The organism is Flavobacterium sp. W21_SRS_FM6 (genome assembly GCF_052119645.1).
In the GTDB taxonomy this organism is placed as follows: Bacteria; Pseudomonadota; Gammaproteobacteria; order Enterobacterales; family Alteromonadaceae; genus Paraglaciecola.
In genome coordinates this window covers 173,015-288,357 of the sequence record NZ_JBGQOM010000001.1, presented here as the reverse complement: position 1 = coordinate 288,357, position 115,343 = coordinate 173,015, and the positions used below count along the sequence as shown (strand labels likewise).

General features: G+C 43.4%; 107 protein-coding genes and 3 pseudogenes (2 of these 110 running past the window's edge). 65 read left to right on the top strand and 45 right to left on the bottom strand.

Translation table 11 applies throughout. The annotated features are described in order from the left end of the window. From ACEN2L_RS01260 to ACEN2L_RS01225, 8 genes are all read left to right on the top strand, one after another. Positions 1 to 401, top strand: partial view of an FAD-dependent oxidoreductase gene (locus ACEN2L_RS01260; protein WP_441741420.1) — the end only. It extends 1,741 nt beyond the left edge of the window; 401 of the gene's 2,142 nt are visible here — the last part of the coding sequence; the start codon falls outside the window, past its left edge; it ends in the stop codon at positions 399 to 401. An 87-nt stretch (positions 402 to 488) separates the two neighbouring features. Then, positions 489 to 1,367 (top strand): DUF547 domain-containing protein, encoded by an 879-nt coding sequence (locus ACEN2L_RS01255; RefSeq protein WP_441741419.1) that lies wholly within the window; start codon positions 489 to 491, stop codon positions 1,365 to 1,367. Further along, positions 1,348 to 2,541: an ABC transporter substrate-binding protein gene (locus tag ACEN2L_RS01250; RefSeq protein WP_441741418.1), complete on the top strand. Its 1,194-nt coding sequence runs from the start codon at positions 1,348 to 1,350 to the stop codon at positions 2,539 to 2,541. Before ACEN2L_RS01255 ends, ACEN2L_RS01250 begins: the two co-directional genes overlap by 20 nt. Further along, entirely contained in the window at positions 2,517 to 4,148 is a 1,632-nt protein-coding gene (locus ACEN2L_RS01245; RefSeq protein ID WP_441741417.1) for an ABC transporter permease subunit, read from the top strand. The genes ACEN2L_RS01250 and ACEN2L_RS01245 overlap by 25 nt, the downstream gene beginning before the upstream one ends. Beyond that, a complete protein-coding gene (locus ACEN2L_RS01240; RefSeq protein ID WP_441741416.1) occupies positions 4,132 to 4,794 on the top strand; it encodes an ATP-binding cassette domain-containing protein in 663 nt (220 codons plus the stop codon). Before ACEN2L_RS01245 ends, ACEN2L_RS01240 begins: the two co-directional genes overlap by 17 nt. A 141-nt stretch (positions 4,795 to 4,935) precedes the next feature. Continuing rightward, positions 4,936 to 6,090 (top strand): endo-1,4-beta-xylanase, encoded by a 1,155-nt coding sequence (locus ACEN2L_RS01235; protein ID WP_441741415.1) that lies wholly within the window; start codon positions 4,936 to 4,938, stop codon positions 6,088 to 6,090. A 107-nt stretch (positions 6,091 to 6,197) separates the two neighbouring features. Next, positions 6,198 to 7,202 carry a sugar phosphate isomerase/epimerase family protein gene (locus tag ACEN2L_RS01230; protein WP_441741414.1) on the top strand — a complete coding sequence of 335 codons (1,005 nt, stop codon included), beginning with the start codon at positions 6,198 to 6,200 and terminating at the stop codon, positions 7,200 to 7,202. A gap of 232 nt (positions 7,203 to 7,434) precedes the next feature. Then, positions 7,435 to 8,055 (top strand): CDP-alcohol phosphatidyltransferase family protein, encoded by a 621-nt coding sequence (locus tag ACEN2L_RS01225; protein ID WP_441741413.1) that lies wholly within the window; start codon positions 7,435 to 7,437, stop codon positions 8,053 to 8,055. Here ACEN2L_RS01225 and ACEN2L_RS01220 read toward each other — a convergent pair. Next, positions 8,052 to 8,852, bottom strand: a complete 801-nt coding sequence (locus tag ACEN2L_RS01220; RefSeq protein ID WP_441741412.1) for a sterol desaturase family protein — start codon at positions 8,850 to 8,852, stop codon at positions 8,052 to 8,054. The two genes, ACEN2L_RS01225 and ACEN2L_RS01220, sit on opposite strands and share 4 nt — an antisense overlap. Positions 8,853 to 8,974: 122 nt before the next feature. On the opposite strand from ACEN2L_RS01220, the gene ACEN2L_RS01215 reads away from it, so the two are divergent. Both ACEN2L_RS01215 and ACEN2L_RS01210 read left to right on the top strand, forming a co-directional pair. Beyond that, on the top strand, positions 8,975 to 9,682 hold the full coding sequence (locus ACEN2L_RS01215; protein WP_441741411.1) for a DUF1499 domain-containing protein: 708 nt from the start codon (positions 8,975 to 8,977) through the stop codon (positions 9,680 to 9,682). A gap of 248 nt (positions 9,683 to 9,930) precedes the next feature. Next, positions 9,931 to 10,285: pseudogene (locus ACEN2L_RS01210) on the top strand (IS66 family transposase); the annotation flags it as partial. A gap of 51 nt (positions 10,286 to 10,336) precedes the next feature. Here the strand turns inward: ACEN2L_RS01210 and ACEN2L_RS01205 are convergent. From ACEN2L_RS01205 to ACEN2L_RS01185, 5 genes are all read right to left on the bottom strand, one after another. Further along, positions 10,337 to 10,672 carry a hypothetical protein gene (locus tag ACEN2L_RS01205; protein ID WP_441741410.1) on the bottom strand — a complete coding sequence of 112 codons (336 nt, stop codon included), beginning with the start codon at positions 10,670 to 10,672 and terminating at the stop codon, positions 10,337 to 10,339. A 380-nt stretch (positions 10,673 to 11,052) separates the two neighbouring features. Further along, entirely contained in the window at positions 11,053 to 11,367 is a 315-nt protein-coding gene (locus ACEN2L_RS01200; protein WP_441741409.1) for a DUF1840 domain-containing protein, read from the bottom strand. Between the two features lie 343 nt (positions 11,368 to 11,710). After that, positions 11,711 to 12,487, bottom strand: a complete 777-nt coding sequence (gene map / locus ACEN2L_RS01195; RefSeq protein WP_441741408.1) for a type I methionyl aminopeptidase — start codon at positions 12,485 to 12,487, stop codon at positions 11,711 to 11,713. Between the two features lies 1 nt (position 12,488). Further along, complete coding sequence (locus ACEN2L_RS01190) at positions 12,489 to 12,695, bottom strand: ParD-like family protein (RefSeq protein WP_306022450.1); 207 nt, start codon at positions 12,693 to 12,695, stop codon at positions 12,489 to 12,491. Positions 12,696 to 13,066: 371 nt separating this feature from the next. After that, on the bottom strand, positions 13,067 to 13,495 hold the full coding sequence (locus ACEN2L_RS01185) for an organic hydroperoxide resistance protein (RefSeq protein ID WP_441741407.1): 429 nt from the start codon (positions 13,493 to 13,495) through the stop codon (positions 13,067 to 13,069). A 140-nt stretch (positions 13,496 to 13,635) separates the two neighbouring features. Between ACEN2L_RS01185 and ACEN2L_RS01180 the strand changes: the two genes are divergently transcribed. Continuing rightward, a complete protein-coding gene (locus ACEN2L_RS01180; protein WP_441741406.1) occupies positions 13,636 to 14,073 on the top strand; it encodes a MarR family winged helix-turn-helix transcriptional regulator in 438 nt (145 codons plus the stop codon). Positions 14,074 to 14,160: 87 nt separating this feature from the next. Here the strand turns inward: ACEN2L_RS01180 and ACEN2L_RS01175 are convergent, their stop codons facing one another. The 9 genes from ACEN2L_RS01175 to ACEN2L_RS01135 form a co-directional block, all read right to left on the bottom strand. Further along, on the bottom strand, positions 14,161 to 14,535 hold the full coding sequence (locus ACEN2L_RS01175) for a hypothetical protein (RefSeq protein ID WP_306023060.1): 375 nt from the start codon (positions 14,533 to 14,535) through the stop codon (positions 14,161 to 14,163). Positions 14,536 to 14,770: 235 nt separating this feature from the next. Then, positions 14,771 to 16,660, bottom strand: a complete 1,890-nt coding sequence (locus ACEN2L_RS01170) for a diguanylate cyclase (RefSeq protein ID WP_441741405.1) — start codon at positions 16,658 to 16,660, stop codon at positions 14,771 to 14,773. Between the two features lie 157 nt (positions 16,661 to 16,817). Beyond that, complete coding sequence (locus tag ACEN2L_RS01165) at positions 16,818 to 17,393, bottom strand: hypothetical protein (RefSeq protein WP_441741404.1); 576 nt, start codon at positions 17,391 to 17,393, stop codon at positions 16,818 to 16,820. Positions 17,394 to 17,545: 152 nt separating this feature from the next. Next, the gene (locus ACEN2L_RS01160; RefSeq protein WP_441741403.1) at positions 17,546 to 18,628 is read right to left on the bottom strand and encodes a PLP-dependent cysteine synthase family protein; all 1,083 of its coding nucleotides are present in this window, start codon (positions 18,626 to 18,628) and stop codon (positions 17,546 to 17,548) included. A 96-nt stretch (positions 18,629 to 18,724) separates the two neighbouring features. After that, positions 18,725 to 19,366 carry a glutaredoxin 2 gene (grxB, locus tag ACEN2L_RS01155; protein WP_306023056.1) on the bottom strand — a complete coding sequence of 214 codons (642 nt, stop codon included), beginning with the start codon at positions 19,364 to 19,366 and terminating at the stop codon, positions 18,725 to 18,727. 12 nt (positions 19,367 to 19,378) lie between these two features. Then, positions 19,379 to 19,717 carry an FKBP-type peptidyl-prolyl cis-trans isomerase gene (locus tag ACEN2L_RS01150; RefSeq protein ID WP_441741402.1) on the bottom strand — a complete coding sequence of 113 codons (339 nt, stop codon included), beginning with the start codon at positions 19,715 to 19,717 and terminating at the stop codon, positions 19,379 to 19,381. A 15-nt stretch (positions 19,718 to 19,732) separates the two neighbouring features. Next, entirely contained in the window at positions 19,733 to 20,599 is an 867-nt protein-coding gene (locus ACEN2L_RS01145) for a universal stress protein (protein WP_441741401.1), read from the bottom strand. 10 nt (positions 20,600 to 20,609) lie between these two features. After that, positions 20,610 to 22,100, bottom strand: a complete 1,491-nt coding sequence (locus tag ACEN2L_RS01140) for a SulP family inorganic anion transporter (RefSeq protein ID WP_306023053.1) — start codon at positions 22,098 to 22,100, stop codon at positions 20,610 to 20,612. Between the two features lie 1,098 nt (positions 22,101 to 23,198). Further along, entirely contained in the window at positions 23,199 to 23,477 is a 279-nt protein-coding gene (locus tag ACEN2L_RS01135) for a hypothetical protein (RefSeq protein WP_441741400.1), read from the bottom strand. A 370-nt stretch (positions 23,478 to 23,847) separates the two neighbouring features. Here ACEN2L_RS01135 and ACEN2L_RS01130 point away from each other — a divergent pair, with 370 nt between their 5' ends. Beyond that, complete coding sequence (locus ACEN2L_RS01130; protein ID WP_441741399.1) at positions 23,848 to 24,261, top strand: hypothetical protein; 414 nt, start codon at positions 23,848 to 23,850, stop codon at positions 24,259 to 24,261. 156 nt (positions 24,262 to 24,417) lie between these two features. On the opposite strand, the gene ACEN2L_RS01125 is transcribed toward ACEN2L_RS01130, so the two are convergent. Further along, a complete protein-coding gene (locus ACEN2L_RS01125) occupies positions 24,418 to 24,567 on the bottom strand; it encodes a hypothetical protein (protein ID WP_441741398.1) in 150 nt (49 codons plus the stop codon). A 124-nt stretch (positions 24,568 to 24,691) separates the two neighbouring features. After that, the gene (locus tag ACEN2L_RS01120) at positions 24,692 to 25,252 is read right to left on the bottom strand and encodes a BON domain-containing protein (protein WP_441741397.1); all 561 of its coding nucleotides are present in this window, start codon (positions 25,250 to 25,252) and stop codon (positions 24,692 to 24,694) included. Positions 25,253 to 25,592: 340 nt separating this feature from the next. Here ACEN2L_RS01120 and ACEN2L_RS01115 point away from each other — a divergent pair, with 340 nt between their 5' ends. From ACEN2L_RS01115 to ACEN2L_RS01050, 14 genes are all read left to right on the top strand, one after another. Further along, positions 25,593 to 26,096, top strand: coding sequence for a hypothetical protein (locus ACEN2L_RS01115; RefSeq protein ID WP_441741396.1), 504 nt, complete (start codon positions 25,593 to 25,595; stop codon positions 26,094 to 26,096). 51 nt (positions 26,097 to 26,147) lie between these two features. Continuing rightward, positions 26,148 to 27,596 carry an adenosine deaminase family protein gene (locus tag ACEN2L_RS01110; protein ID WP_441741395.1) on the top strand — a complete coding sequence of 483 codons (1,449 nt, stop codon included), beginning with the start codon at positions 26,148 to 26,150 and terminating at the stop codon, positions 27,594 to 27,596. A gap of 202 nt (positions 27,597 to 27,798) precedes the next feature. Then, on the top strand, positions 27,799 to 30,063 hold the full coding sequence (locus ACEN2L_RS01105; RefSeq protein WP_441741394.1) for a CehA/McbA family metallohydrolase: 2,265 nt from the start codon (positions 27,799 to 27,801) through the stop codon (positions 30,061 to 30,063). Positions 30,064 to 30,222: 159 nt separating this feature from the next. Next, a complete protein-coding gene (locus ACEN2L_RS01100) occupies positions 30,223 to 31,131 on the top strand; it encodes a pirin family protein (protein WP_441741393.1) in 909 nt (302 codons plus the stop codon). A gap of 23 nt (positions 31,132 to 31,154) precedes the next feature. After that, positions 31,155 to 31,553 carry an OsmC family protein gene (locus ACEN2L_RS01095; RefSeq protein WP_441741392.1) on the top strand — a complete coding sequence of 133 codons (399 nt, stop codon included), beginning with the start codon at positions 31,155 to 31,157 and terminating at the stop codon, positions 31,551 to 31,553. A 7-nt stretch (positions 31,554 to 31,560) separates the two neighbouring features. Continuing rightward, positions 31,561 to 32,148 carry an antibiotic biosynthesis monooxygenase gene (locus tag ACEN2L_RS01090; protein WP_441741391.1) on the top strand — a complete coding sequence of 196 codons (588 nt, stop codon included), beginning with the start codon at positions 31,561 to 31,563 and terminating at the stop codon, positions 32,146 to 32,148. 221 nt (positions 32,149 to 32,369) lie between these two features. Further along, positions 32,370 to 34,010 (top strand): acetolactate synthase large subunit, encoded by a 1,641-nt coding sequence (locus ACEN2L_RS01085; protein WP_441741390.1) that lies wholly within the window; start codon positions 32,370 to 32,372, stop codon positions 34,008 to 34,010. 9 nt (positions 34,011 to 34,019) lie between these two features. Then, a complete protein-coding gene (locus ACEN2L_RS01080) occupies positions 34,020 to 35,453 on the top strand; it encodes an aldehyde dehydrogenase family protein (protein ID WP_441741389.1) in 1,434 nt (477 codons plus the stop codon). A 186-nt stretch (positions 35,454 to 35,639) separates the two neighbouring features. Then, complete coding sequence (locus ACEN2L_RS01075; RefSeq protein WP_441741387.1) at positions 35,640 to 37,115, top strand: efflux RND transporter periplasmic adaptor subunit; 1,476 nt, start codon at positions 35,640 to 35,642, stop codon at positions 37,113 to 37,115. Beyond that, on the top strand, positions 37,115 to 37,837 hold the full coding sequence (locus ACEN2L_RS01070) for an ABC transporter ATP-binding protein (RefSeq protein ID WP_441741384.1): 723 nt from the start codon (positions 37,115 to 37,117) through the stop codon (positions 37,835 to 37,837). The genes ACEN2L_RS01075 and ACEN2L_RS01070 overlap by 1 nt, the downstream gene beginning before the upstream one ends. Next, on the top strand, positions 37,834 to 39,063 hold the full coding sequence (locus ACEN2L_RS01065; RefSeq protein WP_441741381.1) for an ABC transporter permease: 1,230 nt from the start codon (positions 37,834 to 37,836) through the stop codon (positions 39,061 to 39,063). The genes ACEN2L_RS01070 and ACEN2L_RS01065 overlap by 4 nt, the downstream gene beginning before the upstream one ends. Before the next feature lie 273 nt (positions 39,064 to 39,336). Beyond that, positions 39,337 to 42,102, top strand: coding sequence for a beta-galactosidase GalB (gene galB, locus ACEN2L_RS01060; protein ID WP_441741378.1), 2,766 nt, complete (start codon positions 39,337 to 39,339; stop codon positions 42,100 to 42,102). Between the two features lie 175 nt (positions 42,103 to 42,277). Then, positions 42,278 to 43,138, top strand: a complete 861-nt coding sequence (locus ACEN2L_RS01055) for a hypothetical protein (RefSeq protein ID WP_441741375.1) — start codon at positions 42,278 to 42,280, stop codon at positions 43,136 to 43,138. Positions 43,139 to 43,202: 64 nt separating this feature from the next. Then, positions 43,203 to 44,111 (top strand): hypothetical protein, encoded by a 909-nt coding sequence (locus ACEN2L_RS01050; RefSeq protein WP_441741372.1) that lies wholly within the window; start codon positions 43,203 to 43,205, stop codon positions 44,109 to 44,111. A 19-nt stretch (positions 44,112 to 44,130) separates the two neighbouring features. Here ACEN2L_RS01050 and ACEN2L_RS01045 read toward each other — a convergent pair whose 3' ends face one another. Next, on the bottom strand, positions 44,131 to 45,456 hold the full coding sequence (locus ACEN2L_RS01045; RefSeq protein WP_441741369.1) for a S8 family serine peptidase: 1,326 nt from the start codon (positions 45,454 to 45,456) through the stop codon (positions 44,131 to 44,133). A gap of 123 nt (positions 45,457 to 45,579) precedes the next feature. On the opposite strand from ACEN2L_RS01045, the gene ACEN2L_RS01040 reads away from it, so the two are divergent. From ACEN2L_RS01040 to ACEN2L_RS01030, 3 genes are read left to right on the top strand one after another with little or no spacing between them, the layout of a single operon-like run. Continuing rightward, the gene (locus ACEN2L_RS01040) at positions 45,580 to 46,071 is read left to right on the top strand and encodes an RNA polymerase sigma factor (RefSeq protein WP_306023039.1); all 492 of its coding nucleotides are present in this window, start codon (positions 45,580 to 45,582) and stop codon (positions 46,069 to 46,071) included. Next, entirely contained in the window at positions 46,068 to 46,799 is a 732-nt protein-coding gene (locus tag ACEN2L_RS01035) for an anti-sigma factor family protein (protein WP_441741366.1), read from the top strand. Before ACEN2L_RS01040 ends, ACEN2L_RS01035 begins: the two co-directional genes overlap by 4 nt. A gap of 14 nt (positions 46,800 to 46,813) precedes the next feature. Further along, a complete protein-coding gene (locus tag ACEN2L_RS01030; protein ID WP_441741363.1) occupies positions 46,814 to 47,329 on the top strand; it encodes a CC0125/CC1285 family lipoprotein in 516 nt (171 codons plus the stop codon). Positions 47,330 to 47,393: 64 nt separating this feature from the next. Here the strand turns inward: ACEN2L_RS01030 and ACEN2L_RS01025 are convergent, their stop codons facing one another. Continuing rightward, positions 47,394 to 48,335, bottom strand: a complete 942-nt coding sequence (locus tag ACEN2L_RS01025) for a hypothetical protein (RefSeq protein ID WP_441741360.1) — start codon at positions 48,333 to 48,335, stop codon at positions 47,394 to 47,396. A 501-nt stretch (positions 48,336 to 48,836) separates the two neighbouring features. Between ACEN2L_RS01025 and ACEN2L_RS01020 the strand changes: the two are divergent. Both ACEN2L_RS01020 and ACEN2L_RS01015 read left to right on the top strand, forming a co-directional pair. Beyond that, positions 48,837 to 49,514: pseudogene (locus ACEN2L_RS01020) on the top strand (methyl-accepting chemotaxis protein); the annotation flags it as partial. A 21-nt stretch (positions 49,515 to 49,535) separates the two neighbouring features. Then, positions 49,536 to 49,931 (top strand): CZB domain-containing protein, encoded by a 396-nt coding sequence (locus ACEN2L_RS01015; RefSeq protein WP_441741684.1) that lies wholly within the window; start codon positions 49,536 to 49,538, stop codon positions 49,929 to 49,931. A 41-nt stretch (positions 49,932 to 49,972) separates the two neighbouring features. Here the strand turns inward: ACEN2L_RS01015 and ACEN2L_RS01010 are convergent. Together ACEN2L_RS01010 and ACEN2L_RS01005 are read right to left on the bottom strand one after the other, a co-directional pair. Continuing rightward, positions 49,973 to 50,137 (bottom strand): annotated as a pseudogene (locus tag ACEN2L_RS01010) (ATP-binding protein); the annotation flags it as partial. Between the two features lie 200 nt (positions 50,138 to 50,337). After that, complete coding sequence (locus ACEN2L_RS01005) at positions 50,338 to 51,327, bottom strand: NAD-dependent epimerase/dehydratase family protein (protein WP_441741357.1); 990 nt, start codon at positions 51,325 to 51,327, stop codon at positions 50,338 to 50,340. A gap of 379 nt (positions 51,328 to 51,706) precedes the next feature. On the opposite strand from ACEN2L_RS01005, the gene gnd reads away from it, so the two are divergent. After that, positions 51,707 to 53,161 carry a decarboxylating NADP(+)-dependent phosphogluconate dehydrogenase gene (gnd, locus tag ACEN2L_RS01000; RefSeq protein ID WP_441741354.1) on the top strand — a complete coding sequence of 485 codons (1,455 nt, stop codon included), beginning with the start codon at positions 51,707 to 51,709 and terminating at the stop codon, positions 53,159 to 53,161. A 340-nt stretch (positions 53,162 to 53,501) separates the two neighbouring features. Here gnd and ACEN2L_RS00995 read toward each other — a convergent pair whose 3' ends face one another. The 3 genes from ACEN2L_RS00995 to ACEN2L_RS00985 form a co-directional block, all read right to left on the bottom strand. Then, positions 53,502 to 53,861, bottom strand: a complete 360-nt coding sequence (locus ACEN2L_RS00995; RefSeq protein WP_441741351.1) for a YacL family protein — start codon at positions 53,859 to 53,861, stop codon at positions 53,502 to 53,504. Positions 53,862 to 53,973: 112 nt separating this feature from the next. Then, positions 53,974 to 54,480 (bottom strand): YgjP-like metallopeptidase domain-containing protein, encoded by a 507-nt coding sequence (locus tag ACEN2L_RS00990; RefSeq protein ID WP_441741348.1) that lies wholly within the window; start codon positions 54,478 to 54,480, stop codon positions 53,974 to 53,976. A gap of 121 nt (positions 54,481 to 54,601) precedes the next feature. Continuing rightward, on the bottom strand, positions 54,602 to 56,140 hold the full coding sequence (locus ACEN2L_RS00985) for a methyl-accepting chemotaxis protein (RefSeq protein ID WP_441741345.1): 1,539 nt from the start codon (positions 56,138 to 56,140) through the stop codon (positions 54,602 to 54,604). A 267-nt stretch (positions 56,141 to 56,407) separates the two neighbouring features. On the opposite strand from ACEN2L_RS00985, the gene ACEN2L_RS00980 reads away from it, so the two are divergent. Both ACEN2L_RS00980 and ACEN2L_RS00975 read left to right on the top strand, forming a co-directional pair. Next, a complete protein-coding gene (locus ACEN2L_RS00980) occupies positions 56,408 to 57,628 on the top strand; it encodes an FAD-dependent oxidoreductase (protein WP_441741342.1) in 1,221 nt (406 codons plus the stop codon). Between the two features lie 107 nt (positions 57,629 to 57,735). Continuing rightward, positions 57,736 to 59,241 (top strand): SLC13 family permease, encoded by a 1,506-nt coding sequence (locus ACEN2L_RS00975; RefSeq protein WP_441741339.1) that lies wholly within the window; start codon positions 57,736 to 57,738, stop codon positions 59,239 to 59,241. 47 nt (positions 59,242 to 59,288) lie between these two features. Here ACEN2L_RS00975 and ACEN2L_RS00970 read toward each other — a convergent pair whose 3' ends face one another. After that, positions 59,289 to 60,401 (bottom strand): phosphoserine transaminase, encoded by a 1,113-nt coding sequence (locus ACEN2L_RS00970; RefSeq protein WP_441741336.1) that lies wholly within the window; start codon positions 60,399 to 60,401, stop codon positions 59,289 to 59,291. Between the two features lie 218 nt (positions 60,402 to 60,619). Here ACEN2L_RS00970 and ACEN2L_RS00965 point away from each other — a divergent pair, with 218 nt between their 5' ends. After that, complete coding sequence (locus ACEN2L_RS00965) at positions 60,620 to 61,051, top strand: secondary thiamine-phosphate synthase enzyme YjbQ (protein WP_441741333.1); 432 nt, start codon at positions 60,620 to 60,622, stop codon at positions 61,049 to 61,051. A 127-nt stretch (positions 61,052 to 61,178) separates the two neighbouring features. Here ACEN2L_RS00965 and ACEN2L_RS00960 read toward each other — a convergent pair whose 3' ends face one another. From ACEN2L_RS00960 to ACEN2L_RS00945, 4 genes are all read right to left on the bottom strand, one after another. Next, positions 61,179 to 62,285, bottom strand: a complete 1,107-nt coding sequence (locus ACEN2L_RS00960) for a hypothetical protein (protein WP_441741331.1) — start codon at positions 62,283 to 62,285, stop codon at positions 61,179 to 61,181. Positions 62,286 to 62,416: 131 nt separating this feature from the next. After that, positions 62,417 to 63,562: an endo-1,4-beta-xylanase gene (locus ACEN2L_RS00955; RefSeq protein WP_306024062.1), complete on the bottom strand. Its 1,146-nt coding sequence runs from the start codon at positions 63,560 to 63,562 to the stop codon at positions 62,417 to 62,419. 172 nt (positions 63,563 to 63,734) lie between these two features. Next, positions 63,735 to 64,754, bottom strand: a complete 1,020-nt coding sequence (locus ACEN2L_RS00950) for a glycoside hydrolase family 43 protein (protein ID WP_441741327.1) — start codon at positions 64,752 to 64,754, stop codon at positions 63,735 to 63,737. A 56-nt stretch (positions 64,755 to 64,810) separates the two neighbouring features. Next, positions 64,811 to 66,280 (bottom strand): MFS transporter, encoded by a 1,470-nt coding sequence (locus ACEN2L_RS00945; RefSeq protein ID WP_441741324.1) that lies wholly within the window; start codon positions 66,278 to 66,280, stop codon positions 64,811 to 64,813. A 368-nt stretch (positions 66,281 to 66,648) separates the two neighbouring features. Here ACEN2L_RS00945 and ACEN2L_RS00940 point away from each other — a divergent pair, with 368 nt between their 5' ends. After that, positions 66,649 to 68,052: a sugar porter family MFS transporter gene (locus ACEN2L_RS00940; RefSeq protein WP_441741321.1), complete on the top strand. Its 1,404-nt coding sequence runs from the start codon at positions 66,649 to 66,651 to the stop codon at positions 68,050 to 68,052. A 91-nt stretch (positions 68,053 to 68,143) separates the two neighbouring features. Here the strand turns inward: ACEN2L_RS00940 and ACEN2L_RS00935 are convergent, their stop codons facing one another. The 3 genes from ACEN2L_RS00935 to xylB all read right to left on the bottom strand — a co-directional run bounded on the left by ACEN2L_RS00935 (position 68,144) and on the right by xylB (position 72,188). Beyond that, positions 68,144 to 69,022 (bottom strand): diguanylate cyclase domain-containing protein, encoded by an 879-nt coding sequence (locus ACEN2L_RS00935; protein WP_441741318.1) that lies wholly within the window; start codon positions 69,020 to 69,022, stop codon positions 68,144 to 68,146. Positions 69,023 to 69,264: 242 nt separating this feature from the next. After that, on the bottom strand, positions 69,265 to 70,584 hold the full coding sequence (gene xylA / locus ACEN2L_RS00930) for a xylose isomerase (RefSeq protein ID WP_441741315.1): 1,320 nt from the start codon (positions 70,582 to 70,584) through the stop codon (positions 69,265 to 69,267). A 140-nt stretch (positions 70,585 to 70,724) separates the two neighbouring features. Next, entirely contained in the window at positions 70,725 to 72,188 is a 1,464-nt protein-coding gene (gene xylB, locus ACEN2L_RS00925; RefSeq protein WP_306024056.1) for a xylulokinase, read from the bottom strand. 182 nt (positions 72,189 to 72,370) lie between these two features. Here xylB and ACEN2L_RS00920 point away from each other — a divergent pair, with 182 nt between their 5' ends. Further along, positions 72,371 to 73,540, top strand: coding sequence for a XylR family transcriptional regulator (locus tag ACEN2L_RS00920; protein WP_306024055.1), 1,170 nt, complete (start codon positions 72,371 to 72,373; stop codon positions 73,538 to 73,540). Positions 73,541 to 73,596: 56 nt separating this feature from the next. On the opposite strand, the gene ACEN2L_RS00915 is transcribed toward ACEN2L_RS00920, so the two are convergent. The 6 genes from ACEN2L_RS00915 to ACEN2L_RS00890 form a co-directional block, all read right to left on the bottom strand. Further along, positions 73,597 to 76,326 (bottom strand): ATP-binding protein, encoded by a 2,730-nt coding sequence (locus tag ACEN2L_RS00915; RefSeq protein WP_441741310.1) that lies wholly within the window; start codon positions 76,324 to 76,326, stop codon positions 73,597 to 73,599. A gap of 27 nt (positions 76,327 to 76,353) precedes the next feature. Continuing rightward, a complete protein-coding gene (locus tag ACEN2L_RS00910; protein WP_441741307.1) occupies positions 76,354 to 77,649 on the bottom strand; it encodes an ABC transporter substrate-binding protein in 1,296 nt (431 codons plus the stop codon). Between the two features lie 114 nt (positions 77,650 to 77,763). Then, on the bottom strand, positions 77,764 to 78,195 hold the full coding sequence (locus tag ACEN2L_RS00905; RefSeq protein ID WP_441741304.1) for a DUF4426 domain-containing protein: 432 nt from the start codon (positions 78,193 to 78,195) through the stop codon (positions 77,764 to 77,766). Continuing rightward, positions 78,185 to 78,727 carry a YggT family protein gene (locus ACEN2L_RS00900; RefSeq protein WP_441741301.1) on the bottom strand — a complete coding sequence of 181 codons (543 nt, stop codon included), beginning with the start codon at positions 78,725 to 78,727 and terminating at the stop codon, positions 78,185 to 78,187. The genes ACEN2L_RS00905 and ACEN2L_RS00900 overlap by 11 nt, the downstream gene beginning before the upstream one ends. A 78-nt stretch (positions 78,728 to 78,805) precedes the next feature. Next, positions 78,806 to 79,627 (bottom strand): pyrroline-5-carboxylate reductase, encoded by an 822-nt coding sequence (gene proC, locus ACEN2L_RS00895; RefSeq protein WP_306024050.1) that lies wholly within the window; start codon positions 79,625 to 79,627, stop codon positions 78,806 to 78,808. 32 nt (positions 79,628 to 79,659) lie between these two features. Further along, positions 79,660 to 80,343: a YggS family pyridoxal phosphate-dependent enzyme gene (locus ACEN2L_RS00890; protein WP_306024049.1), complete on the bottom strand. Its 684-nt coding sequence runs from the start codon at positions 80,341 to 80,343 to the stop codon at positions 79,660 to 79,662. Between the two features lie 29 nt (positions 80,344 to 80,372). On the opposite strand from ACEN2L_RS00890, the gene ACEN2L_RS00885 reads away from it, so the two are divergent. The 10 genes from ACEN2L_RS00885 to relA all read left to right on the top strand — a co-directional run bounded on the left by ACEN2L_RS00885 (position 80,373) and on the right by relA (position 90,468). Beyond that, positions 80,373 to 81,416: a type IV pilus twitching motility protein PilT gene (locus ACEN2L_RS00885; protein ID WP_306024048.1), complete on the top strand. Its 1,044-nt coding sequence runs from the start codon at positions 80,373 to 80,375 to the stop codon at positions 81,414 to 81,416. Positions 81,417 to 81,453: 37 nt separating this feature from the next. Continuing rightward, positions 81,454 to 82,566: a PilT/PilU family type 4a pilus ATPase gene (locus tag ACEN2L_RS00880; RefSeq protein ID WP_306024047.1), complete on the top strand. Its 1,113-nt coding sequence runs from the start codon at positions 81,454 to 81,456 to the stop codon at positions 82,564 to 82,566. Positions 82,567 to 82,587: 21 nt separating this feature from the next. Next, positions 82,588 to 82,896 carry a putative signal transducing protein gene (locus ACEN2L_RS00875; protein ID WP_306024046.1) on the top strand — a complete coding sequence of 103 codons (309 nt, stop codon included), beginning with the start codon at positions 82,588 to 82,590 and terminating at the stop codon, positions 82,894 to 82,896. 209 nt (positions 82,897 to 83,105) lie between these two features. After that, positions 83,106 to 83,828, top strand: a complete 723-nt coding sequence (gene dsbC / locus ACEN2L_RS00870; protein ID WP_306024045.1) for a bifunctional protein-disulfide isomerase/oxidoreductase DsbC — start codon at positions 83,106 to 83,108, stop codon at positions 83,826 to 83,828. 59 nt (positions 83,829 to 83,887) lie between these two features. Continuing rightward, a complete protein-coding gene (recJ, locus tag ACEN2L_RS00865; RefSeq protein ID WP_441741294.1) occupies positions 83,888 to 85,615 on the top strand; it encodes a single-stranded-DNA-specific exonuclease RecJ in 1,728 nt (575 codons plus the stop codon). A 307-nt stretch (positions 85,616 to 85,922) separates the two neighbouring features. Beyond that, entirely contained in the window at positions 85,923 to 86,204 is a 282-nt protein-coding gene (locus ACEN2L_RS00860) for a hypothetical protein (protein ID WP_306024043.1), read from the top strand. A gap of 23 nt (positions 86,205 to 86,227) precedes the next feature. After that, positions 86,228 to 86,971, top strand: coding sequence for a DNA repair protein RecO (recO, locus tag ACEN2L_RS00855; protein WP_441741290.1), 744 nt, complete (start codon positions 86,228 to 86,230; stop codon positions 86,969 to 86,971). After that, positions 86,964 to 87,695: a pyridoxine 5'-phosphate synthase gene (gene pdxJ, locus ACEN2L_RS00850; RefSeq protein WP_441741287.1), complete on the top strand. Its 732-nt coding sequence runs from the start codon at positions 86,964 to 86,966 to the stop codon at positions 87,693 to 87,695. The genes recO and pdxJ overlap by 8 nt, the downstream gene beginning before the upstream one ends. Before the next feature lie 9 nt (positions 87,696 to 87,704). Next, positions 87,705 to 88,079, top strand: coding sequence for a holo-ACP synthase (gene acpS / locus ACEN2L_RS00845; protein ID WP_441741284.1), 375 nt, complete (start codon positions 87,705 to 87,707; stop codon positions 88,077 to 88,079). Between the two features lie 226 nt (positions 88,080 to 88,305). Continuing rightward, entirely contained in the window at positions 88,306 to 90,468 is a 2,163-nt protein-coding gene (gene relA, locus ACEN2L_RS00840; protein WP_306024039.1) for a GTP diphosphokinase, read from the top strand. Between the two features lie 57 nt (positions 90,469 to 90,525). Here relA and ACEN2L_RS00835 read toward each other — a convergent pair whose 3' ends face one another. Continuing rightward, positions 90,526 to 90,930, bottom strand: a complete 405-nt coding sequence (locus ACEN2L_RS00835; protein WP_441741281.1) for a hypothetical protein — start codon at positions 90,928 to 90,930, stop codon at positions 90,526 to 90,528. Positions 90,931 to 91,075: 145 nt separating this feature from the next. Between ACEN2L_RS00835 and mazG the strand changes: the two genes are divergently transcribed. Further along, positions 91,076 to 91,885, top strand: coding sequence for a nucleoside triphosphate pyrophosphohydrolase (gene mazG, locus ACEN2L_RS00830; RefSeq protein ID WP_441741278.1), 810 nt, complete (start codon positions 91,076 to 91,078; stop codon positions 91,883 to 91,885). Positions 91,886 to 91,962: 77 nt separating this feature from the next. On the opposite strand, the gene ACEN2L_RS00825 is transcribed toward mazG, so the two are convergent. Next, positions 91,963 to 94,065, bottom strand: coding sequence for a trypsin-like serine protease (locus ACEN2L_RS00825; protein WP_441741275.1), 2,103 nt, complete (start codon positions 94,063 to 94,065; stop codon positions 91,963 to 91,965). Between the two features lie 315 nt (positions 94,066 to 94,380). On the opposite strand from ACEN2L_RS00825, the gene ACEN2L_RS00820 reads away from it, so the two are divergent. The 9 genes from ACEN2L_RS00820 to ACEN2L_RS00780 all read left to right on the top strand — a co-directional run bounded on the left by ACEN2L_RS00820 (position 94,381) and on the right by ACEN2L_RS00780 (position 101,462). Further along, positions 94,381 to 95,262, top strand: a complete 882-nt coding sequence (locus ACEN2L_RS00820; RefSeq protein WP_441741272.1) for a DUF1295 domain-containing protein — start codon at positions 94,381 to 94,383, stop codon at positions 95,260 to 95,262. Positions 95,263 to 95,681: 419 nt separating this feature from the next. Then, positions 95,682 to 96,110, top strand: a complete 429-nt coding sequence (rplM, locus tag ACEN2L_RS00815) for a 50S ribosomal protein L13 (protein ID WP_306023230.1) — start codon at positions 95,682 to 95,684, stop codon at positions 96,108 to 96,110. A 12-nt stretch (positions 96,111 to 96,122) separates the two neighbouring features. Beyond that, positions 96,123 to 96,515 carry a 30S ribosomal protein S9 gene (gene rpsI, locus ACEN2L_RS00810; protein WP_306023229.1) on the top strand — a complete coding sequence of 131 codons (393 nt, stop codon included), beginning with the start codon at positions 96,123 to 96,125 and terminating at the stop codon, positions 96,513 to 96,515. Positions 96,516 to 96,788: 273 nt separating this feature from the next. Beyond that, positions 96,789 to 97,421, top strand: coding sequence for a ubiquinol-cytochrome c reductase iron-sulfur subunit (gene petA / locus ACEN2L_RS00805; protein WP_306023228.1), 633 nt, complete (start codon positions 96,789 to 96,791; stop codon positions 97,419 to 97,421). A gap of 16 nt (positions 97,422 to 97,437) precedes the next feature. After that, complete coding sequence (locus ACEN2L_RS00800) at positions 97,438 to 98,691, top strand: cytochrome b (protein WP_441741267.1); 1,254 nt, start codon at positions 97,438 to 97,440, stop codon at positions 98,689 to 98,691. Next, positions 98,688 to 99,422 carry a cytochrome c1 gene (locus tag ACEN2L_RS00795; protein ID WP_306023226.1) on the top strand — a complete coding sequence of 245 codons (735 nt, stop codon included), beginning with the start codon at positions 98,688 to 98,690 and terminating at the stop codon, positions 99,420 to 99,422. Before ACEN2L_RS00800 ends, ACEN2L_RS00795 begins: the two co-directional genes overlap by 4 nt. Before the next feature lie 193 nt (positions 99,423 to 99,615). Further along, on the top strand, positions 99,616 to 100,248 hold the full coding sequence (gene sspA, locus ACEN2L_RS00790; protein ID WP_306023225.1) for a stringent starvation protein SspA: 633 nt from the start codon (positions 99,616 to 99,618) through the stop codon (positions 100,246 to 100,248). Between the two features lie 13 nt (positions 100,249 to 100,261). Continuing rightward, the gene (locus ACEN2L_RS00785; protein ID WP_441741262.1) at positions 100,262 to 100,660 is read left to right on the top strand and encodes a ClpXP protease specificity-enhancing factor; all 399 of its coding nucleotides are present in this window, start codon (positions 100,262 to 100,264) and stop codon (positions 100,658 to 100,660) included. Positions 100,661 to 100,835: 175 nt separating this feature from the next. Further along, the gene (locus ACEN2L_RS00780; RefSeq protein ID WP_441741259.1) at positions 100,836 to 101,462 is read left to right on the top strand and encodes a hypothetical protein; all 627 of its coding nucleotides are present in this window, start codon (positions 100,836 to 100,838) and stop codon (positions 101,460 to 101,462) included. A gap of 439 nt (positions 101,463 to 101,901) precedes the next feature. On the opposite strand, the gene ACEN2L_RS00775 is transcribed toward ACEN2L_RS00780, so the two are convergent. The 4 genes from ACEN2L_RS00775 to ACEN2L_RS00760 are packed head-to-tail and all read right to left on the bottom strand — an operon-like array spanning position 101,902 to position 105,407. Next, a complete protein-coding gene (locus ACEN2L_RS00775; protein WP_441741256.1) occupies positions 101,902 to 102,480 on the bottom strand; it encodes a BON domain-containing protein in 579 nt (192 codons plus the stop codon). 1 nt (position 102,481) lies between these two features. Beyond that, positions 102,482 to 103,078, bottom strand: a complete 597-nt coding sequence (locus ACEN2L_RS00770) for a phosphoheptose isomerase (RefSeq protein ID WP_306023530.1) — start codon at positions 103,076 to 103,078, stop codon at positions 102,482 to 102,484. 36 nt (positions 103,079 to 103,114) lie between these two features. After that, on the bottom strand, positions 103,115 to 103,489 hold the full coding sequence (locus tag ACEN2L_RS00765; protein WP_306023529.1) for a YraN family protein: 375 nt from the start codon (positions 103,487 to 103,489) through the stop codon (positions 103,115 to 103,117). After that, positions 103,476 to 105,407 carry a penicillin-binding protein activator gene (locus tag ACEN2L_RS00760; protein WP_441741252.1) on the bottom strand — a complete coding sequence of 644 codons (1,932 nt, stop codon included), beginning with the start codon at positions 105,405 to 105,407 and terminating at the stop codon, positions 103,476 to 103,478. Before ACEN2L_RS00760 ends, ACEN2L_RS00765 begins: the two co-directional genes overlap by 14 nt. Positions 105,408 to 105,530: 123 nt before the next feature. Between ACEN2L_RS00760 and rsmI the strand changes: the two genes are divergently transcribed. The 8 genes from rsmI to ACEN2L_RS00720 all read left to right on the top strand — a co-directional run bounded on the left by rsmI (position 105,531) and on the right by ACEN2L_RS00720 (position 115,041). Continuing rightward, positions 105,531 to 106,370, top strand: a complete 840-nt coding sequence (rsmI, locus tag ACEN2L_RS00755; RefSeq protein WP_306023527.1) for a 16S rRNA (cytidine(1402)-2'-O)-methyltransferase — start codon at positions 105,531 to 105,533, stop codon at positions 106,368 to 106,370. After that, positions 106,363 to 107,328 (top strand): FAD:protein FMN transferase, encoded by a 966-nt coding sequence (locus ACEN2L_RS00750; RefSeq protein ID WP_441741248.1) that lies wholly within the window; start codon positions 106,363 to 106,365, stop codon positions 107,326 to 107,328. The genes rsmI and ACEN2L_RS00750 overlap by 8 nt, the downstream gene beginning before the upstream one ends. Before the next feature lie 84 nt (positions 107,329 to 107,412). Beyond that, positions 107,413 to 107,961 carry a 3'-5' exonuclease gene (locus ACEN2L_RS00745; protein WP_306023525.1) on the top strand — a complete coding sequence of 183 codons (549 nt, stop codon included), beginning with the start codon at positions 107,413 to 107,415 and terminating at the stop codon, positions 107,959 to 107,961. Positions 107,962 to 108,099: 138 nt separating this feature from the next. Further along, the gene (locus tag ACEN2L_RS00740) at positions 108,100 to 108,756 is read left to right on the top strand and encodes a 2OG-Fe(II) oxygenase (protein ID WP_306023524.1); all 657 of its coding nucleotides are present in this window, start codon (positions 108,100 to 108,102) and stop codon (positions 108,754 to 108,756) included. An 85-nt stretch (positions 108,757 to 108,841) separates the two neighbouring features. Then, a complete protein-coding gene (locus ACEN2L_RS00735; RefSeq protein ID WP_441741244.1) occupies positions 108,842 to 110,032 on the top strand; it encodes a DUF3089 domain-containing protein in 1,191 nt (396 codons plus the stop codon). Between the two features lie 14 nt (positions 110,033 to 110,046). After that, positions 110,047 to 111,363: an alpha/beta hydrolase family protein gene (locus ACEN2L_RS00730; protein WP_441741241.1), complete on the top strand. Its 1,317-nt coding sequence runs from the start codon at positions 110,047 to 110,049 to the stop codon at positions 111,361 to 111,363. Positions 111,364 to 111,662: 299 nt separating this feature from the next. After that, entirely contained in the window at positions 111,663 to 113,177 is a 1,515-nt protein-coding gene (locus tag ACEN2L_RS00725; protein ID WP_441741238.1) for a hypothetical protein, read from the top strand. Between the two features lie 175 nt (positions 113,178 to 113,352). Continuing rightward, positions 113,353 to 115,041, top strand: coding sequence for a DUF3466 family protein (locus tag ACEN2L_RS00720; protein ID WP_441741235.1), 1,689 nt, complete (start codon positions 113,353 to 113,355; stop codon positions 115,039 to 115,041). Here the strand turns inward: ACEN2L_RS00720 and ACEN2L_RS00715 are convergent. Next, positions 115,038 to 115,343: the 3' portion of a hypothetical protein gene (locus ACEN2L_RS00715; protein ID WP_306023520.1), read on the bottom strand. The gene runs 144 nt beyond the window's last position; 306 of the gene's 450 nt are visible here — the last part of the coding sequence; the start codon falls outside the window, past its right edge — the gene reads right to left on this strand; it ends in the stop codon at positions 115,038 to 115,040. The genes ACEN2L_RS00720 and ACEN2L_RS00715 overlap by 4 nt on opposite strands.

Here is a 115,343-nt window from a genome sequence, read left to right as displayed (position 1 = left end):
GGGCTACCTTTGCTGAGCCTGAAATTGCTACCGTCGGGCTCAATGAAAATTCCGCTAAGCAACAAGGTGTTGAGGTAGAAGTGACCCGTTATGATATTGGTGGCTTAGACCGTGCTTTAGCTGACGATCACGCTAGGGGGTTTGTCAAAGTCCTGACCAAACCGGGCAAAGATACCATCTTGGGGGCGACTATTGTGGGCGCGAATGCCGGTGAGTTGTTAGCTGAATTTGTCTTAGCCATGAAACACGGTTTAGGCCTAAACAAATTACTGGGGACGATCCATATTTACCCTACGATGGCTGAAGCCAATAAAAATGTGGCGGGTAACTGGAAGAAAGACCACGCGCCGCAAAAATTACTGGCCTTTGTCGAGCAATTCCACACTTGGCGTAGGCACTAAATCTTGCGCCCACATCAGCACTTTTTGTAGCATAAAGAGGCTGTTGTTCAGCCTCTGGCGTTTGCGTACAAAGTAACGAGGAATAGTATGAATACTCAAGTAGGTCGAATTTACAGCCGTATTAAAAGGGGCGCTGCACTGGCCTGTATGATGCTGATTTTGCCGTTTACATCACTTGCGGTGACGGACTTTGATCATGCCTATACACAATACGATGCCTTGCTAAAAGACGCAGTGCATTATTCGCCAAACAAAAAACAAACCCGTGTTGACTATCAGCAGTTAGTGATTAAACAGCCAACGATGAGTGCGGTCCAGAGCCGGTTTTCGTCGGTTACCCAAGCACAGTTTGATGGCTGGAGCGAAGCGCAACAACTGAGTTTTTTAATCAACGCCTACAACTTTTTTACGTTGCAACTGATTGTCGATAACTGGTCTGATTTTAAATTAGGTAAGGTCGACTCAATCCGTGATTTAGGGAGTTTGTTTAGCTCGCCTTGGAAGCTTAACTTTTTCAATATGCTAGGGAAAAAACACAACTTAGACGACATTGAGCACGAAATGATTCGTAAATGGTTTAAAGAACCACGTATTCATGCGGCCTTGGTATGTGCGGCAGTCTCGTGCCCTCCGCTGCGAAATGACGCATTTGTGGCTGATGACTTAGATGAGCAACTAGACAGTCAAATGCGTTTGTTTTTAGCGGATAACAGCCGTAACGAAATCATCACCCAGGGGCAGAGCGGCAAGGTTTATTTGTCGTCAATTTTTAAGTGGTATCAAGAAGATTTCGAAAAAGGTGATGGCGGTTTTGATTCGCTTTATGAGGTATTAACTTACTACATTGATGCCCTAGTGCAAGGTGACAATGATCAACAAGCACAGCGCAATGTTATCAAGCAGGATGACTTTCCTATCATGTTCAAAGATTATGATTGGCGTTTAAATGATGTGGCAAATTTTTAGTTTGGTGGGCTTAACTTCGCGCAGTCTTCCCGTATTGCCACCTTGCGTGCTCGTAATACTCATGTTCTACGTAGGCTTTGCCTCTGCGGTAACCGCTCAGCAAGCCACAGCATCCCAGGTACAATGGCAACAAATCCTGAAGAAAGCGCAAGGTCAAACGGTGTATTTTTATGCCTGGGGCGGCGCAAAGCCAGTGAACGATTATTTGCGCTGGGCCAGTAAAGAAATCGCCAGCCGATATAAGATACGTTTACAGCACGTAAAGGTTGCAGATATTACTGAAGCTCTCAGCCGTTTAAAGGCAGAAGATGGAGGGAAAAGCGCTATCGATCTGTTGTGGGTTAACGGCGAAAATTTCAGTTACCTCAAAGAACAAAATTTACTGTTAGGGGAGTTAAATTCGCGCATACCCAATACAAACTTGCTTGCCAATGAACAACTGCCGCTAGACAGTGACTTTGGTGTACCGATAGACGGTTTTGAGGTGCCTTGGGGCGTGGGGCAGTTCAATCTTATTGCGCAGTCAGGGGTGTTTAATGAGGCCACAGTTACACCAAGCACTTTGTTAGCTGCAGCGAAGCAATATCCTGGTCGTATTAGCTACCCACGCCCGCCTGAGTTTCACGGCACAACGTTTTTAAAACAGTTATTGGTGGCATTGACTCACAGTGATAAACGTTTATATGCTCCCGTCACAGACGCTGCGCAAACTGAGCTATTGCCTGTGTTATGGGCTTATCTAGAACAGTTACATCCGCTAACTTGGCAACAGGGCAACGCATTTCCAAGCTCGAATACCGAGCAGCTTAGTTTATTTCAGCAAAACCAGTTAGTCATGGCCGTGAGCTTTAACCCTAATCAATTGTTCAAAGAGCAAAGCGCCAATAAGATCCCGCAATCAGCACAGCGTCTGGTGTTTAGCCTAGGTGCCATTACCAATAGCCATAATTTAGCCATCCCCAAAGGCGCACAAAGCCCAGAAGCCGCTATGGTAGTGATTGATTTTTTATTAAGTGAATTTGCCCAAACCCAAAAATTAACAGGAGAGTGGGGCGATCCCGCCGTGATCAAGGCCTTGGTTGATGAGGCCGCTACCCTCCCTGCACAGCAAGAATTGCATAGCTCTTGGCAGCAAGTGATAGAAGCTTTATGGCAACAACGCTACGGCGCCTAGCTTTTTACAGCAGTGGCTTGCTTGTAATGTGTATAGCAGGCTTACCAGTCTTTGGTCTTACTCTGGGCTTGTGGCCACGTGTTGAACTGTCTTGGCACGATGTCTCGCGTTTTGTTGAATACAATGGTTTAACTACGTCGATTTTAAATAGTCTTTTTCTGTCCTTAGCCGCTCCGGTGATCGCATGGTACGTGGCTTTTTTGGTGTACAGCCAATATCGGTTTAGCCCCGCTTGGCAGTCACTTGAAAAACGGCTGAGCCCTTTGCTGTCTTTGCCGCATTTGGCTGTTGCGCTGGGCTTGGTATATTTGTTTAGTTCAGGCGGCCTTTTGTGGAACAGCATTGCTGTGCCTGAGTGGCTAAGCTTACCGCGCAAAAGTCTCTTAACGATGATGTTGGCCTTAACGATTAAAGAAGTTCCTTTCTTTTTATTGATATTTGGCGCCTTAGGCCGGCAACTACCCATCAAAAGTTGGTTGCTCCAAGGCAGAGCCTTGGGCCACAGTGAAGCCGCTAGTTGGTGGTTATTGGTTTTTCCAGCCCTACTCAAACAGTCGCGTTTGGCCTTGTTAGCGGCCATGGCGTATTGCTTGTCGGTATTGGATATCAGCCTCTTGGTTGGCCCCAATATTCCGCAGTTGTATGCTGTAGTGTTATATCACTGGCAAACGGGTTTCAGCGCAATCGAACAATCACAAGCGTTTATCGCCAATCTTGTCTTACTGTTGTTGCTAGGGGTATTGGTGGCGGCAATTTACTTGCATGAATGGCTTGCAGTAAAACGCATACATTATCACGGGGTGATGGCGCATAGGCTTAAAATGGCTAATTTAGGGCGACTGTTTTCGTACTGGTTAGTTTCTTTTAGTGTGCTAAGTATTGCCATTTTAGTGACCTTTTTTTTATGGTCAGTAGGCTGGAATAGTCAGAGCCACATTAGTAGCGCTGACTTGTCATTTACTCTCTGGCAGGCTGAGTGGTTTTTTTTGCAAACGCCGCTTTTTAACAGTTTAGTCATAGGTTTGATCAGCAGCGGGGTCGGGGTGGGCGTTAGCTTGCTAGCTCTTGAATTACAACAGCAAAAACAAACGTACCTGCCTGATTATCTGTGGTTAATGGCCATTTTATTGCCACAACTTAGCATGGTATATGGTTGGCAAATCGCTCACACGGCTTTTTCGGGCGGCTATGGCATGTCGTGGGTAGTGTTAGCACATGTACCTTTCACCTTTGCGTATAGTTACTTGGTTCTACGGGGGCCTTTTCAAAGCATCGATCGCCGCTACGAGCTGCTTGCCGCTAGTTTTGGTTTTAGTTATTGGCAGCGCTGGTGGTTAATTCGCTTTAGATTATTGAGCCCTGCTTTATTGAGTGCCTTTGCCATTGCGTTTTCTGTCAGCATGGCTCAATACATCTCAACCCTAATGATAGGCGCGGGTAGGGTGGTGACAATTACCACCGAGGCGGTGGCGATTGCCTCAGGTAATGAACAAGGCATCACCGCTGTATATATCTTGGTGCAGGCGGTATTGCCATTTATGGTATTTTTAATTGCCAGTATCGTGGCACATCGACTGCGAGGGAGTGTTAATGTTACATATCACTGATTGTCAAATTAGCGCTGATGATTGGCTGATTGCATTGCCTAATATTGCCATCGCAAGTGGTGAGTTATGCGTGATCACTGGGCCAAGCGGGATAGGGAAATCTACATTGTTACATTGGTTACTCGGCGATGTTGTGCAACATGTTAATATCAGCGGTACGATTAGCCTAAACAACGTGCAACAAAACTCACTTAAAATCGAACAGCGTCGCATCGGCCTGTTAATGCAAGATGTGCTGCTTTTTCCGCATTTAAATGTGCTCGACAATATCTGCTTTGCCTTGCCGGCCGATGGGGGCATGTGGGGTGCTAAAAACCCCACTAAACACCAACGAAAAGCGCAAGCTTTAGCCATGTTAGAAAGTATAGATATGGCACACCTTGCGCGCCATACCTCTGAACAGCTAAGTGGTGGTGAGCGCTCTCGTGTGGGCTTAATAAGAGCATTGGCGAATGAGCCGCAGGCGCTATTAATGGATGAGCCTTTTTCTGCGCTCGACCCAAATACGTCGGCACAAGTGAGTGAGTGGGCATTTCATCATTTACGCTCAAAGGGCGTACCCAGCATCATGGTCAGTCATGATATTAATGCTATTCCGGCACACGCGCAGCACCTTGATTTGGCACAGTATTATCGCCGCGCATAAGGTAAAAACGGGGTGTGTTAGTAACCTTTGTTGTTTGCTATCGAAAATATCATAATGGCGATACCAGAGATCAAATTGAATTGAAATCAGCAATGCTTACAATCCTTCTCATTATAATTTCAAAAAAGAATGGGAAGATGTATGCATAAATATCAAGTATCTCTTGTGGCTTTGCTGGCTGCGCTGGCAATAGGCACTAGCAGTTGCTCGCAAGAAACAAGTCCGCAAGTAAAGCCAAAATCAACAGTCACTACCCTAAAAGAAGCGTATGCAGATAAGTTTTTAGTGGGCGCTACCCTCGGCGCATCAATGTTTTCTGCATCTGATACCACTTCCTTAGCCTTAGTTGAGAAAAACTTCAGCGCCATTACCCTTGATAACGACATGAAGTGGGAAAGAATCAATCCTCTACCCGGCCAATACGAATTTGAAATTGCAGATAAATTTGCCAAGCTAGGTGGTGATAAAGGGATCACCACAGTGGGCCACGTTTTGTTTTGGCATAGCCAAACTCCTGACTGGGTTTTTAAGGACGATGAAGGACAATTGTTAACGCGCGAGGCCTTGCTTGAACGTATGCGCGAGCGCGCCAAAATGTTTGCCTCTCGCTATGGCGACAGGGTAAAGATTTGGGATGTTGTCAACGAAGCAATTGAAGACGACGGCAGCTTAAGAAAATCATTATACAACCAAATTATTGGAGACGATTTCATCGAGCAAGCCTTCATTATTGCTGATCAAGAAATGCCAAAGGATGCCACCTTGCTGTATAACGATTACGGCATGGATAGAACGGGTCGCAGAACTACTGTAATCGCCATGGTGAATGACTTTAAACAACGTGGTGTGCGCATCGATGGCATTGGTCTGCAAGGTCACTGGGGCATGGAAGAGCCTTCAGCTGAAAAAATTGATGAAACGCTGACCCTTTACGCTGCTACGGGTTTACCCATGCACATAACCGAGCTAGATGTAGACTTTCTTGGCCGTGACGGCCTAACAGGTGCCAACGTTGATATTGAAAAACGACAGGCCACGCCAGAAAACAACCCTTATCCTGATGGTAACTTTCCTGCAGAAGCGGATGAAAAGCTAAGTCAACGTTACCAAGAGATTTTCAAACAATTTATTAAACATCATCACAGTATCGACCGTGTCACGTTTTGGGGAGTCACCGATGGTGACTCATGGTTAAACGGCTGGCCGGTAGCAGGTAGAACCAATTATCCGCTGTTGTTTAATCGTGACGGCTCAGCGAAAAAAGCCCACGATGCAGTAGTTGAATTAGTCAAATAAAACTGTCCTTAATCGCTCTATTTTGCCAAGCCTAAGCCATAAACTTAGGCCTTTTTAGTGTTTAGCACCAATACCTTAAGCCGAATATAAAATAACAGGTCACAGATATGCGTATTTTACCGTTGATGGCATTCATTTTTCTTTGCAGTCCTTACCTTCAAGCACAGGAGACTATCGAATCGCAAATTGATCGTTTGCATCAATACGCGGGATATTGGGTCAGTAGCGAACATGCAGGTACCGATAGTGTTGGCGCATTTCCAGCGATTAAGATGAATAATATTTCAGTAATGGAGCATCGCTCTTTGCAAGTGGAAGTGCTGCAATATCACAATGGCGAGTACAAAACCTTGCTTACCGAATTGATTGGTTATGACACGAAAAGTGAGCAAATTATTGCCTTAGGTCAAAATCAACAAGGTGTTATTTTCAAAGGCGAGGGCCGGTTTTCATCGGCAAGTAAATGGAAGATGCAAGACGTGGATATGCTGGGGAATTTTTATTTGGCCGTAGCATTCGACTTTCAAAGTCCAAGCACTATATTACTTGAAGGCTGTGATGAACAAGGTAACAGCCTGTGGAAAACCCGCTACATCAAGTCTAACCCAAAGGATAAAAACATAGGGATTCAATTGGTTTCTGTCCATCAAGAAATGTTAAACGATCCAATAGGCACTCTGCGTGAATTAAGCCGAATGGGGTATAGCTACGTGGAAACCTTTGTTTATGATAAGGGCACTTTTTACGGCATGTCACCAACGGCATTCCGTCAGGCGGTAGAAGCTAGCGGCATGCAATTTTTAGGCTCCATGACCTTTCATGATCTTCCTGCCGACGGTGAGTGGGAAAGCACTTTACAATGGTGGTCTACCACCATCGATGATCATGTAACAGCGGGGGTAGAATATCTAACAACGTCTAATAATCAGCTCAATTCGGTAAAAACCACAGCAGAGTTGCAGCGCTATAGCGAGTATTACAACGCCATAGGGAAATTATGCCGCGAAAAAGGCATTACTTTCGCCTTCCACAACCATGCCGATGAGTTTGCAAAGGTTGAAAACACACGCATCTATGATTATTTTTTGCAAAATACCCACAACGTTTTTTAAGTTGGCATATCAAGGATTATAAAGAGCTAGGCGCAAGTGGAAAAATTGATTGGATGGAATTATTTAATCATGTCGAATTCGCTGCCCCAAAATATAGGGTAGCTGAGGTGGAGGATTATTCTTATCCGCCACTGTATAGTGTGCAGTTGGCGTGGGAGTATTTATATGCCATGCCTTTCAAACGCTAATGCATCATAATGAAATCTGTATCACCTACTACACAGGGTAAACCATGATTGATCCGCTATTAAATCGGCTTTTAAAAAAGCCGCTCCGCACACTCGCTAAACAATTAGTTAAGCGCGGTATTAGTGCTGATAATGTGACGGTGGTGGGGTTTGTTCTGGGTATGTTGGCGGTACCGGCTATTATTTTTGAGTGCTTCAGCGTGGCCTTGTGTTTAATCTTACTTAATCGTGCAGCCGATGGTCTAGATGGCGCTATAGCCAGAGAAACCTCAGCCTCAGATGCGGGTGGCTTTTTAGATATCACCCTCGATTTTATTTTTTATTCGGCCATCGTATTTGCTTTTATTTGCCTGACGCCAGCCAAAAACGCTGTGGCTGGCAGCTTTCTAATGTTGTCTTTTATGGGCACCGGCGGTAGCTTTTTAGCCTTTGCCATTATGGCCAACAAACACGGCATCGACAGCCCCAAGTACCCGCAAAAAAGTTTGCATTACATGGGGGGCCTAGCTGAAGGTTTTGAAACCATTGTAGTACTGTGTTTATTTTGCTTATTACCTAACCACTTTGTAATGATTGCCTCGGTGTTTGCGCTGATTTGCTGGCTTACCGCGGGGATTCGAATCTGGGTGGGGTATCACACCTTACGGGCGGTTAAAGCCAACTAATTTTTTGGTGTGTGACGAAAAGGCATGAGCAAAACGGTGAGAATGCCAGTATTGGTTTTTTCACTGTTGTATTCTTTCAAACCTAATATCAGACCATCATCGCCCGCAGCGGCTTGGTGAGTGTAAGTGCCAAACAGTTTGTCCCATACTGACAAACTAAAGCCAAAGTTACTGTCGGTTTCAGTGACTACCTGACTATGATGGATGCGATGCATGGCTTGAGTAACAATGAGCTTACGCAACGGCCATTCTAGCCAATCAGGGAGTTTTACATTGCTGTGATTGAAAATCGAGCTCGCGTTTAGCAGTATTTCAAACAGTAAAATCGCCTCAGCGGGCACACCAAGTACCACAATAGCCAAGGCTTTAATGAGTAAGCTTAAGGCTATTTCAAGCGGGTGGAAGCGCAGGCCACTTGAGGCATCTAAATGCGGATCGGCGTGGTGCACGCGATGTAATCGCCACAATATGGGAACACGATGAAAAACGCGGTGTTGCCAGTAAATCAAACAATCGAGTAAGACCATTGCAATGAGAACAATTGACCACTGCGGCAAGGTCATTAGATTCAACAAGCCTATTTGATGCCGATCAGCGTAGAGCGCCACTACGGCCAAGCCGGCAGGCACAATAAGGCGAGCAACCAAAGCGCCGCAAAACACTAAAAAGAAATTACTTAGCCAGCGTTTTGTTTTTGCTACAGGTGATACTCGGTTAGGCAAACAAGCCTCCCAAACCATCATAACCATCAATATGGCGATAAAACTGCCCATACGCAGCACCGCTTCATTTTGCATATTTATCCGAATGAATATTTATTAAAAATTTAAGTCCAAAAACTGTTACTGATAGTATCAGCTTGTTCCTATATCATCAGTCATGAAAATTGATTTATTACAATAATAACGGAGAACACCTAATGAAAATCTTGGTTGCCCTACTTAGCTTACTGGCTATTTTGCTCGTTGCTTTACCCGGCCCACTTTACAAACACCAAATCTTAGAACTGGCGCCTGCGTTTGCTGCGCTGCGTTATGCTGTGTACGTTGGTATCGCAGCTTTAGTGCTGTTACTTGTACAAATAATTTTTATGCGTAAAAACATCAACTGGCCTGTGACCGGTATTTCTGCTGTATTTGCCATCGTTGCTATAGCGTTACCAGTCAGCATGATGGGCAAAGCCAAATCAGTGCCACCCATTCATGATATTTCTACAGATTTGGTTAATCCCCCAAACTTTGTGGCGATTGCCGCGTTGCGGGCTGACGCACCTAACCCGGCTGAATATGCCGGTGAAGAAACGGCCAAACAACAACGCGAAGCCTACCCAGAGCTGATAACAGAGATTTATCAGCAAAGCAGTGAGCAACTTTTTGAAGTAGCGCAAGCAGCGGTAAACGACTTAGGTTGGACGCTAGTCAACGCAAATAAAGCCGCAGGTTTAATTGAAGCGACTGACGAAACAACGTGGTTTGGCTTTAAAGATGACGTGGTGATTCGAATTAGTAACACCGGTGAGGAGCGTTTTCTCGATGTGCGAAGTAAATCTCGAGTGGGCAAAAGTGATTTAGGCAAAAATGCTGAGCGTATTCATACCTTATTAGATGCTATCAACGCTAAGTTGTAAGTCTCTCTCCGTTTTGCTAACAACGCCCAATGCCAGCATTGGGCGTTTTTTATAAGCCAAATTTTATACGGCAGTGCGCAATTTTTTCGCAATCTATAGTGGAGTGAAATCAACTGATTTAACAGAGCAAAGTGTGCAGGCTCTATAACCATGTCAGGTATTTAGCGAACGAAGCTTAAACTAGTCAGTCGATTAAACTGTTAAGGGCGGCTCTGAGCGATCAGGAGACAGTCGACGCCGTTCACCATACCTTGTCGAAAGGCTCGGCGATATCCCAAGCCGTCAACTACACACTGAAGCAGTGGGAAGGACTCAATACGTGCATGATGGTCACGCGGCCATCGACAACAACTCGGCGGAGCGTTCACTTAGGCCGATTGCGCTTGGACGTAAGAACTGTCTGTTTGCTGGCTCACCATCTGGCGGGCAGCGTGTGGCTTTGCTGTATTCAATTATTAGCACCCCAATCTAAATGGGGTTAACCCCAGGAAGTATCTCTCGGCGGTATTAAAGCGTCTTGGACAGCATCCCATCAATAAGATTGATGAATTGTTGCCATGGAATATTGACCTAAATATCACCTCAGAAACTGACGCTCTCTAAAACTAGTATCCACTTAAAAATAAGACTCAGCAATATGTAACGGGCGTACGCTTACCAAAAAAGTGCGTCAAACTTTTTCTTTGCCCAGCGCGCCATTAAGCGATTGTTCCCATTTGAAAACGAAACAGTGCATAGTTGTTTGCTACAAGCTAATTGGATATCAATGTCTTTGAATGAGGGTTCGTTAATTAATGAGTCAACTTTAGCTGCAATACTTTGCATGGTTGTACCTCTTGTAATATCGAAGTGACTTTCAATTTTGTTAGTAAGAACGCTAAAGTGTGATATTTGGGACGTACCAAAATTTATAGCCAATGCAACGATATAAAACACGATGGTACCTAGAATGATCTGGCGCAAATCAAATCCCTCTAAAAATTTTGTCACTCTATTTTCCTTAACATTTTACAATGTCTGATATAACCAGCAAAGAATGTTTTACTTTATCAAATTTTTTCGGTAAATAATTTATTTACTGATGAGTAATTAATTTGGTTTTGCAATAAGCTCTTGTGAGATTCTTCGTAAACGGCCTAACCTAACAATGTAATTTCAGTTTATTGGTAATTCACAATAAATCGCTGGGTCTGCTTTCAACTAATTGGGATCGTACACCGGATAGAACATGAACAGCCGCTTTTGGCACAAACTCGACCAAAAGCCGCTTAATCTAGTTGCGCTAGAGTGCACTCAAAGTGACTCAACTCTTAGCCCTTGTTTGTGACCCTATTTGTTCAATCTTTGTACTTTAACGATGTGCTGCGGGGCTAATTGTTGCTTGTCCACTGTACGTTGCAGTCTTCTTTGATTGCAGCCTTTAATAAATCGATTAAAGGTAAAGCACGGTGTGAAAGGCTGACAAAAGACGTCTCGTCGTTTTCGTCTTCAGGTTTTTCTGATTCAGATTGTTGCTCTGTTGCCCCTAGTTCTGCTTCTAGATTTGCCAGCGCTGCTGGGAGATCTTTTGCTAGTATGGCACTAGGAACGGTACCGCTATGTCCCATCATTTTTAGCAATTGTACGGCTATATCGCCAAACATAGTGATGTTGGCACTAACCTGACTCGAAAAAATGACTAACATGATGATTTAACTCCTAAGGCTTACTCAATAAATGTAAGTCGAGTGTACGCTTAATCAAAACCTTTTACTGCAGCTACCTAGCTGATTTTTACTGACTGCGGAAAAGAGAACGTTTTATACAATGAAAAGAGAAAATCTGCCTTTGCTGAAGGGGTTCATTTAACAAGGCAATGTTTGCACATTACACTATTTCAATCGGCTAATTCTAGCAAACCAGCAGGCAGTCGATATTTTCGATATTTTAATGGTTTGCTCTAAAAGCGTTTGCACGAAGTCTTAGTGACTACTCACAAACTGAAAGATAGCTAGGTTAGTAGGCAGGCACTTTTGAAGCACATATTAACTAGACTCGATTCGTTTCTTCTTGTCTTAGCGTTAAAACTTCAAAGCCTGTTTGTGTTACCAAAATTGTATGTTCCCACTGCGAAGAGAGTTTTTTATCAGCAGTGATTACCGTCCAATTATCCTTTTTTGTTTTTGTTTTTGCCTTACCTTGGTTGATCATTGGCTCAATGGTAAATGTCATTCCTTCTTGCAAACAAAGCCCAGTGCCAGGCTTACCAAAATGCAGTATCTGTGGCTCTTCATGCATTTCTCGACCTATTCCATGTCCACAAAATTCTTTGACGACTGAGTAGCCGTTGTTCTCTGCTATTTTCTGTATTGCTGCGCCAATATCACCCAATGTTGCGCCAGGTCTTACTTTTTTGATACCCGCCCACATGGCTTCGTAAGTCGTTTTTACCAGACGTTTTGCCAGCGGATTAACATCGCTCATTAGATACATTTTACTTGAGTCTGCGATAAATCCATTCTTCTCAAGCGTGATGTCCAAATTGATGATATCTCGTGATTTTAATATGGCGGTGTTCCGTGGAACGCCATGACATACAACTTCGTTGACAGATGAATTAAGCGCATATTGATAACCATATTGCCCTACACTTGCTGGTCTTGCATGTAATTTATTGCGAATAAAACTGTCGACTTGGTTGTTGATTTCTAAGGTCGAAATACCTTCTTTCACAAAGTCGTCTAACATGTGAAACACTTCTGCTAACAATCGTCCTGACTCACGCATTAGCGCAATTTCTTTTGGTGTTTTGATATTTACCTGCATGCTATTTCACGACTTTTAGTACTTTATCAACGTTGGCATTTGCTAGTTCGTTCACAATAAGTTCTGAAAAAGTTAGGGTAGGATTGAGCTCAGCTAAACGGCCCATTTTTATCCAAAACTCAGCCTGAGCATTAATTGACCGCGACATAACATGACAGTTTTTGCGTAATTCGTCGTGAATTTCGTCGGATATTTTGATGATTCCCATAGTATATAACCTAGATATGATTTATATATTAACCGTATATCATTTGCTTTTGTTTTACAATCATTTAATACGGCTATATAAGGGAATGCAGCGCTGTTTCTACCTGGCGTATTAAAAACCATAAAGTGAGACAAGCCAGTGATTTACCGTATAGCCTCCTTTCTTTTTAAAGGCTTTTACCGCACTAGTATATTACTAATATTAGCAATTTGAGTGTCTACAACCGGCTAGAACCTTTAAGGCGCTAAGTATGCCATTAACGTTAATGAAGGCTTTGAGGGGGCATCACCGATTGCAGGGTTTGTCAGTGACACGGATCTTCACACTCAGTGAGTAGAAGATCCGCTAGGTAAATAGTCCTTAAAAAGAGGTTAAATAAGCGATAGCTCTACTTCGATATTACCGCGGGTTGCGTTTGAATATGGGCATACTTGGTGTGCCTTATCCACTAAGGCTTGTGCTTGATTTTTGTCCATATCACCTAAAGACACGGCCAGTTTTACTGCAATACCAAAACCGTTCTCGATGCCGCCGATAGATACTTCAGAATTAATATGGGTATTGCTGGGTAAATTGAGTTTTTGTTGGGCCGCCACAAATTTAAGTGCGCCAATAAAACAGGCTGCATAACCTGCGGCAAATAATTGCTCGGGATTAGTGCCTTGACCATCGTCGCCGCCTAACCCTTTTGGTGTAGACAGTTTAACATCTAAGCGACCATCATCCGATTTAGCCATACCTTCGCGTCCGCCGGTTGCAGTCGCTTTTGCGGTATAAGCTACGTTTTGTAATTTGTTCATTGCAAACTCCAATAGTTATTTATTTTGCATGCAAAATAATAGACAAGACGATTCTGTTTGTAAATACTTTGCATGCAAATTAAAATGTGCGCATTATTGTTAAAGCGTTGTTTTTCAACCCAGCCTGTTGGAGCTCTACTGTGGCATTTGAACAATTACAGTTAAAAAACCAGTTATGTCATCGCTTGTACATGGCGTCGAACAGTATTGCTCGTGCCTACCGAGAACCACTAGCTGCAATAAACCTAACTTACCCCCAATACGTGGTCATGATGGCCCTCTGGCAGCAAGACCAGATCACTATTGCACAATTGATTCAAACGACGTCCATTGATGGCGGGGCGATGACGCAGATACTGAAAAAAATGGAAGATAAGGCTTTGCTTACTATCGTCAAAGATCAAGACGATAAACGTAAACGTCTGGTAAAACTAACTCTTCAGGGGCAAGGGTTGAAGGTGGACGCTGCTGAAGTCCCTAAACAAATAATGTGCAAATTTAGCCAAGTTGATGCTGCCCAGCTTGGGCAGTTAATGCAGTTATTAGATTTAGTTGTGGGCGATTTAAACGAGAATTAGCGTGGCTAAAGTAGGAGAGGGTGATGACGCTGGTTTAGGTGTCCCTCTCACAGTAAATAGAGAGAGGGAACATAGCAAGGGTGTGATTTAACCCATTGAAGCCATGACTTTACCAACATTTTCCATCACTTCGGCTAATTCCTTACTCGGGCTAAAATCAATAAACTTAAGGTCTTCATCCACAATAGCGGTATGACCAGGATGAGCATAAAATACGTCGCCCTCTGTAAAAGTCTCTTCTTTTCCATCATCATAGATAAAGCGAAAGGTACCTTCAAAAATGTAACCCCAATGCGGGCAATGGCAACTGTCGTTATTCAGCCCTACTAACAAGGGGGTAAAATCGGTGCCTTTTGGGAGTTCATGAAATACAACCGTCATTTCTCCTAATCCTGACAATGAGCGCATGATCATGCCTGGCGCCTCCATTACAACGGGTATGTTTTCTTTCTTTACTTTCATTAGATTCCTTCCTTTAAATAAGCGTAAAACCTGGGTTTTCAGAGAATGCTTACCAAAGTTTGCAAACGCTTTGCTTGTCAAACTGCGGACTCTTGATAAAAAAGTATAGAAGACTAATTGGAATAAACGCGCTTTGTTCAGTTAACATGTCGATGCCAGTTAATAAAAAGGCTCAAGCGCTTACTATTGCGGATTTTCTGAGATTACCCTTTGGGCTTGCTACCCACTATACAACTTAAGCAACTTCTACTTTATTCCGTCCTGCGCTTTTCGCTGCGTACAAGGCTTTGTCGGCTTTTAACAATAGCTCTGACAAGCTGTGTTCATTTTGATAACTCACCACACCTGCACTGGCGGTTAGTGTTAATCCGCTTGAAATTAATGACCAATCATATTGCTCGATACGACGCAGGAGTCGATTAGCAATATCCTGCGCCACGTGAATATCGCTGTTGGGTAAAACAATAATAAATTCTTCTCCGCCAACCCGACCCACTAAGTCGTCTTTGCGGATCAGGTCAGAGGCAATACTCGCAAGATGAATGAGGACCTTGTCGCCAATATCATGGCCAAATTTATCGTTAACCCCTTTGAAATGGTCAGCATCAAACGAGATCAGCGAAAAGGCTTTATGGTGCTTTTGACTAAGGGCAAACCATTGCTCAGCCTGCATGTAGGCTTCTCGGCGATTGGCTATTTGGGTTAGCTCGTCGGTAAAGGCAAGTTTTTTGAATTGGTGTTTACCGTGGCGCTGTTTATAAGCAAATATGGATACCAATATAAGAATAACCCCCACCAGTGCAATGATAATAATTTGCATGGTTTGGTTACGCTGCGACAAAATTAACTGGGTTTCTTTATCTTTGGCGCGTTGTAATAACAAGCTATTTTCATGTTTGATTCTATCGGTATCAAAGCGCGTTTGCAGTTCAGCGTTAAGTTTGGTTAATACTGTTTTGTCTTGTGCTAAATGTAGCTCAAGATGATCATGCAGGGCAAAATAGGCGTCTTGCCAGTTTTCACTCGCAGCATATACATCGCTTCTTAACTCTTGTACCTGAATCAAACCCCGTTGATTTTTATCAATTTGAAACGCGTTTTCAGCCTTCTGCAGGGCCTCCAAACTGGCGGGGTAATGGTTTAACTTAAGCTGAGCATTGGCCAAATATAACTGCAAAAAACTGTAAGGCGCGTTGTAGTCGGGAGTAATTACAGTTGCCGCTTGTTGTAACAGACTTAATGCTTGCTGGTATTGCCCTAAGGTAATCAGGTTATTAGCGATATTCATGCTCATATCGGCCGCCATGACGGGCTGGCTACCACTAAAAAACTGCTGGCTGCTTTGATAACGCTGATTGGCTTCTTCTAATTGGCCCAATTGCTCCAAGCTGGAGGCTATTTGAATATTAACGTAATTGGCTTCAGCCTGATTACCTTGTTTTGCGTAGATATCGGCTAATTGTAATTGGTATTTTAAGGCGGTTTTTGCATCACCAAAGCGCCGATAACTTGCAGCTAATTCACCCAAATTAATGTTGGCCCAATAGCTGAGGTTTTGTGACTCATAGTATTCTTGCGCTGCGAGTAAGTCTTCTAGTGACGCGGAGTAGTTACCTTGATACGAATGTAAAGCGCCCCGTTGACTGCGCCCATGAGCAATCAGAAGTGGCGCTTCAATATCGTAAGCTTGATTAATTGCCTGTGTAAGATCTTGAAGGGTCGTTGCCACTTGGCCAAGATAACGTTGATAGGCCGTTTTACATATTGTGAGATCAATGGTGGTAGGGGAGGGTGCTTCTGCACTAAATCTAACAAGTTGTTTGTCGGCATAAGCAATCGCTGCGCTGATTTGTTCGTTAGTGTCGGTTTTTTGGTTCCAGCATCTTAGGCGTATTAATTCTTTTTGACGGGCTAAATCATCACTGGTAAGTAGGTTTTCTAACTCGTGTAATAAACTATTTGTCTGCTGTGCTGAAGCAGGTTTATTGGTTTTAAACAAGGAAATAATGCTATCAGCGCGGTCGTTTTCATTTGCATTGGCCACAGAGCCGATAAAAAAATGTGTGCATAACAGCACAATATAAAAAGTGACAACGTGCTGTTTTAACAACAAATAATGAGACATGGAATAGACGTTACTTTAAGTAGTTAGCGCGCTTGCAAGGGCGCTAATGATACCTAAGGTAGCACCGTAAGGTAAGGGTGAGTGCGCATTAAATGTTGGTCAGCTATCAGTGACGACGGTCATTGTCTCTGCCTTAGGTGACCACAACAGAGGTCATTTACTTTATGGGGTAAAACAACTCAAGGGGCGACTCCCAGCACAGAGTCAATGCCTCGGCTTGATACATTAATCTGCAAAGCAGGCCATTGTTGGGCTCGTCAAAATGGCGATATTGTAATAAAGCTTGTGATTTATTGCGCTGGTAGAGCGCAGCAAAATGTCTTAACTCCACAGAATGTACGAGGGCCACATAATTAGCGTGTAACCAGCTAAAAGCTCCAATGCACCATGGATCTTGATTGGCCTTAACGCTTAAGGTCGGTATTTCGCCTGCTGGGCTTTTGATACATAAACGATTATTGTTAAGTTCTAAGTAAAAGGCTGACATTGCCGGTAGTTCATCGCTTTGCATCACCTTCGCTAAACGGTTCAGTAACTGCCTGGTTTCAAGAACCATGTACTCATCGGTTTGTGCCAAATAATGAGCGGGCTTAACGCCACTGGCTAATGCTAGCTGGGGCATCAAAGAAGGCAATATGTCAGCGCGACCAGTGGTAATTTGGTTCAACCTAAGGTTATTAGGCAGCAAGGCGCTGTTCACTAAAATGGGCGCAAAAGAAGTGGTATTTAGCACAGTTAACTCAATGACTAGAATGACTGAGTTAGCTTTAGCAGAGTTTATGCCATTGAGGTTATTGTTATTCTAATCAATGGCTTACTTGTTTTGTGATACCGTAACTTTAGGCATATTTACGATGCGTCAGAAATATGGCGAGCTTATAGCAATTAGCTAAGCTCGCCTGTTTTAATGAATTGTTCTAATTGCTGAGTGTAAGGCGCTAAATCGAGTCGCTGCTGGGCAACCCATTCATCGTTGTAATAGGTGTTGAGATAACGTTCGCCAGAATCACAAATCATGCTGACCACACTGCCTTGTTGTTTGTTTTTGATCATTTGCGCAATGAGTTTCAGCGCTCCGTAAACGTTGGTACCCGTGGAACCGCCACATTTACGGCCTAAAATGCTCTCAAGCCAACGCATGGTCGCGATAGATGCCGCATCAGGCACGTGGATCATTTGATCAATAACATCGGGTAAAAATGACGGCTCGACTCGCGGCCTGCCAATGCCTTCTATACGCGACCCTTTACCACTTGTCAGCGTCACGTCACGGTGTTGAAAATAGTCATAAAATACGGAGTTATCAGGGTCAACCACGGCTAATTGTGTGTGCAGGTGTAACTCTGGGTTGTAACGCAAATAGCGACCAATAGTCGCTGAAGTGCCGCCAGTACCAGCACTTACTACAATCCAACTGGGTATTTTATGGGGCTCTAAAGCCATTTGGGCAAAAATGCTGTCAGCAATATTGTTATTGCCTCGCCAATCGGTGGCACGTTCAGCATTGGTAAACTGATCCATATAATGGCCGTTCAGCTCAGTCGCGAGTTGCTGCGCCCTGATGTAGATTTCACTGGGCTCTACTTTACAGCATTCACCACCATAAAATTCAATCTGCTTAATCTTTTCACTGGCGGTACTCTTGGGCACTACAGCAATAAAACGCAAGCCTAATAAACGCGCAAAATACGCTTCTGAAATGGCAGTACTGCCAGAGGATGATTCAATGATCGTAGAGTCTTGATTGATCAAACCATTACACAAACCATACAAAAACAACGAACGGGCTAATCGGTGTTTTAAACTGCCAGTAGGATGAGTAGACTCATCTTTTAAATACAACGACACGCCACTAAAACAAGGCAAATCGACCTTAATTAAATGGGTATCTGATGACCGGTTAAAATCAGCGTTGATGATGCCAATTGCTTTGGCTAACCACTCTTTTTTAGTATTAATAAGGCTCATTCTATACCTGTGGATTGTGAGCATGTGCCCTTAGTTAAATGTGCGCGGGCAATAATGCCGGGTTTACTCAGCAAACTTGATGGGTAAACAGCGCTGTTAAATAGCCTTTGCAAAATAAGTTTCACTGCGTGTCAGTGCCGCAATATGCTGAATGTAACTTAAGGTATTAGCCGTAAACACGACACCTTTTACCATACTCAAATTACGTAATATCGGGAAAGTGAGGATGTCATCCATGCTCAACACCGCACTGATTGAAAAAGAGGGAAGGGTGGCCAGTACTTGGTTAACAATCTCGATGTGTTTTTCTGACATCATCATGGCTTGTGCAAATGACATCTCAATCATCTTTTCTTTTTTAGCTTGAAAATAGTCACAGGCAGATTGCGTGGCAAATTCTGGTAAACCGATAAGGATAGTGCGTGGATACGTCAATATGCGGGTAGAGGTTTTAATTGCAGCAAACATTGCGTCTATTTCATCACCCGTGGCCTTAGGTGCAATGACTTTACTGGTATCACCTACTTCGTCTAATTTAGCTACAATGTCTAAACTCTCGCCCATGGCAGTGCCGTTATCTAACTGTAAAATAGGCACCATCTTGGCATTCACCAAGTCGTAACAGCTTTGTTCATCATCATTCAGTAAATACACTTTTTCATGTTGAACATTTTTATAGTTGGCCACCATGTCAGCGCGAACGCAATAGGGGCAATGATGATATTGATACAACTTCATGATGGTCGTTTCCTAGTCTCTGTTTAGCACTTCGATTAAATCAATTTCAAACTGTAGGTTGGCATTGGCAGGTATCATCTCACCAACTTGTCTTTCACCATAAGCTAAATGGGCCGGTATCCATAACTGACGTTTACCGCCTGCTTGCATGCCTTGTAAGCCCAACACCCAACCTTGAATCACCCGTTTATTGCTTAATACGGTTTGAAAGGGGGCGTCGTTTTTATAAGACGAATCAAATTCGGTGCCGTCTTCTAACCAGCCGCGGTAATGGGCCGTGATTAAGGCGCCGCGTTTTACTGCGGCCCCTGTCCCTACTTTGATGTCATCAATTTTGACTGCGTTTTCCATAATGCTGCTACTTTGTTAACGTAAAACGATCAGCGGGCTAGTGCTGCGCTCTATCATGCCAATGGTATTGCTGCCCAAAAACAACTGGCGAATTTTAGAGTGGGCAAAGGCGCCCATAACCAACAAGTCGATAGCGTTTTGTTGTTGATAGCTAAGTAGTGACTCAACGATATTGCCTTCGAGTAAGGTCGCCGTCACCGTAAAACCTTGGCTTTTTAACTTCGCCTCTGCGCCAGCAAGCTTTTCGGCTTGGGCTGACTCATTATTTTTTACCATGACTAGGTGACACGCTAAGCTATTGAGCAAGCCGCCGCTGATAATCTTATCAATGGCTTTGTCGGCGGTTTCACGGCCATCGTAGGCCAGCATGAAATTTTTCGGCGCGCTGAAAGTACTCGGTACTATCACCAAAGGTGTATGTACACTGCGGATCAATGACTCGATGTGCGAACCGAGTACTTTAAACTTTGCTTTAGTACCAGCGCTTTCATGGCCTTCACCACTGCGGCCCACAATCACCAAACGTGCTTCAGTTTCTAGCTCACTAATCGCATCTATCACATCGCCATGACGTTGTTTTTGTTCAATATCCACGATGCCTAAACGGGCCACGTGGTCAGCGGCCGCAGCTAACATTTCTTTGCCATGACTCAGTGCTAACTTGCCTCGTTGTGCGTCAAGTGCTGCCATTTCTTTTAATAAACTGCTGCGCGCGCCTAAACCAATGGCGCCGGTTAAATCATCGGCGCCGTGTTGCTGCGGGCGCTCAATAGTATGCAAAAATAGAATGGGTTGGGTTAATTGCTTTGCTGACCACGCGGCGGCTTCACAAATGGCACTGGTTACTACCGAGCCATCGATACAGGCTATTATTTTATTCATATTATTCTCCTTAGTGGCCGCCCATGAGTTTTTCAACTTCGGCTGCGTCGTTGTGCACACCAAACTTGTCAACAACTGTGGCGGTAGCATCGTTCATGCCGATTAACTCAACAGAGGCGCCTTCACGACGGAATTTAATCACCACTTTGTCTAGTGCCGATACCGATGTGATATCCCAAAAGTGGGCCTGAGATAAATCTATTTTGATCCTTTCGACAGCTTCTTTAAAGTCAAAAGAGGCAACAAATTGCTCAGAAGAAGCAAAAAATACTTGGCCAATAACCTGGTAAGTGCGCTCGTCGCTCTGCTCAGTATTGTCAGATTTAACCACCATAAAACGGCCGATTTTATTGGCGAAAAACAGGGTAGCCAACAGCACACCCACCATGACGCCTAAGGCCAAGTTATGGGTAAATACCACTACAATGACCGTTGCTATCATCACAATACTTGAAGATAAGGGGTTTTTGTTAAGATCAGTAATCGAGGTCCAAGAAAACGTACCAATCGATACCATGATCATTACCGCGACCAAAGCGGCCATGGGAATTTGCTTAATCCACTGGTCTAAAAACACCACCATGATAATTAAAAATAAACCTGCCACAAAGGTCGATAAGCGGCCGCGGCCACCTGATTTAACGTTGATAATGGATTGACCAATCATGGCACAGCCGGCCATACCACCTAGTAAACCAGCACCAATGTTAGCCATACCTTGACCCTTACACTCTTGATTACGATCACTGGTGGTATCGGTTAAATCATCGACGATGGTTTCTGTCATCATTGACTCCAGCAACCCCACAACCGCTAACCCGATAGAGTAGGGCAAGATAATCATTAAGGTTTCTGTATTAAGCGGCACGTCTGGCCACAAGAAAATAGGTAATGTGTCGGGTAGCTCACCCATATCGCCCACGGTACGAATATCTAGGCCAACCATCATGGCCACTGCGGTTAATACCACAATACACACCAGAGGAGAGGGGATGCTTTTACCGATAACAGGTAAATAAGGAAACAAATAAATAATGCCTAAACCAGCAGCAGTCATGGCATATACATGCCACGTCACGTCAGTTAATTCAGGTAATTGGGCCATAAAAATTAAAATAGCCAAGGCATTTACAAAACCAGTCACTACTGAGCGCGAAACAAAGCGCATCAAACTGCCGAGCTTTAAGTAGCCCGCGAGAATTTGCAGTAAACCGGTGAGTAAGGTCGCGGCCAACAAATATTCCAAGCCATGTTCTTTTACCAAGGTAACCATTAATAAGGCCATCGCGCCCGTTGCCGCAGAAATCATGCCCGGACGACCACCGACAAAAGCAATAATCACCGCGATACAAAAAGAGGCATACAAACCTACTTTAGGATCAACACCAGCAATAATTGAAAAAGCAATTGCTTCAGGAATCAAGGCCAAAGCCACAACGGTTCCTGCAAGTAAATCGCCTCGTACATTTGAGAACCACTCTTGTTTATATTTTTCGAACATGATCTACCTTGTTTTATCCAACATAGTTGAGCCTACCGCGGTATCTGATTGATATAACGTGAGGCTGTAATAAAATTCAAATTAAAAATTTACCGAGCAAGGTTCACAGTGAACAAGTCGGGATGAAGACGACACACACTGCAAGCTCAAAACAAGGAGTGTGGTAATTGCATGTCAAAATCACGGTTTTAATGAATCAACTTGACGCGTAGTTTACTTGATTGTGCACAGGCATTGAAGGGTCAAAACAATATCACTGACCTTTGTTAACCATGTTTGACGCAATTTGGGTGGCAAGCGCATACATGGGGGCAACAGGGCCAACCTTAAAACCCTATTTTGACGCCTGTTGCAAAATCATAAAGTGAAACATAGTCGTTCGTATTGGACCGTCATTTTCTTTGTGAAATTGTGTATGGATTTACTGTCGCTTGGGGGCGTTCAATAAGAGTAGAACACCGACACATGTGGTATTTCGACTGCTAAGTTTTGCGCAAATATAAAAAAGGGCTTCTAAAAGAGAAACGTAAAGATAGTATAAATAATTTGCCTATGTACAATAGGACAATTGCCGTGTTTAATCACCCCAATTAGTCGACTAATAAATTGTTATGTTTCAAGGAAATATTAGAGGTCAAGGTTGATTCCATTTAAACCAAATCCCCATTTTTATTGGCTATTGTTAGGTTGCTGTATTATTTTTGCTTTCTTGCGGCCAGAAGGTGCATTAGTAAGCTTGCTATGGTTTTTCTTCGCATACTTCTATGTTTTCAACAAAATTTGCTTAAAAGTGGTGGGTAAAAAGTTTTTTATTCCAAGCCGGTATATGAAAAAAGAAGAGTCACATATTTTTGGACTGGTGCTATTTTTTCCCTATATTATTTGTGTAGGTTATTCGACTTTCTTACTAAAGGAACTAGTCGCTCAATTAAAAATGGTTGTATTAACATGAAACATACAAGGCTTTAGTTGCTGCGAAAGCTTGGGCCTCACTTTACTTAAAACTGAAATGGATTAAGCATGAATTTAAGGAAAGATTATCCATACAAGTGCATCATGGTGGGAATTTTACTCGCTGAAAAAGCGCTTCTAAAACCGCTATATGTAAAGCGTTAGGTTAACAAAGGAAGTTAGGATGAAATGCCCACACTGTGAAAAAAAAGTAAGTGTATTTTCTAAGGCTGTTAATGGTTTTAGTAAAACTAAGTTTTGTCCACACTGCTCTAAAGGAGTAAAACCTTTTCTCAATTTAAAAATTGCAGCAATATTGTTCATTCCCTTTTTTTTAATGTCACTTTTATTTTTAAAGCCGTTATTTATATCATATGGATTAAGTGGTTCAATTTCTACAGGCATCACAACAGGGCTTTTAATCATGTTATCTATGCGCTTAAAGAAGATAAGTTAACCTAACAAGAATTTAAAGCGGGACTGCTATCAGTTTCGCTTCGCTGCACATTTTAGCAAGCTATTATCACCCTCTAAAAGAGCGTTGGTATAACTCCCCCAGTTAAGCAAAACATGTGTTTCCCTGACCCTCTTTCAACCCATTTTCAGTTCATCTTTTTTTTCAATAAATTGAGTTAACGCATCAAATGAGGCAGTATTGTCGTCGGTTGAAATGGCGAACGTAGCCCCGGTGGTATCCGAAGGTTATCCATTTTTCGATGAACAGAGCTGACCATACTTTTTCCGCCGCAGCACCTTCTCATCACTCTATGCTCGTGGGTCAATAACAGGAATTAGTATGTTCGAACTAGACGTGAGTCGCTTTTACCGAGCGGGGTTTGCTTTAGTGACCTCAGCTATCTGCTTAGCTTTTTTGTCACTCATTGGATTCGTCTTGTGGAAAGGAGGTATTTCACTCGAAATAGTACTTTTTTGCTCAATCATTGCCCTACTTGTAGCATGGTTTGGCAAATTGAGTTATCGAGCCATTTTTAGGGATGAGAAACAGGGTGGCAACCTACTGTCGCCTTTTTCAATTATATGTATATTTTCCTTAGTCGGGGCAGGAGTGTTCGCTGGCACTATTTATCGATTCTCAACAGGCAATCCAGAGAAAGGCTTGTTTGCCATCTTGCTATTAATTTTACTCATTCCTGCTGGTCACTACTGTTGGAAATTGGCAAAGAAAAACAGTCACAAACCTCACAATTAATCAGCAATTCGCCAAAGATGCTTGAGATCAAGTGAGCAGTACTTGTTAATTCACCCAAGTTAGACGTGTTCATACCTAGAAATAACCTGTTTGGCACCACTTGCGCATCTTTCACTGAAAGTGTCATTTAATAAATTAAGCCATACTCGTACACCATTAGGATGTAGCAGGTGGATGATTCGTGATGTTGCCTTGATTGTCGCTAGGTTGGCTTTCAAAGCGGGCAAACCAGTTGTAATGGACGACTGGTACTTGGTTTTTTTGCGGCGATTTACGGGTGGTCTTAGTAAAATATTTTTTTAACATATTAGGTACTACTATGATGGTATTGGTCACGCGGGACCGTGGTTAAATATGCTGGTATTGCTAAAACTTTTCTATGAAAAGGTAGGCAGGGCGCCATTGCGCCCTGTCTGCTTTGCTTTCAAAATTAAGATACTTTTGAAGGAGCAAGTTTTAAGTTGTTAACCACTTCAGTTACGTCAGTGGTATTTTTGGCAATAGCTTCGGCCAAATCTAACTCAGCGTCTGAGTCAACCGTTCCGCTTAATGTAACCACGCCTTGATTCACTTCAACTTCGATGTCGGTACCGCTTACCTCAGATTCCATTAATAGCTTGGTTTTAACTACCGTTTCAACTTTGGCGTCTTTTAAAGTAACCATCATCTCGCTGTCGTTATCTTCGTCTTCGTTAACTACTGTTAGTTCGTTAACGACACTGGTCACGCCATCAAGGTCGGCCACCAATTCTTCAGCCAAGGCTTTATCAACCTTGCTTTCCACTTTACCGGTTAGGATGACTTTACCGTTTTGAACATCAGTGTTGATATCAAAAGAGTTTAAGTTACCGTTTAGTAGAAGGGTTGTTTCGGCTTTGCCATCTATCCATGCATCTTTAGCTCCGGCTTCCCAGTCGTTACTAGCGTTTGCTGACAAAGTAACACCACTCAATGCGCTTATTACAAGTAAAGAACAAATTGAACGTTTCATAAATATCTCCTGTTATTTTATGTCTGTGTTGTTGCGAAATAACTCATGCGAGAACAGTGCCAATAACTAAATACATGATTTTAAAGGATATATTTTGCATTTGAGATGGGTGGCATAATCGTGCTTAGGGAACGATTACAGAGCGACATGTAAAAATTTCATAGTAAATAGATGAATTCTTACTAAGTGTCCCGGCCGTTTAATTGGGAAGGGTAATCGACATGACAGATCAACTCTCGCTGGCTGTGGGGATAAACTTCACGTGATGGTTATCCCTTGCCCGAGAGTTTATGGCACACTAAGGCCAGTTCGTTTTTTTGTCTTAATTATCAGGAAGTAAATGTTAACGCTGACTCGCCAATTGGTTTCTCTTGATATGGTTTGTACTGAATTGGCTGATTACAGTGGTAAGTTGCAAGCGACTAATCACGTGGTGCCTCAGGCCTACGTGAATTTGCTAAAACAATTCTGCATTGCAATACAAAACCTCAGCCTGATAGCACAAGACTATAGCCAACTGGTATTTGTGGCTGAAGTAGAAAAATTTGGTTTAGCCCTGCCCATCAAAAATAAACGCATTCTGTCGGTTTACCTTAGATTGATTGAATACGTGATAGATTTTTATCTGGCAAGTGAAAAAATCGCCAGCATTAGGGATAAGCTATTTGATGATAATGCTGAAAAACGTTTAGACCTGTTACAGGTACGCGCCATAAAAGCAAAAGCGCAATTTAAAACGGTAGTACACGCTCTCGGTAAACGAGAATACCAGCAATTTGCCCATCACCTTGCTTTACCTACATCAGAATGGGGATGGGACGTGCTACGTTTAGAAAGTGAGTAAAACCAGTACATCTTTAATAAAAGTACAAATAACAAAGCCTAGGTAAATACAATGAAAAAAATAGTTAAAAAATTACATGGCTTGATGCTGATGAGTTGCGTAGTGTTCAGTGGATTAGTGCAGGCTAGCCAGCCTATTCCGGCGCTGTGGTTTGAAACGTTCAAACAACAGGCTACCTCAGAGCAGCTATACAACTTTTTATATTTGTTGCCAAAAGGCGGCGATTTACATCATCACTTGGGCGGTTCAAATTTTAGTGAATGGTGGTTTGAATTGGCGAGTGAGCCAAAACGCAACGGCGGTTATCGCTATTATACGCAACTTTTTGCTCACTCGTGCCAAAGTGACAATAGCTCTGAATACGTGTCTATCGGCGATTTTTTGGCTTTTCGCAATATCCAGCACAGCCACTATCAACAACTGAGTGAGTGCGAGCAATCCCAATACAAATTACTCAGTGACCTGAGCGCGTCTGAAAAACAAGGTTGGCTAAATAGCATACGATTAGATAAGTCGAACGAAGGGCGTAACGAATTTTTTGAAAAACATTGGCCCCGTTTGAATGAGTTAATGTTCAACCCTTATATTCAAGCCGAGATGTTAGTTAAAAACATGCAAGCTTTGGGTCAAGAAAACGTGGTGTATCTTGAAACCCAAATTGGTGCGCGTAATATGCTACGCGCCGACGGCACTTCGTTTTCTGCCGAACAAGTGGTAGATATTTACCGCAAACGCTTAACGCAAAAAGATGCGAGAAGTTCTGGGGTTACCGCCCGCCTACAATACACATTGTTACGTTTTACGCCGGATGCCGAGCAGCAGTTAGAATGGATTTATCGATTTGTAGACAAGCATCGCGACCTATACGTGGGCATTAATATGGCGGGCCGTGAAGATAACGACAAAGGCTATCCGCTGCGTTTTTTGCCTACTTTGCGTAAACTTCGCTCAAGCTTGCCGGCTATTGATTTGTCGATCCATGCGGGTGAAGTCGACGAACCCAATTTTCATGTGCGCGATACCTTACTGCTGGGTGCGACGCGCATTGGGCACGGGCTTAACTTAATTGATGATCCGCAAACCTTGTTATTGATGCGCAATGGTCAAGCGCTAGTTGAAATTAATTTAGTCAGTAATTTATTGCTCGAATACGTTGATGACTACCAACAGCATCCTTTTCCTGAATACTTACGCACGGGTATTCCCGTTGCCTTATCAACCGACGACAGAGGTATGTGGGATTCCACCATGACCGATGAATACTTTATCGCCGTTAAAGAATTTAATTTGTCATGGCAAGAGCTCGTAAAACTGGGAGAAAACTCGCTGAAATACAGTTTTGTGGATGAAGCCACTAAGCAGCGATTGTTAGGGCAGTACGAGGCGAGAGTTGACAAATTTGTCAAAGACTTCAAACACCAAGGTATGTCACTGTTAAAAGCCACTAAGGCTGAAAAACGGGGTTTTATTTGTCAGCGTTATGCTTTGTGTAAGCGCTAAAGCCAATCGCATTATTGGCCTGTTAGCTGTTTATGTGACTGCGTTTAATGCTGACTAAATGCAGTCATCATTCTGTTTTTTACACACGTTTAATCGGCTGTTTTCAATACTCAACAGCCCTGTAGCCATTGATAAGCGTTAGCACAGCGTTTACCCTCTGTAGGCTGCTCAGCGTAATTTCATCATATCTTAGGTAATTTTCATGTTTAAACCCTACTACTTCTGCTTGTTTATGAGCGTTTTTGTCTTAGCCTTAAGTGGCACAAAAGCAGCCCTCGCTAGTGTGTCTATCGTGCAAGGTAAAACTCCGATCCCTGGCGGTAATGCGAAGTCTGATAACGATATCACCATTAAAAACGACAAGTTGGCCTTCTCGTTAGCCATTGGCTCTGCGCCGCCTTGGGGCGTGGCCCGCGGATGCATTGTTGATATGACCAACGTTAACCCTGACGGCTCGCTGAACGAAGACCGGGTTGCCTTTGCTGATTTTATTCCTAACAACTGGTCGAGCTGGCCTAATACTTATCAACTGCTTGATATCATTAACGATACGGAAGAAGAAGCGGTGGTAAAGCTGACTCGTGATTTTGGTGAAATGCTGATAACGACGATTTATCGCCTAGCTGCTGGCTCAGATCGCATTCGGGTTACTACAACCATGACAAATCAAGGGGAAGAAGCCACAGATTTATTGTCTGGTTTTACCTTGTGGCCCGACGGTGGTTATAAGTTTGCGGTGCCAGGTTTTAGTGAAGAAGGCCAAGTCATTGATAACCCTATCACAGACCGTTTTGTGGGGTATGACGCAGATTGGGCGATTGCTTTACATGCACCCTATATGAGTCAAGTTCGCTACAAATCTCGTGATCTTTACCAGCAACACAGTCTGAAAAAGTCACAGTCCACGGTTTTTGAAGGGGAATATCAAGTATTGCCCAGCGGTGATATTGCACCTGTCGTTAAGGCTGAAATACAACGTAAACATCTCCCGGCGGGTAACTTGCTGGGCACAGTGCACACCAAAGAAGGTAAGTCTGTTTCAGAGCCAACCGTGGTGGTGCTGAAAGCGGGTTTGCCCTACGTGTGGGTGATGGGTAAAAAGGGGCAATATGCCCTTGATTTACCGGTAGGTGATTACGAGGTTTACGCAACCGCCAAGGGCTATTCTAACAGCGCTAAACATAAAGTTCGTGTCTACGCCAATGAAACCGCCTCATTGTCATTTAATGATTTGTTCGCCCCAGGTGCGGTGAGTATTCAGGTGCTTGACGCTCAAACAAGGACGGCCTTAGATGCAAAAATTCAAATCGAAAAGGGCAATAAACCCCTCGTGGAATTTTTAGGGGCAAAAACCTTTTTTACTCAGTTAAATCCTGTTGGCCTAGCTCAGTTTACGTTGGCGCCTGGGCAATATCAGTTAAGTGTTTCTGCTGGTGGCGACTTTACCGCGCCAGCCATCGTGCTTGATGCCAATATTGTTGCCAATAAAACCACGGGTTTACTTGCTGAAATTCCCGTTAACACGTACCCAATCCAACAGGGGTGGTATTCAGGCGATTTGCATCATCATGCTGATGTTCTTGAAGGGTCAAGCTCGCCAGAAATGTTAGTACGTTCGCAACTTGCTGCGGGTCTGTCTGTCACCTTTGTCAGTGATCATGACTCAACAAGTAATCACGCCGCGATTCAAGCTTTATCAGACCAACGTGATGTGCCATTTATTCCGTCTATAGAGATCTCGCCTTCTTGGGGGCATTTTAACGCCTTTCCTATTAAAAAAGGCCTGAGCTTATCTGTTGATCCCGGTGTGGATAGCATTAGAGATATTCTTGAGGATGCGCAGCGCATGGGAGCGTCGGTGGTGGCAACTAATCACCCCTACATACCTTATGGGTATTTCAGTAGTTTGCAGCAGAATACGGTGCCTGGTGGCTTTCATCCCAACATCGATTTAATTGAAATAAATTCAGAAGTGGATTACACCCACGCTATTAATAAAGCCCGTCAGCTCTGGTCTGCAGGTTTACCCTATTATTACACTGCAGGTACCGACACCCATGATGTGTTAAATGAGAGCAGTGGCCATGTCCGTATGTTTGTCTACACAGGCAACAAACCCAACGCAGACGCATTTGCTCAAGCCATGAAAAATGGCCGTTCTTATGTGTCATTTGGTCCAATCATTTACCCTAAAAACCTGATGTTTGGCGACACACTAACGCTCGCTGAGAATCAGCCACAAACTGTTCAGTTTGATTTGGTGGCAGTGAGCGGATTAAGCTCGGTTAAATTAATAGGAAAAGACGGGCTTATCAAAGAGCAGCGCTTAGCGGGGATGAAAGCCAGTGTTAGTTTTGTCGTGCCACCGCAGTCAGGTTGGCTAAGCATGGTGGTGGAAGATAAAAAAGGCCATAAGGCGTTTTCTAACCCAGTTTGGCTTAAAATGGTCGACAAGTCGCAGTTTTAAAGCAATATACCCAAGCAGCGCCGCCCAGTTTGAGTGCGGTGTTTGCTGAGTGTCAGCCCTACCGTTCGAGTCTTTCGAAACGTAAACCCTATTTATTCGATTTTTTATTCATGCTTTTGAGAACTACACTGCGTTGAAACATGACTGTGGGTAGCAACGATGAGTATTGAAAATAAGGTCAGCGCAGAGTGCGATACACAAAACACGGCAAATAACGCCATTGCACTTGTAATCGCGCCCAATGAAAAAGACTTGGGCGAATTTGTGGTCAGGCGTACTTTGCCTTCAGCTAAACGCAAGTTGGTGGGACCGTGGATATTTTTCGACCATTTTGGTCCCACAACCTTTCCCGCTGGCTCAGGGGTAAACGTTAGGCCTCATCCGCACATTAATTTGGCGACAGTAAGTTATTTGTTTGAAGGAGAAATCCTGCATCGAGATTCGCTAGGTAGCTATGCCACTATCAATCCTGGGGACATTAACTTGATGGTCGCAGGTAAAGGGATAGTGCATTCAGAGCGTGAACGGGAAGACGTCAATAAAAGCGAACACAAATTACATGGTTTGCAACTATGGTTAGCTCTTCCTGAAAAAGACGAAGAAATTGATCCTGCATTTTATCACTATCCTGCAAATACCATCCCTGTGACTTACGTAAATGGCGTTGCAGTTAGGATTTTAATGGGTTCAGCGTATGGGCTGACTTCACCCGTATTGACTTATGCTTCTACCCTATATGTTGAGGCATTCATGACTTCGGGGCAAACACTTGAGATGCCTGAGGCCCAAGAACGTGCCATTTATGTCGTACAAGGAAGTCTCACTGTAGCGGGTAGCCACATCGTTGAACATTCGATGGTCGTGTTATCACCTGATACCTTAGTGAGTATTGAAGCCAGCACTGATACAAGGTTAGCGATTATTGGTGGTGAAAATGTCGGTAAACGCTACGTTGAGTGGAATTTTATCTCAAGCCGCAAAGCGCGTATCGAACAAGCAAAACAAGATTGGCGTGAAGGCAAATTTGCCAAAGTAGAGGGAGACGAAGAAGAGTTTATTCCCTATTAATCCAATCCAAATAAGGACGTCTTATGACTATCAGTATACAAAAAAGTGACACAGGCACTTTTCGCCAAACCATCAGTATCAATCATCACACGGTGATTTCTGATGTGGCTGTAGCCTTGGGTGGTGATGATTCTGGTCCCGACCCTCACGATTTATATGATGCCTCTTTGGCATCCTGCAAAGCGATTACTCTGTTGATGTATGCCAAGCGAAAACAGATCCCACTATTAAGTGTTGATGTTGAAATTGAGCGAGATAATAGTCGCGAAACGCAGGGGGTTTACGTACTTAATGTGCAGTTAATATTAAATGGAGAGATAAGCGATGAACAGCGTAAAACACTGGAAGCGATTGCCGACAAGTGCCCAATCCATAAATTAATGACCGCGGTAAAAACCGAAGTGCACTCTCAGGTAAGATGACTCTATTATGACAACTCCAACTCCTCTTCAATCTGATGAATTAGCTACAAATGGTAGTGCGGTATCTCTGATTATTCGCCACAAGGTGCAGCCGGTTAATCAGGCCGCTTACGAACTGTGGCTCAAGCAAATTATTCCTGCTGCGGCAAAATTTCCGGGTCATCAAGGGGTACATGTTTTACGCCCTGCCCATGGCGACAATAAATTCGAGATAGCCGTGCGCTTTTCTAGTGAAAAGTTAGCTCATAATTGGCTCAATTCAGCTGAACGAAAAAGTCTATTAGCAGAAAGTGAAACTTTGTTTCACGAGCTAGAAATGCTTGAGCTTTATAATGGCATTGATTTTTGGTTTACCCAATCCCCTGCACCAAACAAAGTAGCCACTAGGTGGAAACAATGGTTACTGACCACAGGTGTTATCTGGCCATTAACTATGATGGTGCCGACTATGCTAAAGCCTATAGAAGACCTTTTTGTTTTTTCGGCACACCCTGTTTTACGGCAGGGTATCGTGGTGGCCATTGTTGTTGCTATGGTGGTTTATGTGATTATGCCGCGACTAGTGAGATTGACCTCAAGCTGGTTATTTCGCTAAATAGCTTGATTTTCTTCAATTTAGCCTCAGGTTAACACATGTACTAAACACGAATGATTCGACTGCCCTAAGTCGCCTTGGTTATTGTTGTTAAGTTAACTGCTTAACAAAGGGGGGAATAAAAAAATATCGCCCTGTTTTAAATAATTATCTCGTCTACAGTTTGATGACCTCAGTGGTCAGTGGCTTTTTGGTCATGGGCCTAATAAAACGGAGAGAGCATGAAAGCATCAGATTTATTTGTAAAAGCCCTTGAAGCAGAAGGTGTGGAATACATTTTTGGTATTCCGGGAGAGGAAAACCTCGATTTACTCGAATCACTACGCGAATCAACTATTAAGTTAATACTTACCCGCCATGAACAAGGAGCGGGCTTTATGGCCGCTACTTACGGCCGATTGACGGGCAATGTTGGTGTGTGTTTATCAACGTTAGGTCCGGGCGCAACCAACCTAGTTACCCCAGCAGCGTATGCCCAATTAGGGGCAATGCCCATGTTGATGATTACGGGACAAAAACCGATCAAAACCAGTAAACAAGGTCGCTTTCAAGTCATTGATGTGGTCGATATGATGAGGCCCATTACCAAATACACGACGCAAGTGGTCAGTGGTGATCGTATTCCTTCGATTGTGCGAGAGGCCTTTCGTATTGCACATAACGAACGCCCCGGTGCGGTGCACATTGAACTACCTGAAGATATCGCTGCTGAAACCACCAGCGCCCAATTAATACCAGCCAGTTTGTACCGCCGTCCCATTGCCGAGTACAAAGCTATTGATCGTGCAGTGAAACTCATCGAGCAATCACAATCGCCCCTGTTACTCATCGGTGCTGGTGCAAATCGCAAATTGACCAGCAAAATGTTACGAGAGTTTGTCAATAAAACCGGTATCCCTTACGTAACAACCCAAATGGGTAAGGGCGTTTTAGACGAGTCTGACGATCTTTTTATGGGCAATACGTCACTGTCTGATGGTGACTTTGTGCATCGTGCGATTAATAAAGCCGACCTGATTATTAACGTAGGTCATGATGTGGTAGAAAAACCACCGTTTTTCATGCATCACGATGGCAAAAAAGTCATTCATATCAACTTTGATGGTGCGGTAATTGACCCGGTTTATTTTCCACAAGTCGAAGTCATAGGCGATATTGCCAACAGTATTTGGCAAATTAAAGAAGCCATTAAGGTGCAAACGGATTGGGAATTTTCTTTCTTTAAAAAAGTGAATGAGGCCTACATTGCCCATCGTGCTGAATTAGAAGATGACAGTCGTTTTCCTATTCTGCCTGAGCGATTTGTTAAGGGTATCCGTAAAGTGATGCCAAAAGATGGCATTGTTACCTTAGATAATGGGGTATACAAAATCTGGTTTGCCAGAAATTATCCCGCTGCGTTTCCAAATACTTTATTGCTTGATAATGCCTTAGCTACCATGGGGGCAGGGCTGCCTTCTGCGATTGCCGCTAAAATGGTCCATCCTGAAAAGTCTGTGATCAGTGTGTGTGGTGATGGTGGGTTTATGATGAACAGCCAAGAGTTAGAGACGGCAGTGCGTTTAGGTTTGCACATTGTGGTGATTATACTGCGAGACGATGCCTACGGCATGATCAAGTGGAAACAAGCGCATATGGAATTCGATAACTTTGGCTTAGATTATGGTAATCCTGATTTCGTTAAATACGCAGAGAGTTATGGCGCAAAAGGTTGGCGAGTTACTGCAACAGAAGCGCTCGAAGAGTTAGTGGGGTTGTGTTTGGCTTCGCCTGGCGTACATGTCATTGATGTGCCGGTTGATTACAGCCTAAATGATGAAACCTTGAATCGCACCATCCGTGAACGTAGCAAAGCTTTATAAGGAGTGAATATGCTAGCAAAATCGTATCCCTATTATTTGGCCAATAAGGCCGTATATGCCAATGAAAAACTGGAAGTCACGGACAAATACAGCGGTGAAGTGGCGACGCGTGTCGCCATGGCTGATGCATCTGTGATTGACGCGGCCATTGCTGCGGCTGAAAAAGCGCAGCCTTTGCTAAATAAAATGCGTCCCTATGAGCGTCAAGCCATCCTCAATCATTGTGTAAAACGCTTTGAAGAACGTTTTGACGAGTTAGCCGATGCCCTGTGTATTGAAGCAGGTAAACCGATCAAAGATGCGAAAGGTGAAGTGACGCGACTGATTGATACCTTCCGCATTGCTGCTGAAGAATCGGTGCGCATGCACGGTGAAGTAATGAACCTTGAGATTACGCCTCGAGCAAAAGGCTATCAAGGCATGTACAAGCGAGTGCCAATTGGCCCGTGTTCATTTATCTCACCCTTTAACTTTCCACTTAACTTAGCGGCGCATAAAATTGCCCCTGCTTTAGCAACCGGTTGTGCCTTTGTGTTAAAGCCGGCCAGTCGTACCCCCTTAGGCGCGATTATCATTGGTGAAATTTTAGCTGAGACCGATTTACCTGCAGGGGCATTTTCGATTCTGCCCTGTACCCGTGATGGCGCGGATTTATTTACCACAGACGAACGCTTTAAATTATTAAGCTTTACTGGCTCACCTGACGTGGGCTGGGCGCTGAAAGCCAAAGCCGGTAAAAAGCCGGTAGTACTAGAGCTTGGTGGGAATGCCGCTTGTGTAGTAGACGAAGATGCGGACTTAGATGATGCCATCGAACGCATCATTTTTGGAGCGTATTACCAATCGGGGCAAAGTTGTATCAGCGTGCAGCGCATACTGGTACATGAAAAACTGTTTGCCGAGTTTAAACAACGTTATGTCGAAAAAGTGGCTAACTTGGTGCATGGCGATCCCAAAGATGAGAAGACCTTTATCGGGCCGATGATTTCTGATTCTGAAGCAGAGCGCCTTGAAAAGTGGATCAAACAAGCTAAAGAGGCGGGCGCTGATATATTGTGTGGCGGTGAGCGTAAAGGTGCCATGTTACAAGCCTGTGTGCTTGAAAACGTTCCCGTAGATGCCAGTATTAATGCCGAGGAAGCCTTTGGTCCAGTATCGATAATTGCGTCTTTTAGCGATTTTGACGACGCTTTAAAAGAAGTGAATAACAGTCAATTTGGCTTACAAGCGGGTATTTTTACCCGTGACATCTATAAAGCCCATAAAGCGTGGGATGAGCTAGATGTGGGCGGTGTTGTGATTGGCGATGTACCCAGTTGGCGGGTTGATAACATGCCTTATGGCGGCGTGAAAGAGTCCGGACTTGGCCGTGAAGGCATCAAATTTGCGATGGAAGACATGACCGAGTTACGTTTGATGGTGTTACGTACACCGCAAAAATAGGGTAGTCAGCGCTTCTCATATGAAAGGCCACTTGTTAGTGGCCTTTTTTGTGCGCAGCCATGTTACGTTTTGAAACAGCTTGGGCTTGCAACTTTACATAACTTGACACACCCGGGCCGGGTTCCGTGCTCTAATCTACCGTAATCGTGTCATATTTTGTTACTTGCCATTTACTAAAAGGGAATTATGAAAACGCAAACAATCGTTAAAACAGCCTGCGTGGTTTTGCTGGCTGTCTTTTTGGTGTGGTGGTACTACCCTGAGCAAAACGCCGAACAAATCAAATATCATACTCAAGCCTTGAGCGTTGGTAAAATTGAAAGTACCGTCAATTCCTCAGGGGCAATTTCGCCAGTGGTGACCGTTGATGTAGGATCCGAATTGTCAGGATTGATCTCGCAGCTCAATGTGGATTTTAATGATGTCGTGACGAGTGGCCAAGTGATTGCTCGTATTGACGACAGAACCGTACAATCTAAATTACGCCAAAGTGAAGCTGATTTAGCCTCTGCAAGAGCGTCTTTGGTGCAATTACAAGCGGGACTGAGTAAAGCTCAAACCGAAGAGAAACTGGCTGAACGCGAGTATCAACGTACCCGTGAATTGCGGGCAAAAAATCTAGTCAGTACCTCAGAGTTAGACATCAGTGAAACCTCGTATCAGTTGGCTAAGGTCAGTATTGAAACCGCTAATGCGGCTATTTTGGTGGGAGAGGCCCGAGTTCAGCAATCATTATCCAGCTTAGAACAGGCCAAACTTGATTTAGACCGAACGTATATTCGCTCACCAGTGGATGGAGTGATTATTGACCGTCAAGTGGATAAAGGCCAAGCAGTATCTGCCAGTTTATCTGCACCCACTCTTTTTTCTATCGCTCAAGATCTCGTTAACATGCAAATTGAAGCAGACGTTGATGAGGCAGATATCGGGCGTATTAAACAACACCAAGGTGTGAAGTTTACCGTTGATGCCTATCCTGAGCGTAAGTTTACCGGCGTGGTATCTCAAGTACGTAAAGCCGCCACCGTCACCAGCAACGTGGTAACTTACAAAGTCATTATTAGTGTAGAAAACAAAGATTTGTTGCTGCTGCCCGGTATGACAGCCAATGTCGATATTATCTTAGGTGAGCGTGACAACGTATTGCGCGTGAGTAATTCAGCACTGCGTTTTACCCCAGAAGGCCAATCCACTAATGGCGAACGCTCTGGGCCAGATATGTCGGCCAGAGTGAAGGACCTCGCTGAACAGTTAAGTTTAAGCGCCGAACAAAGCAAGTTGTTAGCAGATGCTATGGCGACCATGCAAAAATCCATGTTAGCTGCTCGTGAGTCCCGTTCAAACATGGGTGGTGGTCCGCCAGCTGGGCCGAACGACGCCATGAAAAAGATTCGGGCGCAAATGGACATTGAACTTCGTAGTTTTTTAAGTGCAGAACAAATGGAGCAATATCAAGCGTTAAACCAACAGCGCCGAAAACCACGCAGCGAAGGAAACAACAATGAACTTCAGCGCGCGGTGGTATGGGTGTTACGTGACGGTGAGCCGCAGCGGGTCAACGTTAGAGTGGGTATTGCTGATTTGGAATACAGTGAGCTGGTATCGGACGAGTTACAAGAAGGCGACCTTGTTATTGTGCGTGCGCAAAAGGTCAGTAGCTAATGTCAGCGGCCTTAATTAAGGTGAGTCAGGCTAAAAAGGTGTATCAAATGGGCGAAGAGCGAGTCTTTGCTTTAAAAGGCGTAGACTTAGAGATTCAGCAAGGAGAGTTTGTCGCCATTATGGGCTCGTCGGGTTCGGGTAAGTCTACTATGATGAACTTATTAGGCTGTTTGGATATTGCCAGTGAAGGCAGCATTGCACTCGATGGGATTGAGCTGGCTAATTTAACCAAGAATGAATTGGCTACTATTCGCAATCAACGCATTGGCTTTGTATTTCAACAATTTAATTTACTACCACGCACGACCGCACTAGACAATGTTACGTTGCCGCTCTTGTACAGCGAAGTGCCTGAGTCTCACTGGTCTGCTCGTGCCAAACAATGTTTAGAAAAAGTCGGCTTGGGTAACCGTCTGTACCATCATCCGTCGCAGTTATCAGGTGGACAGCAGCAACGTGTGGCGATTGCCAGAGCGCTAGTGAATGAGCCTGTGATGATTTTAGCCGATGAGCCAACCGGTGCGTTGGATACGCAAACCGGTCTTGAAGTCATGGCCTTATTTCAGCAATTAAATCAGCAAGGCAAGACCATCATATTAGTAACCCATGAACCTGATATCGCTGAATTTGCGAGCCGTAAGCTGACCTTTCGAGACGGTGCGCTTATTGCCGATGAGCTTAACCCTCAGCCTCGTTTAGCCAGTGATGGGCTTGGCCAATGAAGCTATTTATCTTATTAAAAACCGCCACCACTGCGCTTAGAGTGAATTTATTACGCAGCTTTTTGACCATGCTGGGTATCATTATCGGTGTGGCTGCGGTGATTATTATGGTGGCCATGGGAGCGGGCGCTCAGCAAAAGGTAGACGACCAGATTAAGTCGTTAGGTGGCAATGTGTTTTTTGTCACGGGGTCGTTTCGGGCCAGTGGTGGTGCCCGTGCCTCATCAGTGGTTAAAATCAATGAAGACGATGCCAATCTTATTGAAAAACAAGTACCGGGGGTTGAGTCTGCAGCGCCTTATTTAAGCGCGAATGGGCAAGTAATTTACGGCAACCTAAATTGGTCAACTGAGATAAGTGGTATTGATAATCGTTATTTTGTGGTGCGCGATTGGCCCATCGCCACAGGGCGTGAGTTTAGCACGCAAGAAATAAACAGCGGTGCAAAAGTAGCCATTATTGGTGAGCGAATCAGACAAGAATTATTTGGTGTGAGTGAAGCGCTGGGGCAAACCATTCGTGTGAAAAACTTCAACGTGACGGTGGTTGGGGTCTTGGCCGCGAAAGGCCAAGACGCTCGCGGTGAAGATCAAGATGATGTGCTGTTTTTGCCCATTAAAACAGTGCGCAATAAAATCACCGGTATCGATTCAACAAATCCCAAGTCAGTGCGTTTTATTCAAGTCAGTGCCTATGATGGTGAGGACATGGATTATATCGAGACAGAAATGACCCGTTTGCTGCGCCAACGTATGCGCATACCCGTTAATGGTGATGATATGTTTCGGATCCGCAATGTGTCAGAAATGATCGCTACGCGAGCCGAAACCATGCAGGTATTTAATACGCTATTAGCATGGGTAGCCTCAGTTAGTTTAGTCGTTGGCGGCATTGGCATCATGAATATCATGTTAGTGTCAGTGACCGAGCGCACGCGAGAAATTGGTTTACGCATGGCAGTAGGGGCAAAACCTGCAGATATTCTCACCCAGTTTTTAATCGAGTCAATTGTGCTCTGCGGTTTAGGTGGTGCTATCGGCGTTGTTATAGCCTATTTGTTTGTGTTTTTAGGTAACAATTATGGCATTGGCGCGGGTGGAGTGATTGATAGTGACGTGGTGCTGCTAAGCCTGGGTTTTTCTGCCTTTATTGGGGTGTTTTTTGGCTACTATCCGGCATTAAAAGCCTCACGCTTAGAGCCGATAGATGCTTTACGGTACGAATAGCTTTTTACCAACTATCGTTGTGTAACAGCCATTTTTCAGCACCACGATAGTGACAGATAACACCTTGGAATAATGTAAGAAAGCCATCGTTGTGTTGGGTAAATTAATAAAGTAAGCGGGTTTGTAAAAATCCTAAGCCACCTTAACTAGTTAAATATTTGTTACTTCGTTACAGTCTACCGTTAATTTTTGTACTTCCTTGTCATCATGATGCTTATTTGCCATCGGTGGCTAAGGCGATGTGACGCAACAAATGATACCAAAAGGCTAAAAATGAAAAAGTTAAGTGATGTAATGGGGTTGGTTTTACTCAGTAGCTGGTGTTTGATTCTTTTAAGTTGCAGCAAACAAGACACACCACTTGAGACTGAAACGACAGTGGTAAGTCGTGAGCGGGTGTTGTTAGACACGAACTGGCGTTTTTATAAATACCTCGATGCCAGTCAAGCCGATCCCTTAATTTATGACGTTAGACCTCAAATAGAATCGGACGAAGATGGCAAACAAGCGGATGCCAAACCTACCGAAGCCGTTGATGTGGAATCGACTGCCTTTGTGTTAAAACCCTGGATTTTACCTAGCGCAAATCCGTTTATTGCTGAGTCTGGTCAGCAACACCAGCGTCCTGTGGGGGAACCCGCTATTGCTGACGGTTTTCCTTTTATTCAAGCTGACTTTGACGATGCTCAGTGGCAGAGTGTACAAGTGCCACATGATTGGGCGATTAATGGCCCTTTTTACAAGGGTGACAATGCACCGGTAGGTGGTGGCATGGGGCGGTTGCCCAGCCCAGGCGTAGCGTGGTATCGCAATAGTTTTGAATTAAGCGCAGCCGATGCCAGCAAATCCATCTTCTTAGATGTAGATGGCGCGATGTCTTATGCCATGGTGTGGCTTAATGGCCATTTAGTGGGTGGGTGGCCTTATGGCTATGCGTCTTGGCGTTTAGATTTAACACCGTACGTCAAGCGTTCCGGTAAAAATCAATTGGCGATTCGTTTAGACAATCCTCCTGCTTCTTCTCGCTGGTATCCTGGTGGTGGTTTATATCGCAATGTGTGGTTAACAAAAACTAATCCGGTGCATGTAGGTCAGTGGGGAACGCATGTACAAACAGCAAATGTGTCCCAAGAAAGCGCGCAAGTCAGTATTGCGATCGATATCGATAACGACTCGCAGCAGAGCATTGAAGTCAGTAGCCAAACTCAGTTTTACACTTTCGATTCAACAGACAATATTGCCAAGCAAGCCGTTGCGACTATTAATACGGATCCAGTTTTAATAGAAGCGGGTGGCTCAAGTACCGTTGAAGGCACGGTGAAGATCAACAATCCTAATTTATGGGGGCCTTTGCCCAATCAAGTGCCTAATCGGTATTTGGCGCTAACTCGAGTGCTGCAAAACGGTATCGTGGTAGATGAATATGAAACTCGTTTTGGCATTCGAGATTTGCGTTTTGATGGTAAAAACGGTTTGTTTGTTAACGGTGAGCATATTTATTTTCAAGGGGTTAATCAGCATCATGATTTAGGCGCGTTGGGCGCGGCGTTTAACGTTCGAGCCGCACAGCGTCAGTTAGCATTACTAAGAGAAATGGGCGTAAATGCCATTCGCTTGGCGCACAATCCACCCGCATCTGAGTTACTCGAATTAACTGACAAAATGGGTTTTGTGGTTATCGACGAAATATTTGATGTTTGGGCGCGTAAAAAGACACCTTTGGATTTTCATTTAATATTTCCTGACTGGGCTGAACCTGACTTGAGGGCTTTTATTCGCCGAGACCGTAATAGTCCTTCGGTGATCATGTGGAGTATTGGCAATGAAGTGGGTGAACAATATACCGCTGAAGACGGTGCCGAAATTGCGCAGCGTTTACATGATATTGTGAAACAAGAAGATAGGTCGCGGCCCACTGCAACCTCCATGAACTACGCTAAACCACACATGCCTTTACCTGCGGTAATGGACACTATTAGTTTGAATTATCAAGGCGAAGGCATACGCAATGCACCTGAATATTTGCATTTACAAGGTATCCGTACCGAGCCATTGTATCCAGCATTTCATCATGCCTTTCCTGACAAAATGATCATGAGCAGCGAAAACGCCGCAGCGGTAAGCTCGCGGGGTGAGTATTTATTTCCTGTGACCAAAGGCATCAGTGCGCCTATCACAGACGGTGCTGGTGGGGATCCTGTTACGCAGCAAGTTAGTGCTTACGAACTTTATACTGCGCAATTTGGCTCGTCAGCGGATAAGGTTTTGGCTTCATTGGCACAACATCCTTTCGTGTCAGGAGGTTTTGTCTGGAGTGGCTGGGATTACCTAGGAGAGCCGACTCCGTATTACGGTGCGCGCAGTTCTTACTTTGGGGTGATTGATTTAGCAGGCTTCAAAAAAGATCGGTTTTACCTGTATCAATCCATGTGGCGACCTGATTTTCCCATGGTGCATATTTTACCTCACTGGAATTGGCCAGAGCGGGTTGGTGAGGTCACACCGATACACGTATTTACCTCAGGCGATGAGGTGGAGTTGTTCCTCAATGGTAAGTCCTTAGGACGTCAAGCCAAGGCTGAATTTGCCAGCCGTATCCGCTGGGATGATGTGGTATATGAGCCGGGTGAGCTAACAGCACAAGCCTACAAATTGGGGAAGCCTTGGGCACAGGCAAGTGTTAGCACCACAGGTGCTGCGAGTAAATTATTAGTAAAAGCCGATCGTCAAACTATCCAAGCAGATGGTGTAGATTTATCCTTTGTGACCATTAAAGTGCAAGATGAAAACGGCTTAACGGTGCCCCGAGCGAACAACCAGTTGAGTTTCTCACTTGACGGTCCTGGTGAAATCGTTGCTACCGACAATGGTGATGCCACTAATTTAGTGTCGTTTGCCTCGCATCAACGAGCAGCCTTTAATGGCTTGGCTTTGGTTATTGTCAAAGGCAGAAAAGGCCAAGCGGGTAAACTGGTTTTAAGAGTTGAATCGGAAGGTTTACCCACTCAAACGGCCAATATTGTGACTGAAGCGAACTAATTAGTTGCAAAAAAAAGACGCTTGTTGTCGTTTTGCTATGGCAATAAGCTCTTTAAAAACAAAACGTTAACTTGTAATTTTCAAGTTTATGAGAAAAAACGAACTTTAAAAGGAATAAAATACAGTTGCCAAGCGTTATCTAGGTGTCATTCACATAAACCTAGAGGAAACTACAATGACTAAGTTCAATAAAATTTCATCACTGCTTGGCCTATTAAGCTTGACCACCAGTTTGGGGCTTAGCGCCGCAACGTTTGAGCAAAGTGTTGCGGTCAACACCTCGATAAATACTCAGCAGCAAGTTAGTTCGTCTGCGGCTAATACAGAGCAAAATCACTTGCAAAGTGATACCGACCTCAACGCTAATAATGGCACTGCAACTGGCATCAATGCGCAGAGCGACGGTGGAGATGTGTCAGCACAAGGTGACTCTTCTGGCCAGGTGACGAATGACACCGCGGTGGATGCGCCAAATGATGAAACGGCGTCAGAAAATGCCTCAGATTCAGCTGAATCTGTCGAAACGCTGCTGACGAAGAGTGGCGACATCGCACAAAATGCAACCATTTCTTTGGGTGAGCTAAGTGCTGGAACATCAACGGTAGTAACGCAAATTACTCAAGTTGGTAATGCTGCCGCCCTGCCTAATTTGGTCACCTTAGACAATCCTATCTCTGCCACTATGGAAACTTCGCCAAGCAATACGGTTGGTTTGGACACTATCGCCTCGTCTGAATCAACAGCGATATTAAGTAGTGCCGCACATTCCATCAATCTTGCGCAAGCTATTCAGCACACTACAGCAGTGAGCGGGATGGCAAGTGAGGCCTCTACAACGGCAAGCCAATCAATCAATCAGTCGATAGTTGGTGTGATAGACAACAGTTTGAGTGGCGCCTCAGAGCAGGTTATTCAACAACAGGTTACTGGGCAAGTTAGTCAGGTAGTATCGCAACAAATTGCCAGTGCTGTGCAGTTACAAACCGCCAGTGAAGTCAGCAATAGCGTAACGAATAGCTTAAATCTAGGCCTTTAATCCCCCCTTGTAATTCAAAGCGTCAGTGGCGTAACACTGGCGCGTTTTTGTAGGACTACTCGTCATGAAAACATCTCATTTCTTAGCTGTATTATTGTCTTTGTCGGCATCGGCGTACAGTGTAGCGCAAGCCCCTGATAAACGTGTCGAGGCGCAAGCTAGTCTTGGCATACTGAATAACTCGACCTTGATTGTGGCTGAACTTGACCAAGTCTCAAACGAGCAGGATATGGCATTTACCTTTCATGCTAAATTAGCAGGCGAATGGCAAGCAAGACCCGCCCTAAAACTTCAAGGTGCTTACCTGTTTGCGCGCAAAGATTATCAACAGTTTGATGGCTATGATTTGGATTTACATCAGGTTTACGTGGATGGACAATACGATTTTGCAGCCCTGAGTGTTGGTATACGCCATGATTTTGCTTATGCAATTTTACAAGATCAGGCTTTTCTGCGCCTCAACCAAAGCAGTTTATATGCTGCGAAATATATTACACCAACGACTTATTTACGTTCTGCATTCAATTATAAAACGAAACACTTCGACTCCATGAATGCGCGTGACGCCACTAATCAAGGAGTAGGACTAAACCTGTTTCAATTTTTTAATCAAGGTAGCACGATGTTGTCTCTCGGATTAAATGTTGAAAAAGAACAGGCCGTCGATACGCAATTTGATTTTAACGCAAATAGTCTTAGTGCTGGCATGTCACAAACTTTTGGGTTACTTGGTCAAACCAGCAAGCTTCAGCTGGCTTGGCGCTATCAGAACAACGATTACGCCCAGAGACTACGTGCTGACGACTCAGCTCGTGAAGACACACAACAACGTTATGAATTACAGTGGCAATTGGCGCTTTGGCCGCAATTTAGTGTGGTCAGTAAAGTAGAGTATAGTGACTACAACTCGACCTTAGCGGCGTTAAATTATACTCAGACGGTGAGTTCAATTTCGCTCGAAGCCAACTTTTAATGCTTGCCTCACGTGATATTTACCGTGACGGTGTTGGTCTTTGCAGCAAGCCATAGCCAAAAATAGGATCTTTACCCTGTTTGCCCAAATCGAGGCTATGCGTTTTTAGAGTCTGGCGTATATCTGTTTGATCTTGCTTCGCTAGCAAACATGCAGCAAGTGCCGCAACCACAGGAGAGGCCATGGAGGTGCCAGTTTCGCGGCCTTCACCGCCCTTTGCATGCGCGGTGTAAACCTTTACGCCTAGTGCTGCAAAATCGATATACTCACCTTGATTTGCCCAGCGATAGATGTGGTGTTGCCTGTCTATTGCAGTGACGGCAATAACCTGCTTATAGGCAGCGGGATATATGGGAGCCGCGGCTGGTCCTTCGTTACCTGCTGCTGCGACCACAACTGTTCCCGCTTCCACCAGCGTGTTAATCACTAAGGCCAGTACGTCATTGTGTGGGCCGGCTAAGCTCATATTAATGACTTTCACGCCTTTTTCTGCCAACCAATTCAACCCATCAACGATGTTCAACATGGTTGCGCCTTGGGCATAGTCAGATTGTTTATAAAACACCGCAGCGGAAAACAATGTTGCATTGGGCAACAGAGGAGAAAAATACTGACCTTTACCCACTAAGGTTCCTGCTATTGCGGTTCCGTGGTTGACCGGCGCAACGTTGTTAAAATCGACAAGATAGCGACTGGTTATTTTGCTGTGAGCAAAGGCAGGGTGGTCTTGCTGAATTGCAGTATCAACCATGCCAATATTAAGTTCATCAAGGCACATCGGGCTGTGCTGAGGGTCGGCATCTTGCTCTAAAGTACGACTACCCTCATTTTGATTTTGAAATACGTGGTTGCGGTCCAGGGTACGAGTTATATCTTGGGGTAATAAGGAGTTTAAAGCAGACTTTGAGTCTAAGTGGCTAGGAACCGTAAACGTTACAAGGTGCAGATCAAGCGCAGGATACGATTTTTGCTGCGAGATAAGTGCCCCGTATTTGAGTAAAATATTGATCGCATCTTTATCACTGAGCATCACCCATTCACGTTCAATTGCTCGTGAACCATCCGCTAATTTGACTTCGTTAATCAATTGTCCAGTCACATCAGATAAGGGCAGTGTGTCGGGTAAAGTCATTAAAGGTGTGGTTATGGTTTCACTGACATCAAGTAGTTTACTGAGCTCAAATGGCTTCAATGGCAACGCATCATCTACTTGATGGCCAATGGGCCTAATTGTGTTTGTAACGCCCTGAATGGGAGAGATCACTTGCTTAATGGGGAGCAACTCTGCGTTCACGTGAGCCGCAGTCAAACAAAGCAAAACTGCGCAGGTGAATGTATGTTTCATGTTAGCCTCACTTATTACTGATACTGTACCTTAAACATAAAAACGTTTGAACATAGAAAATATTTCCAACGTGTTGGAATAAAAATAAAGTTGCTTCGTCTTCATAGTAAAGAGGAGATAAAAATGAAAAATCAACTGACTACTTTATTGCCTATGTTACGGCGATTTGCCTTTTCGCTGACAGGCTCAGTGGCCGACGCAGATGACATAGTGCAAATCACGATTGAAAAAATATTAAGTCGTGGAATGCCAGAAGATGTCGAACTCAGCAAATGGGCCTTTAAAGTGTGCCGTAATGTGTGGATAGACGAATATAGGGCGCGAAAAGTGCGTTTGGCTGCAACTCAAAACCCTGAGTTGCAAGAAGAAGCCTGTACTGACAATGAAGAAAACATAGCGGCTAAAGAAACGCTGGCTCAGGTCAATATCGCGATGCAGACCCTGCCTAATGACCAACGTTCGATTTTGTCCTTAGTGGCAGTGCAAGGTTTATCGTATAAAGAAGTAGCTGAGACCTTGGACGTGCCAGTTGGTACTGTAATGAGTCGTTTATCTCGCGCTAGAACATCACTCTTAACCATAGTAAAAAGTCAACAAGGAGGACTCTTCGCATGATAATAAGCGATCAACAACTCTCTGCTTTTTTAGACTCAGAATTGCCTGAAGATGAAATGCAGCTTATCCGAGAACAACTATTAATTGACGATGAGCTTGCCACTCGCTTGGCTGATTTAGCACAAGTGGACGAATGGGTATCAGCTCATGCCTGCGAAATAGACCGCCATCCGGTGCCAGAAAAAATAACGGCCTTGCTTCAAGACACGGCTGTGGAAAATAAAGTGGTATCGATGAGTGCGTGGGGGAAATTACAATCACGTTTTAGTCAACATGCAGCCCTAGCTGCAGGTATAGCGCTGTGTTTTGGTATCGGTATCGGCCAACTGAGTCAGTCGGATACCGCAGGATTAAGTGCAGAACTGAGCCCCGATATTGCTAAGGCATTATCGCGTTTAACCAGTGGTGAGCCGCTTGTTTTAGCGAATCAACAACGCCTTCAGCCCACTTTGAGTTTTAGGAATATGCAAGGGCAATATTGCCGACAATTCAGCTTGCAAAGTGATGGCATTCAAAGTGATAGCGTGGCCTGTCTGGGCAATGGTAAATGGCAGGTTAAAGCCACTAGTTTTAGTCAGGTAGAACAAAACGGTGCCCAGTACCGCACCGCAAGCAAGAGCGACCCCTTCCTTGATGTAGTAATCGATCAAATAATAGAGGGAGCAGCATTAAATAAACAACAAGAACGTGAAGCCATCAACAAGGCTTGGGCAAATAACGGTCATTAAAAGAGGATAAGATCATGAAAAAGATGTATTTAATTGCAGTAATGGTATTTTTAGCTTCAATCATGGCCGGTTGTGCCAGCGGGCCACAGTATCGCGCAGCGAAAAATGGCGGCAATGGTTACAGTGATATCAAAGTCGCCAATGATAGATATCGCGTTCAGTACACCAGCACAACTGAAGATGTGTTGACCGTGACAAATCATGCCTTATTTCGAGCCGCTGAATTGTCTAAGATGCAAGGTTACGACTGGTACGTTGTGACGAGTCGAGAAACCTTTGTAGACCGAGAAGAAGTCAAGCCCAATACAAGTTTGAGCATGACACACGCTCAAACCTTGTCACGAGACTGTGGTTTACTGACGTGTACTGAGCGCCGCCAACCGGTTAACACTATGGGAGTTGAACTGGCTAGCAATCGAGCGCGCACTGAGGTGCAGAGTATTCTAGAAGTTAGAATGGGTAAGGGAATGCAACCTAATGAGGAGAGCTATAGTGTGGCTGATGTCTTAGAAAATCTTCAACCAAAGTAAAAGAACGGAGGGCGTGTTGATATGTGGCCTTGAATAAAGTTCATACAGCAAGGATCAGCACGCCCTAGTGTAAATATCCAAGACCTTGATTCAAGGGCGTATCGGGTATTTGCTCTCTAGGTAGGCTAAACCATAATGCAGTGTTGTCTAATGGTGTATCTTTTGATAGTTGGGGATTGGTCAAGGTAATGATTGTGCGTTCTGAAAGCGTAGATTTGTCAATTAATACTTGGTTATAGGTGTAGAACAGTGTGTCAAATGAGCCATCTTCGATTGCCCCTTCAAGACCTTGTTGGATATCATTGGCCAATTTATTGTTGTCTTTTTTAACAAAGTAATACATGGCGGTTGGGTAATAAAGTAGCAGTTTTTTTTCTGCCGCTAATTGTTGTTCGGGGCGTTGTGATAGTTCAAGCCAAACTTCCGTGATAGACCGAGGAAAGTATTCAAAGCGACCTTTTTGCAACATCTCAAATAAACGGTCGTAATTGGTAGAGGTCTGTACCACTAAGCCATTACTTTTCAAAATGTCGGTATCAGGCCAGTCAAGTCCTTGCCCAGCGACTAATTTTTTGAGTTGTTTTAGGTTGTTAATGTTGTCGAACAATGGTTGATTCTGTTCTTTTATTATCAATACACGCCAGCCAATCAAGCCTTTTAAAATTGGGATCCTGACAGGTAAAAAGTCCTTTTCTCGTTCAAGGTTGGTCATGGTCCAGACGACATCTAAACCACCCTCATCGTGCAGTAGTTTTAAGGCGCGGCTTTGAGTAGTGGCTTCATCCGACTTTATTAGTTTGTAGGGGGTTGATGATTTAGACAGTGCTAAGGCCAATAATTCTAGGGGGTATTTAACTCTTATGTCGTATTGCGACTGTGAATTAGGGTAATGAATTTCAGTATATTCGCTTTTTGCCAGCCCCTGCATTGAGGTCAAAATAAACAGAAAAAATACACTTACTGAGCAGAGGTAAGGACGTATAGAGGTGTGATTAATGCAATACATTAACTCATCCTAGTTGGCTGATAGATTTTCAAAAAACTACAAGCAGACGGCTTTTAGTTTCTTTCTTTATCAGTGTAGTCTGCTTTAAAAATATTTGCAGATTATTGATTTTTAGGGTTTTAGATCGTCTTATGCTCATCGGGCAAGGACTTAGCCAAACATTCTGTTTATAAGTACATTATGGATATTCGGATTACTGTGGGGCTCTGACTTCTATAATTCTTTAACGCTATATTCCTGGCTTACTGGTAAGTTTAATGGTGGGTAAATTGTTCAAAAAATAATTAATTACCAATTTCCTATATTTGTTGCTTTATTGGGCTTAAGATAAGCAAAAAGCGATATTGCTGAATTTTTAAGACTAAACAAGCCCTTATCGTTTTATACCAATCCCATTTTAGGTGTCATATTGCTTGTTTTGAACCTACGTGTCGTGGCTAATGTTATTGTTCAATGGTTCGATAACAATACAGAACTGCAAAAGTCTTTTGAGGAAAATACATGTTTGGAAATCGCCAGAAAATACAAGAATTAGAAAAAAAAATTAGCGAGCTAACAAAAGATAAACATGATTTGTCAGCGCGACTTGATGCCGCTTTAAAAGCCCAGCAAAAAGCGAAACACGAGGCTGAAAACGTTGCAATCCAATCAAAAGCTGAGCGCACGATCAATACCTTATTTGTTGGTTCAATAGACATGCTAGATGCGGTGCGCCAAGAAGTGGCCAGCTCTGCCCAACGTATTGCCGATGAAAAATTACGTTTAGAAAATTCTTTAAGTGATTTTACCCACATCAGCACGACGTTGACTGAATGTGTACATGTGTTGAAAAATTTAACCAGTAAGTCAGGTGAAATCAGTCAGTCAATAGGGAAATTGTCGCAGTCAGCATTAGAAATTGAATCCTTTGTCTCGCAAATACAATCTCTGTCGGCACAAACGAATTTATTGGCATTAAATGCAGCTATTGAGGCGGCTAGAGCGGGTGAGCAAGGGCGAGGTTTTGCGGTTGTTGCAGATGAAGTTAGAACGTTAGCAGGACGTTCTGCACAAGCGTCAGATAAGATCTCGGCTTTAACTTCTGCTACAACAGAGCAAACCTCTAAAGTATCCACCTACATCAACGAAAATAACGATCAGACAGCCGCTGTGTCTCAATCAGCTGCGGATATAAATAATTCGGTAACCGATATCGCAACGATGGCCCGTAGTATGTCTAAAGTGATTTCAGCTGCCAGTTTGAGCGCGTTTATCCAAACGGTCAAATTAGATCACTTAGTGTGGAAAGTGGATATTTACAGAGTATTGCGCGGAGAGTCTAAAAAGAGCGGTAGTGATATCGCTGATCAGAGCCAATGTCGCTTAGGTCGCTGGTATAACGAAGGTGAAGGTAAACGTTTATTTTCAGACTTAAATGAATTTAAACAGTTAGAACAACCCCATGTTGCCCTGCATCAAGCAGGTAAAGAAGCCTTAAAAGCGAAGGCTGACGGTCAGCTTGACAAAGTGGCGGACGCCCTAGGCCGAATGGAAAAAGCCAGCATGCAGGTTTTTGATAAATTAACTAGCATCGAGGCTAAGGCCAAGTCCCTCTAAGTCAATTAGGCGACTCGCGCATTTGCGGTGCAAGTCGCTATCTATTCTATTATGGGCAATTGTATTGTTATACATAGACCGCCAATGGTGTTAGGTGCTGCGTAAATGTTACCTTGGTGCGCTGCTAGAATATTGCGACAGATACCTAAACCTAAGCCGGCCCCTGAATTGCATCGCGTTCTAGTACTATCTTTTCTATACAAGGGTTCGAATAATAGTGCGCATTCTTATTGGTTAACCGAAGGGGCGTTAGCAAAACACGGGTTAAGAGCCAAGACATAATACCAGCTGACACTATCACATGCAGCCAGTATAACGCCTATTTTAACCCTGCCCTAGTTAGTCCAAAAAATACCTCGCTTTTGGGGTAAATCTACACCAAATAGGCACAATTCGTATTGCACAATTAACCCAGTGCGCGCTGATACTGCAGGATTATTTGGTCAGTTATCTGTTCTGATTTAGCGTCGATTATTTGGCGTTCGGTTTTCTCACTGAACCAATCCAGAGTTTTTTTAATACCCCTATTAAAAGGAATAGTGGCACAGAAATCAGGCACAGCTTGTTTAATTTTACTGTTGTTAAAAATCACGCTGTGAGACTTGTCACCCAGCAATGTTCCGGTGTAATCAGGGGCAATGTGGCAAATAAAATCTGAGGGAATGTGCACGATATTAGGCTCTTTTCCTACTGCTTGAGCCACCGCGTGGTTGATTTGATCCCAACTGAGGCTTTCATCGCTAGTGATATGAAAAGCATGACCGATTGCAGGTTGTAAACCAAGTAAACCGACAAATCCTTTGGCAAAGTCACTGGCATGAGTGATGGTAAATAAAGAGGTGCCATCACCTTGAACAATAATGGGCTTACCGCTTTTAATGCGTTCGATAACGTTGTAATGAGTCCATGCACCAAAAGGCAGTGGGATCACTGTATCGTAAGTCAGTGAAGGCCTGACGATAACCATCGGAAAACCCGTATCTCGATAGGCCTTTACCAAGGCATCTTCGCCAGCTATTTTATCTCTTGAATATAACCACCAAGGATTTGCCAAGGGGGTAGACTCGGTAATGAAGGGATTCGATACGGGTTTTTGGTAACACGATGCCGAACTGATAAAAACGTACTGCTTAGTACTATTGGCAAATAAACCGATGTCTCGCTCTACGTCTTGTGCGGTAAAGGCGATCCAATTTACCACCACGTCCCAGTGTTGTTTTGCGAGTATTTCTTGTGTTGCTTTTTCATTAATGTCGCCAACGATAGTATTCGCACCGGCTATGGTTACCCCTCGGTTGCCGCGAGTGAGTAAGGTGAGATCCATACCCAGTTGCACGCAGCGTAGACTCGTTTCTGTACTGATATTGCCCGTACCACCGATAAATAATACTTTCATGTTGATCCTTTTTGATATGAATGATGCAACTCTTGCTGAAGCGAGTTCAGCGCCGGGCATAATGGCTTACAGATGACCTTGTTAACGCATCAACGTCAGCGTTACATGACTGCCTTAAAGCTTAACCTTCGTTTTGCCCTCAATACAATGTTAAGAAGAACATTGTTTTTTGTTAGTCATATTTATATTTGTTAGAAAATAAAGATATTAATGTATGAATTATTATGTCAATCAAAGGTGTTATGCTTTTGTTTAACGGTTAAAATAAGCCGGTAATGTTATTAATATTGTGCCATCGAATTGTGTTGAAGCAGAGGTGAAGTAAATGAGAGTAACCTCGGCTCTCGCGAACCGTCATTCAAGTTAAAATTGGAACGCTATGAAAACTCTATCTGATATTGGCCTAATAGGCCTTGCTGTTATGGGTGAAAACCTAATTCTTAATATGGCTAGTAAAGGTTTTACCGTTACGGCTTATAACCGTTCGACTGATAAAGTAGAAAACTTTGTCAATGGTCGCGCCAAAGGTTTGTCTATTCGTGGCGCTTATTCTGTTGAAGAGTTAGTGCAATCTCTTGAACGTCCTCGCAAAGTGATGATCATGGTTAAATCAGGCGCACCGGTTGATGCGACTATAGAACAGCTCATTCCATATTTAGATAAAGGCGACATCATCATCGATGGTGGTAATACCCATTTCCCTGACACCATCCGTCGCGAAAAATACTTGGCTGACTTAGGCATTCATTTTGTTGGTGCGGGTGTATCTGGCGGAGAAGAAGGCGCCTTAACTGGTCCGTCAATTATGCCAGGTGGTTCAGAGGAAGCATGGTTGTCTGTTAAGCCCATTTTTCAAGCTATTTCTGCCAAAGTGGATGACGGTTCTCCTTGTTGTGATTATGTGGGACAAAACGGCGCAGGTCACTTTGTGAAAATGGTTCATAACGGTATCGAATACGGTGATATGCAATTGTTGTGTGAAGCCTATCAAATCATGAAAGAAGTACTGGGCATGTCAGCTGATGAGATGCATGAAGTCTTTAAGCATTGGAATACCACTGAATTAGATAGTTATTTGGTAGAAATTACTCGTGATATTTTGGCCTATAAAGACGAAGACGGTTCGCCACTGGTGGAAAGAATTCTTGATACCGCAGGCCAAAAAGGCACGGGCAAATGGACAGGGGTTATTGCTCTTGATTTAGGGGTGCCATTAACCCTTATCGCTGAGTCGGTTTTTGCACGCTGTATTTCAGCCCTTAAGAGCGAGCGCGTTGAAGCGTCTAAAGTGTTGAGTGGTCCGGTTAAGCAATTTGACGGTGACAAAGCCGCCTTCATTGAAGATTTGCGTCAAGCGGTACTGGCCTCAAAAATCGTCTCTTATGCTCAGGGTTATACTTTGATGCGCGAAGCCGCAAAAGAGTTTAACTGGGATCTAAACTACGGTGGCATTGCGTTAATGTGGCGTGGAGGCTGTATTATTCGCTCGGCCTTCTTAGGTAAAATAAAAGACGCCTTCGATAAAAATCCGGCCTTAAATAATTTGTTATTAGATGATTATTTCACTAATACCGTAGTTAAAGCACAAGAAGGTTGGCGTCGCGTGGCCATGAGTGCCATTGGTAACGGTGTACCTGCACCTTGTTTAACTGCTGCGCTAAATTACTTTGATGGCTACCGCACGGAGCGTTTACCCGCAAACTTGTTGCAAGCTCAGCGTGATTACTTTGGTGCCCACACTTATGAGCGCACAGACAAACCTCGTGGTGAGTTTTTCCATACCAATTGGACAGGTCGAGGCGGCAATACCGCTTCTTCTACTTACAATGCCTAATAGGGTTGATGCGTTTATTTAATTTCGTAGTCATCAAGTAAACAAAAGGCCTAAGCAACTAAGTTGCTTAGGCCTTTTGCGTTTTTAGCGAGTTTATTCGTTAGCCACTGTTATTTATTTTTATATGTGTACCACTGTCGCAATGCAACAAGTGATTCCCCGAACTAATCGAATACACTGCGCATTGATATATACTTAGCAGACTCTGTGCCAATACTTTTTGTTGTTTAAAATCAATGATTTACTTTTGACGTTGTTTGCTGACGTTACATTTATGCACGATATCAGTGAGATTTAAGGGCCCGCCTCACCAAAGTGGTGAGAGTAAAACCGTAATGCGCTATTGCTCACTGATAAAATCTTGCCATGCCAGTATTAAATGATGAAAGTCATCCAGCCCGCAGCCCTCTAATAAGGGATCTTCAAACTCCGTTCCCTCGGGAAGCGCGTCTTCATCGGCGAAACCAACAAACAGAGCAGCAATTTCTACTTCATATTGATTTAGTTGCAAGCGGTAGTCCTTGCCAATAAATTCCGCCTCTTTTTGTTTTAGTTGCTGCAATGAGTCAACTAAGGCTAGGAGAGTGTCGATTATGTGCTTATCTTCACCCACATCATGAGTCAGCCAATCACCAAAAGCGGTCACTTCACATTTTGCAAAAGGCGTACTGCCTGTGTCTCGAAAAAATTGGTAATCCATGAATCGTTCACTTCTATAAGTCAGTAATAGCTATGGTCTTGCGGAAACGTATCTTTAGAGGCTTGTGGTTAATTATCTTATGTAAGCTCAAGTCTTGATAAGACATGTCGTGTTAAAAAACGTTTCCGCTGCGGTCTAATTCAGTTAAGTATACGCGCACTTCAAATTCGAGTTGATGATAATTAGGTAACATGTGTTGGCAAAGCTGATAAAAGGCCTTGTTGTGTTGTTTTTCTTTTAAGTGCGCTAACTCATGCACCACAATCATGTTTAAAAATGGCTCGGGCGTATTCTTAAATAAGGTGCTGACCCGCAGCTCATTTTTACTTTTAAGCTTGCCGCCCTGCACGCGAGACACATAACTGTGTAAGCCCAAAGCCTGATTAATAATGTGGATCTTGCTGTCGTACATCACTTTGCTCAGCGGCTGAGTTTTTTTCATATAGTGATTTTTTAGCTCAATGACATAATCGCGCAGGTCGCTGTCATTGGCCACATTATGCACTTTTGAATACTTACTTCGTAGCCAGTCAGCTAATTGTTGTTTTTCAATTAAGTCTGCAATTTGCTGCTGAATGTGTGGGGCATAATGCGCGAGATAGGGCAGTGAATCCGACATACATAAACTAAATAAACATTTTTGCGCAATTTTACCTTAGTTATTGGTCTGCCGCGTACTTATTTTATGAAGGTCGCTAAGGGCCTGTGCGACCTATAAACAGCACAGGCCTTTGAAGTGATTATTGTCTAAAGGTTAAGCCCAAAGAGGCAAGTGCATCAGCGCGTTTTTCCATTACGTTTGATTCGTGTTCGACGATATTTGCCTGCTCAAGATTTATTTTAGAGGCATCATTAATGTTGGTGAGATTGCGGCTTATCTCTTGGGAAACCATGCTTTGTTCTTCAGAAGCGGTCGATATCTGCGCCGCTAAATCAGCAATAATTGACACATCATCATACACTTTAAACACAAGGTTACGAGTTTCGCTGGTTTCTTTTACGCAGTCTTCAGCGGCATCTTTGCCTGTGTGCATCGTTTTCGACCACGTCATTAGCGTGGTCTGAATTTCGTTAACTGAAGTTTGGATTTGCTCTGTGGCTTTTTGAGTACGGCTTGATAGGGCTCTGACCTCGTCCGCTACCACAGCAAAACCGCGACCTTGTTCACCGGCACGAGCCGCTTCAATGGCTGCATTTAACGCCAGTAAGTTAGTTTGGTCAGCAATACCTTGGATTTCTTGCATGATATTGCCAATTTTTTCAGCTTCGTTGGCCAGCTCTGATGCGGCGCTGGCTGACTTAGAGACATCCTCAGCAAGATCTGACACTTTATTCATGGTGCGTGTCATCGAGTCAGTGGCGACTTTACAATCTTTATGCACAGACTCTACTTTTTTCGAAGTGCTTACGGTATTCGTTGCAACTTCACTGATTGAAGCAACCATCTCTTCAATGGCGGTAACCACTTGATGCAGCTCGTTAGCTTCTTTTTCAACGCCTTTTTTGGCCTCAATTGAAGCGTTTTTCAATAAAAGTACACCGGCCTTTAAGGTATCGGTACCATCGACAACTCTGCCTAAAATGGTTTTGATTCGACCCTCATCCATTTTCTTCGAGTAGTCAGCCACGCTGCTTACGCCATCACCCGAATAGATCAGTCTTGAAACACTGTCATAACTTTCTTGTTGTTCTTTTAAGTAGCGTCTTAAATCAAATAATTCGCCTTTAAACACTAAGTAGGGTAGGGCAACTAATACAAAAGCGAATACAGGAAAAAATATAGCGGCTGAAGCCAAAACTAAAGCAGCAACTATAAAAATAATGTCTTTGGTATTACTCATTGCACTCAAGGACTGTGCTGAGGTGTTCTGAGTATTTAATTTACTGTAGAGGCTTTCGGCCCGGTCTCTGAATTCAGGCTTTAACACTGTGCGTACCGATTGATAGCCAGTGAGTTGGTTTTTTTCGTAAACCGGTGTAACAAAAGCATCAACCCAATAATAACGCCCGTCTTTACAGCGATTTTTTACTGCACCGCGCCATGCTTGTTTCGCTTTAAGTTTGTCCCACATATCAGCAAACGCCGCTTTGGGCATATCGGGATGACGTACCACATTGTGGTTTTGCCCTATCAGCTCCTCAACGGTGTAACCTGCTATCTGACAAAACTGGGGATTTGCATAAAGAATAACGCCTCGGGTATCGGTTACCGAGACTAACTCTTCGCCTTGGTTGAACTTTACTTCTTCATTGATAATATTTTGGTTCCGCTTTGACATGCAAGTATTCCCACTGTCGTTAGATGATTTTTTATCGGCGCACACTAGTTATACCTTAGTTTTTAACCATACAAGATATAGTGCTGCGAAGAGATTCTGGATAAGATGTGTTCCAAGTTGCACTTGAAGTCAACATCATTGCGCTATTCATTAAGACTATGTGTATATTGATAATTGTCAAAATTAAATGTGATTTATAATTGTGATAGTTTTTTGGTACTAATTATTTGAAATACAGCATGATTTTCATGCACCTAAGGTGAGCACGTGATTAAGAACATTGCCGTTGTTGGGGCTGGAATTGGCGGCTTAAGTTGTGCCTTAGCACTGGTTAAACAGGGTTTTAATGTCACTGTTTATGAACAAGCTTCAACCCTTTCTGAAGTCGGTGCAGGCTTACAATTAAGCCCAAACGCCATGCACGTATTGCATCAACTTGGTGTGGCTGAATCGTTGTCTCGATACGCGTTTAGTCCAGAAAACGCTGTGATGCGTCACTTTAATAGTGGTAAAAGGTACTTTTCAGTGCCGTTAGGGAAGGCCTGTTTACGCCAGTTTGGTGCTGAGTATTGGCATGTGCACCGCGCTGATCTACACAAGGTGTTACTCAACGCCTGCCAGCAACTGCAAATTAGTATCAAATTAGGCAGTGTCATTACGACTTACGTTCAGCAAAATGACAGCGACGCAGTAAGGTTGATTTTAGCCAATGGTGACGTAGCCGCCTATGACTTAGTGGTTGGTGCCGATGGTATTCATTCAAATGTGCAGGCGACTTTATTGGCAAATGCGGGTCTGGATTCTCAGGCTAGGTTTACTGGGCAAGTGGCGTGGCGCGGGACGGTAAAAACAAGTGATTTGCCAGCAAACTTGGTAGAGCCGAATGCGAATCTTTGGGTTGGTCCGGGTAAACATTTTGTGAGCTACTATCTGCGAGGTGGCGCTCTGGTTAATTTTGTTGCTGTTGAAGAACGCAGCAAGTGGCAGCAAGAATCTTGGACCCAAGAGGGTGATATAGCAACACTTCGTTCATTGTTTAGTGATTGGCATCCTGAGGTGCAAGAAATTCTGGCCGCCACCCAAAAAACCTTTGTTTGGGCCTTACATGACCGCGACCCGCTGACAACGTGGACAGATAAAAATGTCACCTTGTTGGGTGATGCATGTCATCCGATGTTGCCGTTTTTAGCCCAAGGAGCCGCAATGGCAATTGAAGATGCCTATATGTTGGCAGGTCTGTTAAAAAAATATCCAAACAGTGAGCTTGCCCTACAAACGTATCAAGCTGCTCGCCTTAAGCGAACGGGTAAAATTCAGTTAAAAGCCCGCCAAAATGCAGCCTTATATCATATGAGTGATGGGGTAAGCCGGGTAAAGCTTAAGGTATTAGCAGGCTTATCTGCCGCAAATATAAGTTCTGTGTTAGCAGCTAAACAATTGCACACTATATATGCCTATGATGTTAAGGCCGCCTTAGATAATGAATGAGTTCAGCGTTTAATGACAGGCATCAATAGCGCCTAAGGCACTTTTGCATGTTATGCTCAATATACATTTCAAGCATGCATTACCTTTTGCTTATGGTGATTTAAACAATGCAAGATCAAATCATTCGCTCAACTAACCGTGAGAGAGGGCGCTATCAAGACATCGGTTTGATTCTCGGCCCCTTGGTTTTTTTGCTCTTTATTCTTATTCCTCAGCAAACCATGAGTCAAGCCGCTTGGTATACCGCGGCGGTAAGCTTATGGATGGCCATTTGGTGGGCAACAGAAGCTATTCCTGTTCCTGCGACCGCACTTTTACCCATCGTCGCCTTTCCTATGTTAGGTATTGCCAGTCTTAAAGATGCAACATCAGGCTATGCTAATCCGATTATCTTCCTGTTTTTAGGTGCTTTTTTGTTAGCGTTGGCGGTAGAGCGCTGGAACTTACATAAACGCATAGCGCTGAGTATTTTGAGCGTGACCGGTACTAACGGAAAACGTTTAATTGGGGGATTTATGCTGGTGGCGGCACTGTTATCCATGTGGATGACCAATACCTCGACTACCATGATGTTGCTGCCTATTGCCTTATCGGTTACGACCGTCATTGCTGATAACATTGAAGGCTTAAGTGCTAAACGCAAAGGCGCCTTTCAAGTGGCGATGTTGTTAGGTTTGGCTTATGCCGCCACTATAGGCGGTATGTCTACTTTAGTCGGAACACCACCTAATGCTTTGTTAGCTGCCTTTATTCAAGATAACTACGGCATCGAAATGTCGTTTGCAAGATGGATGGCTTTGGGCGTGCCGATTATGTGTTGCATGTTACCCATCACTTGGGTGTTGTTAACGCGAGTGGTGTTTAAAGTGGATATCCCCGCCAGCCAGCAAACTCAAAACCACATCCAAGCCTTGAGACGAGAATTAGGCGTTATCACGAAGCCAGAGAAGCGTGTGGCCATCCTTTTTTGTTTAGTCATTGTGTTTTGGATCATGCGCCGGCCGTTAGCAACCTGGTTCAACATCGATTATTTGAGTGATCCGGGTATTGTAATGACGGCAGCGATTTTATTGTTTGTGATCCCAAATGGCGGAGTGCCCGTCCGTTCAGGTCATTCTCAACCTAGCCCTTTTGAAAAACTCATGACCTGGGAGCAAACTCACCAATTACCTTGGGGAGTATTGATTTTATTTGGCGGTGGATTGAGTTTAGCTGCCAGTGTGTCTTCTTCTGGTTTAGCGCAGTGGCTGGGTGAGAGTTTAATGCCCTTGGGGAGTTTTGGCATACTGACTTTAATTATCGCCGCTACTGGCGTAGTGATATTTTTAACAGAGCTAACCAGTAATCTAGCCACCACTGCCACTTTTTTACCGGTTATGGCCGCCGTTGCTTTACAACTTGATATATCGCCTTTGTTGCTGTGTATCCCCATTACACTTGCAGCAAGCTGTGCTTTTATGTTGCCTGTTGCCACCGCACCTAATGCGATTGTGTTTGCCTCAGGCAAATTAACCATTCCGCAAATGGTGAAAGTGGGCGTGTTATTAAATATGATCGGCATGGCACTGCTAACGGCCGCAACAGTGTGGTGGTCACCGTATATTTTTTCTTAGGCAATTCGAAGTGGTCGACATAGGCCGACCACTCCAAAGCACTTAGTTTATTTTACTTGTTGATAAGCCCAGTCTAACCAAGGTAACAAGGCTTCAATGTCATTATTTTCTATTGTGGCACCGCACCAAATGCGCAAGCCCGCGGGCGCATCACGATAGGGGCTGATATCAAATGCCACCTCATGTTGCTCAAGTAATTTAATTAAAGCCTTTACTTGCTCAGGCGCTAAATTTAAGCGTAAACACACGCTCGTGTTTGAACGTATACTTTCGTCTGAAGCTAAAAAATCGATCCAGTCACGGGCTTCAATAAAGGTTTCTAAACTGGCTAAATTTTGTTTACTGCGCGCGATGGTGGCGGCTACGCCGCCAATAGATTCGACCCACTGTAATGCATCAAGATAATCCACAACGCATAACATTGACGGGGTGTTAATGGTTGCGCCTAAGAATAAGTCTTCAATTAATTTGCCGCCGCTGGTCATACGGAATATCTTAGGCAACGGCCAGTTTGGGGTATAGCTCTCAAGCCGTTCAACCGCACGAGGGCTCAATATCAGCATGCCATGGCCGCCTTCACCGCCCAATACTTTTTGCCAACTATAGGTAATCACATCCAGTTTTGCCCAATCCATGTCTTGAGCAAATACCGCTGAGGTGGCATCACAAAAGGTCAGGCCTTGGCGATCATCCGCTATCCAATCAGCATTGGGTACTTTGACACCCGAAGTCGTACCGTTCCATGTAAATACCACATCGTGGTCAGTGTTTACCTTCGCTAAATCGGGTAGCTGACCATAGTCAGCATAAAAGGTACGCACATTGTCGAGCTTTAATTGTTTGTTAATGTCGGTGGCCCAACCTTGTCCAAAAGACTCCCAATACACCACATCAACTGGGCGTTGTCCGAGCATCGACCACATGGCCATTTCCATGGCTCCGGTGTCTGAAGCAGGCACCACCGCAACACGATAACCTGCTGGCAAACCCAAAATGCGGGCGGTATCTAAACAGGCTTTTTCTAAGGCTTTTTTGCCAATGGGCGCACGATGAGAACGGCCCAAAACGCTTAAATCAAGCTGACTGACATCATAACCTGGGCGCTTAGCACAAGGGCCAGAAGAAAAATTGGGATTAGCGGGTTTTATTGAAGGATGCATGTGGCTCTCAGGCAATTCTAGTCAAGTGTTGTAGGTGATATTCTAGCTTATAGCGCTTTAAATTAACGAGCAAATATTCAAGTGAAATGAGCTAGAACTAAGTGTGAATATTACCGATACTAAGATTGTACAAGGAGACATTCTTTAAAAAATCTGCATGTAGCAGCACTATTAAACGGTGTTACCCTAAGGCTCAGTGATCGAAGGTGGAGTAGTATATGTGGTTGCAAAAAGAAATAAGACTCGGCCCCAAAAGAAGAGGGTTTCACTTAATTACACAAGAGGTGATGACACAATTACCTGAACTGAGAACTGTGGCCATTGGTTTACTACACGTCTTTATTAAACATACCTCGGCCTCTTTGACTATCAATGAAAATGCGGACCCAACAGTACGCGGTGATTTTGAGCGCTACTTTAATCATGCCGTGCCTGAAGATGAGCCGTACTATCAGCATGTCGATGAGGGCAGTGATGATATGCCTGCGCATTTAAAAAGCAGTATATTAGGTGCAAGCGTCACCATTCCTCTAACATCAGGGCGATTAAATATGGGCATTTGGCAAGGTATCTATTTATGTGAACATCGCAACCATGGGGGCTCGCGGACGTTACTGGTGACCATCCAAGGTGAGATGCAAAAAACGTAAGCGCTTAAGGTAAGAAGAAGGGAGATAGGGATTGTAATTAGGCGTTTAAGGCATCTTTCGCTTACTGAGTAAAAAGAATATCGCGATGGCGCAGATTGGTCTGAACCCTAAGTTTTTTAGTGCTAATTTACACCTTGAGTTCAAACTCCTTACTAGCGAGTGACTGGCCATTTATTAAGATTTCTAACATGTGGGTGCCCGCATAATATCGCCGTGTGGAGATGGGTTTTATGTTGTGGCGTTTTTGTAGGGAGATAGTGGTGTTAGGTGCGAGAGTAAGTGACCTTAATTTAAATACTTTGGCTTGGCGTTGGCCCTTTGCTTTAACGAAATGAATGGCAAAATCAACCACTATATTTTGTGCTTTGTTGCTGGTGGAGCCAAGCTCAAATTGAAATTCAAGAGAGTCACCTAGGTGCAGTTTTTCTTTTGGGAGCGTTAATTTAATTGGTGCGAGTTGGGTGTGCGAGGGGTAGCCTAATAAATTTAATATCTTTTGGTCGCCGGCTTTAACCAAACTACGCGTCGCATGTTTAATTATCCAATGTACCTTGTCATTGTTGCTAGCATTGCCCAGCCAGCTTTGGCAAATATTAACTACTACCTCAGGGTTGTCTTTGCTGATGTCATTTAGATGATTGGCTACCGAACGCCTGACATACATGCTTTCATCTTCTTTCAAAGCGGTTAAAAAGGGCAAATTAGCCTGTGGATTGTACATAAAATCCTTGAGCTGCATGCCCCAAGGTAGACGTGGACGAGTTCCTTCCGAAACTAATCTGCGTACGTGTTCATCTTCATGTTTCAGCCAAAGCGTAAACTGACTGTGGCAGTAGTCGGGATGTTCAATGATAAAAGGACGAATGGCAAACTCAGCACTGAACAAATGAGTCAAGGTTTTAAGCAGGTCTAAGGCAATGTGTGGATGGCTTAGGCCATATACACTGGCGTAGTCAATGAGTGGCCATGCGGCAAAACGACTGATAGTGCTGTTGGGGTCATTGTTTTGCCACACATTGGGCAATTGTTTGAGTATGGCTGCTGCTTGAGTAAACTCTGCGGGTAAATATCGGTGTAATGCCGTTATTATGTGGCTTACACGCTGTTTTAGCTCGAGATGGTCTAAACCAATAATGGCTTGCTGATAAAAATCTTGGTGAGCAAAATGGCTGTCTATTTGCTTTAGGCAGCGTGCAATATGTTGAACGGCGCGGTGATTTATTTGGTTTTTCATTAGGGCTGGCAAAATATCAACAAACTTGCGGCATTGTTTATTGCGCGGCGACGTAGGTCAACATCATTGGCGGGTTTTAATAAAGTAAGTTGGCCATATACACTGCTTATATGGCCGGCCAAATCGATGGCTTATTTTTCAGCCAAAGCAAGCACCTTAAAGTAGGCTGCCTTAGGCTGACTTTGACGATCAAACAATAAGGGGTAGTCACTGCGACCTTTCATTGGCCAATCGTTACGCCATGTCATTGCATCGTCTGTGCCCCAAAAGGTCACACGACTAATGTCTTTTTTATGACGTAAGAAAATAGAGAATAAATCCACATATGTGCGGCTCAAGGTGGCATCTGCCTCAGCACTAATACCGTTTATAAACGGATTCAGTTTTTCTTGTAAGGCAAAGTTTTGGTTCACATCTGCTCCAGCTTCCGCTTCTTCTGGAAAGGGTAAAACGGAGACGTCTAATTCAGTAAACATGACTTTCACTCCAGTGGCCGCATAGGCAACTATAGAGTTTTCCACTTCGTTTAAATCGGGGTAGCCGAAGGCGTAGTGGCCTTGCATGCCAATACCATCAATGCGTAAACCTTTTGCTTGTAATTGTTTGATGATACGAACTGCGCCAGCGCGTTTTTCAGGTTTAAATAAATTGTAATCGTTGTAATACAATTGTGCATCAGGGTCAGCAGCATGTGCGTATTCAAAGGCTTTTTCGAGCATCTCTGGGCCCAGAATTTTGTACCACTTTGACTCGCGCATGGTGCCGTCTTCATTTAACGCTTCATTTACTACGTCCCAGCTTTGGATACGTCCTTTATAGCGACCTACTACGGTATCAATATGATGTTTTAAGCGAGATAGTAATACATCGCGACTGACTTCGCGTCCCATGTCATCTTCAAATACCCAATCAGGTACTTGGCTGTGCCACAACAAAGTATGGCCGGTAATATACATATTATTTTGTTCGGCAACGGCGACTAAATTATCTGCTGCGGCAAAATCAAAGGTATTCGGGCTTGGATGAATACGTTCCCATTTCATGTCATTTTCGGGGGTCACCGCATTAAATTGTTGCTGCACTAATTGCGAGGTGAGTGGCTTTGGCTGCATAAGTTGTGCATTGCCCAGCGCAGTGCCAATTAAAAAACTATCGTTAAAAGCGTCTTTTAAGCTCAGCTGAGGGGTTTGCGTTTCGCTTGCGGTATTGCTGCAAGCACTGAGTAACATGCACGTAATGGCGCTTACAGCGAGCGAGCGGAAGTGCTTAGCTTTCATTTTATCTCTCTTATTTAAGTTAAAGGTAATTAAATGATCAATGTTGAAATGAGGAGTGTAAGGACTTTAATCACATTCGAATATTGTGACTATTTGTAAGCTAGTTATTAAATTTTTGTAAGTGCGATTGGTGGCAGTGGCCTGATTGGGTAATCAGGCCACTGTGAGATGTTTATGCACGATAAGGTATTAAGGTATTGATAAATCCATCTTCTGTGTAGGTAATTTCGGCCATTTTTACTGAGCGTAAATGGGTAATGCCTCCAGACAAACTTGAATCATGGTAAAACAAATACCAGCGGCCTTCATATTCAGCAATTGAGTGATGGGTTGTCCAGCCAAGCACAGGCTCTAAAATTTTGCCTGCGTAGGTAAAGGGCCCATATGGGTTATCGCCAATGGCATAACACAACAAATGGGTATTACCGGTTGAGTATGAGAAGTAGTACTTACCCTGATATTTATGCATCCAAGACGCTTCAAAAAATCTACGCTCATGGTCACCCGCAAGCAACGGTTCACCATTTTCATCTAGGATTACGATCTCTTTGGGAGTTTCTGCAAACTCCAGCATATCGTCTGTCATACGCGCAATGATTGGCCCTAATGCGGCTTCGTCATCTGCAGGCTCAGCCAAAGACGCATCATATTGATTATTACGATAGTGTTGTAATTGGCCGCCCCATATGCCACCAAAATACATGTAGTACTGACCATCGTCATCTTCGAATACGGCCGGGTCGATAGTATAACTCCCTTGTATCGGTTCAGGCTGTGGCACAAAGGGGCCGATGGGCGAATCACCTACTGCTACGCCAATTTGAAATATATCGTCCGCTTTTTTGGCGGGAAAATAGAAATAGTATTTATCGCCTTTTTTGGCTGCATCAGGTGCCCACATCTGTCTGGCCGCCCAAGGAACATCTCTAACGTGTAGAGCTACGCCGTTGTCGACTGCCACGCTATCAGGTGAGTCCATCGAAATCACATGGTAATCTTCCATCCCAAAATGATCACCGTTGTCATTAAAGGGAATGCCCGCTTCGATGTCGTGAGAAGGGTAAATATAAATCTTGCCATCAAACACGTGCGCCGAAGGATCCGCGGTGTAAATGTTGTCCACTAAAGGCTGTGAAATCGCCTTTGCTCTTAGGGCTTGCAAGGCTTCTTGAGGTAGTAATTCTTCAGACATAAAAACTCACTTGGTAAAGTCGCCGTCTCACACAGACGGCATATAAAGAGGATGAATTAATTAACTTGGCGACGTGCAGCTAAGTCTTTTTCAATTTTTTGTTCCATCGTTTTATTGATGCTGTAGCCAAATAAACACGCCACGGCTAAGAAAAAGGGAATGGACGCAAACACACTAACCGACAATTTAATGCCATTAATAGTGTCAGGTAACTGGGTGCTTAAGTCTGCGCTGTAATTAAAGTAATCCAATATGCTCGACAGAATAGATGAGCCTAACGTTAAACCCACTTTTAAGCCTACGATCATGGCTGAGAAGATGATTGCAGTAGCACGGCGATGGGTTTTCCATTCTGAGTAATCTGCCACATCGGCTATCATCGCCCACAATAAAGGGGTCGAAATACCATAAAAGAAGCCGTGCAATATTTGTGAGGTAAACACTAAACCAATAGCATCGGCAGGATAGAAGTAGAACACTAAAATAAATAGCGTGGATAAAAATAATGAGGCACCAAACACTTCTCGCTTTCCAAATTTATCCGCTAAGGACTTAGAAAAGCCAATACCGATGATCATGAATATGATCCCGCCTGCATTAAATAAACTAAAGCCAGAGGTGGCCGGATCTTCAGGCCAATGAAACTCAGATAAACCCAAGCCAGTTAATCCAGCGTTTAAGCCATTAATAAAACGGTTAAACCCAATGTTTTGTAAAAAGGCAGCAATCTGTCCAGCGTCGAGGTAGTTTTCAAAATAATAGATGTACATGCCGCCTTTCAAGGCCAAAGTCACAAACACTAAGATGGTGATGATTAACATCATGATCCAAGGGCGATTAGCCATTAAATCTTTGATGTCTTCTAATACCGTAGATTTTTGTTCGTCGGTAGGAACAACCCGTTCTTTGGTGGTAAAAAAGGTAATGAGAAACATAATGATGCCGGCAATTGATAAAAAGGTCATAACCTTTTCAAAACCGATGGCCTTGTCGCCATCCCCCGCAATGAGTACCAGCGGAAGAAGCAATACTTGAATAATAAACTGCGCAATCATCACCGCCACAAAACGATAAGAGGACATGCTATTACGTTCTTGCATGTTGCCGGTAATCACACCACTGAGGGCGGCGTAAGGCAGATTGTTAGCTGAATACACTAAAAGCAATAACATGTAGGTAATAAATGCGTAATACACTTTCCCGTCGGGACCAAAGTCTGGGGTGCTAAAGGCCAATAGGGCAAGTACACCGAAGGGGACAGAGGTCCATAAAATCCACGGACGAAATTTACCCCACCGCGTTTGTGTTCTGTCAGCGATCATGCCCATGAATGGATTAAAGAAAGCGGCGAGCAAACCACAGATAAAAATGACCTTAGTCGCTGATTCAACGGGTATTTTGTATACGTCGGTGTAAAAGAAAGCGATAAAAGTAACGAGAGTTTGAAAGACTAAATTAGCCGCTAAATCACCTAAGCTGTAACCCACTTTTTCAATAACGCTTAACTTTTCGGTTTGCTGATTCATATGTAAGTCATTTGTAGTTTTTTTGTTATGGTCGAATTGTATCGGGTTGGTGGTTTTTGGTTATTGTTATTTTCGCTTTCTGCATTATTTTATGTTCCCTGTTGTACTATTTTTGTTCGTTAGGACTCTTGGGGACAAGGCTTGACAAAATCATCAGCCCCGTAAACTGTGCTTGCGGAAAAAGTAAGCTCATTCGTTATACAAGAGGCAAAGACGACGTCGTTGTTAAACTTGCCAATTAATACCCTTATTTTTCAATTCAACATTATGTTTTTTCACAGACATTTAACATCTGGTTGTCTGAACTGACAACTTGAGTATGCTGTGATGCACTGTTTTTTCTGTCAATTTATAAAAGAGGTAGGCGTTTGAATACTCCAAAAAGTGAGAATATGCTCTTTATTGTATTAGTGAGCATGGTGGCAACCATTGGCGGTTTTTTGTTTGGTTTTGACAGTGGCGTGATCAACGGCACCATCGATGGATTGCAAAAAACGTTTAACTCAAATGATATTGGTACCGGCTTTAATGTGGCAAGTATGTTGTTAGGTTGCGCAGTGGGGGCATTTACCGCCGGAAGATTAGCTGACAGTTATGGCCGTAAAGCGCTGTTGTTGGCTACTGCCATGTTATTTATTCTGAGCGCGTGGGGCTCGGGTGTTGCCAGTTCTTCAATGGAGTTTATTGTATATCGCATCATTGGTGGTTTGGCAGTGGGCGCCGCTTCCGTTATGGCACCCGCTTACATCAGCGAAATTGCTCCAGCGCGTTTACGTGGACGTTTATCATCCATTCAGCAAGTTGCCATTATTACCGGCTTATTCGCGGCCTTTGTGAGTAATTATTTATTAGCTAATTTTGCTGGAGCATCGACCGCGGAGTTTTGGCTCGGCTTTGCTGCTTGGCGCTGGATGTTCTGGATTGAGTTAGTGCCTGCGGTATTGTTTTTAGCTTTTTTAGTGTTCATCCCAGAGAGCCCGCGCTACTTAGTCCTGCGTAAAAAAGACCAACAAGCTGCGGTAGTGCTAGCTCGATTATATGGTGCTGAGCAAGGTCACCAAAAGTTAGTTGAAATTCAGCAGTCGTTGGCTGGAGACCGTCACGAACCTAAGTTGGCCGATTTACTAGACACACAAACCCGTAAGGTCCGTAAAATTGTGTGGATTGGCATTGGTTTGGCGGTATTCCAGCAATTAGTCGGTATTAATGTGGTGTTTTATTATGGTGCGGTATTGTGGCAAGCGGTGGGCTTTTCAGAGTCAGATGCACTATTGATCAACATCATCAGCGGTGCAGTGAGTATTGCAGCCTGTGTAATCACTATGTATTTGATTGATAAAGTAGGGCGTAAACCGTTTTTGCTACTTGGATCAATCGGCATGACCCTGACGCTTGGCTGTTTGGTGTTTGCCTTTATGAATTCGGATTTAGACCTAAACGGCAATCTTGACTTAGGTGAGATGGGCACCTTTGCGTTGATTTCAGCCAATGCCTATGTGTTTTTCTTTAATTTGTCATGGGGGCCGGTGATGTGGGTGATGTTAGGTGAAATGTTCCCGAATCAAATTCGCGGTTCTGGTTTAGCGGTTGCAGGCTTGTTTCAATGGGGCGCAAATTTTGGAATCACCATGACCTTCCCTATCATGTTAGCAAGTATTGGCTTGGCAGGAGCATATGGTTTTTACACCCTTTGTGCTGGTATTTCTATTTTGTTTATTGCTAAATATATGTACGAAACTAAAGGCCGAGAGCTGGAAGATATGCAAGGTTAGTCACTGGTTTTTGGAGCAAGTAGGCCGCTAATTAGCGGCCTTTTTTATGACCAATTCTGCTTGATGGGAACAGTGTGTACGCGTTATAGCCTTATGGGTTTACATGCAGGTTAACTCTGTTGCCCCCCGCTTTTTTGGCTTTGAACATCGCATCATCTGCTAATTGTAATAAGGTTTCACTGTCGCCGCCGTGATCAGGGTAAGCCGCAATACCAATACTCAAAGAAAGGTCCAGGCTTACCCCTAAAAATATAAAAGGCTGGGCCACTGCGCGACACATTTTCTCTGCCACATTCATTACCGTGTCTGCATTGGCAATATTATTAAGTAAGACAATGAATTCGTCGCCTCCGATCCTGCCAACAGTATCGGAGTCTCGAACACAATGTAATAAACGTTGAGCTATTTGTTCTAATACCCGATCACCCAGAGTGTGGCCGTAGTTATCGTTGACCGCTTTAAATTTGTCGACATCGATAAACAGCACATAAAAATTGGCATCGTTAGCTCTGGCGCCATTCAAGCATTTTTGTAGACGTTCTTTTACTGTGGCTCGGTTGGGCAAGGAGGTGAGAGAGTCATGTTTAGCTAAATATTCTAGGTGCTGTTCCATTTGTTTGCGTTCACTGATGTCGTGAGCAACTGCGATCCTGACTTGATGCTGTTCTGACCATCTCGCAGACCACAAAACATGGACTATTTTGCCTGACTTATGTAACCAGCGGTTTTCAAAACTAGACTGGGTTGTTCCTGACAATAGGCTAGCTACGGTTTTGGTTGTTTTTTGACGATCTTCAACATACACAAAATCAAAAACAGAGCGGCCAATCACCTCCGCCGGCAAATAACCAAACATGTGTTCAAATGCCGAGCTCACAAAAATAAAAGTATCTGCTTTATCGACAACACACACCGCGTCAAGGATAAGGGCCAAGACATCTTCAAGCTGCAGAAGAGGGGTAATTTTCATGATAGGTGCTGGTCCTGATACTAGGGAGAAGGGGCCTTAACATAGCGTGTGGTAACGAGCAACTGCATGCTGTTAATCTAACTATCCACATCGCTAGCAAAGTACCCCCATCAGCTTAAATTTTCAATTGTTACTATTCAATATTAACAATATAGCAAAAAAAAGGCCTCAAATGAGGCCTTGTAAAAGTGCGAGTAAATGGGACACAGTCATTTACTCACGGGACAACACAAAACGATGGATTAACCGAACAACACGCGGTTGATTTTGTTTTCTAACAATTCTTGCTGACCACTAAGGTGTTTAGGTTGAATATTATTGGCAGCAGCGAAGTCAGCTAATGAGCCCAAGCTATGCTCACCATTTTGAATCGCCTTTCCAAGGTTGCCACTCCAGCCTGCATAACGTTGTTTAACGCAATCAGCCAAGAAGTCATTTTCTAAGATAGCAGCGGCTTTACGTAACGATAAGGCTAAGTGATCCATACCACCAATGTGAGCATGGAACATATCTGCAGGATCAGAGCTTTGACGACGTAATTTACAGTCAAAGTTCATACCACCAGTAGTGAAACCGCCCGCTTTCAAAATTTCATACATGACTAAGGTTAATTCAGGCACATCGGTAGGGAATTGGTCTGTATCCCAACCTAGTTGTGCATCGCCTCGGTTAGCATCTAAGCTACCAAAAATACCTAAAGAAACCGCAGTAGCGACTTCGTGATGGAAAGAATGGCCCGCTAAAGTAGCGTGGTTTGCTTCGATGTTTACTTTGTACTCTTGCTCTAGACCATATTGCTTAAGGAAGCCGTATACCGTAGCGCTGTCGTAGTCGTATTGATGTTTAGTCGGCTCTTGTGGTTTTGGCTCGATCAACAATGCACCTTTAAAACCAATTTTGTTTTTATGCTCAACTACCATTTGCATAAAGCGACCTAGTTGCTCACGCTCTTGACGAAGGTCAGTGTTGAGTAAGGTTTCGTAACCTTCACGACCACCCCACAATACGTAGTTTTCGCCACCTAAACGCTTAGTGGCGTTCATTGCATGATATACCTGAGTTGCACCGTAGGTAAAAATTTCAGGATCAGGACTGGTAATTGCGCCGCCAGCATAACGTGGATGGCTGAACAAGTTAGCTGTACCCCACAATAACTTCATGCCTGTTTCAGCTTGTTTCTGTTCAAGCACATCGGTGATTTCAGCGAAGTTATTAATGTACTCTTTAATTGACTTGCCACCCGGCGCGACATCGGCATCGTGGAAACAGTAGTAAGGCGCGTTTAACTTTGAGAAAAATTCAAAGGCGACATTGGCTTTCTCTTTGGCGCGTTGCATTTCGTCGCCCGCTTGTAACCATGGGCGACCGAATACACCTTGGCCAAATACGTCGCTACCATCCCAACAAAAGTTGTGCCAGTAGCAAGAAGAGAAGCGCAAATGCTCGGCCATGGTTTTACCCAAGATAACTTCTGAAGGGTTGTAATGATGGAAGGCAAGAGGATTAGTTGACTCTGTCCCTTCATATTGGATTTTGGAAATATCTTTGAAATACTCAGTCATGAGGCGCTCCTAAAATGATAAAAATGTAATGATTCGGTTAGCACTATCATGCAGTTTCACTGACAGGCTAACAATTATGTTTTCTTAATTAACTAGTGTGCTTTTTGTTGCTTTTTTGTTATCAAACGCTTCTCTACTGCTTAGTGCTGCTTCATTAGGGGCGCCAATTGAACGTATATTTGTTGAAACTGTTCTCGTCTTATCTTTAATAACGCAACTCGTTCATTGTTGGGTTCGAAGATACTTTCAAGCGCAGGTTGTGGACAAATTTCTTGCAAAGTACGGTCAGTATCGATGGCAATTTGTGCCAGCCTTGCCGCACCTAAGCCCGGGCCTACATCGCCACCCGTGCGATAATTGACTGGGCGTGCGAGCACATCCGCCAATAATTGACGCCAGTAACGACTTTTAGCTCCACCGCCGATTAACGTAATTTCGTCAGCCTCACCCGCCGCTTTATTTAATGCCTCTACACCATCGGCAAAGGCAAAACTGACGCCTTCCAATACGCTATAGGTTAAGTTCACTTGGGCAGTAGAATGGTTTAAGCCAAAAAATGAGCCACTCGCAAACGGATTGTTGTGTGGTGTGCGTTCACCGCTTAAATAAGGAAGAAAAATAGGACAATGTTCTAGATTGATGTCAGTGTTATCGAGCTCATCCAATAAGGTTTGCACTGGGCGTTTGGCAATGTTATCGGCAAACCATTGCAAACAACTTGCGGCGCTCAGTACGACCGACATTAAATGCCAGGTGTTTGGTAGGGCGTGACAAAAGCTATGAACCGCTGACTCAGGATTCGCAGTAAAGCCATCAGTAACGGCAAAATACACGCCTGAAGTACCCAGCGACAGCATCGCTTGACCTGGTTTGACGATACCGACTCCCACGGCGCCAGCCGCGTTGTCACCACCACCGGCGATTACTGGTATCGCTGACATATTCCAGCGTGCCGCCACTTCTGATTTAAGTGTGCCAGTGATATCTGAACCTTCAAACAAACGGGGCATATGTGATTCATCTAAACCGCAGGCTGCTAATAACCCTGTGTGCCAAGTACGTTGTTTTACATCTAGCCACATGGTGCCGGCCGCGTCTGACATATCAGTTGCGTAATCACCCGTTAGTAAAAAACGTAAATAGTCTTTTGGCAGCAATACTTTGGCGATACGTGCAAAATTTGCAGGTTCATGTTGTTTTACCCAAAGCAGTTTTGGTGCGGTAAAACCAGCCATAATAATATTGCCGGTAAGTTCACGAGCATCCGCAACCTCTGCTTCAATTTCTTTACATTGCGCTTCACATCGACCGTCATTCCATAAAATAGCCGGACGAATGACTGTATTTGCGTCATCGAGTAAGGTCGCGCCGTGCATTTGTCCGGATAAGCCAAGGCCAAGTACCTTTGATAAATCATGGTTTGCACTGAGTTTATCCATAGCCTGACAAAAACCGGTCCACCAATCTTGGGGGTTTTGCTCTGACCAAAGCGGTTTTGGTCGACTGACTTCAAAGCTGCTGGAGCTGGTATCTACGATTTCTCCGCTTGCATTTGTTAACACTATTTTAACGCCAGAAGTGCCGAGATCGACGCCTAAGTACATAGTAAGTCCTCTAGAATTTTTTGAGGATACTAGCAGAGAGTATTATTTTTAGAGAGTTGTAGGACTGATTACGAAATTAAATAACGAAATAACATAATAATTCTACTCGCTTCCATTATAGTCATATGTAACAATAATGTTGCAGAATACTAAAAAACATAAATCGATTTGTTGGAGTCTCTATGTATCAAGCTCGGCACAGTATCAGTCTTTTATTTAATGCTAATAAAGTGTATGACCGCCAAGTGATAGAAGGAATTGGTCACTATTTACAATCGTCTAAAGTGGATTGGGATGTTTATCTAGAAGAGGACTTTTTAGCTCGTCTAGAGCATATTGAAGAGTGGAGTGGCGACGGCATTATTGCCGACTTTGACGATCCTGCCATTCAAAAAGCCCTAGTAAATGCCAATGTGCCAGTCATTGGCGTGGGCGGGTCTTATTCAAATGAAGAAGATTATCCAGACGTCCCTTACGTGGCAACTGATAATTATGAGGTGGTAAAAGCCGCCTATGAACATTTAAAGAAAAAGGGTTTAGAGCGCTTTGCTTTTTATGGTTTACCGCTTGATAAAACCCATCGTTGGGCGCTCGAACGCGAACGTGCAATGGTTAAATTATGTAAAAATGACGGTTACGATTGTTCGGTGTATCGGGGGCATCCAACTCGTCCAGAAACTTGGCAATACACCATGAATCGTGTGACGGATTGGATCCAAGGCTTGCCTAATCCGGTGGGTATCGTGTCTGTAACCGATGCACGTGCTCGTCATCTACTGCAAGCCTGTGAACAAATTGGCAAACTGGTGCCTGATAACATTTCAATTGTGGGCATTGATGATGATGATATAGCACGTTATCTAAGTCGAATCAGCTTAAGCAGTGTAACTCAAGGCTGTTTTGATATGGGCTTCCAAGCGGCTAAGTTGTTGCATCGTAATCTTGAAAATCCTAATTTAAAAAGCCGTCGAGTGTTAGTGCCACCTGCTGGGGTATCAGAACGGCAGTCGACTGATTTCAAAGCGTTGAAAGACCCTTACGTTATTCAAGCGATGCACTATATTCGTCAAAACGCGTGCAGAGGCATAAAAGTGGAGCAAGTGTTGGACTATGTGGGTGTATCACGTTCGAATTTAGAACAGCGTTTTCGTGAGGAACGCGACCACAGTATTCATACTGAGATCCATAATGAAAAATTAGCCAGAGCATGTAAATTATTAGCAGATGAGAATATTTCAACTAACGAGGTAGCGCAGGTCTGTGGTTATCCTTCGTTGCAATATATGTATGCGGTATTTAAAAAGCACTTTGACCAAACACCACGTGAATTTCGAGATGGAGCAGGTAAATAATTTTCGAAGGGCTTCGTTGTGCTGAGCTAAACCACCCCATTGTTTAGCTCAGGGTATTATAACGCTGGCCAGGTTTGGGTTTGATTGGAGGGCAAGTATTGACTTAAAAACGTTGCTAGCTCGGCAGAGCGCAGCGGTTTGACTAGATAGTCGTTCATACCTGCTTGTTGTGCTTTTTCTTTATCTTGTGACATAGCGTTAGCCGACAAACCACAAATAATGAGCTCAGAATACCCCAACTCTCTAATGCGCCCTGTCGCTTGATACCCATCCATAATAGGCATTTGTACGTCCATTAATACCAGATCATAGTGAGTAGTACTCATCACTCGCTCTACCGCTTGACGGCCGTCTTCAGCAATATCATAAGTCAAACCCATTGAGCTTAACATTTCGCCTGCCACCGCCTGATTAATTTGATTATCTTCGACCAATAACAAGTGACCTTTAAATTTGTTAATAGTCGGTTCTAGCCCCGTTGCATCTATTTCATCAGAGAGTTTTACGTTAAAAAGTTCGGCTATAAAGCGGCAAACTTGTGCAAGTGTAAAGGGGTGGCTCAAACACACGTAATGAGCATCTTGGTTTAAAAATTCAATTAGATCGCTGGGTTGCGATTCAGTCACAAAGCCTACTTCAATATGTGACATTCGTAACAGCTGAAGTTCTGTTTGTAATTGTTGGTGGCTGACATGATTTGCAATGTCGAGTACTACGGCATCATCTTCATTCATTGTGGCTATTTGGTTTTGTAGTTCTGTAAGCGGAAAGTGACGTAATTCAACATCAAGGACTTCAATATAGTCATCTCGCAAATATCCCCTTGGACCTTTGCTGAAATAAAATAAGCGCCCAGTCGGTTTATGATTAAGTTGCAGGATGGGCGAAGCCATTATTGCGCATGCCAATGGCAGTGTTATGGTAAAACAACTCCCTTGATTAAGCTCTGATTTGGCAGATATTTGACCATTCATCAAGCTAACTAACTGTTTCACAATACTTAAACCAAGACCTGTTCCCCCAAACGTGCGACTGGTTGAACCATCGGCTTGGGTAAAGGCACCGAAGACTTTATTGAGTTGTTCGTCAGACATTCCAATGCCAGTATCCTCGACCGCTAATTCCAAAATAAGGTGATCGGGCTTATCGCTTCGACGAATGTCAGCTGAAATAGATATGCTGCCTGTTCGGGTAAATTTTATGGCATTACTGCACAGATTAAGCAGCAATTGGGTGATTCTAAGTGGATCACCAATAACCAGGTTAGGTAAGGTGGGGGTAACGTCGAATGTTATTTTGAGGCCTTTTTCAGCGGCAAGATTTTTAACGTTGGACAACACATTGGCAAACATATCCTCAAGGTTAAACTCTACGTGTTCGATTTCTAATTTACCGGCTTCAATTTTAGAAAAGTCGAGAATATCGTTAATCAGACTCATTAAAATTTCACTCGAATACATCACTTTTTTTAACTGTTCTCGCTGCTGTGGTTTGAGTTCTGTTCTGAGTACTAAATCTAACATGCCGACGATACCGTTCATCGGCGTGCGAATTTCATGGCTCATGTTTGCCACAAACATACTTTTAGCTTCATTCGCTTGTTCGGTTTTCAAATTTGACAGTATTAATTCTTGATTGAGGGTTTCTTGCTTGGTATTCATCAGTTGCGACTCTGCCAACAAAGTATTGGTTTGTTGGTTTTTTTGTTGGAAGACGTTCGCTGCTTTGGCCAACTGACCTATTTCATCTTTTCGTTTAAGGCCTGGAATGTTATTGATGTCCTTGCCCTGTGTTAGGCGCTCAAACACTAAGGTTATTTTTTTAATCGGGATCATGATCCGATAAGCAAGAAAGACTGCCGCTAATATCGCCAATACAATTCCTATCAATGAATAAAGGTCACTTTCGTGTAAGGAATTTTCAGTGGTATTTTTAACGTCTATATTGGTTTGGTTGAGTTTCTCTGTAACTAAAGAATTAAGTTCACGTGCTAGAAACAAAAACTCGTTAGCCGCTCCTGCCATCACCACATTCACTAAAAATAAATAACCTCGGGTTATTTTAGTCAGTTGTAAAAAGTCGTTTTCAACTCGGTCTAACTTATCTAATACTTGGCTCAACTCTAATTCAGTTGTTTTGTTTTGTTGTTGTTTAAGTAAGGTGACGGCCTCTCGGATATTTTGCTGAAAAGGCTGTACTAACTCTTGATCGGGGGTTAATAAATATTGCAATAAGTAGTTTTCAGATTGGGCGATATGAAACAAGGCCTTGTCTGTGTATCTGGCGTTAGCGACACTCGCTGAGCCCGTCAGCTCAGACCAATTAAAATTATCAAATATTTGCTGTAGCTCAACCAGTAAACCATTACTCACCAAGTTTTCTCGTTGCGTACGACCTATAATCACGTTAGCAAAGTTATCGTTATAATTGGCTAAGTGCTCGCGCATACGGGCGATGTAATCGCTATAAAGTTGAGCCTGAAGGTCATTAGTGGTCAATTTTTCTAGGTTATCAAGTTTGCTATTGGTGTCTGCCATTAAGGCCATAAAACGGGTAATAGCTGATTCACTCGCGGTCGATTTATAAAGAAGCACATTACGCTGTAAGTCAATAACGTCTCTTTCGACCTCGCGTACCAAGCTGACTTCAACAATGGTTTCTTGCGTAATATCTAAATTTTTGACAAAGGTTGCGTAGATGTCACGAGATAAGAATATTTGCAGGCCAAGCAAAAAGGCGAGGGTTAAGGAAAATAATAAAATTTGTGATTTGAGGCTCGTGAACACGTTATTTTTCTTATTGGTTAATTATTGTCATGAACTAATGAACTCGTACCATTTTTGTAAACTGTAGTCATAGGTGGGCATCGCTGTGTTCCATACTGCAACGTTGCTAAAGCGTTTTGTGTAACTACCGCCAGTGCGCACTTCACCTTTTAACACGGATATCTTGCCGTCAGTACCAACGAGGTTTTGTTGCGCTTCTTTACCTTCGTACCAATAATCCCATTCGTTTGTACTGAGCAATTTTCTGGAGCGTTGTGGGTTTGAAATATAATACCCTTGGCGCGCTATAAATGCACCTGGCCAGCCAGAAAGCCACCAGTTCATGTAGTCATAAGCCGCGTCCTTTTGTTTACCCTCAGTGGCAGATGATAAACACATTACCCCATGCCAACCACGATAGCCCTCTTTAGGGGCTGCGAAAGTAACAGGAAGTCCTTGCCCATTCAAGGTTGCAACGGCCGGTGAAAACATGCTTTCTATGGAAACACGTTGTGTTCGCATAAAATCAACTGACTCAGGCACCGAGTTCCAGAAGCCACTGAAATGCTTTTGCTGTTTAAAGTCAATTAACACTTTAAAGAGATTATCTAAATCTACTTTGCTTAAATTACCAATATCATCAAATCGAACCAGATTTTGTGCTTGTGCTGCTAAGGCTAAATCAAACAAACCAATGGTTGGATCGTTGACGATGGCTACCTTGCCACGATGTTGTGGCTGGAGCAGCCAACCCCAACTCTCTGTTTCGTAGGGGATGCCTTTGGGAATAAAAAAGGTGTTGTAGCCAAAAGAATCAACGTTGTGAACGTAGGGTAAAAAGCTGATGAGTTCTGTGGGATTTGAACCTAAGGTGCCGTCGGCTTGAATATTAAGAATCTTATTAGGTGCGTCGCCTGCACCTATTTTAGCATCGGGACTGATTTTGCCTGTTTTTGATAAGGGGTTAATTTCATCCCAGTAAGTTAAGCGTTTTTTTTCGATGGCTTGGATTGAGCCACTCGCCCATAGCGGTCGAATACTATTTGACCACTGCTCATACAAATCAAAGGATGAAGGTGAAACACTGGCTTTTTGTAAAACGGCTGCGCTGCCCCTTGGTTCAAAGACTAAATCAATACCAATGTCTTGCATTGCCTGTTGGCGCAGTTGTTCTTGCAAAGTAACGTGGGTGCCGAGAATTCTCAGTCGAGTTTTTTGTCTCGCAAATACGTAAGGGGCAGTGCTACCAAGAGCGCCGGTAGCGATGACTGAACCCAGCGTTTTGATGAATGTTCTGCGTCCATCAGTGTTTAATGTGTGGTCAGATACCTTGGATTTTCTCATCTAAACAAATACCTTACACTCGAATACAACAGATGTTATTGCTACATAGTGTGCCGCCAGAACTGAGTTTGTCAAATGAGAGGCAATTCAGGCATTATCTGCTGATGTTAGCAATTATTCAGCGTAAAACTTATGCTCAAAGGTGAACTGCTGCGTCGTTGCGCCATTGTTAATTGTGATACTGATCCGGTAACGTTCTTGGTCACTAAATGGCAATGTCGCCAGGTAGTAAATAGCTTGGCCCTCTTTTACTTCTTTAAAGCTTAGGCCTTTAACTACCCCTAATAGATTTTTGGCTTCGCCGTTCATAACCACACTTTGCGCCGCACTTGTCTTCTTATCGAGTACCGAAATATTGATCAAACCATTAAATTTACTGCGTAATATCCCGTATTGTTTCGCAACTTCAGGGGTGAGAAATGTACTATTAAGGGCAATGTAATGTACATCCCAAGTTCCTAACGCGACCTTCTGTTCTGCGTGCACCGCCGCAGCGCTAAGCAACATACTGAGGAAGGCAAATACCCGAAATTTATTAAAATGCACCAAACAGGTCACCCATTAATTTTTGTAAAAATATAAGAACTAAAATAACCACCATGACTGATAAATCTAAACCACCGAGATCAGGCATTCTTTTACGGATCGGCGCTAACATTGGTTCAGTTAATTGCGCTAACACCAACTCCATGGGGTTGCGGCCTTGACTCACCCAGCTCATGATGGCACGTAATATAAGCACGTAAATAACTAAATCGATGGCCTCAGAGAACACAATTAATAAACCAGCCAAGCCAATGCCTACAAAGTTTGTTAAGGCATAACCCGCCAACAAGCTTAGTACTACTATCTTAGCAATCGCCACAAGCCAGGCTAACAATAAGGTTGCGGTATCAAAGCGGCCCATAGACGGCACAACTCGGCGCAAAGGGCCAATAATGGGATGGGTTGCTTTGACAATAAATTGGCTAAATGGATTGTAAAAATCCGCTCGGGACAATTGCAGCCAAAAGCGCAATAACACTACCATTAAATAAAGTTTAAATGGCAAACTGATTAAAAAGTCAATTGAACTCATAGCGTTGTTGTTTCCTGAACACACATTTTAATTTGAAAATTGGCGCGTTTTAAATTTACATCTTGTTCGAGTTCACACTCAGAACGTTGTAGACATCTCTTTAGCTCGAGCAACGGCAGCTTGCATTGCTTTGGCTACAATATCACTTAAACCGTTATCGGCAAAACAAGCCAGCGCCTGAGCGGTAGTGCCGCCTTTAGACGTAACTTGAGTACGCAGTTCACTGATTTCGAGTTGGGGATTTTGACATACCATTTCGGCTGCGCCTAGCATTGCCTGTTGCACCAGTAATCGAGCGGTATCTCGATCAAATCCTTGCTGTTGAGCTTCATGCTGCATGGCTTCTAAAAAAGCGAAGAAGTAAGCTGGGCTGCTGCCTGCTGCCGCAATGACACCGTCGATCATGGCTTCTTTTTCTACCCATGCAATTTTACCAACATGTTTGAGCAAGGCACCTGCATAGTCTCTGTCCTCGGTTGGTATTTGCTCATTCGCATACAAACCTGTCATGCCTAAGCCTAAAGAACTAGGCGTATTGGGCATCGTGCGAATGACCTTATAGTTACCACCTAACATTTCTTGCAACCTTTGAACACTGATACCAGCGGCAATAGATACAAACAGTTTGTCTTGTAATTCAGTTTGCTTGGCCAAATCAGCGCACATTTGTGCCATAAGCTGTGGTTTTACGGCCAATACAATTACCTGTGCTTGCTCTACAACATGGACGTTAGATTGACTAATTTGAATGCCGAATTGTTGATGTAAGGCATCTAACTTGGGCATTGAAGGATTACTGGCATATATATATTCAGCGGGATAACCATTATTTACGAGTCCACTGATTATACTTTTACTCATATTACCTGCGCCTATGAAGGCTATGCGTCTATGTTCCATTTTACCTCTGTTTGATCTTAAATTTGCTGTACTTATTGTCGGCTACCAAAGATAGCCGTGCCAATACGAACCATTGTACTACCATGTGCAATCGCAGGCTTAATGTCACCTGACATGCCCATAGATAGCGTATCTATCTCTGGATAAAGTCTGTGCATCTCGACAAATAGCTCTTGCATAGCTGAAAAACTGTGCTTTTGTTGCACTTCACTTGCATCTGCCTTAGGGATGGTCATTAAACCTCGTAATTTCAAGTGGGGTAAGGGGTTAATCGCCGCCGCAAGCGCCTTTACTTCCTCAATAGGCACACCCGACTTACTCGCTTCATCATCGATGTTGACTTGAATGCACACATTCAGTTGTTTGTGGGCACTGCGTTGATCATTCAAACGTTGGGCTATTTTTAAACGGTCGATAGCGTGTACCCACGCAAAATTTTCGGCCACTAAACGGGTTTTATTTGACTGTATGGGGCCAATAAAATGCCATTCGATGTCGCTTAGTGCGCGCAGCGCTTGGACCTTTTCAACCCCCTCTTGGACATAATTTTCGCCGAATAAACGTTGTCCAGCTTCATACGCTTGCACGATATCAGATACGGGTTTGGTCTTACTGACCGCTAGCAATTGTACGGTATTTGGTGGACGATTAGCGGCTAAGGTAGATTGCTCGATTGTTTGGTATGCGCTTTTGAGTCGTTCTGCTATTGTTTCCACGTTGTAAACTTTTTTACGGAGAATTTGGCTTGGATATTACCGAACTTTTAGCCTTTAGTGTGAAAAATAAAGCCTCAGACTTGCATCTTTCAGCTGGATTACCACCTATCATTCGGGTAGATGGCGAGATGCGTAAACTTAATGTGCCTGCCCTTGAACACAAAGAAGTGCATAGCTTGATTTATGAAATCATGAACGACAAGCAGCGCAAGGAATATGAAGAAAACCTAGAAACCGATTTTTCTTTTGAAGTAAAAGACTTATCACGTTTCAGGGTCAATGCGTTTGTGCAAAATCGCGGTGCGGCTGCTGTATTACGAACCATTCCAAGTAAAATTTTAAGTTTAGATGACTTAGGCGCTCCGCAAATTTTTAAGCAAATCATTAATCAGCCTACTGGTATTGTATTGGTAACGGGGGCAACAGGGTCAGGTAAAAGTACTACCTTAGCGGCCATGATTGACCATATCAATTCAACTAAGCGCGAACATATTCTGACCATCGAAGACCCCATTGAATTTGTGCATGAAAATAAACTTTGTGTACTCAACCAGCGTGAAGTGCATCGTGATACCCACAGTTTTAACAACGCTTTACGATCAGCTTTACGTGAGGACCCTGATATTATTTTGGTGGGTGAGTTACGGGATTTAGAAACCATCCGTTTGGCCATTTCGGCGGCAGAAACTGGGCACCTGGTGTTTGGCACCTTGCACACCAATTCAGCGCCTAAAACCATCGACCGTATTATTGATGTGTTTCCTGCCGCTGAAAAATCCATGATCCGTTCGATGTTATCTGAATCCTTACGAGCGGTTATTTCACAGACCTTATTGAAAAAAGTCGGGGGAGGGCGAGTGGCCGCTCACGAAATTATGTTGGGAATTCCGGCTATCCGTAATTTGATCCGCGAAGACAAAGTCCCGCAAATGTATTCAGTGATCCAAACGGGTCAACAACATGGTATGCAAACCATGGATCAATGTTTACAGCGTTTAGTTGCGCAGGGATTAATTACCGCCCAAGATGCGGCAGCCAAATCGATTGATAAAAAGCCCACTTCAGGTTTCTGATTTTATTCATCAATATACTTAGTTAGCGGAAATAGTTATGGAACTCACGCCTTATTTAGAAGCGATGCAAGAGGCAGGTGCCTCAGATTTATTTATCACCGTGGGCTTTCCGGTTAGTGCCAAAATTAATGGACAAATGACACCAATTGGTAGCAGTGTACTCGATGAAGAGTCTTCTTTGGCTCTGGTACACGACGCCATGAGCGATAAGCAAATTCAGGAATTTACTGACAGTAAAGAATGTAACTTTGCGATTGCCCGTGACGGAATTGGCCGTTTTCGTTGCAGTGCTTTTTGGCAGCGCGATATGGCCGGAATGGTTGTGAGGCGTATTGTCACACAAATTCCAAAAGTAGATGATCTCGGTTTACCGCCCATTTTAAAAGACGTGATTATGGCGAAGCGGGGTTTATTGTTATTTGTTGGGGCTACGGGTACGGGTAAATCAACCTCATTAGCGGCCTTAATAGGGCATCGCAATCAAAATTCAAAAGGGCATATTTTAACGATTGAAGATCCGATTGAATTTGTGCATGAGCATAGTCAATGCGTCGTGACACAGCGCGAAGTAGGTATTGATACTAAATCCTTTGATGATGCCTTGAAAAGCTCCTTACGTCAGGCCCCTGATGTCATTTTAATTGGTGAAATTCGTTCAATGGAAACCATGGAATATGCCATGTCTTTTGCTGACACAGGGCATTTATGCGTTGCCACCTTGCACGCTAATAATGCGAATCAGGCTATCGAACGCATTATGCATTTGGCGCCTCATGACCAACATGAAAAACTGCGTTTTGATTTGAGCTTAAATATGCGTGCTATTGTCGCCCAGCAATTGGTGCCTACACCTGATGGTAAGGGGCGAGTGGCAGCTATAGAAATCTTATTAAATTCACCTTTGGTGACAGATTTAATTCAACGTAATGAAATTGGCGGGCTCAAAGAAGCCATGCGTAAAGGTAAAGAGCTGGGCATGCAAAGTTTTGATATGGCCTTATATGATTTGTACAAGGCCGGTAAAATCAGTCTTGACCATGCGATTCATCATGCTGACTCACCCAATGATTTGCGGCTAATGATTAAATTAGCGTCGGATGATGGTAATAAATTAGGCTCATTGTCTAATGTATCTATCGACATGGATTAATGGATTGAGACCAAATCAATTATGCTGAAAGTATACAGTCATCACGACCGTTTTATGGTTTGGCAAATTAAGCAGTGGCTTGAACAAAATGGCATTCCTTGTTTTGTGAAAAACGAATTTGCCATTGGTGCGATGGGCGAACTCTCACCTTTTGATGTATTACCCGAAGTATGGCTTACTGACGAGGGGTGGCTGGCTAAAGCACAAAAATTAATTAAAGACTTTGAACATCAACCGCTACAACACAGTTGGTTGTGTGAACGGTGCCAAGAAAGTAATGACGGAAATTTTGAGTTGTGCTGGCAGTGTGGAACCCCAGCAGAGCCGTAATTATTGGCCACAGGCTGACCATTATTATTTTAAGCTCATTACGCTGATTTTACTGTAAAGCAAAGAATTTGTTACAGAAACAGCCAGTCTTAAGGTTTGGATTCAATCAGACAATCCAGTACACTCAACGCATATTTATGAAATTATTTGGCCTGGTTAAGGTCTTATTAATGTCGGGTGTTTTTACCCATAGAAGAAGTAGGAAACGTATGAAAAATTGGTTTAAGCATTCCGCTCTAGGTTTAGCCTTGGTCCTAAGTGGTGCGGTGTTAGCTTCATCTCAGGTGGATAACTTTGATGCTGTGAAACAAAAAATTCAGAGCACCTTAGGCATGAAAGTTTCTTCTATCGCTGACTCTCCTATTACTGGATTATTGCAACTCGAAACAGATAAAGGCTTATTTTACACCAGTAAAGACGGTAAGTTTTTACTGCAAGCCCGTGTGTATAATCTTGACGCCGGCATGCGTAACGAAACAGAGTTAGCCTTGAGTAAAATGCGATTAGCTGGAGTAGAAGAATTTAAAGATTCAGTGATTGAATATAAAGCCAAAAATGAAAAATATGTGGTTGATGTCTTTACTGATATTACGTGTGGATATTGCCGTAAATTGCACGGCGAAATGGACAAATATAATGATCTTGGTATCACTGTTCGCTATTTAGCTTATCCTCGCGAAGGCTTACGCGGACAAACCTATAAAAATATGGTGTCAGTATGGTGTGCAAGTGATCCACAAGAGGCCATGGATGATGCAAAAAATGGTCAAACGGTTGCGTCAAAAGTGTGTGAGAACAAAGTGGCTGAACAATACGCCTTCGGTCAACAAATTGGTGTAAACGGTACACCAAATATCATCTTACCTGATGGTTCGCTAATTCCAGGCTACCAGCCTCCTAATTTGTTAGAACAAGCCCTCAAGGCGCTATAGTGGATTTGTGAGCCTGCTCTTTAGCAGGCTTTTCTTAGCTAAAAACTTGAAATATATAAATGCCTAATTTAGTTATAACTCGCAGAGTGCCTGCTGATAACGCCCACCTTCCCGCCAATCTCCACCCTGTGATTCGTCAAATTTACGCCGACCGAGGTGTGCAAAATGAACAGCAATTGCTGCGCACTACTCAGTCGTTACTGCACTATAACGAACTCAAAGGCGTCAGCGGCGCAGTGAATCTGTTAGTTACGGCTATTCAATCTCAGCAAAAAATAATGGTAGTAGGCGATTTTGACGCTGATGGTGCAACGAGTACTGCTCTGTGTATGTTGTCGCTTACCATGTTGGGGTCAAAACAACACAGTTATTTAGTGCCGAATCGCTTTGATTTTGGTTATGGATTGAGTCCTGAAATTGTTGATGTTGCTGCTCGTGAAGGGGCGGAACTCATCATGACGGTGGACAGTGGAATAGCGTGTTTTGCTGGCGTTGAAAAAGCGAAAGCCTTAGGTTTAAAAGTACTTATTACTGACCATCATTTGGCGGCAAGTCGTCTACCTATCGCAGATGCTATAGTTAATCCAAACCAACCAGGTTGTGAGTTTTTATCTAAAAACTTAGCCGGAGTGGGGGTGGCGTTTTATTTAATGCTAGCCTTACGTGCGGAGTTAAACAAACAAAACTGGTTTGCAAGGCAAAATATGCCGATGCCAAATTTAGCCGAGCTATTGGATATTGTAGCGCTTGGAACCGTGGCAGATGTTGTGCCACTAGATAGCAATAACCGGATTTTAGTGCATCAAGGATTGCAGCGTATTCGCAGCGACCAATGTTGCAAAGGTATTCAGGCTATTATGGAAGTGGCTGGTCGCGACAAAAGTAAGTTGATGGCCTCCGATTTGGGCTTTGTAGTTGGGCCTCGTTTAAATGCGGCTGGGCGCTTAGATGATATGTCCTTAGGCATAGAATGTTTACTAACAGACAATCCCGCCCGTGCACGACAAATTGCGGTGCAGTTGGACAGCCTCAACCAAGAGCGCAGAGAGATAGAAAGCTCGATGCAGCAAGAGGCGGTGAAGGCTCTTGAACAACTCAATTTGGCTGCCGACGCTTTGCCCTTTGGTTTGGTGTTGTATAAGCAAGATTACCATCAAGGCGTGATTGGAATTTTGGCGGGCCGCATTAAAGAGAAATACTTTCGCCCTACTATCGCCTTTGCCCACCAAGATGATGCGCTATTAAAAGGCTCAGCTCGTTCGATCCCTGGTGTGCACATTCGCGATTTACTTGAAACCATTAACAGTCAATATCCTGGCCTAATTATTAAATTTGGAGGGCACGCGATGGCTGCTGGTTTGACCATAGAATTGGCAAAGTTAGCAGAATTTGAACAAGCCTTTCATTTGACAACCGAAGCCTTGTTAAAGGGTAAACCTTTAGCAGGCGAGGTCTTGTCTGACGGTGTTTTGCTAAAAGACCAATACAGCATTGCTTTTGCGCAATTACTGAAAGACGCGGGACCTTGGGGGCAAGGCTTTCCTGAGCCCGTTTTTGATGACGAATTTGAGTTGCTAGAGCAAAAGTTACTAGGCGGCAAACATTTGAAAATGTTGGTGCGTTTTCAAGAGCATCTGTTGCTCGATGCAATTGCTTTTAATATTGATCCAAATGCATGGCCGAATTTGGCATGCAAAAAAGTCAGACTGGCCTTCAAACTTGATATTAACGAATTTCGTGGCCGCGTAAATTTGCAACTGATGGTAGATGCTATTGAGCCAATTTAAGCGATTAAGCTAAGCCTCGTATTAGCGTTAGATGAGCTCCCTATTGGGCTGGGATTGCGGGTTATAGCCATCTGCCCCACGGGCAGCTCTCCTTGCTATGCACAAACACTGTGCCACTGATTCAGAATGGACTCAAATTAGAATTTTAAAGGTGGCAAATTATTCTCATCTATAAAGACAATATTGATTTAAAACGCCGTTTCTTATTCGACGTCGAGATTAAATAAGCTGTCAAATATGTCGACAAAGCTGCATATTTGATGAGTTTGGGTATATCATTGTTTTTTTGGACAACCTAACATTTTCCATGGCTAAAAAAACAGACGTAGAAAAACTGCTAATAAAACACGACAAACTGACCCACACTGAAGAGTTGGCAGTGTCTTCTCATGTGCAGCGTAAAGACGATGACTGGTTTATGAATACCTTGATGGTGGAAGGTTACGATGTACCATTTAAATTTCGCCGTCGAAAAGTCTATAAAAATCTCACCGGTGCACGAGTTAATCTAACGTATTATCCGATCAAAGAAGAAATCGCCGGCATGGAGTTTGAAGCCATGAAGGTTGTGAGAATTAAGATAAGTTAGCTTCTTTTAATTGGGGTTTATTTGTGTCATCTACCGCACTTGCTGGATTCATTCTGCATCGTCGACCTTATCGAGAAACCAGCTTTTTACTTGATATATTCAGTTTGGAATGGGGTTTAGTGAGTGCTGTTGGAAAGGGCATTCGGGGCAGTAAAAGCGATAAAAAGAGTTTGCTTCAACCCTTCCAGCTCTTATTACTTGGGCTGGCGGGGCGTCATGAACTGAAAAACCTACAGCAGGTTGAAGCCTTGGGCTCAAGCTACAAGCTTGAAGGCAATTACTTATTTTCAGCCATGTACATTAATGAACTACTCAGTCGTTTATTAGCCAAAGAAATCCCCCAGCCTGAGTTGTTCAATCTGTATCAAACCACCCTAAAAGCCTTGGCAGACAAGCAAACCATTGAACCGCAATTACGCCAATTCGAATTATCTTTACTTGCGGATTTAGGCTACGGAATTGACTTTTTATACGATACAAATACCGGGCAAGAAATTGAACCTTTTAGCTACTACAGCTTTATACATGAGCAGGGTTGGATAAGGCTAAAGCAGCAATACGGTGACAATAATTGTTTTAGTGGCCAAAGCATCATGCAAATTAATGACCTTGCATGGACGCCAGACAGTTTGCACTGTGCGAAGTATATTAGCCGTTTGACTCTCGCCAAGCTGTTGGGCGACAAGCCTTTGAAAAGTCGTGAACTATTTAAACAAAGTTGGACGACGCAATTACCTAATAATGTGGAGAATACACTAAATGAATGACATCTATTTAGGGGTAAATATTGATCATATTGCCACCCTAAGAAATGCCCGCGGTACCTTGTATCCTGACCCCGTGCATGCAGCCGAAATTGCTGAAAGAGCGGGGGCAGATGGTATTACTGTGCATTTGAGAGAAGATCGTCGACATATCACCGATCGAGACGTTAATGTGTTGAAGAATACCATTCAAACCAGAATGAATTTGGAAATGGCAGTCACCGAAGAGATGTTATTGATTGCTGAGCAAATCAAACCTGTTTATTGCTGCTTAGTGCCAGAGAAACGCCAAGAGTTAACAACAGAAGGTGGTCTTGATGTTGCCTCAAATCAGACTGTTATCGCTACAGCTTGTGCACGACTTGCGGCAGCGGGTATTTTGGTCTCCTTATTTATTGATGCAGACAAGGCACAAATTGACGCTGCTCATGCGTGCGGTGCTCCTTTTATTGAAATTCATACCGGACAATATGCTGAGGCTGAAAACGAACAGCAACAACAAGCAGAACTGGCCAAGTTAGTGGTTGGCATCGAATACGCGCATTCGTTGGGTTTGAAGGTCAACGCGGGTCATGGTCTAAATTATCACAATGTTAAACCCATCGCAGCGATCCCACAGCTATACGAACTGAATATTGGTCACGCGATAATTGCCAGAGCAGCATTTGACGGTTTGCATCAAGCGGTGGCCGATATGCGACGTTTGATGCAAGAAGCCCGTCGCTAGAGAATATCAATGGCCATAGTAGGATTAGGTACTGACATTGTTGAAATCGCGCGAATAGAAAGTCAATTGGCACGCTCTGAACGGCTTGCCCATCGTGTTTTAACTGTCAGTGAGCTGCACACGTATGCTCAACATAATTTCAAAGCGCGCTTTTTAGCGAAACGTTTCGCAGCCAAAGAAGCAGCGGTAAAAGCTTTAGGGGTAGGGATTGGTAATGGGGTCAGTTTTCAAGATGTTGAGGTACAAAATATGCCCAGTGGTCAGCCCTTTCTTAACTTTTATGGTAAATTTGCTGAGCTCTGCAGTGAACGTGGCGTGACAGCCAGCTTTCTTTCTATCTCAGATGAACAACACTATGCCGTTGCTACTGTGATTTTAGAATAAACGGACGTCGAAGGGCTTTGCACTTTAATAGTGCTGAAATAGGAACGCGATGCGACGTTGCGCAAATTTGGGGCGTTTTGTTCTCTTAAAATAGGCTGTTTCCTCGATTTGCGGACAAAAAACTGGCGCGTATTCTGAATGGATGCAATTTAATTATATATATGCTTGAGTAAAAGCAGCGGTTTTAGCTTGTCTAATGCCGTAAACAGTTACAGGACAACGTTTTATGGTTTCTATCCGCACTGTGCACCAACCACAAAGACCTTCGTTTGAAGAGTGGCTAGCCAGTCTGAACTTGTCTACAACCACCAAACAAAAGCTTCGTGAGGTATCTGACACGCCCGAAATTCTATTAATCGGGCAGGAGATGGTAGAAATTCTGCATGAATTACATATGGATGATGAGACCCTGCAAGCCTCGTTGATTTATCCTTATTGTGAGATGCATGAATTAAGTGAAGAGCAAATTGCCGAGCAGTTTGGAGAGGGGATCAAAAACTTAATTGTTGGCGTAAGGCGCATGGATGCCATTAAGTCGCTACATACTCGAGCGAAGAGCACCAGAAAAAACGACGAGACACAAATTGATAACGTGCGGCGCATGTTGCTCGCGATGGTTGAGGATGTCAGAGCAGTTGTCATTAAGTTAGCAGAACGTATTTGTGCTCTGCAAAAAGTGAAAAATTCTGATGAAGAAACCCGTGTTTTGGTGGCAAGAGAGTGTGCCAATATTTATGCGCCACTGGCCAACAGACTCGGTATAGGCCAATTAAAGTGGGAGCTAGAAGACCATTCATTTCGGTACTTACATCCTGATACCTATAAGCAAATTGCCAAATTACTGGACGAAAAAAGAACGGATCGCGAGCAATATATTGATGATTTTGTTAACGAACTACAAGGCGTATTAGACGAGCAAAACATCAAAGCCAAGGTGTATGGTCGTCCCAAACATATTTACAGCATCTGGAAGAAGATGCAGAAAAAGCACTTAAGTTTTGAACAGCTCTATGACATTCGGGCAGTGCGTATTATTGCTGAACGCTTACAAGACTGTTATGCCGCTTTAGGTGTTGTGCATGCACATTGGAAGCACATTCCAAACGAGTTTGACGATTATATTGCCACCCCAAAACCCAATGGTTATCAGTCAATTCATACGGTCACACTGGGCAAACAGGGCAAGGCGATTGAGATCCAAATTCGCACTAATAAAATGCATGAAGATGCTGAGCTAGGTGTTGCCGCTCATTGGCGCTACAAAGAGGGGGCTACGGTCAGTCGCTCTGCTTACGAAGAGCGCATCAATTGGTTGCGCAAAATATTGCAGTGGCAAGAAGAAGTCGCCGAATCGGGTGATTTGGTTGAAGAATTGCGCAGTCAAGTATTTGATGACCGTGTTTATGTGTTTACACCAAAAGGCGATGTGGTTGATTTGCCATTAGGGTCGACCCCCTTAGATTTTGCGTATTACATTCATAGTAACGTAGGTCATCGCTGTATTGGTGCTAAAATCAGCGGTCGTATTGTGCCATTTACCTATCAATTACAAACCGGTGACCAAGTCGACATTCTGACCGGAAAACGGTCTAACCCAAGTCGTGATTGGATGCATCCAGGACTTGGTTATGTGCACTCTTCACGGGCTAGAGCCAAAATACACAGTTACTTTAAAAAACAAGATAAAGATAAAAATCTGGTAGCGGGCAAAGAGTTGTTAGAGCGCGAGTTGACTAAGGTAAACATTCCTTCAAAAGATGCCTTAGAAGCGGTCAGTCGCTTTAACATGCAAACTGTTGATGATTTGTATGCAGCGCTTGGTGCAGGTGATATTCGCTTGATGCAAGTAGTCAATTTTCTCATTCAACGACTTGAGCCAGAACCCATTATTGATCCTAGGATCAAGGCGAAAAAACCACAATCTGCTAAATACAAAAAAGATACCGTTGTGGTAGAAGGGGTTGGTAATTTGTTAACGCAAATTGCAGGGTGTTGCCAGCCACTGCCGGGCGAACCAATCCTTGGGTATATTACGCAAGGGCGCGGCGTGAGCGTTCACCGAGAAGATTGTGAGCAATTAACACATTTATTGGATATTCACCCAGAAAGAGAAATTGATGTTAATTGGGCAAGCAATGTTAAAGCCGCTTTTAGAACCGAGTTACAAGTATTTTGTGCAGACAGAGACGGTATTTTACGCGATTTAACAACGGTACTGGCCAATGAGAAGGTGGGTTTGTTAGGGGTAAATAGTTTAAGTGATACCAAAACCCACACAGCAAAAATAAAGGTTAGTTTAGAGGTTAAAGATTTAAATAGCTTAGCTAAAACTATAATTAAAATTCAACAAATTAAAGGCGTGTCTGAAGTAAAACGCATAGATAATTAGCTCAAGTCATTGCACTTCTTTATAAAAAATAGGGGTGCAATGACTCAGCCTTAGTATTTAAAAAGCGTAACCTGCACTTAGCCATACTATATTTTTAGTGCCATCTGAGTTGAAAAATCCATCGCCTTTATGATCATCAGGCATGTGAGCTAAATCTACACTAAAGCGCGGGACTGAATTAGGGTTGTGCAGGTAATAGTTTAGATTCATAGAATAAGTCGCGCGAATTGTTTGAGTAAAGGTTAATACTGCTGACCAATGTGCAGACATTAAATAATCGTATCCGGCAGAGACACCGCTGAGGCGAAGTGCTCCGCGAAATCGATGTTCTTCATTGGTATAGGAAAGTTGGTATCCAGCTAATCCTGCATACTGCAAACCAATCCCGCCGCCATGCGATATTTTGGATGCCTTAACTGTGCCAACAAGTAATACTGTGAGTAGCACCAAAATTTTAACCAAGGTAATCCTATTTTGATATTAACTGTGCGCATCGTACTCTTAATCAAGTTAACTAATTGATATTTGTTTCAGCGTTCTATAAATGAGGATGTCATGATTGAGAAGAGGCCTACACGGCCGAAGGAAATTTAAATGGGAGCTAATAATGTCAGATAAGCTTACGGTTAGTGAGCACTTATGCAGCATCATGAGGCAGTTACGTGATCCTGAGAATGGATGTCCATGGGATAGCAAACAAACGTTCTCTAGTATTGCACCACACACCATAGAAGAAGCTTATGAAGTCGCCGACGCAATTCACAACGGTGATATGCATGATGTAAAAGACGAAGTAGCTGATTTGTTATTTCAAGTGATCTTTTATGCACAACTTGGCCAAGAGCAAGGGCATTTTGATTTTGACAGTATTGCTGAGCATTTATGCGAAAAACTAATCCGCCGGCACCCCCATGTATTTGCTGAAAAAGTCGAACTAACAGCTGAACAACTTGATGCCCAGTGGCAAGCGATTAAATTTCAAGAGAGGCTAAGCAAAACACCAGCCCTTGATACCAGCATTTTAGCCAATATTCCAAGTGGCATGGCACCATTAAAACGTGCGCAAAAAATTCAACAACAATGCGCCAAAGTCGGTTTTGATTGGACTGAGCTTGAAGGCGTAGTTGATAAAATTTATGAGGAAGTGGATGAAGTGCTGGCAGAAGTAAAAGCCGTTCAAGTAGATGTTCAAGCAGTAGAAGAGGAGGTGGGTGATTTACTGTTCGCTGCAGTAAATCTCGCACGGCATACACATGTTGATGCTGATAGCGCCTTGCAAAAGGCAACCATTAAATTTGAAAAACGCTTTCGTTTGTTAGAACGGCATTTTGTCGATTTGGGCCGAAATCTAGCCGATTGTTCAGTACGTGAAATGGAAGAAGTCTGGCAGCAAGTTAAAAAGCAACTAAAAACTTAGGTTTTGCTTAGCTTTGCCCTCAAACAATAAAAAGTAAACCCACTTTGTAAACACCAAAGTGGGTAATAAAACACTTTTTATTTTTTTCTAAATAAACGCAGACCTGTTAATAATAGAAGCGCCAACCAGTTGATTGCGCCACCCCCGCCGCCATTATTGGAGGTGGGAGCCGTTGGAGTGGATGTCGTTGTAACCGGGGTTGGAGTAAAAACTACGTTTCGTAAATAGCCTTTATCATCACCACTGATGGTCGCAGGATCCTTACGGTAAGTCCAAGTCACGATATTGGTGTCGGTATTTAAGGTAATTGTTGGGTAGGTTACAAATTCGACTTCACCTGAGATAAAATCAAACTCTTCATTATTGACGAATAAATATAAGGCGTCATAAGGATCGCTTGGGTCATCTTCATTTTCCTCTGAAGAAACCGACCACTGAAAGCTTAAGGTACCTGGGCCCGAAATAAATGCAGTAATAATACTTTCTTGGTTGTTGCCAATAGGGCCACTTTGCACACCATTCTCTATTGGGTTTGCTTCCCAGTTTCTGTTGCCGCCCGAATACCATCTCACGTTTGCATTAGCGGGACCTGCTACACCCGCTAGTGCTGAAGCGGTGTTAATGACAGTCGCAGATAACACAGCACTACTGGCAGGTACTGCAGCATTATTGCTTTGTATTGTTACAGAGGCATTTATATCTGAAGCCTGCGTACCATTGAGATTGACTATTAACTCACAGGTAGCGCTAGGCGCTAAGTTAGAGCAAGTATCAGTGCCTAGACTAAAGGCAAGACTACCCGTAAGCGTAAACCCTAAATCAACAATAAAATCAGAGTTGTTTGTTAGCTGTAAAGTTGCTGATTGGCTTACACCTGAAGGTGATACACCGAAATCAAAACTTTGAGTGATGGCAATACCCGTTTGAATGGCATTTAGCCAGTCAGTGAATTCCGCTACGCGAGTAAATACGCCAGGATAGCCCGCTGCTGCACAGCCTATCCCCCAACTGACCAAACCGACTTGCTCGGGGCCTGTGCCAGTTTGTATGACCAGAGGACCGCCACTATCACCTTGACACGAACCTTTGCCTGAAGTGGCTTGCGCGGCACAAATCATTCTACTAGTAACGCCTGTGTTTAGCGCTGTTGTACCAATTGATTCAGCCAATATTGCGCGGCATTCATCGTTAGTAACCAGATTGAGCTCTACTTCATGGAGTATGTCTGGATAATCTGAAGTGGGTCCTTCGCCAGGGGCATAGCCAACTCGGCCTCCCCAGCCTGCTACAATGGCTGGACTATTTTCGATGGCATAGAGATCAGTTGTTGATTGACTCGCCAACGTTACTGCTTGGGAGTTGACCGAAGAGACTAACTCAACTAAAGCAATATCATAATCGATGGCATCTGCATCATATTGAGGATGGATGTAGATGTTTTTAATGGCAACTGCATTTTCTGCTCCCTCTGATAAATCGTATTCACCTACGTTCATCTTGAAAAGAGAGGCACTCGGTGAATCAACACAGTGGGCGGCGGTTAAAACCCATTTTTCGCCTAAAAATGTCGCGCCACACGAGGCGCTTTGTTGTAATTCAGAGGTACTGGAAACGTTCACCTCAGCAAACGCCCCCTCTCTTTCAAGTAACAGCAATCCAATATTTTGAGTAACAGCAACGACTGGAATAGTGCCATTGAAACCTTCACCTAAGGTACCGGAAATTTCACCCGCTTCGTTGTTGTAAATGATGGCAGCCACTCCACCACCAGCTTCGCAGTTAAGCGCCTTATCCGAAAAATTTAACTCTCCTCGCTCGATCAAACACACCTTGCCCGTCGCATTGACACATGGTGTCTCAGGCGGTCCACCTAACCCGCAACTTACTATATTACCAGAAGCAATGCCGCTTCCACCTCCGCTGAAATAGTTCGAAGTGTATGATTGGTCATCTACTCGAAGGGATGTAGTAAAGTCTTCAAAAGTAAAGACAAATGCGGTCATCCACGGCCAATCTTGAGATTCAGCTTCTTGACCGCCTACAATTTTAGTTGTGGCGAGACTATGTTTGCTTTGAGCGCTCACATCTGACGACAAACTGCTAGCGAATGACAAAGTAGAAGATAAAAAGATGCTACCGATAAGCCCTAAAACTACTGTTGAACTCATGCTTTTTTTCATGATGATCCTTTTTTACGTTAACAACAAAACGAAGTTTACTTGCAATCCCAAAACCATTCTAAAGTTAAGTGGGTAGGTTAGATGCTCTTATTTTGTCAGGCCAAACAAGATTGGCGGACACTTTGCTATATATTTTGTTGTTGTAAAAGCGAATAAACATCAAAATACGCTTTTTCTTACGTATTGTTAAAAGAAAGGTTTAACAAACACTCAATGACTCAAACGTTGAAACAAAAACGCATCGAAAAATAAAGTAGTCTAATTTTGCCCCTGCACACGTAGAGAAGACTACCTATCACTGAAAGGCCATTATCGATGAGCAAAATCCAAACTAGTCTAGTTTTATTTTTCGTGGTGCTAATAGCCTTACTTTTTGCATGGGCTGGTGGCCAGTATGGGCCTCAATTTAATATTGGTGAATTTACAGCTGTACCGCTTCTTGTCATGGCGGTGTTGATTGTTTTCCTCATTCAGTGGTTAGCCTTTTTTCCTGCTTACATCAAAAAAACAGAGCATTTTTACGATTTGGTAGGCGGTGTGAGCTATTTAGTTTTTGTTGGTGGAATGTTTTTGGCTACGTACCAATTTGATATGCGCTCGTTGCTATTGACCGTTTTAGTCAGCATCTGGGCCTTGCGATTGTCGCTGTTTCTATTTAAGCGGGTAGGGCAGGATGGTTCCGATTCGCGTTTTGATAGTATTAAGCATGATTTTATGCGATTTTTATTGGCGTGGACCGTTCAAGGTCTCTGGATAATAGTGACCGCTGGCTGCGCTGTCACGGCAATAAGTTCGGCGCAAAAAGTGTCTCTCACCATGATTGATGTGATCGCCATCCTACTTTGGATACTTGGTTTTGCTATTGAAATCATTGCTGACCAACAAAAGCGTCAATTCAAACGTCAGGAAACAAAACCAACTCCATTCATCTGTCAGGGTTTATGGCGTTATTCGCGCCACCCTAATTACTTTGGCGAGATTATATTGTGGTTTGGTATTGCTTTACTCGCTTTGCCAGCCTTACAAGGTTGGCAGTACATGACATTACTTTCGCCCTTTTTTGTGGTACTACTGCTGACAAAAATTAGTGGTATACCATTATTGGAAGCAAAAGCCGACGAACGTTGGCAGGGGCTGGATGAGTATCAACACTATAAGAACAACACGCCTGTTTTGCTGCCTAACTTTCTAAAATAATATTGAGCCTCATTTTTATTACATTATTGCTTAGTCATGAGAGCCTGTTGACAGCTGTAAAATCAATAGCGCCGAGCATTTGGGTCAAGACTTTCGTCTGAAATTGGCAGGCAGGCTAGCTCGTGAAAGTGGTTTAGCTTACAACTCGGTCGAGATTGGCTATTGGTCGACTTTAATGACGCAAGCGAAGGAATCTCGGCTTTGAAATTTTATACAAATACTCTCGCGTTTTTTCTTATCTTCTGTATAATCCGCGACCTGCCCAGTTACCCCCACTTTGGGAAAGTGGAAGAATCAATAGACTCGAAGGGGTCAAAACATTGATTTTAAGCGGTTTCTGGCGGTAAAAACGATACTTAGGTGGCGTTTTTAACTGACTGAAACCAAGTAACATACATTAATTTTTTGGGTAATTTTAGATGAAAACTTTTGTTGCTAAGCCAGAAACGGTAAAACGTGACTGGTTCGTGGTAGATGCCGCGGACAAAACATTAGGTCGTATCGCGACTGAAATCGCTAGCCGTTTACGCGGTAAGCACAAACCTGAGTACACACCTCATGTGGACACAGGCGACTACATTGTTGTGATCAACGCTGAGAAAGTACGTGTAACTGGTAATAAAGCCCAGGGTAAAATGTACTACTCACACACTGGTTATCCAGGCGGTCTTAAAGAGACTAACTTTGAAAAGTTACAAGCCCACAAACCAGAGATGATCATTGAAAAAGCGGTTAAAGGTATGTTACCAAAAGGTCCTCTTGGACGTGACATGTTCCGCAAAATGAAAGTCTACGCTGGTCCTGAGCATAAACATGCTGCTCAACAGCCTCAAGTACTAGACCTTTAAGGAGCATTACACATGGCAGATACTCAATATTACGGCACAGGCCGCCGCAAAACTTCTACCGCTCGTGTTTTTCTTCGTGCAGGTAGCGGAAACATTGTGGTTAACAAACGTCCTTTAGATGTATTCTTTGGTCGTGAAACAGCGCGTATGATCGTACGTCAACCTCTTGAATTGTTAGAAATGACTGAGAAGTTTGACTTGTACGTAACAGTAGCGGGCGGTGGTATCAGCGGACAAGCTGGTGCAATTCGTCACGGTATTACTCGTGCATTGATGGAATTCGACGAAACTCTTCGTCCAGCACTACGTACAGCGGGCTTTGTTACTCGTGACGCACGTAAAGTTGAGCGTAAGAAAGTCGGTCTTCATAAAGCACGTAAGAAACCGCAATTCTCTAAACGTTAATCGTTGCAGAGATACAGATTTAAAGACCCAGCTCTGGCTGGGTTTTTTTTGTCTGTAATTTGAGCAAATTGAAAGTGTTAAAGCGAAAATCCATAACTAGCCAAGTAAGTATCAGTAATTCTTCGATTTATTGACGAAAGCCTTGTCTTTTGTGTGGGTTTTCTTTTATCATTTTCGGTTAATAGTAAAACCATTACTTCTATTTTTGAGTATTAAGAATTATTACTCTTTACTAGCTAAGTTTAAGCAATTGCAACCCTCGGAGAAAATTGGATGAGCAATGTATCTTTAGATGCGCATGATTCGTCTGGAACCGAAAACCAACCTAAAGACAACAGTCGTCGCCGTTTTTTAACGGTTGCTACTTCTGTAGTAGGTGGTGTCGGTGTAGTTGGCGCAGCTGTGCCATTTATTGGATCGTGGAACCCCAGTGTTAAAGCGAAAGCTGCTGGTGCTGATGTTGAGGCAGATATCAGCAAGATCGAGCCAGGTCAGTTAATTCGCGTTATTTGGCGAAGTAAGCCTGTGTGGATCGCCAGAAGGACACCTGAATTATTAGCATCGTTGGCTGATGATGAAGATAAGTTGAAAGATCCGAATTCCGAGGAAGCCCAGCAACCTGAGTTTGCTAAAAATCGTTATCGCTCGCTAAAAGAAGAATTCTTGGTGTTAGTGGGTATTTGCACTCACTTGGGCTGTTCTCCCCAGCACCTAAAAGATGGTGCATTTGCTGAATATGTGGAAGGTGTACAAGAAGGATTTTTCTGTCCTTGCCATGGTTCAAAGTTTGATATGGCAGGCCGTGTTTTCCAAAATGTACCTGCACCACTCAACTTAGTTGTGCCGCCTTACATGTATTTGGATGACAATACTATTTTGATTGGTTCTGAAGAAGGGGCAGCATAATATGTGGAAAAACCTAATGGATTGGATCGAGTATCGTTTACCGATCATGCGCGTTGCAAACCAACACGCGATTCAATACCCAGCGCCGCGCAACATGAACTTTTGGTACATGTTCGGCTTTTTAGCTACCATCGTATTAGTTAACCAGATTGTCACAGGTATTTGGTTGACCATGAGTTATAACCCGACAGCTGAAGGTGCCTTTGCCTCAGTTGAATATATCATGCGTGATGTCGATTACGGTTGGATCTTACGCTACATGCACAGTACAGGTGCGTCAGCCTTTTTCATCGTAGTGTATTTACATATGTTCCGCGGCATGATTTACGGCTCTTATCAAAAGCCACGTGAGTTATTGTGGCTGTTTGGTATGTTCATATACTTAGCGCTTATGGCCGAGGCATTTATGGGCTACGTATTACCGTGGGGACAAATGTCCTATTGGGGTGCTCAGGTAATTGTTTCACTGTTCAGTGCTATTCCGGTCATTGGTCCAGATTTAGTGATATGGATCCAAGGTGACTACGTCATTTCAGGCGCAACGCTTAACCGTTTCTTTGCATTACATGTTATTGCACTGCCTTTGGTTATCGTTATCTTAGTTTTCTTACACATCGTAGCGTTGCATGAAGTGGGTTCAAACAACCCTGACGGTACCGACGTGAAACGTAAGAAAGGCTCACTGAGCGAAGAGGAAAAAACCAAGTTTAAAATTCACGAGTATTACACTAACAAGTATGACATCGTCGATGATATCGTCCCATTTTTCCCCCATATAGTGTTAAAAGACCTTGTTGGTTTTGCTTTCTTCTTGTTGGCTTTCTGTTACGTGATGTTTTTCAATCCTGAAATGGGCGGATACTTCTTAGAACATCCCAACTTTGAGATTGCTAACCCTTTAAAAACACCTCCTCACATTTTCCCAGTATGGTACTTCACGCCTTTCTATGCGATTTTGAAAGCGGTACCAGACAAGTTGGGTGGTGTTATTGCAATGTTTGCTGCAATCATTGCCTTGGCTCTATTACCTTGGATAGATCGCGGTAAAGTGAAGTCGTGGCGTTACCGTTGTGGTTTGCATAAATGGAATCTACTTGTGTTTGCAGCGGTATTTGTTTTCTTAGGTTACCTAGGTGGTACTCCACAAGAAAATTGGAAAATTACAGCATCGCAAATCGCTACTATCATGTATTTTGGCTTCTTTGGTTTGTTGTATATTTACAGTAAGAATGAAAAGTGTAAACCGGTACCAGCGAGGATTACAGAATGAGAAAACTATTAGTCCTACTATCTTTGTTGATGCCAGTTAGTGTGTTTGCAGCTGGCGGTAACGCACACTTGGATAAGGCAGATTATGACCTAACGGATAAAGCGTCACTGCAAAATGGTGCTAAGTTATTCATGAACTACTGCTTAGGCTGTCACCAGATGCAATACCAACGTTATCAACGTACGTTTGCCGACTTGGATATTCCAGTCGATCTAGGATCTGAATACTTGATGTTCACACAGGAAAAGCCAGGCGAACATATCACCAATGCTATGCCTGCAGAGTCTGCGGCTAAATGGTTTGGCGCTCCACCGCCTGATTTGACCTTGGTTGCTCGAGTACGTGGCGCGGATTGGATTTACACCTATTTACGTAGTTTCTATAAAGACGATAGCCGTCCTTTTGGTGTGAATAACTTAGTCTTCCCTGAAGTCGGCATGCCTCATGCACTCCAAGAGTTACAAGGGATACCAACTAAAGCAACGGAAGAACATATGGTTGACGGAGAAATGGTTGAGCGTCATGTAGGCTTAAAGTCTGATGGTACCGGTGTGATGAGCACTGAAGAGTATGATGCTGCTGTGCTCGACTTAGTTAACTATATGGTGTACACCGGTGAGCCAAGCCGTTTGCAATCTGAAAGTATCGGCCGCTACGTGATGTTGTTCTTATTGGTATTACTCGTGTTGGTTTACCTACTGAAAAAAGAATATTGGAGAGATGTACATTAATTTGCTAAACGCATTGGCAAAAAATAATGTATAATCCGCAAAATTTTATGGTAAGGGGCGAATAGCCCCTTTCTTTTCAGTTTTAGTCTATGTCGCCACACTAGTAGCTGGTCAAATTAAGTCTGCTAAGTTGGTTAAGTGTTATATCTGAATCAAACGGATATAGAGTAGAGATATTTTAGGAGAGAGTTAAATGGCTGTAGCCACCAATAAACGTTCTATCATGACGTTGTTTTCAGATACTTTAGATATATACAGTCACCAGGCCAGAATCGTATTGGCTGAAAAAGGTGTGGGTGTAGAAATTTGTTACACTGATCCTAATAATTTGCCCGAAGACTTAATTGACTTAAATCCTTATGGCACCGTGCCTACCTTAGTTGATAGGGAGTTAGTATTGTATAACTCTCACATCATTATGGAATACTTAGACGAACGTTTCCCACACCCACCTTTGATGCCAGTCTATCCAGTATCTCGTGGCCAGAGCCGTTTGACCATGCATAGAATTCAAAATGATTGGTACAAACTAGCTGAGCAAATTTTACAAGCCAAAGGCGATGTTGAAACTGCTCGTAACGAACTACGTGAAGCTTTGTTAAGTTTAGCGCCCTTGTTTGCTGAAACGCCTTATTTTATGAGTGAAGAATTCAGCTTAGTCGATTGCTATTTAGCACCGTTGTTGTGGCGTTTACCCGCCCTCAAAATTGAGTTAGTAGGTAATGGCAGTAAAGATGTTCGTGCTTATATGAAACGTATATTTGAGCGCAGTTCATTTAAGGCGTCTTTAACTGATCAAGAACGCGAAATTCATAACCCATTATAAAGTTATAAAACCGATGACACCGAACCAACCTTATTTATTACGCGCCTTTTACGAGTGGATTGTTGATAACAATCTCACACCGTACTTGGTGGTCAATGCGACCTACCCTGGCACGCAAGTTCCGCAAGAACATGTGCAAGCGGGGCAAATCGTGCTCAATGTTTCTCCAAGTTCGACAGGTAAATTATTGCTAGGCAACGAGGAGGTTACTTTTGATGCGCGTTTTGGTGGTGTTGCACGTAACTTGGTCATTCCATGTAAGGCGGTGCTAGCTATTTATGCCAAAGAGAATGGTGCTGGAACTGTGTTTACCGCAGAAGACGAAATCGATTCTGACATGCCTGATGAAGCCATTACTGAAGCGCCAGCGCCAAGTAAAAAAGGCCGGCCTACACTAACAGTAGTGAAATAACAGCTAAGCAGTGCATATTTAGAAAGGGCAACTACGTTGCCCTTTTTTATTGCCTATCTGAGCCTACATCAAGTCTTTTCCAGCCATTAATAAATAATTATTGCCACCATCAAGCTAATTGCTTTAAATTAACTGGCTGTGTTATTAATTTACCCAATCGCTAAAGGATGGCACCATGCTAAAAGTATTAAACAAAGTAACAAGCTCGTTCATTTTAAGTGTTTGTTTTGGCTCACTAAGCTTAGCTGAAACATCAGCTTCACTTGGAATTGCTTCGTCAGTAGTCGAAAACACTTGTCATTATGACCAAGCAAAGATGTTAGCGATGAGTCCTTTTGAATTTGATCAAGATTATGAAAATGGTTGGCCTTCTGTAGCAGATCAAGAGGGATGTCTAAGTGTGGCCGCAGATTTAATTCGCCTTTACTACCAAACAAACTCTTTGTCACAAAATAAACTTAAAGAGTTTGTTTGGCACGAGGGGCAACTTAGAGCAGAGGTAGGGCAATACAATGAGGCCATTGACTTGATGGAGCAATCTAGAAAAACGTCTAGCGAAGATGATACTGGTTGGAATATTTACGTCAGTGCCAGCATTGCATTTCTGCGCTCTGATTTAAGCTCTTTGAAAGCGATGCGAGAAAAATTAGCAGTGATCCCTAAACCCGATGATCTGCCCACTACAGATGGTAACGGAACGCCATTTGTAGTCAATTGGCCGCCGAATTTAGACATTGTTGATCGTTTCATAAAATGTTTTGGACAAAATTATGCAGAGGCCTATGGTAACTGCCGTGATTAGTGAGCGATTGCATTAGAATAATTTTTAAACTGATATACGCCATCCAGAACAATATCTGCTCTGATAGTTAGTTTATAAATCTGATGAGTTGTTTTGTGTGCGATAGGGCAAATCTAATGAAATAGAAATGCCCTATCTGGCGTTTTTAATCGGGTGTATATCGCAGTGTTCTTCTTGGTTTCAGCTAAGTTGAGAGCTCTTAGCCAAGGCAGTAACTCAATGGGATATACTATATCAGCCTCTTCAAATAAGCGTTCTACATACTCAGTTGCATTACTATTAATTTTGCCAGTTCGAGTTAAATAGTTAAGAAGATCCAGTTTTCAGTTAGAACTCTGAGTTTTCACTATTTGTTGCCGTCTGTGTACTAAGTTCCAAACCAACAAGAGAAAATGCTAGTACTTATATATTATGCACTTTTGCTTATTGTCACTGCGCTTTACAGATACTCAAAGGCTTTAACAACTTGTTTTACTCCATCAATATTGCGCGTGATATCGACCGCTATATCAGCTTCTTGTTGGCTAACTAAGCCCATTAAGAATACTTCGCCGTTTTCGACTTCAATTTCAATATTCAGACCATCTATGCGCTTATCGGCAAGTAGCAAGGTTTTTACCTTCGACGCTAACCAGACATCTTTGGCTGCATCACCTGTGGATATTGGGCTGCCTAAACGGATTTGGTTATGCAGCTTTTTAATATTATTCACTGAACTGGCAGTGGTTTGAGCAAGTTGAATTAACTCGTTTGTCGGGGCTTGCCCTACCAGTAATGCTGTACCGTTAAACACTTGTACCGTAATACTCGTTTGATTTTTAAGGGCGTCGACTTCGCTTAAGGCAACGGATATGCGACTCGCTGAGGTCTTATCGTCTACTTGGGCACCTAACGTTCTTCTATCATGGGCTGCAGAGGCTGCACCAACGCCTGCACCAACAACGAGGGCTGCGCAACCTTGCATGGATATAAGCACCGCCAATACCAGAATCGCCGTCTTATTTTTATATATTAACATGCTAAAACTCCTGTAAATTTTGTGGGAACAAACAATCATCTATGCCCTCGCAAAGGCAGTGGATGATCATAAAATGCACTTCTTGAATACGCGAGGTTCGGTTAGAAGGTACTCTAATCTCGACATCGCTTTGCCCCAATAATCCCGCCATTTCGCCCCCATCTCTGCCGGTCAACGCGACAATGGTCATGTCCCGACTCAATGCGGCTTCCATTGCATTGATTAAATTGCGTGACTGACCAGTCGTCGATACAACCAACAATATATCGCCCGCTTGCCCTAGGGCTCTGACTTGTTTTGAATATACTTCGTCGAAATGAAAATCATTGGCGATGCTGGATATCGTGGCATTGTCTGAGGTTAAGGGCATGGCTGGTAAGCTTGGTCTATCTCGCTCATAGCGATTTAATAATAATGAAGCAAAATGTTGTGAACTCATTGCAGACCCGCCATTACCGCAGCACAAGATTTTTTGACCGTTAACTAGGGCATTGACCATCATAAACGTAGCTGCGGCAATCGCATCCGAAAGAAGCTCCATAGACGCAATATTGGTTTGGATACTCTCGTTAAAATTGGCCTTGATATTCTCTACCATTTTGTTCCCTTTTGTGTGCAAATTAGCACGCTAGATTTATACATTTTGTAACCAAGTGTATTTCGTTTGCCCTTGCGGGGATGAATCTAAGCCAATGATATCTATTCGAAGATCTAGATTACTTGGGTTGAGTTTGTTTTGATGTAGATAATGGGCAATAGCTGATTCAAATTTACGCCGTTTACTGGCATGAAAATATTCCACTGACTGACCAAAGTCAGTTCTACTTCTGAATTTAACCTCAACAAACACCAAGGTGTTTTGGTGGCGCATAATTAAATCTATCTCGCCACTTCTACACCGGTAATTTTGCGTAACAAAGATCAACCCCTGCTTTTCTAGATACTGTTTTGCTAGCTGTTCAGCCTGCTCACCCAGTAGCACAGAAAAGGCCTGTTTAATCCATTGCAAGAACAGATACTCTATCTTGAGTGATTTGCGCCAGGGGCAAGTGGCGATGCAATACGCCATTGTCTGTGACACTAAGTTCACCGGTTAATCCTTTCTTACTCAGTTGCGGCAACGTTTTGAGTTGACGTAAATTATCGATTAATTCGTAAGAGTCAAACCCCATGGCAAATAATCGTAACAATGAATCTAAGCGTTGTGGCCACAAGGCATTTGTTTGATTAGCTAAGTCAGTCCATTGATGACCGGGTAACATCCAAGGCATGTCAATAAACGTAAGATTACGCAGGTCTCGTAAACTGTTTTTACTTAACTCAAGGCTGTAACTGCGCGAAGAGGCAAATACTGCCAAGCTTGAGGCCGACGAAGGGCTTAAACTCGCTTCTATAATGGGGTTAAGCAGTTCGGTTTGTTCTGGATTAGCAAACAATACTATGACATCAATGTCTTTCCGATTTCGCTCTACGCTGAAAACTTCAATGTCAGCAATATTCTCCATTTGTTTTATTCTGGCTTTACTCTGCGCCACGTCGAGCAGCGATTCAACTTGCTCTCGCATGTCCTTACTGTCTGCAAAAACGGCAATGTCAGGTTGTCTTTGTAGCGGTGCATCCTGCATCCACTTTGCCATAAAAGCTTCAGTCATCCGGCTGGTGACGTTGTTGTCTGCGGTAAAAATAATCGGCCGTTTATAGCCCTTATGTTTGATAAATTGCGCCAGTTGCTCGGCTTCATCTTCAGGTGCAAGAGCATAAAAATAGTGCTCTTTTTTAATCGTCTGTGTCGGTATTACGTTGGCAGTTGCCTCGGGAATGACTTCATTTTCTGTCCTATTCAGGGCTAACATCACTTTTTCCGGTGCCAAAAGGCTGGTTAATCCTGAAATGTTTTCTTTTAATAGCGGCCCTAAAACAAAATCGTAATCCGCCACTAGGTCATTGAGTTCTTCTGGCGTTTTTAGTGCAGAATCAAAAAAATGCAATTCTCGATAAGTGATATTTTCTGTTGGTGAATCATCCCTTACCCCGGCTGTTTGCAAAGAGGGCTTGATTAATGCTTGGGGTATATTGTTTAAATATGCAGCCAAAATACCTTCTTTAAGGGCTAAGCCTTGATTAGCCAAACGGCCACTTAAGGGGAGCAAGACCGCTATTTTTTTTGCCTCAATCGGTTTTTGTTCAAGACTGAGGCTCAGTTCTACAGGTAAATGGCTTGCCAATGAGTGTTGACCAAATCGGCTTTGCCAACTAACAAGTTGTTCCGCCAGTAAACTTGGGTCAAGTCCATAAGTGTGCACAATTAAACTCAGTTGCAGCCAGGGTTGTAATTGTGTATTGCGCAGTTTCTTATTGCGTAATTCTTTTACAGAGAGATTTTTCAGCCATTGCCAAATTTGTTGGTCTTTTTCGAGTTCGTTTAACCCAGTTTTTAATAAGGCTTCACTGGCTTTTACCCAGGCTTGTTGCTGGCTGTATAGTTGCGCTTGTAGGGCATAAACGCGCTGCTCCCAACCACTGACCAGTGTCAATCCTTCAAGTAGAAACTCACGGTGTTCAGCTAACTCTGGTGGATTCAGCGCCACTAAACACTCGGTACTGAGTATATGAGCAATGTGTCGATGTTGAACCGTTTGCAGTTGCGGAGCGAGCACTTTAAGTAGTGCTAAACTCTTAACGCAATCGCCTTGTTTTTGCATTGAGTCTGCTGCTTTTAACAGCCATTCATCACGTTGCTGAGCAGAGCCCGTTTGACTAAATATTAATTCTGCCTTTTGTAAATAATCGACATTTTCAATAACCTCTGTCTTAGGCTCGAGCTGAACTTGTGTATTTTTAGGTGCATCTACACGCGGAGTTGGGCTGCTACATGAAACAATAAAAAGGCTAATTAATGATATTGATAAAAATCTAGGCAAAACCATGTCACAAACTCAGTAAAAAAGATGTTGAATAGTTTATAGTAACGCTCATAAATATCTACCTGCTTAGCGAATAACAAGGGCTGAGTAGCGAAAACCTTAGGGTTTAAATTTGGAGTAATGTTGGTGAGTGAAGTTGGCAAGTTATATATTGTACCTACCCCTATCGGAAACCTTGCTGATATCACTCAGCGTGCTTTAACTATTTTGGCTGACGTAGATTTAATTGCCGCTGAAGATACTCGTCACAGTTTGAAACTGTTACAGCACTACGATATTCAAACACGATTAATTTCTTTGCATGATCACAATGAATCTCAACGAGCGGGTGAGCTAATTTCCCGTCTTCAGCAGGGCGCGAATATCGCGTTAATTTCTGATGCTGGTACCCCCTTAATCAGTGATCCTGGTTATAGTTTGGTAACGCAATGTCGTGCGGCGCAAGTTGATGTTATTCCGCTACCGGGTGCTTGTGCGGTAACGACGGCTTTGTGTGCAGCAGGTTTACCTACTGACCGTTTTAGATTCGAAGGTTTTTTACCGGTCAAAATGCAAGCCAAACACCATGTGCTAAGCAATTTATTAATAGAAACCGCTACTACCGTTTTTTATGAATCACCAAGAAGAGTCGCGCAAACCGTTCAAGATATCATTGCGGTATTAGGTGGCGACCGCGAATTGGTGCTTGCCAAAGAATTAACTAAAACCTTTGAGACCTTTTATTCTGGCAGCGCGGATGAATGTTATACATGGTTAATGGCGGATCCTAATCACCAGCGCGGCGAATTTGTTCTACTGGTGGCAGGAAACAAAAAAACTCAAAGTGATGTGCCCCCTGAAGCGATAAATTTACTGGTACTACTAATGAAAGACTTGCCCCTTAAAAAAGCTGCAGCCATTACCGCTGAGCATTATTCGTTGAAAAAAAATGTTTTGTACCAGTTGGGTTTAGAGCTGAATGATTAAGGCTATTGGCTCTATTTGTTTGCTTTTATGCTGGAGTTGCCTTGTAAGTGCAACGTGGTATGAAGACAAGCAAGGCATCATGGGCACTAATATTCAAGTTGAAGTGTGGGCAGAATATCCCGACCGAGGCCAACAGGCCATCGGTGCGGTGATGACAGAAATGGAACGCATTAATCAATTGATGAGTCCCTATATTGCCACAAGCGAATTGGCTATATTAAATGCGCAAGCGGCCCAACATCCCGTGGTGGTATGCGAAGAACTGTTTGAACTCATTAAGTTGTCGTTAGCGTTATCTGTCGAAACCAATGGGGCCTTTGATATTACCTTTGCCAGCATCGGTTATCTCTATGATTATCGCCGACATGAAAAGCCAAGCGATGAGCAAGTAAAAGCATTATTACCGGCTATTAATTTTCATCATGTGGTCTTAAATGAAGCACAAAAGAGTGTGTATTTTTCTCATCCCAAAGTCAAAATTGACCTTGGTGGAATTGCTAAAGGTCATGCAGTTGATAATGCTATCGTCCTATTACAAAACCTTGGGATAGAACATGCTTTAGTGACCGCAGGTGGTGATACGCGTTTGCTCGGTGACCGACGAGGAAAACCTTGGATGGTGGGGATACGGGATCCTCGACACGCAGATAAACAGGCCGTGGTTTTACCGCTAGAAAATATCGCCTTATCCACTTCTGGAGACTATGAACGCTATTTTGAACAGGACGGTGTGCGGTATCATCATATCCTCTCTCCCAAAAGTGGTACGTCTAGTTATCAGGTGCAAAGTGTGTCAATTATTGGGCCACGTAGTACCCTAAACGATGCGCTGTCTACGGCTGTTTTTGTACTTGGTGTGCAAGAAGGGATAGATTTACTCAACCGCACGCCAGGATACGATGGCCTTATTTTAGATAATCAACGTAAATTGCATTATTCAAAAGACTTAGCACCTTAAACACTTGTTAAAAATTGTGGTTTTGTTACTTTGACTTAAGCATATGCTGTTGTTTTATTTTGCTTAATTCACGATACGGCTTAGATGAAAAAAATCATAACTAAAAATCACTATCTACCTAGCATTATCGATGTCGAAGCCAGTGGTTTCGGCGCACATAGTTACCCTATAGAAGTGGGGGTAATTAAAGATAATGGTGAGCGTTTTTGTAGTCTTATTCGGCCACAAGCTGGCTGGAACCATTGGGATGAAGAAGCCGAAGCTCTGCATGGAATTAGCCGCAGCTTACTGCAACAAAAAGGGCGTTCGCCAATTGAAGTCTGTCAGGACCTAAATCACTTCTTAAGTGGACAAACGGTGTATTCGGATGGGTGGGTTGTGGATCAACCGTGGATGATTAAATTGTTTCATGCCGCAGGGTTAGCGATGACTTTTTCAGTAAGCTCATTAGAAATGTTATTGAATGAAACGCAAATGGGATTGTGGCATCAAACTAAAGACAATCTCTTGGCAAACATAACAAAACCACGGCATCGTGCCAGCCATGACGCAGCCTTAATTCAAGATACATTCCGTTTGACCTCTCAATTGGCCTACCAGCAAAACCAACGAGAACTCATCTCCTCTCACTAGTTTGTTTTTTTGCGCGATGTTGAGCAAATTTACTTAGCAATTTAATCGATTGCTGGTATAAGGCTTCCATAAAATACTGGCCCATTTTTCCCTTATCTATTCCGTCATTTCAACCCTTTTATACTGAGTCGCTTAACTATGAGTCTGCCAAATAACACGATACTTTTAACAGAGTTGCAATTAGACCGAATTGCTGATGGTTTAACGGCCGATGGCTACGTGTTATTTGAGGATTTTCTTACGCCTGTATTAGCGCAAGCTCTGCTGCAAGAAATGCAAAGTTTTTCTGAATTAGCCTTTAAGCCTGCTGCCATCGGGCGCGATAACTTACAGCAGCTTAATGAGACAGTACGGAGCAATTCTTTGCACTGGTTAGATGGTAACACTTTCGTGCAAAACGCTTATTTAGCCATTATGGAGCAATTGAGGATCGGTATTAATCGTCGCTTATTCATGGGGCTATTTGATTTTGAATGTCACTATTCACATTATCGTCGAGGTGACTTTTATAAACGTCACCTCGATGCCTTCAAAGGTGAAAGTAACCGGGTATTGAGCACTGTGCTTTATCTTAACCCTGATTGGTGTAAAAAAGATGAGGGTGAGTTGATTTTGTATAGTGATAAACAAGTATCACCTTTATTAATGGTTGAGCCAAAATTTAACCACTGCATTATATTTTTAAGTGACGTCTTTCCACACGAAGTCCTTGTCACGCAAAGCGATCGATACAGTATTGCGGGGTGGTTTAGAATAAATGGCAGTCACGGAATTAAAGTCGATCCTGCGGCATAAACTCAGAGCCTGAAACAGCCTTATTGCATTAAAACATATTTATACGTTAAATAGACGCCAAGACTCTAGGTGTGGATTAATTGTTGTGCAAAAAGCCTTAAAAATTGGCCTGTGGATACTCAGCAGTGTCGTGCTCCTGGTTGTACTACTGGTGGGATTTGGTAAAACCGCTGTTTTTGCTTACTTAGCACCACCCGCCACGTTTAACATGATGCACGCTCCTCAAGCCCCGAACTATCAAGACGATTATTTTTGGGTCTCTCACCCAAACAAAGCAGACAGCGCTGATTTGCTCCCTGTTGGTATCGATACCACTGAAGATTATGCTGAGTCGCCAGTTGATGTGTTTTTTATTCACTCTACGGGTTATGTGGGGCCGGGTGGCTGGAACTCGACAATGAGCAACAAAAATTCTGAGGCACAGTCCATTGAATATATGCTCACGAGTATGGCCAGTATCTACAATGGTTGCTGCCGAATATACGCACCGCATTACCGAGAAGCCCATTTACACTCTTTTATTAGTGATGATCTGATGGCGTCATCTCAGGCCTTGGACTTGGCCTACAGTGATGTGAAAGCCGCGTTTGATTATTTTTTAACACACTTTAATCGTGGGCGGCCTTTTATGATTGTTAGCCACAGTCAAGGTTCTGCCCATGCACTGCGTTTATTAGAACAAGAAGTAGATGGTCAGGCGCTTCAGCAACAATTGGTTGCAGCTTATGTTGTGGGTTATTGGTTGCCAAAAGATAAGTTAAGCCGCAGCTTTAGTTCCATTAGATTATGTGAGTCAGCCTCACAAATCAGCTGTATTGTCAGTTATGACACCTATGGAGAGGGCGGAAAACTAGAGGGGAGGGTGCCACATTGGTATGCTTCTGGTTGGGAATTTAATACTGACGAACAACAAAAAAGCAAGTCTATTGTGTGTGTTAATCCACTCAGTTGGCGCACTGATCTACAACAAGCAAGCAGTGAAAGGCACCTAGGTGCTATGCCAGTAGAGTTCAAACGGACGCCGCTTGATATGTTGTTGGCTCGCAATCCGGGCTACAAGTTTACTAAGCTGCCCCCCATTACAAAACACTTAACATGGGCTCAATGTCAAGCAGATGGACGTTTAGTTATCAAGCAACAGCAGAACAATGCTTTTGCTAATCACTTAGACCAAAATAACCGTAGTTATCATGTGCTCGATTTTAGTCTTTTTTACGCCAATCTTCGGCAAAATGCGGTGCATCGCACCCAGTCTTTTTTACAACAACATCCCTAATCTAAGGATAAACTATGTTTAACACTGTCTATCAAGGCAAATTCTTTAACGCAGTAGTAGGTATGATGACTTGCGCGATATTATTTAGTGCGAGTGCCCCAGCTCAAAAGCTTGAACCACAAAAACTATATAGTAAGCAACCATCGGTTATGCCTGAACTGGCTCTTCCTGGTCAATATAAAGTTGGCGTGAGTACCATCCAAGCCACTCATCCACAGCAACTCAGCGCGACTGATTTCAAAACTTTGCAAGACCGTACTCTCACCTTAGAAGTCTGGTATCCCGCAACACCAAAGCAAGATGCTGTAAAAACCTCTTATGAGAACGTGAGCCGTTTACATATTCCATTCAGTTTGGCAGCTGAGGCTTATCGTGATGCGCCACAGCTTACAGATAGTGAATTTCCATTAGTGGTGCTGTCCCATGGTTATACGGGATATCGAACGATAATGTATTATTTAGGAGAGCATCTTGCCAGCCATGGGTATGTGGTAGTGGGGATTGATCACACTGACTCCACAACCGGCGAGATTGATTTTACCAAGGCACCGTTTGCAGGTTTTGTTAGCACATTAATGAACCGGGCTCGTGATCAACAATTTGTTTTAGACTACTTCAGCGAAGCCTCTTCACCCTTTGCCGCTGTAATTGACAGTGACAAAGCTGCTGTCATTGGTTATTCCATGGGGGGATATGGCGCGGTGAATACCATAGGGGGATGTTATAACTTTACCCAAGCTGGCTTGCAACAATTTGGCTTTCCAGAAGCCGCGGCACAAGCGCTAATGCCGGTATTTAATAGCTGTAACGCGGGACGTGAAACGGTGGATCCCCGATGGAAGGCCATGGTTGCGTTTGCGCCATGGGGTCAAGAGCTGAATATTCATAGCGAAAAATCCCTAGCCAATATCAAGGTGCCAAGTATGTTCGTTTCAGGTGACTATGATGATGTCTCCGGTTATGAAAAAGGGGTAAGACGCTTGTATGAGCAAAGCGGTTCGAAGGAGAGTTATTTGATGGTATATCAAAATGCTCGCCACAACATTGCCCCCCATCCTGCGCCACAAGAGACCTATGCAACGGATATTGATATCGGCCATTATTTTGAACCAAGCTGGAGCAGTGAAACCCTAAATAGGATCAATCAGCACATGACCTTGGCGTTTCTAGATTGTAAAGTAAAAGCTGATGCAAATGCTTGTGGTTACCTACCGGTTCGTGAGTTAAGCAATCAAGTAAAAGATGACGCTGGTAAATTAAGTGCTCCTTGGCCTGGATTTAAAGATCGCTGGGGGACAGGTGTGATGTTTTTACGTAAAGACCAGCCTTAACTCCTTTAATTTGACTCAAAGATTAAATCTACACTCTATTTGTCAGTTAGGCCTGACAAATAGAGTGATGTTTGCCTATCAGGTTTTGTTCACTCCACCCTCACTTTTGTAAACTTACGTCAGTTAAGCGTAAATAAAGCGTAAAGGCCTATATACGCCCTGAACTAAGGCCTTACCATCCAGTCACATCTGCAACCATCACCTAGATGTTCACATTCAAGCTATGACACATATTGCTTTAAAGCGAATTTGTTGAGGTTTGAACACCAGTAAAATCTTATTCATTTTTTGGAGATACAATGAAGTTTAATCGTGCGCTTTTAAAGCCATTCCAACCCATGGTGTATGTAGCCATTTTGATGTTTGGCCTGACAGCTTGTGGTTCAGGGGGCAGTGATGACGATAGCACAGGGTATATTAAGTTTTATAATGCCTCGGCAAATGCCCCCGGTGTATTTTTAACCGTCGACGAAAACTTAGATGAAGACGATGATGATGAAGTCGAGGTTACATATAACTCGGTTGCCTATACCAAAGTAAGCGCCACTAATGCGTTAGACAAGGGAACGTACTACATCGAGTTGGCGTGGCAAGATGAGGAAAGCAGTGCCAGAAGTGACTTGGAAATTATTTATGAAGACAGTGTCAAAATCAAAAATGACCAGATCAATTTTATCGCGTTAACCGGCGATGTTCGTCAACCCGAAGTATTGCAATATGAAATAGAGGTGGTTGACGACGACAACGATGATGACGACGATTTGTTTAATATTCGGCTATTGAACCTGCATGGCGATTATCAAAACGTAGATCTGTATATGTCTAAAGACAACGAGACATTTAATGAAGCCGTCTTGGTGGGTACAGCTAATTATCAGGCGCTTTCTGACAACATTAAAGTGGAGCAAGACCAGTATATTTATTACATCACACTCGCTGGCAGTAGCGATGTAATTTACACCTCGGTAGATCAAAATTACTCAGCGGTAAGCCAATATATTATTGTCTTACGTGAAAATACCGGAGTGGGCTCTTCGCCTTTTACGATAGATAGTATTGGCGTCAACGGCGTGACTGAGCTTGAAGATGTTGATTCTGAAGCCCAGTTCAGTTTTTACAACGGTATCGCCCTTGACGACTACTTACCTACCTATTTTGGCGACATAGATATTGAAGTTAGATTAGACGGGGAAAGCGAGGTTAAGTTTACTCAGGTCCAACTGGGAGAATTTACTAGCTCCACTACCACCTCTAACGGCGACTACGACTTTTATGTACGCAATAGCCAAACCAATGAATTGTATGTAACCAATGCCTTATTGAGCTTGGAAGAAAATGCCGATAATACGTTGTTTTTATATGGCAAAAGAGATCCGATTGATGATGACGAAGATGGCGACGTAGACGAAAATAGCGATGGTATTGTTGACGGATATGAAACTAAAGTAAAAACCCTAACAGTAACCAAAAGCTCAAGTTCAAGCATATATAGCCACGGTATTAAATTAGTTAACTTGGCTGATTCAGATGACTTTAGCCGCGTGACTTTCTATTTTGTTTTGAGTGACGAAATTATTTCAAGCGCTGACAATAAACTGTCAGTGTTACAAGAAAATAGTGCGTCGATTACCTTGCTTAACAATACGTACAGTGTTTATGCGATTGCCACAATTGATGGTACTGAAATTAAGTTAGCCAATATGCAGTTAATCTTAAATGAAGACAGCAAAGAGCAATATCTTATTTTTGAGGCTGAACCGAGCGCTTCATCTGGCTATAAAATGACGCTTATCAATCAACGTAGCGCTGACTAATTTTATCACGTGCAATGACCTTCGACATATGTTGAAGGTCAACGCCCTGTTATCCGCCTTAACGCCTTGCCCGCTACTCACTCTCCCATTCAGTTTGACGATTATTACCGACCAGATGAAGTGAAGCTGCAATGAGGCAGGCAACGTAAATACCTTGCCATACGCAGGAACTAAAATGAAAAAAATACACATCACCACGCTCTTGAGTGCATCCTTTATTGTGATTCCAATGGTTCAGGGAGCGCAATATCGCGTGGTCGAATTACCTCTTGCCAGCTTAGCGGGCAACTCATTTCCCTCTGCAATTAATGCAGCGGGTACCATCTCTGTGAATCTACAAAACCAATATAACCCAACAATAGACTTCACCTTATTGGATTTTGATTCTGAGCCTTTATTGTCTTATTTAACGGACATAGAAAGTGCGAAAGGTTGGGATTTAAATGACTCGGATTACACTTACGTATACTCCTATATTATGGCTAATAGCGGCAATCAAACATTCCAACAAATCGCTACCTACAATGGCTATTTAGCCGACGAATCAAGCAGTGAATTACTGCATGGCTTTGATACGATAGACAATACAAGTGGCGAATACCGTAATAGCGCCACGCTGATGGTTCGAGGTCTAAATGACTTTGGTAATGCCGTTGGTCTCAGTCAAGATGGATTTTATACCTTGTCGTATGTAACAAATGACGTTGTTGATGTTACCTATGTACTAAACGACTTTTATTCCCGTGGGTTTGCTTTAATAGAGGGCAAGACAGTCGGACTCCTTCCACCCGATACCACTGCGGGCGGCTTAAGTGATGCCTACGACATTAATGCAAGTAATCAAGTTGTTGGAGTCGCTACCACAGAGATGGTATCAAGCAGCTTTCAAACCAGTGTTGAAGCCTGCTCAGACCCTGAGCAGCGGGGGGATATTCCCGAGGCTTCTTGTTTGCGTTCACTCAGTGTGGAATTAAATAACAACGTCGGCTCTATCGCTCAGCGCCGTGGAATTATTTGGCAACTTGATGAAAAAGGTAACACCACAGAAACACTGCAGCTAGGTATGTTAATCAGCCCTGATAGCACCGATTCGAGCATCTATAGTAGTTCAGCAGTGGCGATTAACGATTATGGCGTTGCCGTTGGCGCCTCGCCAGCTTTTTATGCTGATACGGGGTCTTTAACTACCGCAGCTGCCTTCTATTTCAATGATGAAGTACTGACAATTAACCCTGATGATGAGAACTTCTCCAGTGTCGCAACCGATGTCAACAATGATAACGTCGCCGTTGGTTATGCAACTAAAAGCATCAGCGGGTTAACTAAAACCAAGTTTTTTGTGCACGATATTAATACTGATTTAACCAGCTTTCCTGAGGACTTTTTTGCCAGTTCTGGCAGCGTAGCCAATTCAATCAATAACCAAGGCATGGTTGTGGGCTATGGTGAGTCTGAGGCGGTCAGTGGTACGCGCCGCACAGAAGGCTTTTTATATGATTATCGCAATAATTTGTTTGTAGGCTTAAATAGTTTATTAGAGTGCAATTCGCCCTATACCATCAGTCAGGCGAATGCTATTAATGATGATAACGAAATTGCTGCAACTGCACTTGTGACTGGGCCTGCACGAGATATAACTGGCGGTATCATTCTTGACGACTTAGGTGCAGAAACCGACGTGGATTATGTGGTGGCGGTAAAACTAGTACCTATTTCTGGTGGCTCAATAGACAACTGTGATGCATACGAAGAAGAGGTGGTACGACAAGGAGCAAGTTTTACCTGGTTGGCCTTTCTGGGCTTATTTGTTGTTGTATTGCGTTTCAGACAACAAGTCAACAAACCCATAACCAACTGCACTTAATGTGGTTGTACTTTGCGTAGGCGCCAAAACAAGGCGCCTCCTACCACACCGCATAGACCTAAGCTAAGTATTCCTAATTGACTGCGGGCGCTTGCCACAACCGTAATATTCATGATTGGCTGCATTGCTGCTAACATCACCCAAATAGCAACGCCACCTGCTAACGGATACAAAAGGTGGGCATATTCAACGGTGTGGATAAATTTGTTTAGGGCATAAACGGTTAAAAATCCGAGAAGCAAGCTAAAGCTAATAATTGCCCCCAGCGTAGCAAACAAGCCTTTAATATCATCAACCGTCAT

Coding starts and splice junctions, on each gene's coding strand:
- ACEN2L_RS01150 (WP_441741402.1), bottom strand. CDS start 19,717: ATGGAAAACGCAGTCAAAATTGATGACATCAAAGTAGGGACAGGGGCC.
- ACEN2L_RS00965 (WP_441741333.1), top strand. CDS start 60,620: ATGTGGTTGCAAAAAGAAATAAGACTCGGCCCCAAAAGAAGAGGGTTT.
- ACEN2L_RS00740 (WP_306023524.1), top strand. CDS start 108,100: ATGAGTCTGCCAAATAACACGATACTTTTAACAGAGTTGCAATTAGAC.
- map (WP_441741408.1), bottom strand. CDS start 12,487: ATGCAGGTAAATATCAAAACACCAAAAGAAATTGCGCTAATGCGTGAG.
- ACEN2L_RS00900 (WP_441741301.1), bottom strand. CDS start 78,727: ATGAGTTCAATTGACTTTTTAATCAGTTTGCCATTTAAACTTTATTTA.
- ACEN2L_RS00975 (WP_441741339.1), top strand. CDS start 57,736: ATGCAAGATCAAATCATTCGCTCAACTAACCGTGAGAGAGGGCGCTAT.
- ACEN2L_RS01230 (WP_441741414.1), top strand. CDS start 6,198: ATGCGTATTTTACCGTTGATGGCATTCATTTTTCTTTGCAGTCCTTAC.
- ACEN2L_RS01245 (WP_441741417.1), top strand. CDS start 2,517: ATGGCAACAACGCTACGGCGCCTAGCTTTTTACAGCAGTGGCTTGCTT.
- ACEN2L_RS01250 (WP_441741418.1), top strand. CDS start 1,348: ATGATGTGGCAAATTTTTAGTTTGGTGGGCTTAACTTCGCGCAGTCTT.
- ACEN2L_RS00725 (WP_441741238.1), top strand. CDS start 111,663: ATGAAGTTTAATCGTGCGCTTTTAAAGCCATTCCAACCCATGGTGTAT.
- ACEN2L_RS00720 (WP_441741235.1), top strand. CDS start 113,353: ATGAAAAAAATACACATCACCACGCTCTTGAGTGCATCCTTTATTGTG.
- ACEN2L_RS01220 (WP_441741412.1), bottom strand. CDS start 8,852: ATGCAAAATGAAGCGGTGCTGCGTATGGGCAGTTTTATCGCCATATTG.
- ACEN2L_RS00795 (WP_306023226.1), top strand. CDS start 98,688: ATGAGAAAACTATTAGTCCTACTATCTTTGTTGATGCCAGTTAGTGTG.
- ACEN2L_RS00970 (WP_441741336.1), bottom strand. CDS start 60,401: ATGCATCCTTCAATAAAACCCGCTAATCCCAATTTTTCTTCTGGCCCT.
- ACEN2L_RS00770 (WP_306023530.1), bottom strand. CDS start 103,078: ATGGTAGAGAATATCAAGGCCAATTTTAACGAGAGTATCCAAACCAAT.
- ACEN2L_RS00780 (WP_441741259.1), top strand. CDS start 100,836: ATGCTAAAAGTATTAAACAAAGTAACAAGCTCGTTCATTTTAAGTGTT.
- ACEN2L_RS01225 (WP_441741413.1), top strand. CDS start 7,435: ATGATTGATCCGCTATTAAATCGGCTTTTAAAAAAGCCGCTCCGCACA.
- petA (WP_306023228.1), top strand. CDS start 96,789: ATGAGCAATGTATCTTTAGATGCGCATGATTCGTCTGGAACCGAAAAC.
- ACEN2L_RS01050 (WP_441741372.1), top strand. CDS start 43,203: ATGAAAACATCTCATTTCTTAGCTGTATTATTGTCTTTGTCGGCATCG.
- rplM (WP_306023230.1), top strand. CDS start 95,682: ATGAAAACTTTTGTTGCTAAGCCAGAAACGGTAAAACGTGACTGGTTC.
- ACEN2L_RS01100 (WP_441741393.1), top strand. CDS start 30,223: ATGAGTATTGAAAATAAGGTCAGCGCAGAGTGCGATACACAAAACACG.
- ACEN2L_RS00955 (WP_306024062.1), bottom strand. CDS start 63,562: ATGAAAGCTAAGCACTTCCGCTCGCTCGCTGTAAGCGCCATTACGTGC.
- ACEN2L_RS00825 (WP_441741275.1), bottom strand. CDS start 94,065: ATGAAAAAAAGCATGAGTTCAACAGTAGTTTTAGGGCTTATCGGTAGC.
- gnd (WP_441741354.1), top strand. CDS start 51,707: ATGAAAACTCTATCTGATATTGGCCTAATAGGCCTTGCTGTTATGGGT.
- ACEN2L_RS00945 (WP_441741324.1), bottom strand. CDS start 66,280: ATGAATCAGCAAACCGAAAAGTTAAGCGTTATTGAAAAAGTGGGTTAC.
- ACEN2L_RS00990 (WP_441741348.1), bottom strand. CDS start 54,480: ATGTCGGATTCACTGCCCTATCTCGCGCATTATGCCCCACACATTCAG.
- rpsI (WP_306023229.1), top strand. CDS start 96,123: ATGGCAGATACTCAATATTACGGCACAGGCCGCCGCAAAACTTCTACC.
- ACEN2L_RS01005 (WP_441741357.1), bottom strand. CDS start 51,327: ATGAAAGTATTATTTATCGGTGGTACGGGCAATATCAGTACAGAAACG.
- ACEN2L_RS01080 (WP_441741389.1), top strand. CDS start 34,020: ATGCTAGCAAAATCGTATCCCTATTATTTGGCCAATAAGGCCGTATAT.
- ACEN2L_RS01040 (WP_306023039.1), top strand. CDS start 45,580: ATGAAAAATCAACTGACTACTTTATTGCCTATGTTACGGCGATTTGCC.
- ACEN2L_RS01105 (WP_441741394.1), top strand. CDS start 27,799: ATGTTTAAACCCTACTACTTCTGCTTGTTTATGAGCGTTTTTGTCTTA.
- ACEN2L_RS00995 (WP_441741351.1), bottom strand. CDS start 53,861: ATGGATTACCAATTTTTTCGAGACACAGGCAGTACGCCTTTTGCAAAA.
- sspA (WP_306023225.1), top strand. CDS start 99,616: ATGGCTGTAGCCACCAATAAACGTTCTATCATGACGTTGTTTTCAGAT.
- ACEN2L_RS01045 (WP_441741369.1), bottom strand. CDS start 45,456: ATGAAACATACATTCACCTGCGCAGTTTTGCTTTGTTTGACTGCGGCT.
- ACEN2L_RS01055 (WP_441741375.1), top strand. CDS start 42,278: ATGACTAAGTTCAATAAAATTTCATCACTGCTTGGCCTATTAAGCTTG.
- ACEN2L_RS00775 (WP_441741256.1), bottom strand. CDS start 102,480: ATGTTAATATATAAAAATAAGACGGCGATTCTGGTATTGGCGGTGCTT.
- ACEN2L_RS00820 (WP_441741272.1), top strand. CDS start 94,381: ATGAGCAAAATCCAAACTAGTCTAGTTTTATTTTTCGTGGTGCTAATA.
- ACEN2L_RS01255 (WP_441741419.1), top strand. CDS start 489: ATGAATACTCAAGTAGGTCGAATTTACAGCCGTATTAAAAGGGGCGCT.
- xylA (WP_441741315.1), bottom strand. CDS start 70,584: ATGACTGAGTATTTCAAAGATATTTCCAAAATCCAATATGAAGGGACA.
- ACEN2L_RS01015 (WP_441741684.1), top strand. CDS start 49,536: ATGGCCCGTAGTATGTCTAAAGTGATTTCAGCTGCCAGTTTGAGCGCG.
- ACEN2L_RS01025 (WP_441741360.1), bottom strand. CDS start 48,335: ATGTATTGCATTAATCACACCTCTATACGTCCTTACCTCTGCTCAGTA.
- ACEN2L_RS00950 (WP_441741327.1), bottom strand. CDS start 64,754: ATGTCTGAAGAATTACTACCTCAAGAAGCCTTGCAAGCCCTAAGAGCA.
- ACEN2L_RS00800 (WP_441741267.1), top strand. CDS start 97,438: ATGGATTGGATCGAGTATCGTTTACCGATCATGCGCGTTGCAAACCAA.
- ACEN2L_RS01185 (WP_441741407.1), bottom strand. CDS start 13,495: ATGAACAAATTACAAAACGTAGCTTATACCGCAAAAGCGACTGCAACC.
- ACEN2L_RS01110 (WP_441741395.1), top strand. CDS start 26,148: ATGAAAAAAATAGTTAAAAAATTACATGGCTTGATGCTGATGAGTTGC.
- ACEN2L_RS01130 (WP_441741399.1), top strand. CDS start 23,848: ATGTTCGAACTAGACGTGAGTCGCTTTTACCGAGCGGGGTTTGCTTTA.
- ACEN2L_RS00880 (WP_306024047.1), top strand. CDS start 81,454: ATGGAACTCACGCCTTATTTAGAAGCGATGCAAGAGGCAGGTGCCTCA.
- ACEN2L_RS01085 (WP_441741390.1), top strand. CDS start 32,370: ATGAAAGCATCAGATTTATTTGTAAAAGCCCTTGAAGCAGAAGGTGTG.
- ACEN2L_RS00985 (WP_441741345.1), bottom strand. CDS start 56,140: ATGTCAAAGCGGAACCAAAATATTATCAATGAAGAAGTAAAGTTCAAC.
- ACEN2L_RS01030 (WP_441741363.1), top strand. CDS start 46,814: ATGAAAAAGATGTATTTAATTGCAGTAATGGTATTTTTAGCTTCAATC.
- ACEN2L_RS01170 (WP_441741405.1), bottom strand. CDS start 16,660: ATGTCTCATTATTTGTTGTTAAAACAGCACGTTGTCACTTTTTATATT.
- relA (WP_306024039.1), top strand. CDS start 88,306: ATGGTTTCTATCCGCACTGTGCACCAACCACAAAGACCTTCGTTTGAA.
- dsbC (WP_306024045.1), top strand. CDS start 83,106: ATGAAAAATTGGTTTAAGCATTCCGCTCTAGGTTTAGCCTTGGTCCTA.
- ACEN2L_RS00910 (WP_441741307.1), bottom strand. CDS start 77,649: ATGAGAAAATCCAAGGTATCTGACCACACATTAAACACTGATGGACGC.
- proC (WP_306024050.1), bottom strand. CDS start 79,627: ATGGAACATAGACGCATAGCCTTCATAGGCGCAGGTAATATGAGTAAA.
- ACEN2L_RS00960 (WP_441741331.1), bottom strand. CDS start 62,285: ATGAAAAACCAAATAAATCACCGCGCCGTTCAACATATTGCACGCTGC.
- ACEN2L_RS01120 (WP_441741397.1), bottom strand. CDS start 25,252: ATGAAACGTTCAATTTGTTCTTTACTTGTAATAAGCGCATTGAGTGGT.
- recJ (WP_441741294.1), top strand. CDS start 83,888: ATGCCTAATTTAGTTATAACTCGCAGAGTGCCTGCTGATAACGCCCAC.
- ACEN2L_RS01160 (WP_441741403.1), bottom strand. CDS start 18,628: ATGAGCCTTATTAATACTAAAAAAGAGTGGTTAGCCAAAGCAATTGGC.
- ACEN2L_RS00860 (WP_306024043.1), top strand. CDS start 85,923: ATGGCTAAAAAAACAGACGTAGAAAAACTGCTAATAAAACACGACAAA.
- ACEN2L_RS01235 (WP_441741415.1), top strand. CDS start 4,936: ATGCATAAATATCAAGTATCTCTTGTGGCTTTGCTGGCTGCGCTGGCA.
- ACEN2L_RS00760 (WP_441741252.1), bottom strand. CDS start 105,407: ATGGTTTTGCCTAGATTTTTATCAATATCATTAATTAGCCTTTTTATT.
- ACEN2L_RS01115 (WP_441741396.1), top strand. CDS start 25,593: ATGTTAACGCTGACTCGCCAATTGGTTTCTCTTGATATGGTTTGTACT.
- ACEN2L_RS01215 (WP_441741411.1), top strand. CDS start 8,975: ATGAAAATCTTGGTTGCCCTACTTAGCTTACTGGCTATTTTGCTCGTT.
- galB (WP_441741378.1), top strand. CDS start 39,337: ATGAAAAAGTTAAGTGATGTAATGGGGTTGGTTTTACTCAGTAGCTGG.
- ACEN2L_RS01140 (WP_306023053.1), bottom strand. CDS start 22,100: ATGTTCGAAAAATATAAACAAGAGTGGTTCTCAAATGTACGAGGCGAT.
- ACEN2L_RS01145 (WP_441741401.1), bottom strand. CDS start 20,599: ATGAATAAAATAATAGCCTGTATCGATGGCTCGGTAGTAACCAGTGCC.
- ACEN2L_RS01200 (WP_441741409.1), bottom strand. CDS start 11,367: ATGTTAGTCATTTTTTCGAGTCAGGTTAGTGCCAACATCACTATGTTT.
- ACEN2L_RS01070 (WP_441741384.1), top strand. CDS start 37,115: ATGTCAGCGGCCTTAATTAAGGTGAGTCAGGCTAAAAAGGTGTATCAA.
- ACEN2L_RS00750 (WP_441741248.1), top strand. CDS start 106,363: ATGATTAAGGCTATTGGCTCTATTTGTTTGCTTTTATGCTGGAGTTGC.
- ACEN2L_RS00730 (WP_441741241.1), top strand. CDS start 110,047: ATGTTTAACACTGTCTATCAAGGCAAATTCTTTAACGCAGTAGTAGGT.
- ACEN2L_RS01190 (WP_306022450.1), bottom strand. CDS start 12,695: ATGGGAATCATCAAAATATCCGACGAAATTCACGACGAATTACGCAAA.
- ACEN2L_RS00920 (WP_306024055.1), top strand. CDS start 72,371: ATGTATCAAGCTCGGCACAGTATCAGTCTTTTATTTAATGCTAATAAA.
- pdxJ (WP_441741287.1), top strand. CDS start 86,964: ATGAATGACATCTATTTAGGGGTAAATATTGATCATATTGCCACCCTA.
- ACEN2L_RS01090 (WP_441741391.1), top strand. CDS start 31,561: ATGACAACTCCAACTCCTCTTCAATCTGATGAATTAGCTACAAATGGT.
- ACEN2L_RS01125 (WP_441741398.1), bottom strand. CDS start 24,567: ATGTTAAAAAAATATTTTACTAAGACCACCCGTAAATCGCCGCAAAAA.
- ACEN2L_RS01075 (WP_441741387.1), top strand. CDS start 35,640: ATGAAAACGCAAACAATCGTTAAAACAGCCTGCGTGGTTTTGCTGGCT.
- grxB (WP_306023056.1), bottom strand. CDS start 19,366: ATGAAGTTGTATCAATATCATCATTGCCCCTATTGCGTTCGCGCTGAC.
- ACEN2L_RS01240 (WP_441741416.1), top strand. CDS start 4,132: ATGTTACATATCACTGATTGTCAAATTAGCGCTGATGATTGGCTGATT.
- acpS (WP_441741284.1), top strand. CDS start 87,705: ATGGCCATAGTAGGATTAGGTACTGACATTGTTGAAATCGCGCGAATA.
- mazG (WP_441741278.1), top strand. CDS start 91,076: ATGTCAGATAAGCTTACGGTTAGTGAGCACTTATGCAGCATCATGAGG.
- ACEN2L_RS00935 (WP_441741318.1), bottom strand. CDS start 69,022: ATGAAAATTACCCCTCTTCTGCAGCTTGAAGATGTCTTGGCCCTTATC.
- ACEN2L_RS00785 (WP_441741262.1), top strand. CDS start 100,262: ATGACACCGAACCAACCTTATTTATTACGCGCCTTTTACGAGTGGATT.
- xylB (WP_306024056.1), bottom strand. CDS start 72,188: ATGTACTTAGGCGTCGATCTCGGCACTTCTGGCGTTAAAATAGTGTTA.
- ACEN2L_RS00745 (WP_306023525.1), top strand. CDS start 107,413: ATGAAAAAAATCATAACTAAAAATCACTATCTACCTAGCATTATCGAT.
- ACEN2L_RS01175 (WP_306023060.1), bottom strand. CDS start 14,535: ATGAAAGTAAAGAAAGAAAACATACCCGTTGTAATGGAGGCGCCAGGC.
- ACEN2L_RS01095 (WP_441741392.1), top strand. CDS start 31,155: ATGACTATCAGTATACAAAAAAGTGACACAGGCACTTTTCGCCAAACC.
- ACEN2L_RS01135 (WP_441741400.1), bottom strand. CDS start 23,477: ATGATTAAAAGCCCTGTTGTGATGCCTGTAGAAATTGAACCACTTAAT.
- ACEN2L_RS01065 (WP_441741381.1), top strand. CDS start 37,834: ATGAAGCTATTTATCTTATTAAAAACCGCCACCACTGCGCTTAGAGTG.
- ACEN2L_RS01035 (WP_441741366.1), top strand. CDS start 46,068: ATGATAATAAGCGATCAACAACTCTCTGCTTTTTTAGACTCAGAATTG.
- ACEN2L_RS00875 (WP_306024046.1), top strand. CDS start 82,588: ATGCTGAAAGTATACAGTCATCACGACCGTTTTATGGTTTGGCAAATT.